Below are 87229 nucleotides of genomic sequence, written 5' to 3'. Positions count from 1 at the left end.
GTCCACAACGTTCGTTTGATGACCGTCCTAAACGCGATTTCGGTGATCGTCCAGCGCCACGTCGTGAAGGTGGTTTCGGTGATCGTCCACAACGTAGCTTTGGTGATAAACCACGTTCTTCGGATGATAACCGTGGCAACCGTGTAGATTATAAACCAGCTCGTGAAGGCGCTGATCGTCCACGTCGTGATTTCGGTGATCGTCCGGCTCCACGTCGTGAAGGCGGTTTTGGTGATCGTCCACAACGTAGTTTCGGCGATGATCGTCCTAAGCGTACTTTCGGTGGCGAAGATCGTCCACGTCGTAGCTTTGATGACAAACCACGTGGCGAGCGTCCAGCTTTTGGCGGTGAAGATCGTCCACGTCGTAAATTTAACGACTAATTTAGTCGTTCGATTGAGATAGAAAAAACCGGTGGAAACACCGGTTTTTTTATGAGATTAATCTTTGTTCTTATTTGATAAAATTGTATACTCAATCATGTTTTGTTTTAAATTCGTTAAATATGAACAATAAATCTGCTCATTATATTTGGAATTTCAATCAAGAGGTGGTTATGCCTTATATTGGTTTGTTCTTGTTGTTATGCAATATTATGTACTATATCTATAATTCTTTGCTGTAACGCACTGTTCTATTTTTATACCTGTTTTTTATTCATAATCGAACTACAATTAAACTAATTAGAAAATTACGCTAAATTTGTTGCTTTTTGATCAAATACAACATTTTGAACTTGAATCCTTTATAGTATGCATGCTGAAAAAATGTAGGAAAACGCTCAGCCATGAATAATCAAATACCTCAACAAGCTGAATCTTGGATTGAAGTCAATGATTTGAGCTTTAAACGAGGGAAACGTGTCATTTTCGATCATGTCAGTTTAAAGATTCGGCGTGGTCAGATTACTGCCATTATGGGGCCTTCAGGTACAGGTAAGACAACATTACTGCGTCTGATTGGTGGGCAGCTCGTTCCAGACCATGGGCAAGTCTTATTGGATGGAACAGATATTGCCAGTATGTCGCGGTCTGAATTGTTTGCTGCACGTGCACGTATGGGCATGCTGTTCCAAAGTGGTGCTCTGTTTACCGACATGAGCGTCTATGAAAACGTGGCTTTTCCGTTACGTGCGCATACGCAACTCCCTGAACATCTCATTGCAGAACTGGTGGCACTTAAACTGGAAGCGGTGGGCTTACGCGGTACTGAAAGATTTATGCCTGCAGAACTCTCTGGAGGGATGAACCGTCGTGTTGCCTTGGCACGGGCTATTGCGCTTGATCCAGAACTGATTATGTATGATGAACCCTTTGCTGGCCAAGATCCAATTGTGAAAGGGGTACTCACGCGTTTAATTCGAACCTTGCGTGAAGCGCTGGATTTAACCACGATTATTGTCTCGCATGATGTGGGTGAAACCTTATCGATTGCCGATTACATTTATATTATTGCTGAAGGTGTTATTCAAGGTGAGGGAACGCCTGCTGAATTAAAACAACATAAATCGGCATTTGTCCGTCAGTTCCTAACTGGTGCTGCCGAAGGTCCTGTCGATTATCAGTTTAGTCATAAGGCTTATTTAAGTGATGAGGTGCGTTCATGAATGCCATTGCCTCATTAGGTAGACGCGTCATTGAAAGTGTACGTGGCATCGGTGTAGCAACGGTGATGTTGCTGCAAATCCTATTTTCCATGCCGACCTGGCTTGGGGTCAAACTGTTTATTTACCAAATGCACCGTATTGGCGTCATGTCTTTATTGATCATTGCGGTTTCTGGTTTATTTATTGGCTTGGTACTTGGCCTGCAAGGCTATTCTATTTTGGTCAATATTGGTTCTGAATCCATGCTGGGCACGATGGTCTCACTGACTTTATTACGTGAACTTGCACCTGTGGTCGCGGCTTTGTTATTTGCAGGGCGTGCCGGTTCCGCTTTGACCGCTGAAATTGGCTTGATGAAAGCCACCGAACAGCTGTCGAGTATGGAAATGATAGGTGTTGATCCACTGAAACGGATTGTTTCACCACGTTTATGGGCAGGTATTGTGAGTCTGCCGATGTTATCGATCATTTTTGGTGCCATTGGCATCATGGGCGGTAAAATGGTCGGTGTGGATTTTTTAGGGGTGGATGAAGGTTCTTTCTGGAGTGGGATGCAAAATAGCGTGCAATTCTATAAAGATATTTTCAACGGCACCATTATTAAAAGTCTAGTTTTTGCATTACTTTGTACTTGGATTGCGGTGTATCAGGGGTATGCATGTGTGCCGACTTCTGAAGGGATTGCAACATCGACTACGCGAACAGTAGTGTATTCCTCATTGTGTGTTTTAGGTTCTGATTTTGTGTTGACTGCGGTCATGTTTGGAGGGGTTTAATGAAATCACGTACAAGTGAGCTGACCGTAGGTATTTTTGTCATTATCTTTGGTGTGGCATTATTTTTCTTAGCGATGAGAGTGAGCGGATTATCGGGCACCAATTTACGTGATGCCTATGAGATGACTGCGCAATTTGACAATGTGAATGGTTTAAAACCACGGGCTAAAGTGACCATGAGTGGTGTCAGTATTGGTCGTGTGACTGATATTACCCTCGATCCTGTATCACGCTTAGCGACTGTGCATTTTGACTTAGATGGTAAATTGACTTCATTTAATAAAGAGCAATTAAAAACAGTTACTGCCAATGCGCTAGAAGAGCTGCGCTATAGTACTGAATATACAGAAGCGACGCCTGCACAACAAAAAGAAATGGAAAAACAACTGACCGATAACATGCACTCCATCACCAGTATTGATGAAGATGCTTATATTATGGTTGCAACCAACGGTCTGTTGGGCGAAAAATATTTGAAAGTTGTACCGGGCGGTGGTTTGAACTACGTCAAACGTGGTGAGCGTATTGCCAATACTCAAGGTACGATGGATCTTGAAGATTTGATTAGTAAGTTTATTACTGGTGGTGCTGGTAAATCATCAGAAAAAGCGCCAGATGAAAAGACATCGGGTGAATCAACAGGTGCAGAAGCATCATTCGTTGAATAATTTGGAGAGAAGGTTTTAGTGAATACTTTAATTAAACAAACGCTTACAGCAAGTATTTTGTCTACAATGATTGCAAGTACTGCATTTGCAGTCCCTGCGGAAGCACCCCCAGTTTTTGTTAAAAAAGTTGCTGACGGTTTGATTGCTCGTTTAAAAGCTGATAATGCGAAATTACAAAATAATCCGGCAGCAGTCAAAGCAATCGTACGTCAAAATCTTGACCCATATATTGATTCACAGGCATTTACTCGTATTGTGATGGGGACGTATGCAACCAATCAATACAGTACAGCAGCACAACGTGCGCAATTTGAACGTAACTTTCGCGAAACTTTAATTGAAAATTATGGTACTGCATTTGCGAAGTTCTCGAATCAAACCTATAACATTCGCCCATATAAAGCGACTGATAGTAAAAATCCTGTAGTGACACTAGACTTCAATAATAAGGGCGAAAAAATTCCTGTATCGTTCCAATTGGTGGATAAAGGCAGCCAATGGAAAATCCGTAATATTAATGTCTCAGGCATTGATTTAGGTTTACAGTTCCGTAATCAGTTTGCGGCAACAGTAAAACGTAATGGTGGTAACTTGGATAAAGCGATTGCTAATTTTGAACCAGATGCAGAAGTAGCGGTAAATAAAAAATAATGGAGTATGTGTTCGGTGATTGAAATCATTCATCAGGAATTATATGTTTCTGGAAAAATAGATTATGCAAATGCGGAAAGCTATTACCAACAGGGTTTGAAATTAATTCAAGCACAGAATCAATTTCCGTTGGTGGTGAACTTGGCAAAGTTAGAGCAGGGCAGTACGCTGGCTTTAGCCGTATTGGTGCGTTGGTTGCGTCAAACGCCGCAAGCTCAAGGCATACAGTTTAAGGCGGTTCCTGAAAGAATGATGAAAATTATTCAAGCCTGTCATTTACAAAATGATTTGCAGTTAATTGCTTGAACAGACAATAAAAAAGCACCGTAAGGTGCTTTTTTATTGTCTGCAAATAGGCATTTATCAAATCGGGAGCATTTCTTGCGCTTCGCCTTAAAAGCAGTGCTTTTAAGGCATGCTTAAATCCATTTTTTCCAGCGGAAGTAGATGAGCGGCCCAATAAAAAAGGCCACTAGAATGATACCCACCATAACAAAACTGGTCGTTCCTCTAGCAAAAGGCAGTACATCTGTATTCATACCATAAATACTGGCAACCAGCATGGGTGGCGCGAGCATACTTGGTAAGATGGAGAAGCGACGAATCGTATCATTCTGTTCGGTGTTAATGAATCCAGAGGTGGTGTCGAGTAAGAATCGAACCTTTTGGAATAAGAATGCATCATGTTCAACCAGTGAGCGAACATCTTCACTGAGTTCTCGAATATCGGCATCGTAAATATGACTGCCTAAAGCCCGTGGACGCGAGAGAAAGGTTAAAACGCGTCGTAAATCGATTAAACACAATTGTGCTTTCCCTAGCATATCTTCGAGTTGTGCTAGGCGGGTAATCATGTCATCTAAATCAAGTATTTGTTCACGATGACGATTGTTGAGCACTTCTGTAGAGTATTTTTCTAGGTCTTTGTGGATATCTTCCAAGATATCCGCAAGTTCATCGAGTTTGGCTTCAAGTAAGCCGAGTAACACCCACGTCGGATCTTTATAGTCAATTTCATAGTCATTACGGCGAGCACGGGCGCGAAAGGCACGAAATGCGACCAGCTTTTCACCACGTAAGGTAAATAAGCGTTCTTTATGCAAAATGAAAGCAACGGTTTGTACTGTGGCTAAAATACTGGAATTGTCATCTGGTTCACCATCCACTTGAAAGTTTTTATTTTTCGTTAAAAAGTAGGTGCTGATATGTAAAATACCATCATCATCACGGTAGAATCGTGCCGATGAAGAGATGTCTTCTAAGGATTTTAGCGTGGGTAGGTTTTGCTCATAAGCATCAAGGACCCATTGTTGTTCTTCTTGTGAGGGTGCAATTAAGTCAATCCACACTAAATCTGGATGAAGATCAAAGCCCCCATTAATAGTGGCATCTTCCAAACTACCGCGCTCTGTGGCGTAAAAGGCTTCAAGCATGCTGTCTTTGCTCCCTTGCGCAGTCTGGTTTAATCAATGGGTGTATTTTAGACAAGGAATTGAATAAAAACACTGATCGAATTGCTTTTTTATGAAAAAATCTCCTTAAAATTTACTTTAATAGTATGACATTTTCAAAACAGGGTGAAAAAATGATGAATTCTATCGCAATTTTTTGTGGTTCAGCTATTGGAACGGATTCCATTTTTCTAGACACGGCACAAAAAATGGGTCAAACCATTGCTGGGCAAGGCAAAACACTGGTGTATGGCGGTGGTCGTTCAGGCTTGATGGGGGTTGTCGCAGATAGTGCATTGCAGGCAGGCGGCAAAGTGATTGGTGTTATTCCGAGTGCCTTGGTGGATCGGGAACTTGCACATCCACATTTAACGGAATTGCATGTGGTAAAAAATATGCATGAACGTAAAACCAAGATGTCGGAATTGTCTGATGCCTTTATTGCATTGCCCGGTGGTGCAGGCACCTTGGAAGAAATTTTTGAGCAGTGGACTTGGGCGCAACTGGGGATTCATTTAAAACCGTGTGCATTTTTAAATGTAGAAGGGTTTTATGATGATTTACTGAAATTTATCCAGTTGACCACAGCCAAAGGTTTTACCCATGCTCGCTTTTCTGAAAGCATTATTGCCTCAGATTCGATCGATCAGATTTTGCAACAATTTGATGCTTTTCAAGCACCGCAACCGAAATGGGGTATGGTCGATCAGCAGGGTTTGGTGAAATAAAGATGAAGGTGATTACCGTTGCCGCAGCAATTATTTTAAATGCTCAACAGCAGCTTTTAGTGGTGCGCAAGCATCATACCGCATGTTTTATGCAGGTTGGTGGTAAGTTGGAACCCAATGAATTGCCTGAAGCAACCATGCTTCGGGAAATTCAGGAAGAAATTGGTTGTCAGGCACAGATTGAACAATTTGTTGGGCGTTATGAAACAGCGACGGCAAATGAACCCGATCATCAATTGGTCAGTTATGTTTATGTCGTGACATTGGATCATGCACCCAAAATTGATGCCGAAATTGCCGAGATGAAATGGGTAGATTTGAATGATCAAAGTACCTTACTTGCGCCCTTAACCACAGAAATCGTGATGCCATGGGTAAAAAACTATTTACAGGCTGAGGTTTGATTTAGTCTATTATGCTACGCGAGAAAAATGATGCAGCGATGGTCTAAATCGCTGCACTCGCGATACAGGCAGCATAGACTTTCTGACAGCCCAATTGCTCAAGTTTTTGTTTTAATGCAAAGATTGAACTTCCTGTCGTCACCACATCATCCAAAATAAGCACACGGCGATAACACAGTTTAGACGTTATATTGATTTGGAATTGCTGCTGAATATTTTCAATGCGCTCTAGGCGAGTTAAGCCTTTTTGTGAATGTTGTTGTAAGCGCGTGACGGGTTGCCAAATTGGCAGGTTTAATTGCTTGGCTAAAATCTTGCCAAGCACCAAGGACTGATTATAACCGCGTTCTGCTAGGCGTTGATTGGAAATGGGCATCGGTACAATGGCTTGAATTTTGGGCAGCCGCAGTTGCATGAATGTGCCCGCCAGTAGCTGCTGAAAATGCAGCTGTTGTTCGTATTTAAATTTTTGAATGATACGATCAATCGGGTAGTCATAATGACAAGCACTGTGAATCTCCATTTCCTGTCGTTGCACGGTACTTTTCAACCACGGTAATTGTTGCCAGCAATCTGCACAGACCGAATGGATCTGTTGTTGCTCAGTATTACAGAGTTGACAGGGCGAGATGCTTTGTAGAGCTTTGTGAAGTAATGGGTTAATGAATTGAAGCATTTTATTCTCAAGATTATATTTTTATTTTATTGATCATCAATTGATTATGGGACATAAATATTATTAATTTGAAATATAAATTGATCTTCTTTCTTGATGATAAAAAGATCAAGGATTAAATCACTTCTGCCTTCTTCAACGGTAAATAAATCGATAATGGCTTGCCAAGATTCATTTTCCATATATAAGCATACGGATGTATGCCATGATTCTTCAGCTAAGCTCATGAGATGAGCGCCATAATCATCAATATTTTTTGCAATCTCGGCAGCGTATGCTAAGTCAATACATTGAACATAGGGAAGCGTGTTTAAACGTTCAAAATCTTTATCTTTAAAAGCCTCAACCATTTGAATAATGCAGTCCCTCCAAATGCTTGGAATTGGCGATTGAAATTCTGCATCATATGGAACAGGGATATTTTGCGTCATTTTAACTGTCCTATTCTTCTAGACATAGGCATAGCGTGGTGCTTCAGGTAGCCAGCGTTTTAACAAAGCCTGCGCATTTTCAGGATAATCTTTTAAAATTTGCTGCGCCACATAATGCGCTTGATTGAGTAAATGATCATCTCGTTCTAATTTCGCCACCCGAAAACCCATATCGCCCGTTTGTTTGGTGCCGAGTAATTCACCCGGCCCACGAATTTCCAAGTCTTTTTCTGCAATGATAAAACCATCGTTGGTTTCGCGCATAATGCGTAGACGTTCTTGTCCATTTTGCGATAAAGGATGTTTGTAGAGCAGGGCACAAAAACTGGCTGTTGCACCACGTCCGACACGTCCACGAAGCTGATGCAGTTGGGACAGCCCGAGGCGTTCTGCATTTTCAATCACCATGATGGATGCGTTCGGCACGTCCACGCCCACTTCAATGACTGTTGTGGCAATCAGTAATTGTAATTGATTGTCTTTAAATTGCTGCATCACCAATTGCTTTTCATCGGCTTTCATTTTGCCATGGACTAAGCCCGTGTTTAGATGAGGAAAGCGGTCTTTAATTTCAGCAAAAGTAGCTTCAGCGGCTTGTGCATCTAAAGTTTCGGATTGTTCCACCAAGGTACAGACCCAATAGGCTTGTTTGCCTTCCGCACAATTACTGGCGATACGATTTAAAACCTCTTCACGACGATCCAGCGGAATGGTCACGGTTTGAATCGGGGTTCGTCCAGGCGGTAATTCATCAATTACAGAGGTATCCAAATCACCATATGCCGACATCGCCAAGGTGCGGGGGATAGGGGTGGCTGTCATCACCAATTGATGTGGGGTCATATTCTGCGCACCCTTATTGCGTAGTGCTAGACGCTGATCGACCCCAAAGCGATGTTGTTCATCAATAATCACCAAACCGAGTTTGGCAAAGGCAACATTGTCTTGAAATAAGGCATGTGTGCCGATGACTAAATGGGCTGAGCCATCTTTAATGCTTTGCTCGGCTGCCGCACGCGCTTTACCTTTTTGTTTGCCTGACAGCCATGACACGGTTAAGCCCAGCGGTTCAAACCATTTTTTAAAATTTAAATAATGTTGTTCTGCTAAAATTTCCGTCGGTGCCATCAGGGCCACTTGCCAACCTTCTTCTAAGGCATGACACGCGGCAATACCCGCCACCAGTGTTTTGCCTGCACCGACATCACCCTGAACCAGACGCAGCATGGGTTTGTTTTGTTTTAAGTCTTGTGCAATTTCTTTAGAGACCCGTTTTTGTGCATCGGTCATGCTAAACGGTAAGCTTGCCAACAGTTGTTTGGCAAAGTTTTGACTGACTGAAAATGACGGTGCTGCAATTTGCTGAATATAAGCCCGACGTGAAAGTAGGCTCAGTTGATGGGCAACCAATTCTTCAAAGATTAAGCGTTGCTGGGCAGGGTGTGAACCTTGTGCCAATTGCAACATGTTGGCATTGGTGGGCGGTTCATGAATATATTCTAGCGCTTGCTTGAGTGCATAACCATTGGTGAATTTTGCTGGTAACAGTTCAGGGAGATCATCACTGTGTTGTTTAAGGGCCTGTTTAACATATTCACGTAGCTTGGGCTGCGTTAAACCCTCTGTAGCTGGATAAATGGCGGTGAGTTCAGTTTTAGGCAGAGGGGTATGTTCAGTAATTAGCTGTATTTCTGGATGATAAAGTTCTAAACCGCGTGCACCGACACGGACTTCACCAAATATTCGCAGACGATTGCCGATTTTGGCACGATCCGTCAGGGCTTTATACACATGATAAAAACGTAAAGTGACTTTGCTAAAATCATCCTGTAATAACACCGCCATAGACTTGCGTTTACCGGGGGGGAAATCGACACCTTTGACCAGGCCTTCGAGCAAATAACTGCGCCCCACGATCAATTGGTTCATGGCGATGATCGTGCTACGATCTTCATAATCACGTGGCAGATGAAACAGTAAATCATCTGTGGTGAAAATATTCAGTTTTTCCAGTAATGCAGCAGAGGCAGTTCCTACCCCTTGTAATTGATGGACGGCAGCCATTTCCCCTCAACTTAGGTTATGTAATCAGGTGCTTATGCATATTTTATTTATCGGTTATGGTAAAACATCTTGGCGTGTTGCTAAACAACTATTTGAGCAAGGGCACCAAATTACCACAATCAGCCAAAGTGCTAAAATGGATGAATACGCAACTCATCTCATTCAAGATGTACATCAGCTGAATTTAGCTCATATTCCACCGATTGATTGGGTCTATGTGTTGTTGAGTCCAAATGAAAGTACGCCCGAGGCTTATCAACGGGTGTATGTCGATTCGGTACAACCCATCAGCAATGCTTTAAAACAGCATCCTGTGCAAAAGGTTGTGGTTGTGTCGTCCACGCGAGTCTATGGTGAAAATCATGGTGAGCGCATCGATGATGAATCTGTAATGAAGCCCAATGATGAACAGGGACGACTTTTGTTAAAGATGGAGCAGCTTTGGCAGCAGGCTTATCCATCTGCAAGTATCATCATTCGTCCGACTGGCATTTATGGCACATCGGTGGCTCGAATGCTGAAGTTGGCTGAAAAAACTAAAACTTACCCGAACCGCCACTGGTCAAATCGAATTCATATTGATGATCTGGCAAGTTTTTTGGCGAATTTGCTTCACGTGGAACATGCTGAAAAATCGTATATTGTTAGCAATAATCAGCCCAGTCTTTTACATGAAACGATTCAATGGTTCCAACGACAATTGAATCTGCCTGAATTGGTTTTGCAAAGTGATGAATGTTCTGGAAAAAGAATTTATGCCACACGAATGGCTGAAATGGGTTTTCAGTTACAGCATAAGGATTGTTTTGAGGATTATTTAGAGATGTTCGGAAAGTGATAAATAAATCCCCCTCCTTTTTTAAAGGAGGGATTAGGGGAGGATTAAAATAAAAACCTTCCCCTTGTATAGCAATTCTTCTCACCTTTAAAAGGGGAGAAGAAAAGCATTTTTACTTTATTTTTTCTTACGCTTCAATCGTTTTTTCGCTTGTTCAGCAGCCACTTTGTCTAGAGTGTCTTTCAGCTCTTCATCGCTGAAAGTGGTGATGTGTTGCAACATTTGCAGGGTGACATCATCCAAAACTAAATTGGCGTACTGGGCAACATTCTGGAAGTTCTCATCAAACACAATGGCATTGTTTTCGTTGTTGCGAATGTAACCTTGTTGCGTCAAGACTTTCATAAAGCTTTGGAATAAGGCTTTATCAAAGAATTCAGGTGAGTTGAATTCATAAAGCACAGATAGACGTTGACCGACCAAATGACTGAGTTCTTCCACCTGACGAATCGAAATATTGCCTGAACCGCGTTGGGTAATTAAAGCCAACGTCATGTAATAACGCTCAAGACTTTGCATGACAGGTGCAGCAAGCACCACCAATTGATTGTGATCTTCTGAATTCGGTGCAGGGGAAATCAGATGATCTTCGGCATCGGCTGCAATCAGTTTCGCGTTAATTAATGCATCGACATAAGCGCAGATTTGATCTTTGAGTTCATCATCTTGCCACTTTAAGAACAATTCAGCTTTTAAGAATGGATAAAGTGTACGAATCACACTGATTAAATCACCACGGCGGATGGAGCCGTTATGTTTCACCAAGGCCGCAATTAAAGAGGGTAAGACGAAGGCATGCAAAATGTTATTGCGGAAGTAAGTCAGCAATACTGCTTGATTGTCTTCAATTGCAATAATATCGCCTAACACATGCTTAACGCGTTTAATCAGTTTGAGTTTTAAACCGTAGGCAATAATTTCTTTACCCGAAAGCGGTGTCACTTGTGCGCGTGCATCATAAGGTAAAGCGGTGACTAAATTACGATAGGCATCAAGCTGTTTAATGCAAATTTCTTCATCTAAAGTGTGTTTCGGGGTGGCCAATAAGATCAACGACAACAGCGATACAGGATTGATCACCACAGCACGATTAATATTTTCCAAGATGGCATGTGCTGAACCATTCACTGCATCCGATATTTGCTGCGGAATAGGTTCATCATTCTTTTCAATTTTGATTTGGTCGGCACCATGTTTTTTGAGTAGATCATCTAAAAAGACTGGCTCACCGAAGTTAACATGCACTTTACCGAAAATACGTTCGATTTTACGTAAGCTTTTTAAAATACCGACAATCGATTCAGACTCTTTCGGCTTGCCTTGCATTTCGCCCACATAAGTTGAACCTTCCATCAAGCGTTCATAGCCAATGTAGGTCGGTAAGAACACAATCGGTTTAGCTCGACCACGTAAATGACTATGCACGGTCATGGCCAACATGCCTGTTTTGGCGGGTAGTAAGCGACCCGTCCGCGAACGACCACCTTCAATGAAGTATTCCAATGGCGTATTGCGTGACAAAATACTGTACAGGTATTCTTTAAATACCGTAGTGTACAAGCCATTACCACGGAAGGTCCGGCGGATAAAGAATGCACCACCACCCCGCAGTAATTGCCCGACAAAAGGCATATTTAAATTATCGCCCGCGGCAATGTACGGAACCATCATGCCACGTTTGTAAATCACATAAGATAGTAATAAATAGTCAATGTGGCTACGGTGACATGGGGTGTAGATAATTTGGTAGTCTTTGGCCAGTTCACGGACTGTACTGAAGTTATGAACTTCTACGCCATCATAAAGCTGGGTCCATAAACGCGTGAGTGCCATATCGGCAAAGCGAACCGCCGAATGTGAATAGTCAGAAACAATTTCGTTTAAATAACCAATGGCGCGACGTTCAGCTTCAATCATGCTGACTTTACTACGAATACTTTCACGACGAATGGCATCTTGTACATCGTGTGATTTAATCAGTGAATGCACCACATTACGACGGTCTGACAAGTCAGGACCAAGCACGACTTCACGTTGACCATCTAAATAGTTATTCAGGGTATTGAGAATATAGGTCGCAGGAGATAAGTTCGGGTGGGTCTTTTTGGCAAAATTGATCAGTGCACGTAAAGATTGTCCTTTATGGAATTCTAAATAGGACTGGCGACCATGCAAACCAATATTGACCAATTGTTTGACTGTACCCGGGGTTGCCCAAGTATCGGTAAACAGTAGCTTGAACCAAGAATCTTCTTTATCGGGTGAACGTCCCCAAAGCACAGTGACAGGAATCAGTTCAATATCAATTTCAGGGTGCTGTTCTAAAACATCGATCAGACGTAATAAGCGCGGTGGAAAAGCGTGTGGCGGCGGATTGAGTAAATTATTTTCATCGTGATGTTGTAAAAATAACACCGATGCTTTTTCTTTATGATCACCGATGACCAATGGATTTAACGCGGGTGATAGTTTTAGCCGCCGTGTTTCACCATCCACAATCAAGGCATTGCTGCGCGAGTAATTTTGTAAAACATAACAGACTATTTTTTGTTGAATAGGTTGGTCTGTTGCTGTCTTTACGTCTGTAGCTGTCGGTTCAGTAGGAACCTCACCAAGAACATGTGGAGTTACCACAAGGTCAAGCAGTTTACTGGAAAACTGACGATAGATTTGACCAAAGCCACTCTTGGACATACACACTCCTACTTAAATGACCACAACCACAGATTTTCTGAGGGGGGATTGTTTTGCATTATTGTAATTTAAAACTGTATGTCATTTTCTGACAAAATGCATATGGATTGTAAAATTTTATCGTTAAAAATCGTATTTTTAGCCACTATAATCCAAAAATAATGTGACAGACTAGTCAGACTAACGCTAGGGATTTAGTCTGAATTTGTGGCAAAATAGATAAAATAGTTTATTTGATTGATTTAAATTTTCCGCCCCCATCTCCGATATTCCACATCAAAAAAGGTCGCTTATGAACGCGTTAACCCAAGAATTGGTTGAATTATTGAGCCTTGAAAAAATTGAAGAAAATATCTACCGAGGAATAAGTCGAAACTTGGTTGGAAAGCGTGTTTTCGGTGGGCAAGTATTAGGACAGGCATTACGCGCAGCATCGTATACCACAGATCGTCCTGCACATTCATTGCATGCTTATTTTTTATATGGCGGCGATGTGAATGCCCCTATTTTGTATCAAGTTGATCGTTTGCGTGATGGCAAAAGCTTTGTCAGTCGCCAAGTACGGGCCATTCAACATGGTCGCACCATTTTTACCGCGATGATTTCGTTTGCTCATCCAGAAGAGGGTTTAAATTACCAAATTAGTGAACCTGAATATCCAGCTGTTGAAACATTAAAGTCTGAAGCTGAATTAAAAAAATTGCTGGTTGAATTTGTACCCGAAAATGTCCGTGCCAGTTTTATGCGTGATCGTCATATTGATATTCGTCCAATTGATCCAAGCAATCCATTTCAACCGCAGCCTGAAGCACCATCTTATGCGCACTACTTACGTACGCACGATAAAATCGCGCCAGAGATGGATGAAATTTCTTTACATCAAGCCATTGCAGCATTCTATTCAGACTTTACTTTAATGACCACTGCGCTTCGTCCGCATGGTTTAAGTTATTTATCGCCTAGTTTGCAATGTGCCAGTATTGATCATGCGATGTATTTTCATAAACCATTCCGTGTGGATGAATGGATGCTGTACGACATGGATGCGACCGTGAGTGCAAGTTCGCGCGGTTTAAACTTCGGTCGCATGTGGCAAAATGGTGAGCTGGTGTGCAGTACGACACAAGAAGGTCTAATTCGTATCCGTGAAATTGAAACCCAATAATGTGTCATTTTACTTTAAAAAACTGGGCATATAGCCCAGTTTTTTATGATGGGGTTTTAATGGCAGCGAGGAATGTCTTCGGAGACATCTTTATGGCAGCCATGACCTGAATGAGCAAAGGTTTGCCCAATGCTTAAAAGCAGTACAGTGATGAGGATTATTTTTTTCATATTTTTGCTCTTTTAATTATGGGTGGATGGTTTTAATTCAAAAGCAGATTTTATGCCATAGCTTCATCAAGCCGTTGCTGATTCAGATAAAGGGTGCATCATGATTTGGCATATTTATGCTGAACTTGTGACAAAAAATTCCTCGATTCTAAAAATAGAGCATGGCATAGTGCCTACAAGACTGAACAATAAAAGCATGCAGAAATGGGCTTAAACACACAAATTTTAATTGCTGCGATTTTGGGCGTAGCTTTTGGTTTTCTTCTCAATTTTTATCCAAATACGCCATTTTTTGATGCCAGTTTATATGGCTTGGGTGTTGCCAGTAGTATTTTTATTGGCTTATTGAAGATGCTTTTGGTGCCTCTTATTTTTAGTTCAATTGTCGTCGGTGTATCGAACTTACAATCGGGTGGGCAATTGGGTAAGGTTTGGAAAATTACCTTGGCCTGCTGTGTTACGACCACGACCTTGGCTTTGATACTCGGCATTGGCTGTGCGCATTTGTTTGATGTTGGGAAGGGTGTCGACATTGCCATGTTTCAGGATGCAATGAATCAGCATCAAACCCCCGATACGTTAACTCCAACCTCATTTTTAACTAATTTTATTCAAAACACCTTAATTAATCCTTTTAAAGCATTTTCTGAAGGCAATGTTCTTGCTGTGGTGGTATTTGCTTTGTTTTTTGGTGTGGCTTTGGTGCATGGCGGTGAGCGTTTTAAAACGGTACGGCAACTGAGCCAACAGTTTTTTGACATGATGATGTTCATGATTATTTGGGTGATGCGACTGGCGCCAATTGGTATTTTTGCTTTACTGGCAAAATTGATTGCTACGGAAGATATTTCAGTGCTGAACCGTTTGCTTGAGTTCGCTGCTGTGGTGACGGGAACCACCATTTTTCATGGGGCGGTGGTTTTGCCGCTGTTACTGTGGATTTTTGGCAAGATGAGTCCGCTGACCTTTTTTAAAGGAGCACGTAGCGCACTGATTACCGCTTTTGCCACCAGTTCAAGTTCTGCCACCATGCCACTTTCGATGAAATGTGCGCAAGAAAATTTAGGTGTACGTCCTGCAACAGCCGGTTTTGTTATCCCATTGGGCACACAATTGAATATGGATGGTACGGCGCTATATGAAGCTGCTGCTGCTTTATTTATTGCTAATCTGATGGGGTTGGATTTAAGCATCGGGCAACAGCTTATCGTTTGTATGACCGCCATGATTGCATCACTTGGTGCACCGGGTATTCCCAGTGCAGGTATGGTGACCATGATTATGGTGTTGCAATCGGTGGGTTTACCTGCCGAAGCGATTGCTATTTTATTGCCGATTGATCGTCTACTGGATACGGTGCGCACTGTGGTGAATGTGCAAGGCGATATGATGATTAGTGTGGTGGTGGATCGTCATACCCGCGATGATGAAATAACAACTTAATCATTTTCCCAACACGGATTCCATACCACTTCCCATAAATGTCCATTGGGATCTTGAAAATAACCAGCATAGCCACCGTAAAATGTGGCTTGTGCAGGTTTGATAATTTGGGCACCTGCACGTGCTGCTTGTGCCATTACCTGATCGACCTCGAGTGGGCTAAAGACGTTATGTCCAAGGGTCATTTGGGTTGGACACATTGCACTGATTTCCAGACCCGTATCATGCTGAATACTTTGCTGGGGCCACAAAGCGAGTTTTATATCCGACTGGAGTTCAATAAAAGCCACTGCACCATATTCATATTCTTGACCCAGAATACCTTCGCTATGCAGGCCTAAACCTTCACAATAAAACTTCAATGACTGCTCTAAGTCGTTAACGGCAAGCGTGATGACAGAAATATAGGGTTTCATCTTTTATCCTGATCTTTTTTTGATCTGGATGTATTGTAGTGCAAATAAAAGTAGGGCATAAAGCCCTACTGTTTGGTATTTGTGTGACTGCCTTAAGCGACTTTCAGTGCTGCTCGTTTTGCCGCAGGGGAGTGGTCTAAATAGGCAATGGCGTCTTCGGTTTTGGCTTCATGTACAGGATCGTACCACGGCATTAAATAACCCAATTGTTGTGAAATTAGCCAAAAGGGATTCGGCATGATGCGGTTATCTTTTTGTGAAATGGCATACCATTCGCGCCAAATCCACGGTTTAAATACACTGGGACGAATCGATTTAAAGCGTTCATCTTGCTTCATAATATGTGCTGCGCCGTCCACCCACAAACCCAGTACGCCAACAATCACCGCCACACTTAAATAGTAACGTGCAATATAGCCACCCCCCAAATGACGGTACAAATCAAATGCCACGGTACGGTGTTCAATTTCTTCGGCACCATGCCATTTAACCAGATCTAACATGGCAGGGTCCGCGCCCAGTTGTTCCCAGTGCTGGTTGTATAAAACATATTTTCCAAGCACGCAGGTCATATGTTCAACTGTGGCAATAATCCCGAGACGGAATAAATCCCATTGATGTTCGAGTACTTTAGGTATCTTTAAACCCAAAGGTTGGTCTGCCAGCAATTGACCAAAAAGAAAATCCATAATGTTCAGGTTGCGCTGTACATCAATATTACGCACAGTTAGATATTCTTTGTTGGCTGAAGCATGGGCCTGTGCATGCATGGCTTCTTGACGAATAAAGGCTTTGACATCTTCTTTGAGTTTTTCATCGCTAATTTGCGCTAGAACTTTGTTATATAGGCGGCAAAACCAAAATTCACCGGCAGGTAAAATCATATTAATTTCGTTGATAAAGTAACTGGTAAAGGGGTGGTTGGGAATCCAGTCTACAGGTGTTTCTTGCCATTCAAATTTCACTTTTCGCGGTTTAATTTGGTATTGAATTGAAGATCCAATTTTAGACTTCTTGAGTAAAGATAAAAGCTTCATCATCCTGTCCTATTGTTTTTTTCACTGTGAGTGTGTTCACGTTGCTTTAGAATCAGTATAAAAAAATGCCCTCAATTGTGGTTAGCAATAGAGGACATTCAAATATCAATAGATGATGAATTTGGTTAGATAATCTGACTGGTATAGATTATTGCCCGTTTTTAGGGAGATCTGCTGGGGGATTGTCGATACTTTCATTGTCAAATGTAGCATCTTCAAATTCATTTTCATCAAACAGTTCCTCATCGCCTTCAATAAACTCAATTTCATCTGCTGATGCATCAGGAATACTGTCTAAATCAAATGCGCTGGCTTGTTCGAGGGTAAAGTTCAGACGACCGCCCATTACACTGGCAAGTTCTTCTAAACCTTGTTTATTCATGGATGAGAACAATTGAATGGAGAACTGAAGCTTCATTTTTTTCAATTGTTGTTGTACTTCTTGCAGTACTTTTGATGCAGGACCACGGTTTAATTTGTCTGATTTGGTTAATAGCACATGCACAAACAATTTACGTGAATAGGCCCATTCCAACATCATAACGTCAAAGTGTTGTAATGGATGGCGAATATCCATCAACAATACCAAACCTTGTAGGCTTTGGCGATGAATTAAATAATTTTCCAGTTCTTTTTGCCAAACCAATTTCATCGCTTCGGGTACGGCTGCATAACCATAGCCGGGCAAATCGACCAAGCGTTGATCAGGATTACCTAAGCTAAAGAAGTTAATCATTTGGGTACGACCCGGCTTTTTCGATGCACGCGCCAATTGTTTTTGGTTGGTTAATGCATTGATCGCACTCGATTTACCAGCATTAGAGCGACCTGCAAACGCAATTTCATAGCCAGTATCTTCTACGCAAAGGTTGAGCTTAGGCGCACTCATTAAAAATTCGGCTTTGCGTAACCAGTTCAGCGCGCGAACAGAGTACTCAGTAATGGCTGGATCAACTTTTTTCTCATAGCTAATCTTTTGCTTAGGCGCAGCCGAAATTTTACTGTTTTTGGATTTTCCTCTGCTGTGGTGCATAACTCAACTTCAATAAATGATCTACAAAGAAACATTATAAAGGAAGTCGTCTAGGCAAGCGACCTTTGCATTTTGAAAGCGGAAAACTTTGCGTGGCGATTTAAAGATTAATCAGTGAAATGGGTGATGAAGTTGCGACTTTGCTGGCGTTGCTTTGATCAAGAACATCGCCTAAACGGTATTGATCTAAAGATTGGTAAAACTGTTCAAGTGCTTGATCTAAAATACCTTTAAGGCCGCAATTATTGCGGAGTACGCAGGGCGGGGTATTGCATTCTACAATCTGGCTGTTGCCTTGTAAGATCCGAACAATGTATCCCAGATTTAAATTTAAAGTTTCTGCATTTAAACGAATCCCGCCACCTTTACCGCGTGTGGTGATGATCCAATCTTGTTTTCCCATGAAATGGACAATTTTAACCAAATGATTTTGTGAGACGCGTAAATCTCGGGCAATTTCTGCAATGGTATAAGGAGTGTCTTTGGGTTGTGAGATATACATTAAAATACGCAGAGCATAATCAGTAAATTTATTTAGCTGCATGATAATACGGGTGTGTTTAAGGTAAAAAAATCAGGGTTAGTCTAGCATAACAAGACTAACCCTCTCTTTATTTAATGTTGACGCAGCAGATTAGTGATGCACGCCACCTGTGCCAAACGCTTCACTGTGAATATTTTCAGCAGGAATACCGCGAGCAACCAAGGCTTTTTGCTGTTCTGCCATGAATGGCATTGGACCACACAAGTAGTAATCTGCTTTTACAGGAAGTAAAGCCGCATCCATTGTCGCTAAGTCCAAACGTCCAGCAACATCATAGTCTTCACCTAAGGCATCGCCTTGATGAGGTGATTCATAAGCAGTAAATGTGCTTAGGCGTGGATATTTTGCTTGTAACTCATGGATATGTTTTTTCATGGCATGCACGTGGCTGCTACGGCAGGCGTGGATAAAACTTACAGGTTGTGGCATATCCAAAGTAACCAATTGGTTTAGCATGGCAATCATTGGAGTTAGACCAACACCACCACTGATAAAGACATTGCGTTTGGTTGGGTCGATGAGATAGAAGTTACCTGTTGGTGCAGAGACTTCAATTTCTGAACCTTCCGCCAAACCATGTAGCGTATTTGAAACCCAACCGCCTGCTAAATCACCTTTTTCATCTTCACGTTTTACTGAAATACGTAAGTAGTCTGCTTGTGGACTGGTCGATAAAGTGTATTGGCGTGGTTGTTTTAGACCAAGCTCCTCGACAAACACACGAACCGAGATGTATTGTCCTGCTTCATATTTTGGTAATTCGCCACCATCTGCGGGTGCGAGATAGAACGAGGTAATTTCGTCACTTTCCACCACTTTTTTGGCAATTTTAAAATTGCGCCAGCCTAACCAGCTGCCTTTAGTTTGTTGATGTTGTTCGTAAATCGCTTTTTCAGTGCTAATGAAAAGATCCGCCAATTGACCATAAGCAGCCGCCCAAGCACCAATGAGAGGGTCTTCCATTGGAATGCTGAGCACTTCACTAATCGAATGTAATAAATTTTCACCGACAATATTATAGTCGGGTGCTTGAATATTCAGACTCACATGCTTGTGAGCAATCAATTCAACCACAGGTAAAAGTACTGAAGGGTCTTCAATGTTTTCAGCATAAGCTAAAACTGCACCTGCCAAGGCTTGTGCTTGTGCGCCGCTGCGCTGGTGTCCCATATTAAAGGTTTCTTTGAGCTCAGGATTATTGCCCAACATACGGTTATAAAAATAACCAGTTAGGGCTACACCGTTTTCACGAAGTACAGGGACAGTTGCTTTTACAAGGTCAATTTGCTGCGGAGTCATGGCAGATCTCTCATGGCTGTTATTTATAAGATGTATTTAAAATACATTTTATAGAGTGCCTTGTAAATACATCTTTTTAAAAAACCATAAAAAAATTATGGAATATCTAAATATCCCATAATTTTGAAAATCTTGATAGGGGAAATGAGCGCTATTTTCTGCCAAAAAGAGAGCCGAGTAGCCCGCGGACAATTTTCTGTCCTGTACTGCCACCTAAGCTGCGTGCGGCACTTTTTGCAAAGGTGCCGACAATATCTTGGGTAAGTTTTTCACGTTGTTTCGATGCGCGGTCAGTTTCTTTCTGTTGTTCACGTGCAATACGCTCTTGCTCGCGTGTTTGCTGCTTTGCAAAAGCCTCTTGTTCTTTGGCTTGCTGCTTGGCTAAGCTTTCTTGCTCTTTGGCTTGTTGTTGCGCTGTTTCCTCTGCAACGGCCTGTTGCTGACGTTGTGCGACTTTTTGTTGTAGCATTTCAAAAGCACTTTCGCGGTCTACTGGTTGTTCATAAATGCCTGCAACAATACTTTGCTGCATCAATATTTTTCGTTCATCTAAGCTAATCGGGTTGAATGATGAATAGGGCGGCATCACCCAGCTACGCTCAACAATTTGGGGTGTGCCTTGTTCATCTAAACAGCTAATCAGGGCTTCACCCACAGCCAGTTCTGTAATGGCTTGATCGACTTTAAATTCGGAATTGGCTCTAAAAGTATCTGCGGCAGTTTTTACGGCTTTTTGATCTTTCGGTGTAAACGCGCGCAAAGCATGTTGAATACGGTTGCCGAGCTGTCCTAGAACACTTTCGGGCAAGTCGAGTGGATTTTGAGTGACAAAATAAATCCCGACGCCTTTAGAGCGAATTAGACGCACCACTTGTTCAATTTTTTCTTGTAGCGCTGCACTGGCATTATCAAACAATAAATGGGCCTCATCAAAAAAGAACACCAATTTAGGCTTATCCATATCACCAACTTCGGGTAATTGTTCAAATAATTCTGAAAGCATCCAAAGCAGAAATGTGGCATACAATTTAGGCGTGTTCATCAGCTTATCTGCGGCTAAGATATTGATATAACCCCGCCCTTGGCTATCAGTCTGAATGAAATCTAAAATATTTAAACTGGGTTCACCAAAAAATTGATCACCGCCTTGGTCTGCAAGCGCCAATAAATTACGTTGTATAGCACCCAGACTGGCAGGAGAGAGATTGCCATATTCAGCTTGGAACTCTGCGGCATGTTCAGACACATAGCTAATAATTGATTTTAAATCCTTAAAATCAATCAGTAATAAACCTTGATCATCGGCAATACGAAACACTGCGGAAAGTACACCTTCTTGAGTGTCATTCAGATTGAGCATACGTGCTAATAAGAGTGGGCCAATTTCGGAAACCGTGGTGCGAATAGGATGACCCTGCTCAGCAAATAAATCCCAAAACACGACCGGTGAGGCGGCAAAAGGAATCGCATCAATATTTAACACCTTCAGACGCGCATCAAATTTAGGGCTATTTGTTCCCGCCTGAGCAAGACTAGAGACATCACCTTTGGCATCGGCTAGAAATACGGGTACACCAATTCGGGAAAAGTTTTCTGCAAGGACTTTCAGTGTGACTGTTTTACCCGTGCCCGTTGCTCCAGCAATTAAGCCGTGGCGGTTGGCAAACTGTGAATGTAAAACAATCTCTTGTTGTGTGTCTGAGGTTTTCTTCGCAATAACGATTGCTGTACCCATAAGATCTATTCCTATTTTCTTGTGTTTACGTTATTCGAGTTGTTGTGTATTCATTTGTTTTAGTGCATTTTCTATATCTTGAATTAAATCGGTCGGATGTTCTAGTCCTATACAAAAACGAACCAATAATCCTTGTTGTAAATGTGTATGTTGCAGTTCTCGCATCTCTTTTAAGTTGTAGAGCATGACTAAACTGACTGGACCGCCCCAGCTAAAACCAAGCTTAAAAAGATTTAAACTGTCACAGAATTTTCGGATAGCAGTTAAATCATATTCAGCTTTAAAAATCACGCTGACCAAACCTGCGCTATGTCCTTCTTTGCAGACCTCCTTCCAGTAGCGATGTCCAGCAGATGCTGTATCGGCAGGGTGCAGGACTTGCACAAATTCGTCTTGTTGTTTCAGCCAATCTAGAAGCTTTAAGGTACTTTGTGATTGATGTTCATAACGCAGTCGCATCGAGGCTAAGCTGCGCTGAACTTGTGCAGCATCATCACCTGAAATGGCAATGCCTTGAATGGCATGCATACGGAACAGTTGGTGATGTAGATTTTGATCACGTGTCACCACAGAACCCATTAAAATATCACCACCACCGCTAGGATATTTTGTCAGCGCATGGACAGTAATATCGACACTTAAATGTTCATCAGCAAAATCAAAGGCATTAAAGGCAAGACCCGCGCCCCAAGTATTATCCAGTGCAGTCAAAACATTGGTTTGTTTGGCTTTCTTGACCAAAGCGACCAAGTCTGGGAATTCTAAAGTCACTGAACCTGCTGCCTCTAACCAAATCAGTTTGGCTTGTGCTGAGGGTTGGAAGCTATCAACCTCGATTGGATTGTAAATTTTCACGCTAATGCCATAACGTGTTTCTAGATTGCGCAAATGCTCCATATTTGGCCCATAAATGTTATCTGCAACCCAAACTTCATCTCCTTGTGCTAAAAAGCAGGCGTTCACAAGATTAATGGCAGATAAACCACTCGGTGCAAGTAAGCAATAATCGCCACCTTCAATTTGTGCAATGTTATCGCCTAAAGTAAAGGTTGTGGGTGTGCCATGTGTGCCATAACTATAGTCATAAGCATCACTCCAATGGCGATTAAACAGTGCATCGGTGTTCTGAAAAATAATGGTCGATGCACGAAACAGGGGAGGTTGGATGGTCGAAATGTATTGAGGGGCTTGTCGTGGTGCATGAATCAATGCGGTTTGTGGATTATTTTTCAAAGTTCTGCTCTAAGTCGTATCAAAATTAGCTTTAGCTTAAGAGAAACAGACCCATTAGGCTATATAAATGCCCAAATGTATAAAAAGGGCTACATTTTGAAAAGTTGGCTTCATTTTTGCTAAACCTGTAGTAGAGCAACAACAATAGGTTTGGGCGGATGAAGTCGCATTTGAAAGTACATTATTTTCAGCATATTGCTGGTGAAGGGTTCGGTAGTTGTTATCAATTTTTAAAACAGCACCATGCTAAAATTAGTGCAACGGAATTTTTTGCTTTGCCTGTTGATCGTTCATTGGAAATAGAAGCCTTACCTCAGGTGGAAGATGTCGATTTACTCATCATTATGGGAGGGGAGATGAGCGTAAATGATGAAGTCAATTTCCCTTGGTTAAAAATAGAAAAACGCTGGTTGCGACGATACTTATCTATGGGAAAACCCGCGATAGGTTTATGTCTGGGTGGGCAGCTAATTGCCAATGCTCTAGGTGCTGCTGTAAGCCGAAGCGAAAAACAAGAGCTGGGCTGGACTGGGGTGCGTAAAGTGAATTATGTGCCTGCGGAATGTTTTGAATTGCCCGCAGAATTTAATGTGATGCAATGGCACAGTGAAACTTTTGAAATTCCAAAAGGTGCGATTCATTTGGCGGAAAATGATGTCTGTCGCAACCAAATGTACCAAATTGGCAAAAATGTCTTAGGATTTCAGTTTCACCCTGAAATTACACCAGAGACATTAAATTTATTTTTAGAAAATGAGGAAGAGCTGGATCATTTTTCCAGTCAGCATGTGCAAACTCAACAACAACTCAAAAAGACCTCGAAAAATAATTTTATTGTTGGAAATCAAATATTAAACCAAGCAATAGAGTACGTTTTGCAAAAAACAGCATGCTGATCTATTTTTAAACAATGTTACAAATTTGTGATTTGAAAAAGATGGGAAAAAATTGAAAAGAGATTTGCTTAAGCGTTAAACAATCGCTATAATGAGCGACCCTTTAATAAAAGGGGTTAACTGCGAATAAAGCAGTTAATATCGTGACAGTCGTGGCATCGATCATGACCTTAGTGATTTTCACTGCCTTTGACACTTACCACTAGGTGAGATGCGTCAGAGGTGATTCTTTATATATTTGGCTTGGAGTTTACTGGTATGTCTAACCAGAGAATCCGTATCCGTTTGAAGTCTTTTGATCATCGTCTGATTGATCAATCTGCTCAAGAGATCGTAGAAACAGCAAAACGTACTGGCGCACAAGTTTGTGGTCCAATTCCGATGCCTACACGCATCGAACGTTTTAACGTTCTAACTTCTCCGCACGTTAATAAAGACGCGCGTGATCAGTATGAAATCCGCACTTACAAGCGTTTGATCGATATCGTTCAACCAACAGACAAAACTGTTGATGCATTGATGAAATTGGATCTTGCAGCTGGTGTTGATGTTCAGATCGCATTGGGTTAAGGCTTTCGGGTTAATTAACACTTTAGGTTAATTAAGCCGCTTTTTTAGAGGTTTATGCACATGACTATTGGTTTAGTCGGTCGCAAGTGCGGTATGACACGTATCTTTACAGATGCTGGTGTTTCTGTACCTGTTACGGTGATTGAGGTTGATCCTAACCGCATCACTCAAATCAAAACGCTTGAAACTGATGGTTATCAAGCAATTCAAATCACTACTGGTGAACGTCGCGAATCTCGCGTAACTAACGCTCAGAAAGGTCACTTCGCTAAAGCGGGTGTTGCTGCTGGTCGTTTAGTTCAAGAATTCCGCGCTACAGAAGCTGATCTTGAAGGTCGTGAAGTTGGTGGTTCTCTTACCGTTGAATTGTTCACAGTGGGTCAAGTTGTTGACGTAACTGGTCAATCTAAAGGTAAAGGTTTCCAAGGTGGTGTTAAGCGTTGGAACTTCCGTACGCAAGATGCAACTCACGGTAACTCACTTTCTCACCGTTCTTTGGGTTCTACTGGTCAAAACCAGACACCTGGACGCGTGTTCAAAGGCAAAAAAATGGCTGGCCATTTGGGTGCTGAACGCGTAACTACACAGGGTCTTGAGATCGTTGCTATCGACGTTGAGCGTTCAGTTCTTGTTGTTAAAGGCGCGGTTCCTGGTGCTACTGGTGGCAACGTTACTGTTCGTCCTACGATCAAGGCCTGAGGGGAAATATTGTGAATTTAAATACTGTTTCCGGCTCTGCTGTTGAATTATCTGAAGTTGCTTTCGGTCGTGAATTTAACGAAGCTCTTGTACACCAAGTTGTTACAGCTTATTTAGCTGGTGGTCGTCAAGGTTCTAAAGCTCAGAAATCACGTGGCGAAGTATCTGGCGGTGGTAAAAAACCTTTCCGTCAAAAAGGTACTGGCCGTGCGCGTGCTGGTTCTATTCGTAGCCCAATCTGGGTTGGTGGTGGTAAGACTTTTGCTGCTCGTCCACAAGATTGGTCTCAAAAAGTTAACCGTAAAATGTACCGCGGTGCTATGCAATGCATCTTAGCTGAACTTGTTCGTCAAGATCGCCTAATTTTAGTTGAAGAGTTTGCAGTTGCTGCTCCTAAAACTAAAGAATTGCTTGCTAAACTTAACGACTTAAATGCAGTTCGCGCATTAATCGTTACGGATTCTGTAGATGAAAATCTATACCTTGCTGCACGTAACCTTCCGCATGTAGATGTGGTTGATGCTGCTGCAATTGATCCTGTTAGCTTGATTGCGTTCGACAAAGTTGTTATGTCTGTAGCTGCTGCTAAGAAAATTGAGGTAGAACTCGGATGAACAACGAACGTATCTATCAAGTCCTACAAGGACCTGTATTCTCAGAAAAAGCTCAAGCTTTAGGTGAAGCTGCTGGTGTTCAAGTTTTTAAAGTTGCACTTGGTGCAAACAAACTTGAAATCAAAAAAGCAGTTGAACAACTCTTTGGTGTGGAAGTTGTTAAAGTTAACACGACCATCACTAAAGGTAAGACTAAACGCTTTGGTAAAACATTAGGACGTCGTTCTGATGTTAAAAAAGCATACGTCACCCTGAAAGCTGGCCAAGATGTGGAAATGGCTGACTTGGGCGATACCGCTGAAAGCGCAGCGGAATAAGGACGAAATTTATGCCTATTCAAAAATGTAAGCCAACGTCTCCAGGACGTCGCTTTGTAGAGAAAGTCGTTCACGACCATCTTCATAAAGGCGCACCGTACTCACCGTTGGTTGAAGCTAAAAAACGTACTGGTGGTCGTAATAATAACGGTCACATTACAACTCGTCACGTTGGTGGTGGTCATAAACAAAACTACCGTCTTGTTGACTTCAAGCGTAATAAAGATGGCATTCCAGCTACTGTAGAGCGTATTGAATACGATCCTAACCGTACTGCACACATTGCTTTAGTTTTGTATGCTGATGGTGAACGTCGTTATATTATTGCGCCTAAAGGCTTACGTGCTGGTGATAAAGTACAATCTGGTAACGATGCTCCAATTCGTCCAGGTAACTGCTTGCCACTTCGCAACATGCCAATCGGTTCTACACTTCACAACATCGAACTTAAAATCGGTAAAGGCGCGCAATTAGCTCGTTCAGCTGGTACTTCGGTTCAATTGTTGGGTCGTGATGGTTCTTACGCTATCGTTCGTCTACGTTCAGGCGAGATGCGTAAAATCCACGTTGAATGCCGTGCTGTGTTAGGTGAAGTATCTAACTCAGAAAGCAACCTTCGTTCATTGGGTAAAGCTGGTGCTTCGCGCTGGCGTGGTATTCGTCCTACCGTTCGTGGTATGGCGATGAACCCAGTTGACCATCCACATGGTGGTGGTGAAGGGCGTAATAAAGGTATTCAACCTGTAAGCCCATGGGGTCAAAAAGCTAAAGGGTACAAAACACGTACCAATAAGCGTACGACTAAGATGATTATTCGCGACCGTCGCGTCAAGTAAAGGAATCTGACTAATGCCTCGTTCTCTGAAAAAAGGTCCATTCGTCGATGCGCACTTGTTCGCTAAGGTTGAAGCGGCTATCGCGGCTAATAACCGTAAGCCGATCAAAACTTGGTCGCGTCGTTCGATGATTCTCCCAGATTTTGTTGGTTTAACAATTTCTGTTCATAATGGTCGTAACCATGTTCCGGTAATTGTATCTGAACACATGGTTGGTCATAAACTCGGTGAATTCGCGCCAACTCGTACCTATCGTGGTCACGGTGTTGACAAGAAATCTAAACGTTAAGGTGCTATGATGGAAGTTACTGCTAAATTACGCGGTGCCGCTATCTCGGCACAAAAAGCTCGTTTGGTTGCAGACCTGATTCGTGGCAAATCTATTGCCCACGCTTTGAACATTTTAACCTTCAGCAACAAAAAAGCTGCTGTGTTAGTGAAAAAAGCTTTGGAATCTGCAATTGCAAATGCTGAACATAATAACAGTTTAGATGTAGACGACCTTAAAGTTTCTACGATTTACGTTGATGAAGGCACTAGCCTTAAACGTATTATGCCACGTGCCAAAGGTCGTGCAGATCGTATTACTAAGCGTACTTGTCACATCACCGTTAAGGTAGGGGTTTGATATGGGTCAGAAGGTTCATCCAATCGGTATCCGCCTAGGTGTTGTGAAACGTCATAACGCTAACTGGTATGCGAGTCCGAAACAATACGCTGAATATTTGCTTAAAGATCTTCAAGTTCGTGAGTTTTTAACTAAAAAACTTAAAAACGCGATGATCAGCAAAATTCTTATCGAACGTCCTACAGGCGCTGCTAAAATTACCATTAGCACTGCTCGTCCAGGTATCGTTATCGGTAAAAAAGGCGAAGATATTGAGAAATTACAACGCGAATTAACATCTATTATGGGTGTTCCTGCGCAAGTAAGTATCAACGAAATCGATCGCCCAGATTTAGACGCTCGTCTAGTTGCTGAAGCTATCGCTTCTCAATTAGAGAAACGTGTAATGTTCCGTCGTGCTATGAAGCGTGCGGTACAGAACTCAATGCGTGCTGGTGCTAAAGGTATCAAAGTTGAAGTTTCTGGTCGTCTTGGTGGTGCAGAGATTGCTCGTACTGAGTGGTATCGTGAAGGTCGTGTACCTTTGCATACGCTTCGTGCAGATATCGACTACTCTACTATGCGTGCTGAAACGACTTACGGTACGATTGGCGTTAAAGTTTGGGTTTTCCGTGGCGAGATCTTAGGTGGCATGAAACAAGTCATGAACCCTGCTCCTGCTGAAGAACGTCCAGCTAAACGTGGTCGCGGTCGTGGTGAAGGTCAAGAGCGTCGTGGTCGTCGCAATGATCGTTCTGCTGAAAAAGGAGAATAATCCATGTTGCAACCTAAACGTACTAAATTCCGTAAAGTGCAGAAAGGCCGTAACACTGGTCTAGCGCATCGCGGTAGCACTGTATCTTTTGGTACTATTGCACTTAAATCTATCGAGCGTGGTCAAATGACTGCTCGTCAAATTGAAGCTGCGCGTCGTACAATTAGCCGTCGTGTAAAACGTGGTGGTAAGATCTTTATCCGTGTTTTCCCAGACAAACCAATTACTGAAAAACCATTAGAAGTTCGTATGGGTAAAGGTAAAGGTTCTGTGGAATACTGGGTTTGTCAAATCAAACCAGGTAAGATCTTGTACGAAATGGATGGTGTAAGCGAAGAATTAGCGCGTGAAGCATTTACGCTTGCTGCTGCGAAGCTTCCGTTTAAAACCACTATCGTGACTCGGACGGTAATGTAATGAAAACTAAAGATCTACGTGAAAAATCGGTAGAAGAGTTGACAGCTTTGCTTGATGAGCAACAGCTTAACCAATTCCGTCTTCGTATGGCTAAAGCAACTGGTCAGTTGGGTAAATCGCATGAAGTTGCGCTTACTCGTAAGACGATTGCTCGTATTAAGACACTCCTTACCGAAAAACAGGGGAACGGACAATGAGTGAACAAACAGTTCGCACGTTAACCGGCAAAGTCGTAAGCGACAAAATGGACAAGTCTATTGTTGTGCTTATTGAACGCCGAGTTCAACACCCGTTGTATGGCAAATCAATCCGCCGTTCAACTAAATTACACGCTCATGATGAGAACAATGTTGCTAAAACTGGCGACGTAGTGACCATTAAAGAAAGCCGCCCAATTTCTAAAACTAAAGCTTGGGCTTTAGTGGAAGTTATTGAAGCTGCTGCTGAGTAATTAGACGTTCTTGTTGCATCATTGGTTAATTTCGAGTACTCTTTGAGCCTTTCGAAATTGTAACCGGTGATGCGACTCGGTTTTGGAGTAGGGCAATGATTCAAACCGAAAGTATGCTCGACGTAGCAGACAACAGTGGTGCTCGCCGCGTACAATGTATTAAAGTACTTGGTGGTTCACATCGTCGTTATGCTTCTGTTGGCGACATTATTAAAGTTACTGTAAAAGAAGCTATTCCTCGTGGCCGTGTTAAAAAAGGCGACGTGATGAATGCTGTAGTTGTACGTACAAAATTTGGTGTGCGTCGTCCGGATGGTTCTATCATTCGTTTTGATGACAATGCTGCTGTAATTTTGAACAACAACAAAGCGCCGATTGCAACTCGTATTTTCGGACCAGTGACTCGTGAACTTCGTACTGAACAGTTCATGAAAATTATTTCATTGGCTCCTGAAGTTCTATAAGAGGCACTCATGGCTAAGATTAAGAAAGGCGATCAAATTATTGTGATCGCAGGTAAAGAAAAAGGCAAACAGGGAACTGTTTTGTCTGTTTCAAATGACCGCGTTAAGGTTGAAGGCCTTAACTTGGTGAAGAAGCATCAAAAGCCGAACCGAGCTACTGGCGCTGAAGGCAGCATCGTAACTCAGGAAGCTACGCTTCATATCTCAAACGTGGCAATTTTTAATGCTACAACCCAAAAGGCTGACCGTGTTGGTTACCAAGTGACTGAAGGCGTGAAAACTCGCGTATTCAAATCAACTGGTGAATCAGTGGCGGTAGCGAAGTAATAGGTTGATATAGGCCATGGCCAGACTTAAAACACGTTACAACGAAGAACTTAAAGCTCAATTATTAGAACAATTGGGCGTTAAGAATGTGATGGAAATTCCTCGCATTACTAAAATCACTATTAATATGGGTGTTGGTGCAGCTTCAGCTGACAAGAAATTGTTAGATGGCGCATTATCAGACATGCAAGCGATTGCTGGTCAAAAACCCGTTCTTACATTAGCACGTAAATCAATCGCGGGTTTTAAAATCCGTGATGGTTGGCCAATTGGTTGTAAAGTTACTTTACGCGGCGAACGTATGTACGAATTCTTAGACCGTTTGATCTCTATTGCGATCCCTCGTATTCGTGACTTCCGCGGTTTTTCTGCGAAATCATTTGATGGTCGTGGTAACTATTCGATGGGTCTCAAGGAACAAATCATGTTCCCTGAAATCGATTTCGATAAGATTGATCGTATTCGTGGTATGGATATTACCGTTACTACGACTGCTCGCACCGATGACGAAGGCCGTGCGCTTATGCGTGCATTCGGCTTCCCGTTCAAATAAGAGGTCGATATGGCTAAGAAAGGTATGATTAATCGCGAATTGAAACGCGAAGCTACTGTTGCTAAATTTGCTGCAAAGCGTGCTGAATTAAAAGCAATCATTGCAAATGTAAATGCAAGCGACGAAGAACGTTTCGAAGCGATGATGAAATTTCAAGCATTACCACGTAATGCGTCTCCAGTACGTCTTCGTAACCGTTGCGGTTTAACTGGTCGTCCTCATGGTTACTTCCGTAAGTTTGGCTTAAGCCGTAACAAATTACGTGAAACAGTAATGCAAGGTGATGTACCGGGCGTTGTTAAGGCAAGCTGGTAAGGAGCGACTATAAATGAGTATGCAAGATACCGTTGCCGACATGTTAACCCGTGTTCGTAACGCACAAATGGCGAAGAAACAAACTGTTTCTATGCCTAACTCTAAGTTGAAGGTTGCTATTGCTAACGTTCTTCAATCTGAAGGTTACATTTCTAACGTAGAAGTTGCGGATGCTGAAGGCAAACCAACTTTAACGATTACGTTAAAATATTTTGAAGGCAAACCAGTTATCGAAACTGTGAAACGCGTAAGCCGTCCAGGTCTACGTCAGTATCGCGGTAAAGATGCACTTCCGAGCGTTAAGCAAGGTTTAGGTATTGCAATTGTTTCTACAAGCAAAGGCATCATGACTGATCGCGCTGCACGTGCTGCGGGCATCGGTGGTGAAGTTATTGCTTTTGTTTCTTAATAGGTGATTCCTCATGTCTCGTGTGGCTAAAGCCCCAGTAACTGTACCTAACGGTGTAACAGTTACTCAGAACGGCCGGCAGGTCGAAGTGAAAGGCACAAAAGGTACTTTGTCTTTCAACCTGCATGCGCTGGTCGAGCTTAAACAGGAAGAAGGTAATCTTCAAGTTGCTCCAGTTAAAGAGTCGAAAGACGCTTGGATGCAAGCTGGTACTGCTCGCGCTGTTCTTAACAACCTTGTAAAAGGTGTTAGTGAAGGCTTCGAACGTAAGTTACAACTAATCGGTGTTGGTTATAAAGCTGCGGTTAAAGGTGATGTTGTTCACCTTAACCTTGGTTATTCACACCCTATCGATTATAAACTTCCTGAAGGTGTAACTGCTGAAACTCCAACTGCTACTGAAATCATTTTGAAATCAGCAAGCAAACATATGTTGGGTCAAGTAGCTGCAGATATCCGTTCATATCGTGAACCTGAGCCTTATAAAGGTAAAGGTGTTCGTTATTCGGATGAAGTTGTTCTTCGTAAAGAAGCTAAGAAGAAATAAGGCGCGAGGTTCTTATGAACGAAAAGAAACAATCCCGTTTGCGTCGTGCGAAAAGCACACGCTTGCACATCCGTGCATTGGGTGCGACTCGCTTGTGTGTAAACCGCACTCCGCGTCACATCTATGCGCAAGTTATTTCAGCCGATGGTGGCAAAGTTTTAGCGCAAGCTTCAACTTTAGATGCTACTTTACGTGCTGGTACAACTGGTAACGTTGAAGCCGCTACTAAAGTAGGTGCTTTAATCGCAGAACGTGCTAAAGCTGCTGGTGTAACTAAAGTTGCATTTGACCGTTCTGGTTTTAAATATCATGGTCGTATCAAAGCCTTGGCTGATGCTGCTCGTGAAAACGGCTTGGAGTTCTAATCATGGCTAAAGTTGAACAAAACGAAGGTCTTGTTGAAAAGCTGGTTGCCGTTGATCGTGTAGCCAAAGTTGTTAAGGGTGGTCGTATCTTCTCTTTCACAGCATTGACTGTGGTAGGTGATGGTAATGGTCGTGTAGGTTTTGGTCGTGGTAAAGCACGTGAAGTTCCAGCTGCTATTTCTAAAGCACTTGAAGCTGCTCGTCGCAACATGATCACAGTTGACCTTGCAGGTACAACTCTACAACACCCTGTGAATGCTCGTCATGGTGCAAGCCGTGTGTATATGCAACCTGCTTCTGAAGGTACTGGCGTAATTGCTGGTGGCGCTATGCGTGCTGTTCTTGAAGCTGCTGGTGTACATAACGTACTTGCTAAATGTTACGGTTCTACTAATGCTGCTAACGTAGTTAACGCAACTTTCAAAGGTTTGCGTGACATGACTTCTCCTGAGAAAGTCGCTGCGAAACGTGGTCTTTCAGTAGCACAAATTCAAGGGTAATCAATCATGAAAACGATTAAAGTTACCCAGACTAAATCTTCATCGCATCGTTTGAAAAATCACAAACTTTGCCTACAAGGTTTAGGTCTGCGTCGTATTGGTCATACAGTAGAAGTAGTGGATACACCTTCTAACCGCGGTATGATCAACCAAGTCTACTATATGGTTAGTGTAGAGGAATAAGCCATGACTCTGCGTTTAAATACTATTGCACCTGCAGAAGGTGCTAAACGTGACAACCTTCGTCTAGGCCGTGGTATCGGTTCTGGCGTTGGTAAGACTGGTGGCCGTGGTGTCAAAGGTCAGAACTCACGTAAGAGCGGTGGTACACGTCCAGGATTTGAAGGTGGTCAAACTGCGTTATATCGTCGTTTGCCTAAATTCGGTTTTACTAGCCAACTCGCTCTAAAAACTGCTGAAGTACGTTTATCTGAGCTTGCTAAAGTTGAAGGTGATATTATTTCACTTGAAACTTTAAAAGCAGCGAATGTTGTACGTAGAGATATGACTCGTGCTCGTATCGTACTTTCTGGTGATATTACTCGTGCATTCACTATTCAAGGTGTTGCATTGACTAAAGGCGCTAAAGCTGCTGTTGAAGCTGCTGGCGGCAAAGTCGAGGAGTAATCGCTAGTGTCTATGTCTCCTAGTTCTTCAGGTCATGTGAACATGATGAAAGGTCAACCGTTTCATGTGAAATATCGTGAAATTATTCGCCGAATGATGTTTCTTATCGGTGCATTGATGGTCTTTCGACTAGGAGCACATATTCCAGTACCAGGCATTAATAGTGCTGCACTTGAAAATCTTTTTAATGCAAACCAAGGCACGATCCTTGGTTTGTTTAACATGTTTTCGGGTGGCGCATTAGAGCGGATGTCAATTCTTGCTTTAGGGATCATGCCATACATTTCTGCTTCAATTATTGTGCAGTTAATGTCTACGGTTGTTCCTTCGCTGGAAGCTTTAAAGAAAGAAGGCGAGCAAGGTAAGCGTAAGATTAATCAATATACGCGACAGGGAACACTGTTTCTTGCACTTGTGCAGTCTGTAGGGATGTGTGCTGGGCTGATTAGTCAGGGTATTACCTTGACAGAAGGTTTGGCTTTTTATATCCCTGCGGTTACTTCACTGGTTGCGGGTACCATGTTCTTGATGTGGTTAGGTGAGCAAATTACTGAACGCGGAGTAGGGAATGGTATATCCATGATCATCTTTGCAGGTATTGTTGCTGGATTGCCAAATTTAATTATGCAATCTTTCTCATCCGTAGATAATGGTCAAACAAGTCTGATTGGCTTGGTTGTTTTTGGTCTGTTATCTATAGGTGTTTTAGCAGCTATTGTGTTTATTGAAAAAGCACAACGTCGTATACCAGTCAATTACGCTCAAAAACAACAGGGTCGTCGTGTGTTTACTGCACAGCAGACACATTTGCCATTAAAAATTAATATGGCAGGTGTTATCCCCGCAATTTTTGCAAGTTCATTGCTTTTGTTCCCTGCGAGCTTAGGGCAATGGGTGGGTAGTGCTGATCCTAGTGCAAATATTATCAAACGTAGCCTACAAGATTTGGCACTCGTATTGTCGCCTGGACAGCCGTTGTATTTGGTGCTCTTTGGTGCGTTAATTATCTTTTTCTGTTACTTCTATACTGCGCTAGTGTTTAGCCCAAAAGAAGTTTCAGAGAACTTGAAACGCAGCGGAGCTTATGTGCCTGGTATTCGTCCAGGTGAGCAAACTGCTCGTTACTTAGATCATATTCTCAATCGTTTGACCTTTATTGGCGCGATTTATATCACAGTGATTTGTTTAATGCCGATGGTATTACAGAGCTCATTTGGTATTCCATTCTCTTTGGGTGGTACCTCTTTGCTCATCGTTGTGGTGGTCGTGATGGACTTTATGGCTCAGCTTCAAGCACATCTCACCTCGCACCAGTATGATAATCAAACGTTAATGAGAAAAACGACTGCTCATCCTAAGGGATAAGCGCACTTGAGGTTTCATCATGAAAGTACAAGCTTCTGTAAAAAAAATTTGTGGTAGCTGTAAAGTTATCCGTCGTAATGGGGTTATCCGCGTGATTTGTAGCGCTGAACCTCGTCATAAGCAGCGTCAAGGTTAATCTAATCAAGACCTGTTGATTTCAGTAGGTGAATTGGGTTAATATCCGCCCCTCAAGGTTTTTGTCGGGCGGTTGATTATCTCTACTGCCTTTTTGGAGAAAGTGAATGGCTCGTATTGCCGGTGTAAACATTCCGGATAACAAGCATGCTGTTATCTCCCTCACGTATATCTTTGGTATCGGTCGCCATACTGCTAAGAACATCTTAGCTGCTGTTGGTATCGCTACGACTACTAAGATCCGTGAATTGGATGATGCTCAACTTGATGCGATTCGTGCAGAAATTACTAAGGTTCCGACCGAAGGTGATTTACGTCGCGAAATTTCCATGAACATTAAACGTTTAATGGATTTAGGCTGCTATCGTGGTCTTCGTCATCGTCGCAGCTTGCCTGTCCGTGGACAACGCACCAAAACTAACGCACGTACCCGTAAAGGTCCGCGCAAACCTATTAAGAAATAAGATTTCTGGAAGCTAAAAGATGGCTAAAGATACTCGCGCACGCAAGAAGGTCACTCGTACCGTCTCTGAAGGTGTCGCACACATTCACGCTTCTTTTAATAACACCATTGTGACTATTACCGATCGTCAAGGTAATGCACTGGCTTGGGCTACCTCTGGTGGACAAGGCTTCCGTGGATCACGTAAATCAACTCCGTTTGCTGCTCAGGTAGCTGCTGAAGTTGCTGGTAAAGCTGCTTTAGACTACGGTTTGAAAAACTTGGACGTCCTTGTAAAAGGTCCTGGTCCTGGTCGTGAATCTGCGGTTCGTGCTTTAGGTGCAGTGGGTTATAAAATTAACAGCATTACCGATGTGACGCCAATCCCGCACAACGGTTGCCGTCCACCTAAAAAACGTCGCGTCTAAGGAGAAACATTCATGGCTCGTTATATTGGTCCAAAATGCAAACTCTCTCGCCGCGAAGGGACAGACCTGCAACTTAAATCAGGCGTTAAACCGTTTGACGTTAAGACAAAAAAACACGCGAAAGCTCCTGGCCAACATGGTGGAGCGCGTGGTAGTAAACAATCTGAGTACTCACTACAATTACGTGAAAAACAAAAAGTACGTCGTATGTACGGTGTGTTAGAACGTCAATTTAGTAATTACTATAAAGAAGCTGCTCGTGTTAAAGGCGCAACAGGTGAAAACTTGTTGAAATTGCTTGAAAGCCGTCTTGATAACGTAGTTTATCGCATGGGTTTTGGTTCTACACGTGCAGAAGCTCGTCAGCTTGTATCTCACCGCAGCATTACTTTGAATGGTCGTCGTGTTAACATCGCGTCTATCCAAGTTAAAGCGGGTGATGTAATTGCAGTTCACGAAGGTGCTAAACAACAATTACGTATTAAAGGCGCAATTGAATTGGCTGCTCAACGTGGCATCCCTTCTTGGATGGAAATTGACCATTCTAAATTGGAAGGTACGTTTAAAGCTGCACCGGATCGTTCTGATTTACCTGCTGAAATCAACGAAAGCTTGATTGTAGAATTGTATTCTAAATAATCCTTGAGGTAGCAATAATGACGCGTACTGCAAATGAGTTTCTAACTCCGCAAGCGATTAAGGTCGAAGCGGCTAGCGGGACCTCGGCAAAAGTGATTCTAGAACCATTAGAGCGTGGCTTTGGTCATACTCTGGGTAATGCTTTACGTCGTATCCTTCTTTCTTCTTTACCTGGCGCTGCTGTGGTTGAAGTTGAAATTGAAGGGGTCGAGCATGAGTACAGTACCTTAGAAGGCTTGCAGCAGGACATCGTCGAGCTCTTGCTGAACCTAAAAGGATTGTCGATTAAGCTGTTCGATCAAAACGAAGCATATTTAACATTAGAAAAACAAGGTCCTGGCGATGTAACTGCTGCTGATCTTCGTTTACCTCATAATGTTGAAGTGGTAAACCCTGAGCATTTGATTGGCACTTTAAGTGCTTCAGGCTCATTAAAAATGCGCCTGAAAGTTTCTCAAGGCCGTGGTTATGAGACTTCTGACTCACGTTTCCCAGAAGGCGAAACTCGCCCAGTGGGTCGTTTACAGTTAGATGCTTCTTATAGCCCGATCAAACGTGTTTCTTACACCGTTGAAAATGCGCGTGTTGAACAACGTACTGACCTTGATAAATTGATCATTGATCTTGAAACCAACGGTACAGTTGATCCAGAAGAAGCAATCCGTAAAGCGGCAACAATCTTGCAACAACAAATTGCAATTTTTGTTGATCTTCAGAAAGATCAAGCTCCTGTTGCTCAAGAGCCTCGCGAAGAAGTGGATCCAATCTTGCTTCGTCCAGTAGATGATCTAGAGCTTACTGTTCGTTCTGCTAACTGTTTGAAAGCAGAAAATATTTACTACATCGGTGACTTGGTTCAACGTACTGAAGTTGAGTTGTTAAAAACTCCTAACTTAGGTAAAAAATCGTTAACTGAAATCAAAGATGTTCTGGCTTCAAAAGGCTTACAACTCGGCATGCGTTTAGAAAACTGGCCACCAGCTAGTTTACGTATGGACGATCGTTTTGCCTATCGTAGCCGTTAATTAAGTAGGACTATCACCATGCGTCATCGTAATAGTGGTGTGAAATTAGGCCGTACAAGCAGTCATCGTAAAGCGATGTTCCAAAACATGGCTAACTCTTTGTTTGAGCACGAGTTGATTAAAACAACTGTGCCTAAAGCGAAAGAGTTACGTCGTGTAGCTGAGCCTTTAATCACTTTAGCTAAAAACGATACTGTAGCAAACCGTCGTTTGGCGTTTGCTCGTACTCGTTCAGCAGTAACTGTTGGTAAATTGTTTACCGTTCTTGGCCCTCGTTACAAAGAACGTAATGGCGGTTATCTACGTGTTCTTAAAGCGGGCTTCCGTGCAGGTGATGCTGCGCCGATGGCTTACGTTGAGCTAGTAGATCGCGAAGTTAAATAATTTCGCCAGAAGAACTTCAGTTGTTCGAAAAAAGACCAGTGTTTCACTGGTCTTTTTTATGTCTGCATGTTAGACAATTTATCATTTTGTCCTGAAGTGATATGTATTTGGTCTGATTTGTTTAAACTTGACATTGAGTATTGTCAGATTTGTGGTTTAATAAAATAAAGTTTAAATCAGGCTATAAAAACAACATGGAAAAGCATATTGATATTTTGATTGTCGGTGCAGGTATTTCAGGTATTGGGCTGGCTGTACATCTTTCGAAGCATTGTCCCCAACGTCAGTTTGATATTATTGAGCGTCGTGAAAGTTTTGGTGGCACTTGGGATTTTTTTAAATACCCAGGTATTCGTTCTGATTCTGATATGTCGACGTTTGGCTTTAATTTTAAGCCTTGGCAAAAAGCCAATGTTCTTGCCGATGGGGCTTCAATTAAAGGCTATCTTTTAGAAGTACTGGATGAATATAAATTAAAAGAGAAAATCCATTTTCAGCACCGTGTACTTGCGGCAAATTATGATTCAACGCAAAAAAAATGGCTGGTTGAAATTGAAGATGCAAATCAGAAAAAACAGACTTGGATTGCCAATTTTGTACTAGGTTGTACTGGATATTATAATTATGATCAGGGCTTTCAACCGAACTTTCCAAATCAACAGGCTTTTAAAGGGCAATTGATTCATCCACAATTTTGGCCTGCTGATTTACAGTATGCCGGCAAAAAAGTGGTGATTATTGGGAGTGGAGCAACTGCGATTACTTTGGTTCCAGCTTTGGCTAAAGGCGGTGCAGAACATGTCACCATGCTGCAACGTTCACCTACCTATATTGCTTCAGTGCCATCGATCGATTTTATTTATGACAAGATGCGTAAAGTGTTGCCCGAAGATCTGGCTTATAAACTCACCCGCGCACGTAATATTGGTATGCAGCGTGGTATTTATGCACTTGCACAAAAACAACCCAAGCTATTACGTAAACTACTGCTTAAATCGATTGAGATGCAGTTGAAGGGCAAAGTGGATATGAAACACTTTACTCCCTCCTATAATCCATGGGATCAGCGTCTTTGTGTGGTGCCTGATGGTGATTTATTTAAAATTTTACGCTCAGGTCAGGCAAGTATTGAAACGGATCAAATTGAGCAATTTACTGAAAAGGGTATTTTACTTAAATCAGGTCAACATCTGGATGCAGATATTATTGTGTCTGCGACAGGTTTAGAGATTCAAATTTTAGGGGGCATTAAAGCGACGATAGATGGTAAACCGATGGATACATCTAAGCATATGTTATATCAAGGGATTATGGTTAGCGATGTGCCGAATATGGCGATGATTATTGGTTATATTAATGCATCTTGGACGCTGAAAGTGGATATTGCTGCTGAATATATTTGTCGACTGATCAATTATATGGATAAAAATGGCTATGATGAAGTTATTGCTCAAGGTGATCAAACTGAATTGATGGAGGATACCGTCATGGGGAGTTTATCTTCGGGGTATATTGCGCGTGCAGCGGATGTCATGCCAAAACAAGGTAAGCATGCACCGTGGAATGTAACCAATAATTATCTAGCCGATCGTAAAGTTTTAAAAAATGCCAGGTTTGATGATGGTGTGCTTAAATTCGAAAAACGTACCAAACAATCTTTGCCTAAACCTAAATTAGTGTCTTAATTTAGCGCGGAAATAAAGAAGGAGCGAAAGCTCCTTTTTTAATTTTAAAACGCTAGCGTTCTGTTTGATAAAGATTAAATTCGTTTCTTATATTGCTCTTTATGATAAAAAGTGAAGAGGATCAGAGAATATTGCATGGATACGAAAGAATTATATTTAGAAATACCTCAAGGTCAAATATATGTTAAGCGCTGGATAGTAGATCAAAAAAATAGCTTTAAGAATGCTCCGATTATTTTATTTCATGAATCCTTAGGCAGTGTTGAACTGTGGCGTGATTTTCCAGAGCAATTGGCTTTAGCAACTCAACGGGATGTGATTGCGTATGATCGTATCGGTTTCGGTAAGTCATCTGTACAAGTGCATTCATTAGAGTTGAACTTTATTGAGCAAGAAGTGCAAGACACTTTTTCATTTTTATTTGATGCACTGGGTATAAAAAATTTGTTGCGATGGGGCATAGTGTCGGTGGGGGAATGGCGGCAGTTTGTGCTGCATTGTATCCATTTAATTGTATCGCATTGATCACTGAGTCAGCTCAAGCCATGGTTGAAGAGGTTACTTTAGCGGAGATTAGAAAAGCAAAAGTAAATTTTAAAAATGAGAAATTTTTTAATCGCTTGGCTAAATATCATGCTGATAAAACACAATGGGTATTGGATGCATGGACTGAAACTTGGTTGAATCCTGCTTTTGCAGCTTGGAGTTTGGATCGCTATTTAGCTCAAGTATGTTGTCCTGTACTGAGTATTCATGGTGAGCAAGATGAATATGCGACTTTGGCACAACCCCAACGTATTGTTGAACGGGTACAAGGGCCAGCCGAACTGTGTATTATTCCAGAGTGTCAACATTTTCCACATCAAGAAAAATTAGAGCAAGTATTACAAGTGATTAAACAGTTTTTGGCGAATATCAAAAATTAAAAAAAGGAGCTTAAGCTCCTTTGATCTTTTAGTTAAAGGGAATTGGTTAAAGCGAACGTGAGATTAATTCTTTCATAATTTCATTGGTTCCGGCATAGATACGATTTGCACGGTTATCGATATAGGCCCGTGCAATCGGATATTCCAGCATATAGCCATAGCCGCCATGTAATTGTAGGCATTCATCGACCACTTTAGAAAACATCTCAGAAATTTTATATTTTGCAGCAGCGGCAGCATCAATAGCGAGGTTCTCTTCTAACTGTAATTCCATACAGCGGTCTAAATAGGCACGGCAAAAGTCAATTTCGGTGCGTAGTTCGGCCAGTTTAAAGCGCGTGTTCTGGAAACTCGCAACCGATTTACCAAAGGCTTTACGGTCTTTGGTATATTGCACGGTATGTGCAAATGCAGCTTCTGCGCCTGCTTGACAGATAATCGCAACCAATATGCGTTCCCATGCCAATTCTTTCATCAGCATCATAAAACCCATGCCTTCCATGCCGAGTAAGTTTTCTTTAGGCACGCGAACATTGTCAAAGAACAATTCACAGGTATCTTGTCCTTTCATGCCAATTTTATTGAGGGGTTTTCCTTTACTAAAACCTGCTCGATCTGCTTCAACTATAAGCAAGGATAAATTGGCTGAACCTTTGTCACTACTGCCCGTTTTACACACCACAATGGCCATATCGCATAAGTAGCCATTGGTAATAAAAATTTTAGAGCCATTAATGACATAATCATCACCCTCTAAAACAGCCGTGGTTCGAACCGCTTGCAAATCTGAACCTGTACCCGGCTCGGTCATGGCGATCGCTGTTACGGTTTCACCTGAGGCCATTTTTGGTAGCCAATGCTTTTTTTGTGCTTCATTGCCAAAGTTATTGAGATAGTTGGCGACAATGTCTGAATGTAAGGAAAAACCAGTGGATGAATCCATTGCGTAGGCTTGTTCTTCAATCAAAATCATGCTGTAAAGTCGGTCAACGCCTGAGCCGCCATAGGCTTCAGGCATGGTTGCACAGAGCAATCCCATCGCACCCGCTTTATGCCATAAATCACGATCTACATGTTGTTGTTGTTCATATTTTTCAATGTTGGGAACCACTTCTTTTTCATAGAATTTGCGTACGGTTTCACGGAATGCTTCATGTTCTGCTGTGAATAAATTGCGTGGCAACATATTGGCTATTGGTCGAATCGCACCTGATTGCATTTTTATTGTATCCATCTACACGGTTATTGTTCTATAGAAAGTAGAAGATAGTGGCTGAGGTGACAATGTGATGAATGCTCAAATATTTGGATCAGATGATGAATTTGGTCAATTGCAGGAAATGGCTCGAAACATGCGTTAATGATAGGGTAAACTAGCAAAAATTTGCACTGCATTGGGGGAAGATTATGAGTGAAGAAATGAGCTTGGAAGAGCGCAAAGTGATTTATCGTGCGCGTCGTGGTTTAAAAGAAATTGATGTTTATTTTGATCCATACGTCAAACAATATTATTTGAATGCGGATGCAGCAGAAAAAGAAGCTTTTGCTGAACTGGTTGCGCAAGAAGATCCTGATTTACTCGATTGGTTTATGGAAGTCTCGGAACCACCACGCCCTGAAATGAAAGCGCTAATTGTGAAATTGAAACATTACGTTCATGGCTAATCGATCTTTTCAGCTGAAACGCAGCCGCTTAGCCTTTGTATTTCAGCTGATTATTTTTACCCTTTTAATCCTGCTTTTACAGCAACTCTTATCGCCATGGCTATGGGTACTTTGTATTTTATTGGCTGTGATTGGCTATGCTTATGGTTTAAAAGTGCCGCAACCGATTTTTTTTGAGCATTTAGATGCACGAGAATGGTCACTTTCAAGGGCTCAGTCTGAGCAAATTCAACGCGTTTCGGTGAGTCATATCATTGATCATCAGTTGTATATTGTGGTTTATTTTCAGCATTTTCGAGCAAAACCGTTACTGATTTGGATGGATCAACTGCCGCGACAACAGTGGAAAGCCTTAAAAAAATTGGCGAAACTGATTTAATTGTTAGACAATTTAATCTGTATAAAAATACATTAAAATATTAATAATCAATTATATAAGTATTAAATCATCCACTATGTAAGACAGCTTTGATATAAAAATCGCCATTATTTCAATTGTTAGACAATTTCTCCGCTTAATTTTTGACGCTAACTGTACATTAAATAGACCAACAGCAAATGAGGAAATCATCATGGTGATTCCAACTTGGATGTTTCTGGTGATCGCGATTGTTTTGGCAATTGTTATTGGACGACTCGGAACAGTGCTGAAGGATCAGTTTGTAAAACATGAAAGCCAATAGGCTTTTACCACTTGATAGGTAGCATGTGTCGAACCGTCGCAATGCTACTTTTTTTTGCCCAAATTTTTTAACTTCATTGAATACAGTCAATTTTTTGCACTTCATTTCATGGCAAAGTATCAAATTAAATTAGAGTAAATGCTCTTTTATTCAGATTTCGCATCTGATATGTTTAGTTATATGGACATAAACACAATTATAGAGGACAGGAAAATGTCGAAAGTCCAAAAAATATGCCAAGGTATGGCAATTATTACAGTTGCAAGTTCTTTATTATCAGGTTGTTCTCAAGTGGTTAAAACAGGGGCGAATGTCGCACTGGGCTTTAGCGAAAAGCATATTGTACCGCCTATTTTAGCCATGGATGATGCCGATATGGCGTGTAATTCAGGCAATGCTTTAACCCCAGCCATTATGGCAACCAAAGATATGGGCGCAGACCCAACCCGTGTTGCGGTACTTTTATATGCTTCATCTGGAATTTGTGCAGAAAATCAGGCGCTTGAGTCAGAATTGCGCTATTTACGTGCCTCTAAAGCAGGTCAAGTCTCAGAAGCGCAAGATGCCCGTATAGAACAAAAACGCTGGGCGGCGATTGCTGCACAGCGTCAATATGCCGGTTATCAACTTTTTGAAAATCGTTGGGAAGCGAAATATAACAAAAAATTGGGTGAAGAATGCCCGAAAATGAAAAGTGATTTGGATCAAACCGTTTACTTAATGGGCATGATTAGTGGTTTACAAGCCATGACCAATGACATTAATTCAGGTGGTGCAGTCAATGTTCCCAAAGATATTGCGGCAGTGGTTGAACGTGGTATGGCATGCTTAGACAATGCAAAATTCTGGGGAGCACCCAATGCTACGCGCGCAGTGATTTGGACGTTGTTGCCGGGTGCTGGTGAGGGTAAACCCGATCCTTACCAAACCTTAAAAGAGTCAGTTCAATTGGGCGAACAAAAAGGGGTGCGTTTATCGCATGCTTTGTATGCCGTGGCTGCTCAAGCCAGTGGTGATGATGCCAAAATCCGTGATGCATTAAAAACCTTTGCTGTTTCACGTTCAGAAGAAAAACCAGTCAACCCACAATTTAAGCTCGTAGATAGCATGGCGAAAAATATGGTACAGGCTATTTCTGACCGTTATTGGACAGAACATACCGGTATCCGTACGGGTGATGATGGTATGCAACGTTTTTGGGATGATAAAGACAATAGCGCAGAATTAGATGAATTATTTAGCGAAAATGACGGTGCTAAATCCTAAATTTGATTCAATCCACATAGGGTTGTAAGTGGTTTGAATGAATCGTTTAAATTTCTTATTGAAGCATTTTAAAGTAGGGGGGGCATGTCAATGAAAGATCCATTTCTCATGCGGAAAATTGTTTTTATTGCAATTGCGGTGTCATTTTCGGCATGCCTTCAAGTTTTTTCAGATGCATTTATTTACTGGCAAGCAGACTTATTGCACCAGTTTTGGCGTTTGTGGACAGCACATTGGGTTCATGTCGGGTGGATTCATTATGTTTTGAACATGCTGGCTTTTGCCTGTTTACCCTTTATTTTTCCACGGGTAAAAGTTTGGCATTTTGTCGCTTTACTGCTGTTGCTACCCCCTTTGATTAGTCTCAGTTTTTATTATGGCTTTCCGGAAATTGAAGCGTATGCAGGCTTATCTGGGGTTTTGCATGGTGCTTATGCCGCGGTTGCGAGCGTGCATGTATTAGATAAGAAAGAACGTAATTTCGCGGCATTGGTCTTGTTTCTTCTTTTGGCCAAATTGATTTGGGAAAATACCATGGGTAGTGTCGGGACAGCAGAACTGATTGGTAGTCCCGTATTGGTTGAAGCACATTTACTGGGTGTTATTTGGGGAGTAGTGATCGCAATCATTTATATTTTATGGCTTTATTTTTATAGATGGCAAACAGATTGACATTTAAAACATAAAAGAAAATGCATATTGTCATTTTTATTCCGACCAAATTGATGCAGATTCGTACACAACAATAAATAGATTGAGTAGAGAAAGGATATTTTCTATTCAAAAGGACATTGGCATTACTGAACCGATTGTAATGACCAAAATAAAAAATAGGAATACACATGCAAAATGATGAAAACAACAGATCAGGATTGGGTCTGTTACGTTATATATGGACAGAGTGGATTTCGACTTTTGTCATTCTGATGTTACTTTTATTGACGCTCATTATTGGCACGGGCGAGATGATTCATGGTCAGTTGTTACGTGTGGGGGAGCGTTTGTATGGCAATGAACAAATTGGCATGCAATATTCTTTTTTACGTGCAGAGCCAGTGAAGCCGAGTTGTGATCGCCATCCGGATATCGATGCTCAAGTACAACAGCAAATGAAAGCCAATGCGAATGATGAGTTTGCCGATATTTTTGGCACCACATCAGCAGCAGATGTTCGTGCTTCAGTCTTGGCAGGTCAGCAACAGTGCGAAGAAAAGTATATGTTTTATGACAAAGCAATAAAACATATGGATGATCATCCAACTTTACGAAGCTATCGCACGCTTGAAACGTCGTTCTTTGGTGTTTTTAAATTTGGTACAGAAAACCGCGTTATCATTTTATTGTTGATGGTGGTGGTGGCTGCAATTACCGCTTCGGTGAAATTTCATCACATTGGTTTACGTGCTCCGACCAGCAAACTGGATTATCGTGTGTATGCGCTGTTTATGGTGCTGGGCAATGGTTTTCTCTCTGCATCTGTACTGAGCCAATATCATTCGATTATCAATTCAGGGGTGACCTCGACCTATGAAACCTTGGTGGTTTACTGGTTGTGGATTTTCCTATTTGTGACCTTGACCTTAATCAGTTTACTTCAGTTCTTTAAACCACCTGCTGTCAAACAGGAAGAGAAAGGCAATTTGGGCTTAGCACTGCTGAGTGTGCCTTTATATGCTTACATGGCATTGGTTACAGGAATTGCCTTTACCTTTGTGATGGATTATCCAATGGGGCAAGGGATTTATCTTGGAATTTTGGTTGAATTCTCCGGTATTTTCTTAAATCTTGCGTTGTTTATTTGGGCCGGTATGTTATTGACCCAAACCCGTGTTATGGATTTATTCCTTGGAATTTTGCGTCCTTGGAACCTTGCACCAGAAACTCTGACTTGGTTGATTTTAATTGCCGCAGCTATTCCAACCGCATATACCGGTGCTTCAGGGATTTTTGTTGTCGCTGCTGGTGCCATTATTTATAAGGAAGTTTGGAACTCGGGTTCTCGTCGTCAATATGCCTTAGCGGTATCAGCAATGTCTGGTTCACTCGGTGTAGTGATTCGACCATGTTTACTGGTGATTCTGATTTCGATGCTCGATAGTCGTCATGTGACTTCTGATGAGCTTTTTGATCATGGTATTTATGTCTTCTGGCTAACCGCATTTATCTTCCTTGGAGTATCGTTATATCTTGCAGAAACGCGTTTTCGGGTGAATTCTCCAAAAGTTGCTGTACCGGGTATGTTGAAAGCGATTATTCCGGTGATTCCTTATATCGTGATTACGATTGTTGTGATTTCTTTCTATAAGTATGGTCTAGATACCAAGATGGATGAATTCACTGCACCCGTGATTCTACCGATTATTTTGCTTGCTTATATGATGTTTGATAAATGGTGGGGCGATCGTTTTGCCACGCCACCAGATCGACATGCTGCCTTAACCTTGGAACATGAAAAACAGTCGACCTTTATGCGTGAACATACGGCGCATGCAGGCGAAAAATCGCGAGGTTTTGGTCATTCACTGTGGTTTGCTTCGGCAGAAACGGTTGGACATATTGGTGCATTAATTATCTTAATGGCATTGTCAGCAAGCGTGGGTGGTTTAATTGAACGTAGTGAAGTGGTTGAGTTATTACCGACACATTTAGGCAATATCTATATTTCACTCGCATTTATTGCTTTGTTATTGGCGATTATTGGCATGACCACCGATCCATTTGGAGCAGTGATTTTAGTTGCAGCTACCATTGCGCCGGTGGCATATGAAAATGGTATTCATCCGATTCATTTCTGGATGATTGTATTGGTTGCATTTGAATTAGGTTATGTCACGCCACCAGTCGCTTTGAATCATTTGCTCACGCGGATGTCTGTTGGGGATGAAGAGGTGAGGGCTGCGGATGCTGAAGCTAAAGTAAAATATACCAAGTTTTACTATCGCTATGAGCGTTGGTTACTCCCGATTATGGTGTTATTCCCATCTTTATTAATCGTCACCTATGCACCGTATATTTTCAAACTTTTTAATTGGTATCACTAATTTTATAAGCGCATAAGAAAAAGCACCTTCGGGTGCTTTTTTTGATTTGATCTGTTAAAGCATTGGAAGCATCGAAATGAAGATGTCGAGAAGGTAGGAATAAAAGACAGTTTTTTAGTTTAAAATTTGATGCACTTATTGAATATGGGCGGTTGGAAAATAAACAAACTGACAAAATGGCGGAACAGAGAGTTTTTTCTTTATCAACGAGATGAGATCCACTTGACTACCGCATAGGGTGATGTGAATAAAATTCTAATATTGGTTTTATTGCTTCTGACATCTGCTGAACTATATGGGTAAATTCAGCAGATGAATCACTATGGCTGAGCCTTTGAGAAAAGATAAAGCCATGCTTCAATTTGAGTTGGATTTTTTCAGCTGAGCTTCAAGTAATTTAATTTGTTCTTCTTTGAGTGCAATTAAGTCATCAGCATCGGTGTGTTGTGTTTTGAGCATGCTTTCTTGCTCATTCAATTGGCTTTGAATATCGTCAAGTTTAGCCACTTCTTCTTTGAGCAATGATTCATTTTCTGGAACAGGTGCTTTTAGAATCTTTTCATCGACCAATTGAATGGTCTTTTCATCTATGACTGGCTCTGCTTCAGTCGATTTGACTTCAGTAGCAGCCGGTTTTGCTGGCGTTTCTAAGCTGATTGCTTCATGTTCAGGAATTGCTTTGCTCGAGGTTGAAAAAAACCATTGATATGCCAAAAAAAGCACAATGATTGCAACTAAGCCCCCAATAATGCCCAATAAAAGTGTTGGGCTATTTCTTTGATCTAACGTCATTTATAAACCTTTATGATTTTGGTTGACGAGGTTTGAATTGAATGACACCGATTTCATCCGCAACTTCCGGTATTTGTGGTTCGTCGACCTGCGTTGGTCGATTTTCGCTATAACCACACTCGATACATTCAATCCATTCATCGTCACCAGAGCTAAGCATGACTATTCGATCTAACGCTTCACATTTGGGACATTTTGCACCTGCGATGAAACGACGTTTAATAGCCATCTGACTTACCTTCTGATCAATCTAAGGTGCTTAGTTTAAGTGTTTTTAGAGGCATTCGTCCAACCTTGATGGCGTAATAAAGCATCTATTTTTGGCTCACGTCCACGGAAATTGATAAACGCATCAAGCGCTGTATCTTTTCCGCCAACTGCTAGAATAAATTGACGGAACTCTTTTCCAGTTTGCGTATTAAAAACGCCCTCTTTTTCAAAACGGTCAAAGGCATCGCTGGCTAAAACCTCAGCCCATTTATACGAGTAATAACCTGCGGCATAACCACCGGCAAAAATATGGCTAAAACTATGCTGAAAACGGTTGTAGCTTGCTGTCGGTGCAACGGCATATTTTTGACGAATATCATCCAATGTGGCTTGCACTTGTGCGGCAGTTAAAGCTGGATTGTGCTTGTGAATAGATAAATCAAATAAGGCAAATTCAATTTGACGCAGGGTTTGCATGCCTGATTGGAAGAAACGTGCATCTAGCAAAGCTTTCAGTAAGTTTTGCGGTAAATGTTGTTTGGTTTCGATGTGTTCACTGAGTAAATCTAAACTTTCATGATCCCAAGTCCAAAATTCCATAAATTGACTTGGTAGCTCCACTGCATCCCAGTCGACACCGTGTGTACCCGCCACCGCAATATGATCTACTTCGGTCAGCATATGATGCAAGCCATGACCAAATTCATGGAATAAGGTATTCACTTCATCGTGAGAGAGCAGTGCAGGTTGATCACCCACAGCAGGCGTGAAGTTACAGACCATATAGCAAATGGGTTTTTGTATGCCATTTTCAGTTTGCATACGTGAGCGGAAGCCACTCATCCATGCGCCACCACGTTTGCCACTACGTGCATACAGGTCAAAGTAAAAACCACCCACCACCGTACCTTGATCTTCTAGTTCAAAGTAATGTGCATCGGGATGCCAAACAGGCGCTTCACGCTGCACGATATTGATCCCGTATAAACGATTTACAATACTGAATAAACCTTGCAGAATTTTGGGTGCAGGAAAGTAGGGTTTTAATGATTCTTGGGATAAATTAAATTGTTGAACCTTCAGCTTTTCAGAATAGTAACCTGTATCCCAAGGTTGTAAATCGAGAATATTATCTTGTTGTGCAATCGCTTTGAGTTCGGCAATTTCTCTTTCCGCAGGCGCACGGGCATGTTCTGCAAGTTCAACCAAAAATTGATCGACCGTTGCGACATCGGGTGCCATTTTGCTGGCCAGTGAGAGTTCGGCATAGTTGTTGAAACCCAGAAGCTGCGCCATTTCTTGACGTAGGCTTAGGATTTCTTCCATGACCTGGGTGTTGTCAAATTCAGTCTGTTCAGATTGATCTGATGCGCGTGTGGTGTAGGCTTTATACAGCTCTTCACGCAAGGCACGGTCAGCTGCATAGGTCATAATGGCAAGATAAGAGGGAATATCTAAAGTGGCTACGGCTTGGTCAAGTTCACGTTGCTGACCATATTGTTTAAGTAGGTCGACGCTGCTTTGTGGTAAACCTTTGAGTTGATCTTCAGTCAGTGGTTTAAAGTAAGCTTGCGTGGCATCCAGAACATGGTTGGAAAAATCAGAAGAAAGCTGTGACAAACGTGCAGAAATTTCTGCAAAACGTTTTTTCGCTTCCCCCTCTAAAGCAACGCCTGATAGTTTGAAGTCGCGCAGTGCCAATTTAATTGCACTTTGCTGTGCAGCAGGCAGGGTGCTAAATAGTGAAGCATCATGCACATGTTGATAGCTTTGATACAATGCCGTATGTTGACCAAGCGTTGTATAGTATTCGCTTAGACTGGGTAAAAGTGACTGATAGAGTTCGCGGGTTTCGGCATTGTTCATGACTGCATTGAGGTGTGAAAGTACTCCCCAAGCTTCACTCATATTATTTTCGAGAGTGTCTACTTGTTTGAGTACCGCCAGTTGTGCTTGAGCACTTTCAGGGACTTCGGTTAAATCTGCTAAAAATTTTTGCCCTTGCTGAATGGCTTGTTCAATTTGTTTTTTTAAATCGGCAAGTTGAATTTGATCAAATTGTGGAACCGGCAAAGTCGCCTTTTCTAAAGTCATTTCTATACGCCATTTCATTTATAAACTTAGTAGTAGATGTAGGGCTTGTGAGCAGGGAAATCAAGGCTAATGATATTGTTTTATGATTTCTTTTAGTTTATCGATAGAAAGTGCTGGTGTTGTACGATGTATCATTGCATGACAATTTGCACAAAGTGGAATTAGATCTTTAATGGGATCGACTTGATAGTTTTTTCGAATTTTCGATATAGGGATAATATGATGGACATGTATATAGTTTTGACCAATTACGCCATAAGTTTTATAGAAATCAAAACCACAGCACAAACATCATGTTCCATAAAATTCTAAGCATTGTTTTCTTGCAATAGGATTGCGCTCAAAAGCATTGACGATAATGGTTTTAAGATTACCCTCTAACAATGGGCTCATTTCTTGAGTAGAAATATTTTCTTCTAAAGGGAATGAATAAATACTTTTATAAACGGTGATTTCTCTTTTACCTACTTTCTCTCGTTCTTGTTTATATTTATTTTGCCAATCTTTCGAAATAACACTTTTTTTAGTCAATTCCGCAGAAAACCAATCAACTAAATTTCCAGAGACGTTGATCAAATCGTGATTTTTATAACTAGTCGCAATATTTTTGATTAAATCTGTAAATTTCTCAATCAATTGAGTTGCAATCTGATCTCGATGAATAGAATCTTGGATGAGTAAAGCATCATCGATGATTTGTCCGATGATAATAAAAATTTCAGTTTTTTTTAAATGCAGGCATATTTTAATCCTTAAAAATAAAAGCCGTTCAAAAAAAAAGAGAGCCGAAGCTCTCTTTATTTCAGAATTAATCCTGCTTTATTTTAGCATTGGATTTTTTCTTTTTTGGCTTAGATTTTTTCTTCACTTTGTCTTTATCTTTGGCTTTTACATCAGATTTTGCCGAAGGCTTTTTATCTGACTTTTTCGCAACAGACGGTGATTTAGTTTTTGGCTTTTTCTTACGAATCGGCTGTTCGCCATCTTCACTGACTACGGCTTTAGCGCGTGGCGTGAAAACTTCTTCTTTAGATTCACGCGCAGGTTTTGCCGCAACACGAGGAGCACGGCTACGAATCGCACGACCGGCATGGGTCATTTGTTGCAACAATTCAAAGTCAATCTTACGATCATCTAGGTTCACTGCTGCAACTTTAATTTTGACTTCATCGCCAAGACTAAAGCTTTGACCACGACCACGGCCAACGAGGCTTTGACTGGCTTGATCATAAACAAAGAAGTCATCGCCTAATTGGCTGACGTGAATCATGCCATCGACATAGAGATCTTTGAGTGTCACGAATAAACCAAACTCAGCCACGGCACTAATGATACCAATGAATTCTTCACCTAAATGCTGCTGCATATAGTGACATTTTAACCATGTGGTTACAGAGCGAGAAGCTTCATCGGCACGACGTTCGGTTTGCGAGAAATGTTCACCCGCATCATCTAAAGCGGCTCCTGAAAGTGGAGATGGCTTTTGTTTTAAATGGGCTTTAATGGCACGGTGCAACAACAAGTCTGGGTAACGACGAATGGGTGAAGTGAAGTGGGTATAGGCATCATAGGCCAAACCAAAATGTCCAGCATTGTTTGCGCCGTAGTAGGCTTGCATCATGGAACGTAATAACACGGCATGAATACTTGGCGCATCAATACGCTCTTTGGTCGCTTCAATGACGGCTTGATAATCTTTTTGTGTTGGCTGTTCAGGGAAGGGCAAACCTAACAATTTCACATACTCACGAACTTTCTGAATACGTGAAAATTCAGGTGGCTCATGCACACGGTATAACATCGGAATGTCATTTTCTAAGGCGTATTCTGCTGCGGCAACATTGGCCAGCAACATACATTCTTCAATTAGCTTATGCGCTTCATTGCGTGAACGTGGCAAAATTTCTTTAATGCCGCCAAGCTCATCAAAGGTCATATAGGTTTCGACGGTTTCAAATTCCATCGCATGACGCTGCGCACGTAAACCTTTAAGTACTTGATAAAGCTGGAACAAGGTATTAATGGATTTACGCACGTCGCGATCTTCAGGGATCGCTGCACTGTCACCATCAAAATATTGTGCAACTTGCGTATAGGTTAAACGTGCTTTGGAATGCATCACCGATGGATAGAATTTAAATCCAGTCACTTTACCTGCACGCGATAAATTCAGATCACACACCATACAAAGGCGGTCGACATGCGGATTGAGTGAACATAATCCGTTAGACAGCGCTTCAGGCAACATCGGTAAAACAAAGTGTGGGAAATATACCGAGGTTCCACGTTCTCTTGCTTCATCATCAAGAGGTTTGTCAGGACGCACATAATGACTCACGTCAGCAATGGCAACCACGACACGATAACCACCGCCCGGACGTTTTTCTGCATAAACTGCATCATCAAAGTCACGCGCATCTTCACCATCAATGGTGACCAGTGCTAAATCACGTAAATCGATGCGACCTTCACGGTCTTGTGCATTGGGTTCTTTAAAGTGTTCTGCATCACGGATCACTTCTTCTGGAAATTCATACGGCAAACCAAATTCTAAAATGGTTTGCGGAATAATAATTTCAGTATCCGCTTTGTCCGCCATAGATTGCACAATGTGCCCAGTCGGTAATTCTTCACGCGTTGGGTAGTCATCAATTGCGACACGAACAGAGTCGCCGACTTTAACCTGAGCATGTTCAATCAGTTCTTTTTCTAAGGTAATCGGTTGGTGGGCATTTGGATTTGCAGGTTGAATAAAGTATTCACCATCGTAAATCGCCACTTTACCAATAATCTGTTTGACACGATGTTGCACGACTTCAGTAATAAAACCCCAAGGTTTACCTTTGCGGTCAACAGAAGTTTGACGCACTTTTACGCGGTCACCATTAAACACCAAACGCAGTTCACGTTCAGGCAATACAATATCATCATGATCGGCAATGTTGACTGAGCCTAAACCTTTTGAGTTGATATAGACCGTGCCTTCATGCGTCGGTTGGTTGGTTGCGAGCTGGAATTTAAATCCATCTTTCATCAACTGACCATCGCGCACCATGGCACTTAAACGGTGACTGAGTGCTTCTATGCTTCGTTCATCTGCAATATTGAAGTGTTCCACTAAATCTGAATGAGACTGTGGTGCTTGTAATTTTTCAATCGTTTCTGAAATTAGAATACGGCTTGGAATAGGATTGTCATAACGCTCAGCTTCAGCTTTAGCTTCAGGATCGACCCAATTTTTCATAATGTCTTTGGCTTCATGTCAGAAGATAGGATTAGCATAAGTCATGCAGCGTGATACTGCACGTAAATGATTGCAATATTGTGTTTTTAGATCGGATTTTAGCGTGCCGCCAAATATTTCACAGGCATAGCGACTAAAAAATTGCCGGAAAGGGCAGTAAAAAGGGCTAAATTGTTCAAAAAATAGATGATTGATTAAAAAAACAAGAATTTTTTCAAATGTGACTTGAAGAAGTAGGCTTTAGTTTGTATTATGGCGGCTCGTTACGGTGAGGTGGCCGAGTGGCTGAAGGTACTCCCCTGCTAAGGGAGCGTGGGTCTTAAAGCCCACCGAGGGTTCGAATCCCTCCCTCACCGCCACGAATAACTTGAAATGCGCTCATAGCTCAGCTGGATAGAGCACTTGGCTACGAACTAAGGGGTCGGGAGTTCGAATCTCTCTGAGCGCACCAATCAAGTTAAACGTAAATGTAACGAATGCTGAAAAGCAACTCAAGTACGCGCTCATAGCTCAGCTGGATAGAGCACTTGGCTACGAACTAAGGGGTCGGGAGTTCGAATCTCTCTGAGCGCACCAACTTGAACACATCGAGAGATGTAAAATCGGAAGAAACCGCACATGTTGCGGTTTTTTTGTGTCTGAAATTTATAGAATTGAAAGAAATTGAATGATAAAAATAAGCACTCAGCTACAGAATAAATAAAATGAAGACAGGGTATGAGAAAAATAATTGTTCAGGAATTTATTACTTTAGATGGTGTTATTCAAGCACCAGGCGGACCAGAGGAAGATCAATCAGGCGACTTTAAGTATGGTGGCTGGATTGCTCCTTATTTTGCTGATGCAGACGACGTGGTCGATAGGATCATGCAAAAATGGATGCAGTCCACAGATATTCTTTTGGGAAAAAACACATTTAAGATTTGGGAGCCTTTTTGGCCAAAGCATGCTGAGATGTGGACGGGAATCAATGATGTCACTAAGTATGTCATGTCGAATAGCTTAGATCACTCGGACTGGAAAAATTCTGTCTTTTTAAAAAATGTTGATGCTGTGAAAAAGCTCAAAGCTTCAGAAGGTGGCGATATCAAAGTTCATGGCAGTGCCAATATGGCACAGACACTTTTTAAACATGATTTGGTTGATGAACTGTGTTTGATGACTTTTCCTATTGTCCTTGGTACAGGAAAACGTTTATTTGCTGAGGGTTTAATGCCCAGAGCTTTTGAATTAATGGAGAGCTTAGTCACCTCAAGTGGTGTGGTATTTACCTATTACAAGCGGGTGGGAGACGTGCAAACTGGTACGGTGGGGGTAAATGATTAAAATCATGGTTGGATGGAATGAGTTTTGATCTGGTTAAATCATGACAAGAGGCATGTGTTTGGTTGGTTTGAATCAGCATCAGCATCGATATTGACCATGGATGCGGTGAAGAAGGGGGTAGCTATTTTTGTTTAAAAAATAGCTTAAAAATCAAATTTCGTCCAATAACTGTTCACTTGGTTCGCTATTTGTTAAAAAGCACTTAACAGATCAATAAAAATGCGTATAATGCAGCACATCAAGACGTCGCGCTCATAGCTCAGCTGGATAGAGCACTTGGCTACGAACTAAGGGGTCGGGAGTTCGAATCTCTCTGAGCGCACCAACTTGAACACATCGAGAGATGTAAAATTGAAAGAAGCCGCACATGTTGCGGTTTTTTTGTGTCTGTCATATGGCTCAAGCTTCAATTTAAGTTATCTAAAAAATCATGCTTTTCAATCACACTTATCGTCTCGCTATTTTCTACAATCTCTGATGATTCATTCCAAAGTGTGTCTACAACGCTGCCTTGAAAACTTTGCGTCCAGTATGAAGAAACGGACAAATCTGGTGTAATATCTAGCGCAATTGTTGTAATAATTTGATGATGAATTATGTCTGAAACCCAGCCTGCTGTATCGGTACGTTATTTTTTAAACCTAGAAGAATCACAAGATGGTTTTGCCCTTGCAACCTTTGGTAAAAAGCAAATTACACGTTTTATTACTCCATTGGTAAGTATCGGGGTCATTATTTGGGGCTTTATGCTCGGTTTTACTGGGGTTGGACGTTACTATGTTGCGCTCGGGATCTTTTTTCTGGTGATGCAACTGGTGATGCGTTACTGGTTTTTACCCATGATGTTTAAACGTCAATTTGTTAAATATCAGTTTGGTAAAAGTGAACAGGGCATCGAATTATTTCAAGATCATGCGGAAATTTATGCCAATGGCCGCAAGCAAATTTTCAACTACAATGAAGTGCAAAACTTTGCCATAGGTAAGTTGACCTATATGATTGAATTAAAAAATCGTACGGTGGTGATTGTGCCTAAGCGTGCTTTTGAGCAGTCTGCGGATCAGAGCGTATTTGAAAATACATTTAAAAAGTAAAGTTTAAAACAATGTCATAGATAAATAAAAAGGGAAGCTTATGAGTACACGTCCATCTAAAATTGTCTGTGTCGGTCGTAGCTATGCAGACCATGCCGAAGAATTAGGCAATGCTATTCCTGATTATCCAGTGCTCTTTATGAAGCCACCGAGTAGCCTATCAAGTTTAGAGAAAGGGATTAGTTGGAATCCTGCATGGGGCAATTGCCATCATGAGTGTGAATTGACCTTACGGATTGATAAAACCTTAACGGCAGAAACGGATCCAGCCAAAGCTTTAGCAGCGGTGGGTGCGGTTACTTTGGGTTTAGACTTAACTTTACGTGATTTACAAGATGACTTGAAAAAGAAAGGTCAGCCTTGGGAACGTGCCAAAGCTTTTGATGGTTCCTGTGTATTGGCCGATTGGGTGGATGTTGCTGAAGTTAAAGACTGGAAGCATGTACATTATACTTTGCATGTTAATGATGAGCTGCGTCAGATAGGCGATACGGCATTGCTGATTTTTGATATCGCTACTTTGCTTGCTGATATTAGTCGGGTCTTTACCTTAGAGCCGGGTGATGTGGTGATGACAGGGACTCCAGCAGGTGTGGCTGCGTTAAAGGCGGGCGATCAGTTGAGCATGACTTTACAAGGACAAACCCAAGATTTTGTCTGGACCACTTTTGTGAAATAAGTTTTTCAACTTCTGAAAAGGCTGCCTGTGAGCAGTAATGCCAGTCAGTTAAGAAATTGACTGGCTTTTTATTTTTTTAATTCATGATGTTATTCGATACGCGGAAACGTCATCCGCAACTGTTCGAGGCAAAACTATTTTAAAAAAGTAAGGTTTCTGTGATTAATTAATCAATAAAAGGTATTTGACGAGTTTTGCGGTGAGGCACACTGTGCCGCAAGATGCCTTTCTTGCGAACTCAAAATATATTTTGAGGATTCTCATTTGGGCTTATCCAAAGTAATAGATGAGCTCCAAGTATATGATTTAAAAACATAAGACTCCGTCGTGAATAACTAAAAAGCTAAGGGCTTTATTTTTAAAACCCTTAACTGACTGGCATTAGCCTGTGAGCAGCTTTTTTTATGTCCAATTATTCTTCATGTTGAGAATCAGCAGGAGCTTCATTCGGTTGTAAAGGGCCTGTGTTTTGCCACTCTTCATAGGTGTCTGCCATTCGTTGATAATCTGCATCGCCGAGAGCACCTGCTTTGACATACCACTGTCTAGCCATGTTTCCATCACGAACGTCATAGTGATAATAATGCGCCATTTTCATGGCGGCATCGGTATCTTTACCCTTTTCTGCGGCATAAGTTAAATATTCCCTTGCTTTTTCATTACTGGATTGTTCAATCTCACTAAAATAATGCTGATTGCCAAGGGCTTTAATGGCTAACACATTATTTTGCTTGGCCGCTTTTTCATACCAGATTTGAGCTTGGTGTGAGTCTTTGATTAAGCCTTTACCTGTATCATACATCCAGCCTACAGTGTATTGTGCACTGGGATCATGGGTTTTTTTTGCGACATCTAAAATCCAATGTGCCAGAAAAATATTGCCTTTATTTTGCATGTCGTGAATGACTTGTACCGCTGTTTCATTGCCATTGTAGGCTTGCTCCATAAGCCAAGAAAATGCTTGAGTATTGGCCTGTTGAGCAGCTTTGCTATACCAGTTGACACTTTCTTGAATATTTTTTTCAGTACCTATTCCTGCAAAATAGAAGTCAGCAACTTTCATTTGTGCAATAGCATCGCCTTTTTTTGCAGAGATTAAAGCAGTTTTGAATGTGCGTTGTTCAGGTGAGCTGCATGCAGTTAATAAACTGAGAGATATGCACAGGCTAAGGATGGTATTTTTATAATAGTTTTTCATGCGAATGGCTAATTTTTGAGTTGTGAATTTATCATACAAAAGCAAATTTTCTAGTCAATAATAAACTGATTTTAAATTAATTTTTATTTATAAGTGATGGTGGGATTTCCTGAATTGATCGGGCGTACATTGCATCCAACGCTTAAACATATTAATAAATGCTGAGGCATTGGCATAACCTAAATCTAAAGCAATACTTTCTACAGTTTTTCCCTGATCTAACATCGACATCGCTTTGGTGACTTTTAAGCGTTGTCGCCACTCATTTAAAGAGATTCCCAATTCTTTTTGACTGTAACGTGCCAAAGTTCGCTCCGTCATATTCACGCCTTGGGCAAGTTGTTCTAAGGTGCTGTTATCCGACGGATGTTGATGCAAATAATCAAGAATTTGTTTTAAAACAGGGTGATCGGAATGGGGTAAATAACTTCCCACGAGGGTGGCATGATGCAACTGATCCAGCAAAACGTGTAATAGACGTAAATGTTTAGGATCATCTTTATCTTGTGGATGTTGTTTAAGATGTTGTAATAGCGCAGAGACTAAAGGCGAGGTCAGTAAGATTCCTGCTTGTTTCGGCATTTCTGTACATAGGTTTTCATGAATATAGAGTGTACCGTGTGAAACTGCGGTGCGATTTAAACCACTATGTTCTAAATGTGGCGGTAACCAGATGCCATAAGGCGGAGGGGGAATATAATCAATTTGATCAATATTAATTTCCATCACCCCATGAAAAGCATAGATAAACTCGCCCCAAGCGTGTCCATGTGCAGGATAAATAGATTGCGCTGGTGCATGGCGAAACTGAATCCATAACGGGGCAGAAATTTGATTATTGGTGACAAGTTTTTCTAAGGACTGTTCATTCAGTTGTCTTTTTTTCATCATAAATTCGAATGCCTGAATAAGAAGATCTTTTGTCTACTTTGAATTATATATTTAAAATATGACAGGTCTATAGTGTGCTGATCTTTTAAAATGAGTCAGGATTGTGGGCGAGAGGAAAGGACTCGATGCACGTGCATCCGGTTTAATGATTGTATTGTGTATTGTTTGGGGGTTACAGCAAGTGGTACTCAAAATTGCTGCGGCGGATATTTCTCCCATCATGCAAATTGCTATTCGTTCGGGGCTTTCCGCAGTGCTGGTTTTTCCACTGATTCAATTGCAACAAGGTACTCATCTTTATTCGAAAGCCTATTTATGGCCGGGAGTCTGGTTGGCTTTTTTATTTTCTGCTGAGTTTTTATTGGTTGCACAAGCTCTGACTTTAACTTCGGCTTCACATACCGTGGTTTTACTTTATACAGCCCCTATTTTTGTGGCTTTAGGTTTGCATTGGAAATTGCCGTCTGAGCGTTTATCTCAGGTTCAATGGTCTGGAATTTTGATTGCTTTTGTGGGTATTGTAACGACATTTATTGGCCGAGAAAATTTGCTTGAACAAGGGCTTGGTCAAGTCCTGTGGGGTGATTTATTGGCATTGCTGGCGGGTATCATGTGGGCATTAACGACAATTTCATTACGCCTAAGCAAATTAAATGAAGCCCATCCCACCCAAACCTTGTTTTACCAATTGTTGGGTGGTTTTGTCTTTTTATTTCCTCTGGCTTTTCTATTGGGGCAAGCGGAAATTCATTGGACTTATATTGCGATTGGTAGTTTGGTTTTTCATACCCTGATCATGTCCTTTATGAGTTTGATGTTGTGGTTTTGGTTGTTACGTAACTACTTAGCCAGCCATTTGGGAGTCTTTTCTTTTTTGACGCCCATTTTTGGTCTGCTTTTTGGGGTTTTATTGTTAAATGAAACTATTGAGCCTAATTTTATTTTCGGAACAATATTGGTGATGGTCGGGGTGTTGGTGGTAAGTATGCAGGATTGGATTAAAAGAAAATTACACTATGTTTAAGTCAAGCAACTCAGCCACATTAATCGGTTTGTCTTCTATTTTAATTTGGGCAAGCTTGGTTGCTGTGGTCAAGCTGATTAGTGAATCTTTAACGCCTATTTCGGCTATTGCACTGATTTATAGTTTTAGTGCGCTGTGTATTTTAGTACTCAATGGGCTGCCTCGTTTTCAACAGATGTCTAAAGTCTATGTGTGGGGCTGTGGCATCTTATTTGTTAGTTATGAAATTTTATTTTTGCTTTCGATTGCTTTGTCACACAATCACGATCAAGTACTTATTATTGCAATGATTAATTATTTGTGGCCGCCATTAACCATTGTATTTGCAATACTGGCAAAGCAGCTACGTTATCATGGTACGGTCATTGGGGGATTTGTCCTTTCTGTTTTGGGTTTATTGTTGGTGGTCAATCCAGATATTTTAGACTTAGCTCAATTGATGCATATTTTGCAGCAGAACCCAATTGCCTATTTTTTTGCATTTTTAGGCGCATTGCTGTGGCCCTGTTATAGCGTATTGACTAAAAAATATGCCCAAGGGCAAAATGCCGTCCCGCTATTTTTCATGGTGACTGCACTGGCTTTGTGGGGAATTCATTTTGTGGTGAATGAGCCTTTTATTGTTCCTCAATTTAAGATGTGGTTAGTCATTGCAGTTACTGGTGGTTTGGTGGGAATTGCTTATAGTAATTGGAATCAAAGTTTACAGTTTGGCAATATCAAACTGCTCATTCTTGCGACTTACTTTATTCCAGTTTTATCTTCTTTGATGTCGATGCTGATTTTGGATACACGACCACAAATGAGTTTTTGGATCGGAACGCTTTTGGTGACTTTGGGTGCAATCATTTGTTGGAAAAGTACCTCAGAAATACCATCAGAATAACTATCCTTTGCCCTGTGAAAAAGGTGCGAGAAATAGTCATTCTGATTTACCTGAGGTGTTTCTGTTTAATCCATTAATGAGATGATTCTACTTTATTTTTCTTCCAAAATTTTAGACAGGGGAATCGCTAATTTTGCAGAAAGGTAATCATCGGCTTCAATCAGTGCAGGCCCTAGTTTTTGCATCCACTCATCGTCAGGATGGATATTGCCTACATCTTGACGTCGTGGCAGTGGATAAGGTAATTGCGTATAGAAATGCCAGAAATCCACTTGCGTTAAATTACGCACTAAAACAAATTCATTATTGTCGGTGCGTTTGACCAAGTTCTGTTGTTCTAGCATCAACACATAAGAAGGCCAACGTCCAATTTCGCCACGTCCTAAGACCTCCAGTGCTTCCTCATCAGACAGACTTTCGCCAACCTGTTGCTTTTTATAAAACAGTTCTAGCAAGTCCAAAAGCAGAATTACAGGATGGCGTTTTTGTAGTTTACTGGAATGAAAAGCCGTTAGCGCGTAACTGATTTCGACACCCAATAACACGATATTCCATGACAAGAAAATCCATAACAGGAAAATAGGCACTGCGGCAAAAGCACCATAAATAATTTCATAACTGGTGAAATTGGACATAATAAAGCCAAATAAATGCTTTAATAATTCAAACACCACCGCACTAAAAGTTCCTGCAATTAATGCAGCTTTAATCGGAACGCTGCGATTTGGAATGGTCCAATTTAAAATGAAAAAACCCAGTATGGTGAGTGCAAAAGAAATGCACCAAAAGATCAATGAACCATCGACCTCATAACCGGTAAAATTATTGCTCAGTACATTCAGCGATGCCACGGCAGATGAAATGACAAATGCACTGCCAAGTAAAATTGGGCCAAGTGAAATAATGGTCCAATAACGCATAAAGCCAATAATACCGCCACGCGTTTCTCGAACACGCCAAATACGGTTAAAGACCGTTTCGATACTGGTCAGCATCATCACTGTGGTAATAAACAGAAATAAAATACCAATGACCGTTAAGTTGCTGGATTTATCGGTGAAGGCATTAAAAGCCTTGTCAAAAGCAATGGTGGTTTTAGGTAGGAAATTGCTATAAATCAGTTGTTGTAATTGTTGTCTGGCTGGCTCTAGCGCTTTAATGGAAGAAATGATGACCAAGAAAACAGTCAGCATGGGTACAACAGCAAAGAGGGTGGTATAGGTTAAAGATCCTGCTTGTTCACGGCAACGATCTGCTTCAAAACGTCGTATGACAAATAAAACAAACTGAAACCATGTCTCGTCATAAAAGCGGAGTTTTTTTAAATACTTTTCTAACATAAGTATAAAGTCTCAATTTTTTAATCATCTTTATGAATTTTCATGACTAAGCTTAACCAAAAAATGGGAAAAATACCGTATAGTTTTCTTTTTTAGCTTCGTTTATAAAAATTATGCAGCCTTATATCCTTGTTTTATATTACAGCAAATATGGTTCAACGAAAGACATGGCGCATTTAATTGCCAATGGTGTTGAAGCGACAGGTATGGCGGTAAAAATTCGGACTGTGCCAAATTTATCAACTGTTGTGCAACAGGCAGAACCAAGTATTCCTGCGGATGGCGATATTTATTGTACTTTAGATGATTTGGCGCATTGTTCAGGCTTGGCTTTGGGTTCGCCGACGCGTTTTGGCAATATGGCCAGTGAAATGAAGTATTTTTGGGATCAGACCACCAGTCTTTGGTTAAACGGTGCATTGCATCATAAACCGGCTTGTGTATTTACCTCATCAGGTTCGATGCATGGTGGGCAGGAAAGCACTTTACTGACCATGCTTCCACCGTTGTTTCATCATGGCATGATGATTATGGGTTTGGCCAATGCCAATCCTGCTTTATCCAACACTAAATCTGGCGGTACGCCGTATGGCGCAAGTCATGTCAGTGGCCCACGTCATGACTTGGGTTTAAGCCAAGATGAAAAAGTCCTCTGTGTCGAACAGGGTAAGTGTTTGGGTAAGGTGGTGCAGAAGTTACAGGCAGGTGCATGATTGATCGCGTAGAAAGTGAGTTTAGTCAGCACACTTTCTGGGGCTGTTCTAAATCTTTCTAATGTGTATGAATTTTTGAACTGTCTCAAAAGAAGTCCAAAGCACATTGAAAAATGAATTACTTTGGACTCTTGAATCTCAAGCTAAACCATGATCGTTTAAACTTTTTCTTTAAAACGATGATTGCATTTTAAGCATTTGTAATCTAAGAACATATTTTTATCGATAATGACACCCGCTTTTTTACCAAAGATATTACCTAAAACACCCCCTGTAATACCGACTGCAATTGCGCCAACAAAAGTCCCGACCGTTCCACCAAAAATCACACCCAATGGACCCGCGACAGCGCCGATGGCCGCTCCAGTTGATGCACCCGTTGCCGCACCACCCACCGTTCCTGCTGTCGCACCAGCAGAAGTCATGAGAATGCCACTAATGGTTTTTAACTTTTGTTCGTGATCTCGTTTTTCAACGTCAGCAGAGCCGCATTTTGGACATAGCATAGATTTTTCCATCAACTATTTATCTGTTCTTTATCTTGTGATGAAGTACTTAAAATACGCCACAAAGATAATCAATCATTACAACCAAGCAACAGTATGTAGCTTCTTGCGCATGTTGTCAGGAATATTTCATACCAATTTAATTCTAGCCGAATCATAGCATCGAAGTTTATCTGAGTTGTAAATAGACAGGCTTAAACAGAGTAGATGAATAGGCAGAAAGAGATATTTACGTTTTATTTTTACTTTAAACTGTACATATAGAATGTGATTGTTAAGTGATTTTAATGAAAACTGTGATTAATGAATAGGCGTAGAACACAGCTATTCATATAAAAAGCCCAATCGGGTAGGATTGGGCTTGAAAACAAATTAAGTAACTGATTTGTATTAAAATAAAAAGGTAATTTCGTATAAAGTGTATTATGTTTATTTTAGAAAAACTAGATGTATCTTATTGGTTTAAGAATATTTCAACTCAAAACTTATTTACTTTTTAGTCTATTAAAGACTTCATATGCTGCCTTAATTCGCTCTTCATTTGGTATTTTTTTATTCATCAACATGACTAACCCAAATTTTTCTTCAGGAATAAAAACAACATATGTTCCAAAACCATTGGTAGAACCCGTTTTATGAAAAACTTTAGACTTTGTCTGAATAGTATTTTTTTCAACATAATTTGATTGCATAACAATTTTTTCAGAATTACTTTCTTGTAAAATCTCTAAAGTTGTAGGATAAGAAAAAGTCTCCCACCCAAGTGCTTGTGTCATGTTGCCAAGTTTAAAATACCCCTTATGTGTTTCTAAAATAGCTTTCTTAAGATCAGAGTTAGATTTTTCTACATTCAAATTTGCACTTACAAATTTAAGCATATCTGGAAGTGTAGATTTAACCCCATATGCTTGAGCATCTAAAGCACCGGGGCTAACTCTAATAGGGTTATTCTTCTGATCATAACCAAAAGCATAATGTTCTTTTTGTTCTTCAGGAACATTGACATAAGTATGTTTCAAATTAAATTTTGGAAAAATTACTTGTTCTAATAATGATATGAAAGGAACTTTCATTGATCTTGCTGTTATTTCGCCAAACAACCCTATACTTGGATTTGAATATTGACGATATTGACCAGGGGGATTTTTTATATGCCAATTTTGGAAATATTCTAAAACTTGCTCATTTGTTTTTACACTATCTGGAAATTGTAATGGTAAATTACCACTTGTATAGGTTACCAATTTCAGTAAGTTAACCTTATTAATCTCTGACTTTTGTAATGCAGGCCAATATTTACTTGGATGATCTTGGAAAGATAGTTTACCTTGGCTCTTGGCGTAAGCACCTGCTGTTGCAGTAAAAATCTTACTTACAGAACCTAATTCAAAAATAGTCTGGCTATCAACCGCTTTATCATCGATATAGGATTGAATACCATAGTATTGTTCGTGATTTCCTCCATTATAAATAACACCTACTGCCATTCCTAACACACCATATTTTTCCATAAGTGGCTTAAATGACTGATTGATTGTTGTCTCAATATTGTCCTTATCTTTTTTCACATCATAGGCATTAGAATAGGTGCTCAATCCTATAGCTAATGTAAAGAGGCTGAGTCTAAAGCCTTTCTTAGTTACACATAACATTCCTAGTATTTCCATCAATTATACAAATCGCTATCTTGCCATCTATTTAGAATCTACTCTTTAGTAAATCTATTAATTTCCATCCCATTTAACACAATGGTCGTTATATGAAATGGGGGTGTTATTCCCAAATAGAAATGTCCGGTTTCTCCAAAATAAAAAAAGAGCGCCTAAGCGCTCTTTTAAAATGCAGATTGAAACTTAGTCACGAACAAATTCAACAGTACCGTTGCTTAAAGATTTAACACGAGCCAAAGACTCAACACGGTAGCCTTTCTCAATAAGGAGATCACGACCAGTTTGGAAAGATTTTTCAATCACAATACCGACACCAATCACTTCTGCATTGGCTTGGTGAATCAGGTCAATTAAACCTAAAGCCGCTTGACCATTTGCCAAGAAGTCATCAATCACTAATGCTTTGTCACTCGCATTAATGTGCTTGTTGGAAATCGCAATTGTGCTTTCAGTTTGTTTGGTGAAAGAGAATACTTTAGAGCGATATAAGTCATCTTTTAGCGTTAAAGATTGATATTTACGCGCGAAAATGACAGGCACGCCTAGTTCTAAACCTGCCATTACTGCTGGAGCAATACCCGAAGCTTCAATGGTAATAATCTTAGTGATGCCTGCATCTTTAAAGCGAGCAGCAAATTCTTTACCAATTTGCTGCATCAATACAGGGTCAATTTGATGATTCAAGAAAGCATCAACTTTCAGAACTTGATCAGATAGAACGATACCTTCATTTAAGATTTTCTGTTCTAGTGCGTGCACAGGAGAGTCCTCTAAGGGCGGATGCTTTTTCAAGCAAAGGCGTATTTTAAAAAGGCGCTGAAAAAATGCAAGCAAAATTGATCAAATCGATTAATTCGTGGAGCCTTTATACCCAGTTAGCAGCAAACCGTATGATGTTTTGCCATCTTGGTGAGAAACTTTCACCGGTACATAGTCAAGTTTAGGCGCTAACCAAAAAATGGTATCGCGGTTTGGCTTATCGTGTTTCATGACAACTTTAATGGTATCGAAAGTTCCGTAAGAGGTTGTTACTCTCTCTGAACCTTGTTTGACAAATTTACGTGCTTCAACTTCTTTCGCATCCGCAATGGCATAACTCGATTTTAAACCTGAGGCTTTTAAGTCTTCACGCAGCTGTAATTCTGCATTAAGTTCATCTAAAACACCCGCTTTCCACGCAAAAGAACGTGCTTTATCATCTTTTTTGGTGGAAATGGTTTTCGTGCTTGGGTTGAATTTTATGCTCATGGTGTTGTTATGCACTAAAATTTTACTGCTGCGACTAAAGCTATCTGAAACAATTTGGTTGCCATTAAAGCTAAAACGGCTGGTTTCAGTGGCAGATGCGATAGCACCCGCTTTTGCCGTAAAAACATACGTCCAGTTATTGCCCGACTTGATTAAATTACGTGTTGCCGAGCCCATATTTTTGCCGTTATAGCTAAATTGATAACTTGCTTGGAATGGACTTATGGCAAATGCTTGGTTTGAAAAACCAGTAAACAACAGTGTAGCGGTTACACCAGAGGCCATCGCAATTGTTTTTAATACATTGTGAGCCATAAGTACAGTCTTCCTATGAAGTTTGAATAAAGTGCAAATTTCTTGCTTGGTTTCTATTATGCACTTTGATTATGAAGATAAAATTCGAATTTTTGTCCAATCTGTATTTTTATGTAGTTTTTCTGGAGATAAAAATACAGATTCCAATTTTGGGAAATAGTTGAGTTTATTTTTGCTTAACTGGGCTGGCCTTGGTTTCAGCGAGGTCATCATCTATGTCCCAATCTTCGACAGGTTCTTCCGACATTTTTCTAAATAAAGCAGTCAGATTGACATTACCAATGATCACCAATTCAGCTTCGCGTAAAACCGCATGGTTGACATGAACTTTGGCTAAAGTGTCGATAATCGAGCGGTTTTTGCCTAACCAGCGATTTAAGTCCAAATGCAGTAAATCATCTTTAACTTTAATGACCTTTAACTTTTCAAGAATCATACCTAAAGGATCTTTATTTAAGACTTTTTGGTAGAAAAATAAAGCAAAGTTGACCGCAATTTTTTGCAATATATTTTTAAATTTCGCTTCAATGACGGTCGTGTCACTGATTTGTTCAAACACAATGAGCTGGATATCTTTATTCATTTCCATTTGAATTAGTTTTAAATCGACCGAAAGGGTAATGTATAAACCTTTAACATCGAGTGTTGCATATAAACGCAACCAGTCATCATGTAAGTCTGCATGCAAGTCTTTGAGCATAGAGACATTGTCGGTGACAAAACGCTGAAAAGTGGCATTCAGAAAAACTTGGGATAATGGGAAATCACGCTCATCTTCAATAAATCCCTCTGCTTTTTGGTACACTTGACGTATACGTTTAGAGATATTGGATATTAGCGTTTGCATATAAAGCATCCTAGCAAGTGAATCTTCTTGGACTTCGATAGGTTTTGTCGAAAGTATTAAAAATACAAGTATTCCGTCTTGCAGTTTAGCAAAATTAATTGCACCATTTTCATGATTTTAATTCTATGCAGTTCGCTTGTTGATTGAATTCTCGTTTTTTATTCAAAAGTGGAAGCTGTATTTATTTTATGCTGTTTTTATACAGTTTGGGGAACCAGACATTTTGTCGGTTTAATGTGATGCTTAAGAAAATCAATTTTACACCTTTAATGTATGCATGGTGGAAAGATCCTATTTTTAGCGGTGCAGTGATTTTAGCTGCCGTGCTGCATTTAATTATTTTGACTTTGCAATTTGCAATGCCACAAGAAAGTGATGCAGCAGTAAAAGAAATTGCGGTGACTTTGCGTCCTAGCAAAGACAAAATTGAAAATGCTGATTTTCTGGCTCAGGCCGATCAGCAGGGTTCAGGCACCTTCCGTGAAGCACATCGGATGTCGAGCGATATGCCAGCCCCCATGCTTGAGCAAAGTGCCGGTGAGAAACAGCTAGAAAGTTTAGAAAAACTACAACAAAAGCGTGAATTAAGCTTTGATGAAAAAGTCTTAATGACCACCTTAAGCTGGAAAAAAGAAGCAGAACAAAATCAACGTAAAAAAGCAATGCAAGAGCTGAATAGTCAGTTTCAAGCCAAAGCAGCAATGGTGGCAAGTTTAGAAGCACAATACTTACAACGTCAGCAAAATTTTAGTCGTCAGCAAAAGATTAAAACGGTCGATGGGATTCAAGCAAAACAAGATATTTCAGCAGCTTATTTAGAAAAATTTCGCCAAAAAGTTGAATTTTACGGCAACCGTTATTATCCCGATGCCGCCAAAGCGCAACAATTGGCAGGGGAAGTACGTTTAATGGTGATTCTAAATAAGAGTGGCGGAATTCGTGCCATTCGTTTAATTGATAGTTCAGGGCATAGCTTACTGGATGAGGCGGCCAAAGCATCGGTGCGTAAAGCCGCACCTTTTGGTGCTTTTGATCAAGCGATGAAAGAGATTTCGGAGCTGCGTATCGTGCGAACTTGGCGCTTTGATCCAGCCGAAGCTGAATTTGAAGTGAAATAAGTCAAATTTAAAACGGATGCATGACCATTATTCAGCAAGACGATAAACACCATCTTGTTGTCCGCCGAGCCAAGTCACGGCCAACTGTTTGTCATGAATTTCTAAACGGGTTGGGAATATTTCTAGGTTTTTGGCATATTTGGATGCTGCTTTTAAACCAATACAGTTGCCATTTTTCCACCATGTTCCTTCGGCATATTGATCTAATGCACCGACGGCAAGATACCACTTAAATTTGCCATTCGGTTCAAGTAAAAGTTCTGAACCCACTTCCATTACACCTTGTAAATAATAATGTCCTGCCCACGTGCTATCTGTAGATTGAAACTTTACTTGCTTACAGGTGGTTTCATTATGGGCATAGAGCTGCGAACTAAAAGGTAAAGAAGAAATGCAGAAGAGTGCAGTCAGGATTTTTTTCATGAAGGTGCCTCTATATTTTGATGTGACTTTAAAGGTGTTTTTATTTTCTTGGATTGATCTTTTATAAGAGAAGTAATGTTTCTTTTCAAGCAAAGAATAGTGAATCTGGTTTAAAAGGTATGAATAAAAAGAGAGTTTTTTATGCTTTTAGAAAAAAAATTTGGGTGAGAATGATAAAAAATTTATTAGATTTACCCTCCACCTAACCTCCTCCCACAGGGAGGAGGGACTACCGATGTTAAGTTAAGATTGAAAGTTCCCTCTCCTTTAAGGAGAGGGTTAGGGTGAGGTGAAGCCCCAATATGGAGTATAAAAAAGCGAGCATTACGCTCGCTTTGAAACTGTCAGATTCTAGTCTTGCTCGGTATAAGGGTTATCAAAACCGAGTTTTTTCAGGATTTCAATTTCTAAGGCTTCCATTTCCTCGGCATCTTGCTCAGACGTTTCATGGTCATAACCCATTAAATGTAATGTGCCATGTACCAACATATGGGTGAAATGTTCAATCGGTGTTTTTTGCTGATCGATCGCTTCTTGTAAAACCACAGGAATACAAATCACCAAATCACCAATTGGGAATGAATCTAAAATTGCCGCCATTTCATCGGGAAGGTCGCTTGGGAAGGACAACACATTGGTCGGTTTGTCTTTACCACGATATTCCAAATTCAGTTGATGGCTTTCAGCATTGTCGACACAGGCAATGCCAATTTCGCAGTTACTTTGTGTCGCAATATGACGTAACGAGGTTTCTACAACTTTTTTGAGGTAAGCACGTTTCAGCACCAATTCAGGGGCTTGAAAATTTTGCTGTAGAGAGAGGCTAAGTTTCAACGTGAATCCTTAATTCATCGAATATTTGAGTCAGTCCTGAGCATCGGCGGCAGCATTATTTTCAGCAATCAGCGCTTCTTGAAGTGCTTTGCGTTCTGCCCGCGCTTCTGCACTTAGACGGTGTTGTTCACTGTCCCATCCTTCATAAGCTTCGACAATTTTTTGTACCAGCTGATGACGTACCACGTCACGAGAATGGAAACGGGTAATATGAATTTCTTTGACGTTCTCGATTACGCGTAATGCATGCGATAAACCGGACTGTTGGCCACGTGGTAAATCGACTTGCGTGATGTCACCCGTAATCACGGCACGAGAACCAAAACCTAAACGGGTCAAAAACATTTTCATCTGTTCAGGCGTGGTATTTTGCGCTTCATCTAAAATAATGAAAGCATGATTGAGGGTACGACCACGCATATAAGCCAGTGGTGCCACTTCAATCACTTGACGTTCAATCAGTTTAGCGACTTTTTCAAAACCCAGCATTTCGTATAAAGCATCGTAAAGTGGGCGCAAATAGGGGTCAATTTTCTGGCTTAAATCACCGGGTAAAAAACCGAGTTTTTCACCGGCTTCAACGGCGGGGCGAACCAGTAGGATACGCTGAATTTCATTGCGTTCTAGCATATCGACAGCAGCGGCAACGGCAAGGTAGGTTTTACCTGTCCCTGCCGGGCCAATACCAAACGAGATATCACTTTGCAGAATACGTTGTACATAACGCTTTTGGTTTGCACCACGTGGGTTAATTCGACCTTTACGCGTTTGTAACCAAACCTCGTCTAGACCCGTATGTTGCTGATCAGGATCGCTGAGTAACTCACGATCGGTCTGACTGCCTTGAATCATCAAATGCAGTGTATCGGCACTGATTTGTTCAGAGACTTCGGCTTCTTCATGTAAGCGCTGCAATAAAACTTCAGCTCTTTCAACCGCATCAATATCACCATCGATAAAAAAACTATCACCACGGTGAGAAATTTTTACATCTAAACGTTGTTCGATTTGTTTCAGATGACCGTTATAAGCACCAAGCATGCTTTGTAAACGATCTACTGAAATACCCGGAAAAGCCACTGTACGTCGAATCGCTGCAGTCAAGAGATATCCTTTTGGGAAGTTAAATCTATCTGCTTACATTACGCCACGTCAGGCTCAAGATTCAATAGCTCACCGTAAACAAAATTCAAAGTTTTAATTTCGGTAATTTCGATTTCTGCAAAGCGACCGACCCATGCTGCATCACCAATAAATGAGACATAACGTGTGTTATCGGCAGTACCGACCAACAGGTTTGGATCTTTATCAGAAATATTTTCAATTAGGACACGTTGGATCGTACCCAGCATGGCATCTGTTTTATCAATACTTGAACGCTTAATCCATTTTTGAACTTTACCAAGACGTTCTTTTTTCACATCTTCAGGGGTGCTGTCTGCAAGTTCTGAAGCGGGCGTACCCGGACGTTTGGAATAGATAAAACTATAGGAATGATCGAAATCTAGATCCTGAATAAATTGATAGGTTTCTTCGAAGTTTTCATCAGTTTCACCCGGGAAGCCAATAATGAAATCTGAAGATAAATGCATATCTGGACGAACTTGACGCAGCTTGGCAATTTTATCGATGTAAACATCAATGGTGTGGTTACGCTTCATGGCTTGCAGAACATCGTTTGAGCCACTTTGTACAGGCAAATGTAGATGTGAAACCATTTGCGGAAGATCGCGGTAACATTCAATTAAATCGTCGTTAAATTCAAGCGGATGTGACGTGGTATAGCGTAAACGGCCAATACCCGGAATTTCAGCCACTAAACGCAGCAAATCTGCAAAGGTACAGATGTTGCCTTCAAAGGTTTCACCGCGATAACCATTCACGTTTTGACCTAAAAGCGAAATTTCACGCACACCTTTTTCAGCCAAACCTGCAATTTCAGCCAGTACGTCATCTAGCGGACGAGAAACTTCTTCACCGCGGGTATAAGGAACCACGCAGAAAGAACAGTATTTTGAACAACCTTCCATAATCGAAACAAAGGCTTTGTAACCTTCAACGCGTGGTTCAGGTAAAAAGTCGAATTTTTCAATATCTGGGAAAGAAATATCCACCAATTTGATTTTATCTTTTTTCGGCTTTTCGATTTGATCGCTATGTTGATCTAACATTTGTGGCAAACGGTGCAAGGTTTGTGGGCCAAAAACCATGTCGACATAAGGTGCACGTTTTTGAATGTTGTCACCTTCTTGCGAAGCCACACAACCACCGACGCCAATCACCAAATCAGGATTTTTTTCTTTCAGTTTGCGCCAGCGACCCAGTTCAGAGAATACTTTTTCTTGGGCTTTTTCACGAATAGAACAGGTATTCATCAGTAGAATATCGGCTTCTTTCGGATCTTTGGTCAGCACATAACCGTGTGAGTCGCCTAGCAGGTCTGCCATACGATGACTGTCATACTCATTCATCTGACACCCTTGCGTTTCGATATACAGTTTTTTTACTGATCCGTCGGCTGGGGTGTGCTGTGGCTGGGTAACAGTGTTTTCTGAAGCAGCTTGGGCACTATTGGGAATGAAGGTTTGAACCGTCATGTAGGCTCCTAAAAGATAAATCGAAGAAATCGCAATTAAATATCCCCATGACCTTGAGGTAAAGGGTTCTAGTGAGCTGCCTGTTCCATTTTATTTCAACGCATGTTTGAAACTGAATTCGGAAAAAGGGGGCGAGCCAGAATAATTAAAAATTACGATTTGAATAGAAGAAAGGCGCACATTTTAGCAGGAATTGAATATAAACTTATAGTTATAAATAAGCAGACAAGAAGATTGATTTATGAGGTAAAAATGCTTGAAAATTAATATTGTCTAATCAGAAGGTTACACAACAGAACAGTAGAGTAGTTTAATAATAATTACACTATTTAAAAATGATTAGGTGCGATCAAGGCAACACTAAATGACGGAAGGCAGGCATATGTTCAATCAGTTAATCAATAAAAAATATTATAAAGTGCTTGCTTTGGGTTTGGCATCAGCAGGATATGTGTCGGTGACGCATGCAGCAGATGAGCAATTTAATGATGCTTTACAAGCAGCTAACGCTGGAAATATCGGATTGCTGCAACAATTTCAAACATCGATGCAAAATGATGTTTTGGGTTATTATCCTGAATATTGGTCACTGAATGCGAATTTAGCCATCCAACCTGCGAGCAATATTGTTAATTTTGCCCAGCGTTACCCGCAATCCGCTATGGCTGAAAAATTAGCAGCGGACTACGTCGAAGAAAAAGTCAAACAAGCCGATTTCGCAACAGCACAACCTGTTTTGCAGTATGTAAGCAATGCGGATCAAGCAGAAAGTTGTGCTGTGGCTCAGGTACGTGCAAAATCAGGTGATTCTCTGGTTTTTGCTGAATATAAGGATGTTTGGCTCAACACCAATTCACAACCTGAACCTTGTATGGGCTTGGGGCGCATGATGTTATCTAGCCCTTTAATGACAGAACAAGACCGACAACAACGCTTATGGGGACAGCTCCGAGCAGGTCAGTCAGGTCAGGCTTTGGCGACTGCACAAACCTTGGGGATGAGCTTATCTTTATCCCAACTCAATCAAATTCAAGCCAATCCGTTAAATTATTTATGGTCTGCACCCAAAGTATCCGCTACTGATCATGCCTATTTAGTCTTTGCGCTGGGACGTTTAGCCGACAGTGATTTAAATACCGCTATCTCATCTGTGCAACGTGCGGCACAAGGAACACCTGTGCAAGTGCAAAAAGCCTTATATCGTGTTGTCGGATATATTGGCGGTACCACGGTGATGAAAAATAATTTCAATCGTGAAGTGTTGGACTATTTAGACGCCAGTTATGGCTTGCCATTTAGTGCTGAAGAAGCCGAAATTTATGCCCGTCAAGCCATTCGTTTTAGTAGTTGGGAAAGTTTAATTCGTGCCATTGATGCCATGAGTGTGTCGCAAAAACAAGAAGACCGTTGGCAATATTGGTTGGCACGTGCTTCTGAACAGCGCGGAGATGCCGGTTCTAAACACACTGCACAAGAAATCTTTAAAAGATTGGCACACGGTGATGATTATCATAATTTATTGGCCAAAGATCACTTGGGGCAAAGTTACAATAACATTCCAAATAATGTGCAACCATCAAACAGTGATATACAGCGCTTAAACCAAGATATTCATTTTAGCCGTGCTTTTGCTTTACGCCGTGTCAATGCACCTGACAATTATATTAATCGTGAGTGGAATTGGGCAGTCCGTCAGGCCTATTTAAAACATGATGATGGTTTACTGCTAGCCGCTGCAAAACGTGCCACAGATATGGGTTGGTATGACCGTGCGATATATGCGGCAGATCGTACTGAAAATAAACATAATTATGCTTATCGCTATGCCATGCCGCATCAAAGTTATGTGGTGAGCCACAGCCGCAATGCCGGTATCGATCCTGCATGGGCATATGGTTTGATGCGTCAAGAAAGTCGTTTTGTCTCACATGCACGCTCCCATGTTGGAGCGGGCGGTCTGATGCAAATTATGCCAGATACTGCAAAACTCGTGGCGCGTCAGATGGGTGAAACCTATAACCCTGCGGCATTGACCGATATGAACACCAATATTCGTTATGGCACCTTTTATTTATCCATGATTCAGAGTCAACTCAGTAATAGTCCTGTTTTAGCCACCGCAGGTTATAACGCAGGGCCAAACCGAGCACGTCGTTGGCAACCGGATGTACAGCCTATAGCGGCAGATCAATACACGGAAACGATTCCACTGATTGAAACTCGTGATTATGTGAAACATGTGATGACCAACGCAACGCATTATGGGGTGTTGCTTGGACAAGGTGCGCAATCCATTGAAAAACGTATGAATATTATTCCATTAAAGAATAATCCTTAATCATTTTAATTTTGTTGATGGGTCTGACTTGTTAATGATATTTTTTGAGTACAGAGCAGTTTTAACACGGTTCGCACTGTTGGCATTGAGCAGTGTTGGGTTGAGTCTGTTTACATCTCATGTTTTTGCAGCGCCTGTGCAGGGCTATGTGATGCTGGTACAAATGACACCGGCTGTGTGTCTGTTGGATACTCAAAAATCGAAAAAACGAAAATGTTTAGAGGGTTATTCTCTAAATATTGCCGGTTTGTTCCCTGAAACCTCAGAGTCAGAATGCAAAACGGCATCTTCTGCGGCTTTATCACCCTTGCAAGCAAAAGTTGTGGCACGTGTCATGCCCGATGAAAATGCGCGGGTTCAGCTTTGGCATGCAATTGGGGGCTGTGTCCCCATGAATGCCAGTCAATATTTCCGTACCGTGATTAATTATGCTGAACGGCTCAAAGTCCCTGCGGAATTGACCAGTCCTGAAACACGTCCCATGCATATAGCGAATCTTCGCTTGCGCTTTTTACGTTTGAATCCGACTTTGCCGGTCAATGCGATTAAATTTAATTGCTCAGTTTCACATGGAACGCCCATTTTGACTGAGGTAAAATTGTGCTACAAAAACAATGGTCAGTACAAACAATGTCCAGCGACCGTTGAAACCAATTGTCCCGTGTCATTCATAATAAAAGGTTCTTACTAAGCGTTTTTTCGCAATTTTATTCATATTTCCCATTATACTTTTGTTGAAATCCATTCTCTTTTACATGCAACTGCCAAAAGATTGGAGTACAATCTTTCGCGTTTATGATGATTAGATTAAATGGACTAACTATTTAATCGCATTGAATATCCTCTATTGGAGATAATTAGATGAAGCAAGCAGTTCGTGTTGCCGTAACTGGCGCGGCAGGTCAAATTGGTTACAGCCTATTATTCCGTATCGCAAGCGGCGAAATGTTAGGTAAAGATCAACCAGTTATTTTGCAATTGCTCGAAGTTCCTTTTGAGAAGCCTCAAGCTGCGCTTAAAGGCGTAATGATGGAACTTGAAGACTGCGCATTCCCTCTTTTAGAAGGTATGATTGGTACGGATAATCCAGATGTTGCATTCAAAGATGCTGACTACTGCTTACTTGTAGGTTCTCGTCCACGTGGTCCTGGTATGGAACGTGCTGAGCTTTTACAAGAAAATGCTAAAATCTTTACTGTTCAAGGTAAATCAATTAACGATCACGCAAGCCGTGACGTTAAAGTTCTTGTTGTAGGTAACCCTGCGAACACGAATGCTTACATTGCTATGAAATCTGCTCCAGATCTAAACCCAGGTCAATTCACTGCGATGCTTCGTCTTGACCACAACCGTGCGCTTAGCCAAGTTGCGGCTAAAACAGGTAAAGCAGTTAAAGACATCAAAAATCTTACAGTTTGGGGTAATCACTCTCCAACAATGTATGCTGACTACCGTTTCGCGACGATCAATGGCGAAAGCGTAAAAGACATGATCAACGACCAAGAATGGAATGCAAATGTATTCCTTCCTACCGTTGGTAAGCGTGGCGCTGCAATCATTGAAGCGCGTGGTTTATCTTCTGCTGCTTCTGCTGCAAATGCTGCAATCGACCATATGCGCGATTGGGCTCTTGGCACAAACGGCGAGTGGGTAACGATGGGTATTCCTTCTGATGGTTCTTATGGTATTCCAGAAGGCGTGATGTACGGTGTTCCAGTAACATGTGCAAACGGTCAATACACACGTGTTGAAGGCTTAGAAATTGATGCATTCAGCCGTGAACGTATGGACATTACGCTTGAAGAGTTAGAAGGCGAACGTGCTGCAATTGCTCACTTGTTCAACTAATTGATTTCTGCTTAGGCAGATTTGAAATTAGCAAAAGGCACTCCATTTGGGGTGCTTTTTTATGTCTGAAAATTTAGGTTGAACAAAAAATAACATGCTGTGATGCAGTGACAACTGAACTTGCACAGGCTTAGGTCTAACGTAGAAGAAAGTCAGCAAGACTTGAGGAGAACCCTATGTTTGATCAGCAGCCGACATTAGAACTTTTTTTTGAACAATTGGGACTCGACGCGAGTGCAGAAGCAATCGATCAATTTATTGAAACACATCAACTGAGCATGGATGTACCGCTACATAAAGCGCCATTTTGGACACCCTCACAGCATGATTTTATTATCAGTCATTGGAAAAAAGATGATGATTGGGCAATGGTGGTTGATATTTTAAATGAGCAATTACATGTCGAACAACAGCTTTTGGGCTCATGCGAGCTGTGAATACAAATTGAAACAACAAACCTAGTTTTATGACTAGGTTTTTTTAGCAATATCTTATAAGTTAATTGAATAATAAATGACAGATTAGTTGATAAGGAGGGCGAGATGCTCAATCAAAATAAACCATCCTTAGCATTATTGTTTTCACAATTGGGGTTGGCGAATAGCCCAGCAGCTATTGAGTTGTATGTGCGTACCCATCAATTACCCGCACATCAAAATTTACATGATGCCTCTTTTTGGAATAAATCTCAGCGAGATTTTCTGATTAGTCATTTGGTTCAGGATGATGACTGGGCGATGTGGATTGATGAATTAAATCAACAATTACATTTAGATGCATATAAATTACAGATGGTCTAACCGCTATAGATGTAGAACCTATTTTTTGCTTGTGTATGGCGATATGAGTGTTTTGTAAGGGACCGAAATTTTAAATTAAAGACATAAAAAAACTCCTAATTTAAAGGAGTTTTTTTATGTCTGAGCTTAATGCAATTTACTTTGAATTAACTTCATAAACCAAAGTTCTTCACGTATCTGTTTAAATGAATGATGCTGTTGTAATAGCTCTAAATTAAAGTCAGCCGTTTTATGATATTTACCAAGCCAGTAACGCGTTAGCGCAGGTTCATTTCTAGAAATGGATGCATAGGCAAGGAAAAAGTAAATATCACTATGTTCATGTTGGCTGAGCGGTTTTAAAATTTGCTGTGTAATTAAAGCAAAACGCTGTTCCTTGGTAATTTCGAAATACAACATATAAGCTTTTGCCAGATGCAAAGACAGATTTAAATACAAAGACATCGGCATTTCTTCATGTTCAATCCGTGCTTGTTCTAACAGTACCACGGCTTCTTGCAAGAAATGAATCTGCTCTTGACGCAAATTGCTAAAAACCACCAGTTGTAAACGTAAATCGGCACGTTCTAAAGCGAGGGCAGGTGTATTGTTTTCCAAATACAATTGGTCTGTCTCACCGATACGCTCGATAACTTGTTTTGTATTTTCAAACATTAGCCCATACCTCTTTGATGAATGCTCAGTATATCGGGGCAATCGCACGAATTTAAAGGCAAATCTCGTATTCTGTTCTGCTTCGGCTCAATACTTAGAACAAGTTCTGACCGCTACGTAACCATGCGGTAATGGATAAACGTTGATGTTTGGCTTGAATCACTTCATGTAATAAGTCACTTTGAAACATCGCAATACGGTTTGGTTTGGGTTGAATGGTGTGCCATTGCTCATTTTTATCTTGCAGATGTAACTCTCCACCCCAGTCATCCTGCCAATCTTCATGTAAATAATAAACCGTAGAAATGACCCGATCATTTTTCTTTTGTGGGTTGTCACGGTGCAAAGCATAATATTCTCCTGAGTTATAGCAGGCAAAATGTGCTTCGACTTCTTTGATGCCTAAATAAAAATTTTGATTTAAGCATTGAGAGAGCGCTGTCAGGGTTTCGATGTGTTGTTGTGCTATTTTTAATTCATCGCTAATCCAAAGAATATGGTCACTGCGGATTTTACTGACCACGCCACTTTGAATCGCGGCATCACGGAAAAGCTTGAGGTTAGCCGTGCATTCTTCAACTAAGGCATGGACATAGTCTGAAGGGTAAGCATGGTCAATGATGGTAAAACCATGTTGATCTAAATCTTCAATAATTTGATCAACATTCCAAGACTTTGGGAGTTGAATTGCATCCATACACATATACTCAAAAATGATATAGAAAAGGGTGGCGTATTCTAGAGCAAGATATCCTGCGGAACGAAACATTTTTTCATGCTAAAATGTCTGTTGATTATAGGAATTAAAGAAACATGAATTACCGTCACCATTTCCATGCAGGCAACTTTGCCGATGTCATGAAGCATGTGTTATTACTGCAACTTTTAACACGTTTAAATGCCAAAGATAAACCTTATCGCTATATCGATACGCATGGTGGTGCGGGTAAATATGATTTATCGACCTCTGCTGCGCAAAAGTCAGGTGAGTTTTTAAATGGTATTCATCGTTTAGTTAAACTTGATGATTCAATCACCCGTAATGCACCTGAAGCTGTGAAGCAATATCTTAAAATTGTTGAAGATATGCGTGCCGGTTCAGGCAAAGGTGCTTATCCTGGTTCGCCATGGTTTGCGCTAGAAGGTATGCGTGATATTGATAAAGCCACTATTTTTGAAATGCAAAAAGAAGTTTTTCAAGAGTTGTATTTCAATATTCGTGACCGCCGTGCAGGCTTGCATGAACGTGATGCGTATGAAGGCTTATTAGGGGTGATTCCGCCAAAAGAAAAGCGCGGTTTAGTCATGATTGATCCACCTTATGAGTTGGAACGTAAAGATTTCCCGCAATTGGTCGAATTGTTGGCGACTGCACACAAAAAATGGCCGACAGGTGTTTTTGCTGTATGGTATCCAATTAAAGATCGCGCCATGATTGATCGTTTTGAAAAGAAAATGATGAAAACAGGTATTCGCCGTCAGTTGGTGTGTGAAATTTGTGTATGGCCAGATGATACGCCAGTTGGTTTAAACGGTTGTGGGTTGCTGGTGATTAATCCACCTTGGAAATTCTCACAAGATGCTGATGAGGCATTACAATGGTTGTTCCCACATTTACGCATGAGTGAAAATGGTGGACATGCTGCCGTACGTTGGTTGGTTGGCGAATAAGATAGACGTTTAAGAGAGATAGGTTACAGTTAGGATCGATAAGAATGACAAGTATAAACAAACCTGAAAGTGAATCTTCTGCCCGTGATGAGCATGCATTTGATGGCATCACTTTTGAAGTGGAAGAAGAAGAGCATACCCAAGAGGGACAAAAGGTGAAACGTCGTGGAATCTATCTGTGGCCGAATCTCATTACTACGGCAGCATTGCTGTCGGGCTTTTACTCCATTATCGCCAGTATGAATGGTGATTTTACCCATGCCATCTATGCCATTTTTTTGGCAGCATTGCTTGACGGTTTAGATGGTCGTGTGGCGCGTGCGATTGGTGCGCAAAGTGCTTTTGGCGAACAATATGACTCGTTGTCCGACTTACTGGCTTTTGGTGTAGCGCCTGCTATTTTAATGTATAGCTGGAGTTTGCATGATTTAGGCCGTATCGGTTTGGCATGTTGCTTTGTGTATACCGCTTGTGCTGCATTTCGTTTAGCGCGTTTTAATGTGCAAATAGGCGTGGTCGATAAGCGCTATTTTATTGGTGTTGCCAGTCCGTTGGCTGCCATTTTAATGATTACCATCGTTTGGGTGGGACGCGACTTCCCTGATATTTTTGATTTACGTGAAGTTAGTGTACAGATTACCAATGCAGTACTGATTGTTGCTGTTGGTTTGTTAATGATTTCCAATATTAAATATTATTCATTTAAAACATTTGATCGTAAACGTGTGCCTTTTGCGGTGTTACCTATTGCCGTATTTATCTTTGCCGCGATGACCTATAATATCCCTGTAGGTATTTTAGTGATTTCGATTATTTATGCACTGTCTGGCTTTGTGACCACATTTATGGCCAGAAAAAATACCCCAACATAAAAATGAGATAGTGATACTGAAAATAAAAAGGAGCATGATATGCAGTTGTTTCACGATTTATTGGATCAATCTAAACAACTCAATCAAGCTCCGTTTCAGGCGCAGTTGGCTTACCATGCGCAAAAAGGTCGATATAAAACGATTCATCAAGGCTTGATTATTCCGAACCTTCCTGCACCCTTACATTATTTAAATTTTTTGAGCATTATTGGTCAGCCCAATGCCCCAATGCTTCGCAATGAAAGTGCAATTCATTCCACTGCTTTAGATACCGCGACCATTATTGCCAGTGTCAGCCCGCATATGGTTGGGCAGTTGAACTCATATTCAATTAAACAAGAGTGTCATTTTAAAAAAGAATACTTTCAATTTGCAGACCGGGAAATGATTTCAGGGAATTTTCCTCATTTTCGTATTCAGCGCACAGATAAAGAGCTGAGTTTTGATTTATCTATTACCACCAGCAATATCATTTCTTATTTTACCAAGTTGCGTATGGGGTTGGCGGAGCATTGGTCTTTATTGTGCCAATGTGAAGGCGAGATCATTTATAAAGAACAAAAAATGGCAATTCGGCAAATGGGTTGTTTTGAATATGCACGCTCAATTAACTTTTCATATTTGCCTTTGGCATTTTTTACCTATCAAGTGATTAATCTGAAAAATAATCGCCAGTTGCTATTGGCACAAGTTCGAGATTCTTTTAATGGTGTTTTGCAGTCTCGTTTATATTTACGAGATGCTAAGACCGGCATTGCACAAATGTTTGATGAAAATGTCCGCTTTAAAGTACATCGTGTTTATCCAAAGGTGAAAACGCCGAATGGACAAGTTGTGTATCTGCCCCGTGAATTTGAGTGGGGGTATGAGGGTAAAGATGGCACATGTATTTCTGTGCAAGCACAAAGTCGTGGCGATTTTAAATTTGGTTTAGCTGCTGGTTATGTTGGGAGCTTTAAATATCAACTTAAAATTAATCATCATGAAGAAATGGGCGAAAGTGGCTACTGTGAATATATCGATTGTCGCTCATTAACATGGCAAGAAAAAAATAAACAAGAAAAAATGCGCGATGAATTTGCCAATTCTGTACCTTTTGCGTGCAAAAAATAAGAAAAAAGCCATATTTTGTTGAATAAACAACCACTCGTTAAAAATAGATTGAAAAAGGGGTTGTATGGGATGTGAAATGCTGTAGAATGCACATCCATCGGCGGTGATGTTAAATAAAACCTCTGATAAATCAATAAGTTGGTTGGATTGTTAAGATTTCGAATGAGATTTTAAGATTGGATTTAAACTTAGGTTTGTCGGGAAATAATTTAGCAAAACCTGTTGACTTTCTCTGGAAAGAGAGTAGTATAGCCGACCTAGCTTGCTGATGACGAATCAGCAAGAAGATCATTAAGAGATTATGAAGAACAACTTGTGTGGATTTTTACTGGTTGATTGATCGAAATTATTTTCATTGATTGATGGTAGAAATTACTCGAAGTTTATTTGAGAAATATTTGTCAGAAAATTGATGAGCCAAGATTGGTAGCCTTTAAGCTACTACTGATTTTAAACTGAAGAGTTTGATCATGGCTCAGATTGAACGCTGGCGGCAGGCTTAACACATGCAAGTCGAGCGGAGATGAGGTGCTTGCACCTTATCTTAGCGGCGGACGGGTGAGTAATGCTTAGGAATCTGCCTATTAGTGGGGGACAACATTTCGAAAGGAATGCTAATACCGCATACGCCCTACGGGGGAAAGCAGGGGATCTTCGGACCTTGCGCTAATAGATGAGCCTAAGTCGGATTAGCTAGTTGGTGGGGTAAAGGCCTACCAAGGCGACGATCTGTAGCGGGTCTGAGAGGATGATCCGCCACACTGGGACTGAGACACGGCCCAGACTCCTACGGGAGGCAGCAGTGGGGAATATTGGACAATGGGGGGAACCCTGATCCAGCCATGCCGCGTGTGTGAAGAAGGCCTTTTGGTTGTAAAGCACTTTAAGCGAGGAGGAGGAGCTCTAGACTAATACTCTAGATGCTTGGACGTTACTCGCAGAATAAGCACCGGCTAACTCTGTGCCAGCAGCCGCGGTAATACAGAGGGTGCAAGCGTTAATCGGATTTACTGGGCGTAAAGCGTGCGTAGGTGGTCTTTTAAGTCGGATGTGAAATCCCTGAGCTTAACTTAGGAATTGCATTCGATACTGGGAGACTAGAGTATGGGAGAGGATGGTAGAATTCCAGGTGTAGCGGTGAAATGCGTAGAGATCTGGAGGAATACCGATGGCGAAGGCAGCCATCTGGCCTAATACTGACACTGAGGTACGAAAGCATGGGGAGCAAACAGGATTAGATACCCTGGTAGTCCATGCCGTAAACGATGTCTACTAGCCGTTGGGGCCTTTGAGGCTTTAGTGGCGCAGCTAACGCGATAAGTAGACCGCCTGGGGAGTACGGTCGCAAGACTAAAACTCAAATGAATTGACGGGGGCCCGCACAAGCGGTGGAGCATGTGGTTTAATTCGATGCAACGCGAAGAACCTTACCTGGTCTTGACATAGTAAGAACTTTCCAGAGATGGATTGGTGCCTTCGGGAGCTTACATACAGGTGCTGCATGGCTGTCGTCAGCTCGTGTCGTGAGATGTTGGGTTAAGTCCCGCAACGAGCGCAACCCTTTTCCTTATTTGCCAGCGGGTTAAGCCGGGAACTTTAAGGATACTGCCAGTGACAAACTGGAGGAAGGCGGGGACGACGTCAAGTCATCATGGCCCTTACGACCAGGGCTACACACGTGCTACAATGGTCGGTACAAAGGGTTGCTACCTAGCGATAGGATGCTAATCTCAAAAAGCCGATCGTAGTCCGGATTGGAGTCTGCAACTCGACTCCATGAAGTCGGAATCGCTAGTAATCGCGGATCAGAATGCCGCGGTGAATACGTTCCCGGGCCTTGTACACACCGCCCGTCACACCATGGGAGTTTGTTGCACCAGAAGTAGGTAGTCTAACCGTAAGGAGGACGCTTACCACGGTGTGGCCGATGACTGGGGTGAAGTCGTAACAAGGTAGCCGTAGGGGAACCTGCGGCTGGATCACCTCCTTAACGAAAGATTGACGATCGGTAAGAATCCACAACAAGTTGTTCTTCATGAAGATGTATCTGAGGGTCTGTAGCTCAGTTGGTTAGAGCACACGCTTGATAAGCGTGGGGTCACAAGTTCAAATCTTGTCAGACCCACCAATCTAACGAACGAAGATGAAGAAATTCATTGAGAGACAGAGAAGAAGATATATCGAATCTAATGATAAGCTGGGGACTTAGCTTAGTTGGTAGAGCGCCTGCTTTGCACGCAGGAGGTCAACGGTTCGACTCCGTTAGTCTCCACCATATATAAAGCTAGGTGATTACAGAATTTAGTGAATATAAAAACTTAATTAAGTTTTTAGTTTATTAAATTCTGTGATTTATCACAGTTACCTACGATCTGACGAAGACGTAGTTAATCATTAACAGATTATAAATTTGAGTTGAAATAAATTGTTTAAACTCAGAACTGAATTGACATTAATTTGTATCACGCAAGTGTTACGAAGAAATGAAAATAAAGAACTGAGCACTAGCGATTAACTGAATCAAGCGTTTTGGAAAACGAACTAGATTGAAGCTGTACTGTGGTTAAATCCACAAAACTCGAAGCAAGGTCATCAACATTAACTTGTAGTGTTGAAACGACTGTTTGGGGTTGTATAGTCAAGTAATTAAGTGCATGTGGTGGATGCCTTGGCAGTCAGAGGCGATGAAAGACGTAATAGCCTGCGAAAAGCTCCGGGGAGGCGGCAAATATCCTGTGATCCGGAGATTTCTGAATGGGGAAACCCACTTACCATAAGGTAGGTATCGCATGATGAATACATAGTCATGCGAAGCGAACGAGGGGAAGTGAAACATCTCAGTACCCTTAGGAAAAGAAATCAATTGAGATTCCCTTAGTAGCGGCGAGCGAACGGGGAAAAGCCCATTAAGTTATCTAAGTTCTAGTGGAATGCTCTGGGAAGTGCAACCATAGTGGGTGATAGTCCTGTACACGAAAGGGCTTAGATAATGATGTCGAGTAGGGCGAGGCACGTGAAACCTTGTCTGAATATGGGGGGACCATCCTCCAAGGCTAAATACTCCTGACTGACCGATAGTGAACCAGTACCGTGAGGGAAAGGCGAAAAGAACCCCTGTGAGGGGAGTGAAATAGATCCTGAAACCGCATGCATACAAGCAGTGGGAGCCGGCATTGCGTCCGGTGACTGCGTACCTTTTGTATAATGGGTCAGCGACTTATATTCAGTAGCGAGGTTAACCGAATAGGGGAGCCGTAGAGAAATCGAGTCTTAATAGGGCGAATTAGTTGCTGGGTATAGACCCGAAACCAGGTGATCTATCCATGAGCAGGTTGAAGGTTGGGTAACACTAACTGGAGGACCGAACCCACTGTCGTTGAAAAGCCAGGGGATGACTTGTGGATAGGGGTGAAAGGCTAATCAAACTTGGTGATAGCTGGTTCTCCCCGAAAGCTATTTAGGTAGCGCCTCGGACGAATACCATTGGGGGTAGAGCACTGTTTCGGCTAGGGGGTCATCCCGACTTACCAAACCGATGCAAACTCCGAATACCAATGAGTACTATCCGGGAGACAGACTGCGGGTGCTAACGTCCGTAGTCAAGAGGAAAACAATCCAGACCGCCAGCTAAGGCCCCAAAATTATAGTTAAGTGGGAAACGATGTGGGAAGGCATAGACAGCTAGGAGGTTGGCTTAGAAGCAGCCACCCTTTAAAGAAAGCGTAATAGCTCACTAGTCGAGTCGGCCTGCGCGGAAGATGTAACGGGGCTAAAACTATATGCCGAAGCTGCGGATTTGCAATTTATTGCAAGTGGTAGGGGAGCGTTCTGTAAGCCGATGAAGGTGGATTGAGAAGTCTGCTGGAGGTATCAGAAGTGCGAATGCTGACGTGAGTAACGACAATGCGAGTGAAAAACTCGCACGCTGAAAGACCAAGGGTTCCAGTCCAACGTTAATCGGGGCTGGGTGAGTCGACCCCTAAGGCGAGGCCGAGAGGCGTAGTCGATGGGAAATTGGTTAATATTCCAATACTTCTGTGTAATGCGATGAGAGGACGGAGAAGGTTAAGTCAGCCTGGCGTTGGTTGTCCAGGTGAAAGGTTGTAGGCATGTATCTTAGGCAAATCCGGGGTACTCTATGCTGAGAACTGATAGCAAGCTGTACTTGTACAGTGAAGTGGCTGATACCATGCTTCCAGGAAAAGTCTCTAAGCTTCAGTTACACAGGAATCGTACCCGAAACCGACACAGGTGGTCAGGTCGAGTAGACCAAAGCGCTTGAGAGAACTCTGCTGAAGGAACTAGGCAAAATGGTACCGTAACTTCGGGAGAAGGTACGCTGCCGACGGTGATGGGATTTACTCCCTGAGCGGTTGGCAGCCACAGAAACCAGGCCCCTGCAACTGTTTATTAAAAACATAGCACTCTGCAAACACGAAAGTGGACGTATAGGGTGTGATGCCTGCCCGGTGCTGGAAGGTTAATTGATGGGGTTAGCGTAAGCGAAGCTCTTGATCGAAGCCCCAGTAAACGGCGGCCGTAACTATAACGGTCCTAAGGTAGCGAAATTCCTTGTCGGGTAAGTTCCGACCTGCACGAATGGCATAATGATGGGGGCGCTGTCTCCAGCAGAGACTCAGTGAAATCGAATTCGCCGTGAAGATGCGGTGTACCCGCGGCTAGACGGAAAGACCCCGTGAACCTTTACTGCAGCTTGACATTGAACTTTGATCTTACTTGTGTAGGATAGGTGGGAGGCTTTGAAACTCGGACGCTAGTTCGAGTGGAGCCAATCTTGAAATACCACCCTGGTAATATTGAGGTTCTAACTCTGCTCCATTATCTGGAGCGAGGACCATGTCTGGTGGGTAGTTTGACTGGGGCGGTCTCCTCCTAAAGAGTAACGGAGGAGTACGAAGGTGCGCTCAGCGTGGTCGGAAATCACGCGTAGAGTATAAAGGCAAAAGCGCGCTTAACTGCGAGACCCACAAGTCGAGCAGGTACGAAAGTAGGTCTTAGTGATCCGGTGGTTCTGTATGGAAGGGCCATCGCTCAACGGATAAAAGGTACTCTGGGGATAACAGGCTGATACCGCCCAAGAGTTCATATCGACGGCGGTGTTTGGCACCTCGATGTCGGCTCATCTCATCCTGGGGCTGAAGCAGGTCCCAAGGGTATGGCTGTTCGCCATTTAAAGAGGTACGCGAGCTGGGTTTAGAACGTCGTGAGACAGTTCGGTCCCTATCTACCGTGGGCGTTGGAAATTTGAGAGGATCTGCTCCTAGTACGAGAGGACCAGAGTGGACGAACCTCTGGTGTACCGGTTGTGACGCCAGTCGCATCGCCGGGTAGCTATGTTCGGAAGGGATAACCGCTGAAAGCATCTAAGCGGGAAGCCTACCTCAAGATAAGATTTCCCAAGGACTTTATGTCCTCTAAAGAGCCGTTGAAGACTACGACGTTGATAGGTTGGATGTGGAAGTGCAGTGATGCATGAAGCTGACCAATACTAATTGCTCGTGAGGCTTGACTATACAACACCCAAACAGTTGTATTGCTCATCTAATTCGATACAAAATACTTGATTTAGTTTAAAAGCTAGTTACAATACCAACTCAAATTTAGCATAATCTGTTAATAACTCATTTGGTACAAAGTAAGGCATACGAAATAAACAGCGTAAATAAGACCCGAAAAAGTCCATAAACAGTTGTGCTGGCGACAATAGCAAGAGTGAACCACCTGATCCCTTCCCGAACTCAGAAGTGAAACCTCTTCGCGCTGATGGTAGTGTGGGGTTACCCATGTGAGAGTAAGTCATCGCCAGCTCATTATTACTAAAAACACCC

The 87229-nt window shown here is 41.5% G+C and carries 94 protein-coding genes, 6 tRNA genes, 3 rRNA genes and 2 pseudogenes; 72 read left to right on the top strand and 33 right to left on the bottom strand.

The window, feature by feature from the left end; all coding sequences use genetic code 11:
* From F994_RS10900 to F994_RS10875, 6 genes and pseudogenes are all read left to right on the top strand, one after another.
* A pseudogene (locus F994_RS10900) lies at positions 1–383 on the top strand (DEAD/DEAH box helicase); the annotation flags it as partial.
* Positions 384–787: 404 nt separating this feature from the next.
* A complete protein-coding gene (locus F994_RS10895) occupies positions 788–1606 on the top strand; it encodes an ABC transporter ATP-binding protein (RefSeq protein ID WP_004650516.1) in 819 nt (272 codons plus the stop codon).
* A complete protein-coding gene (gene mlaE / locus F994_RS10890) occupies positions 1603–2382 on the top strand; it encodes a lipid asymmetry maintenance ABC transporter permease subunit MlaE (protein WP_004650515.1) in 780 nt (259 codons plus the stop codon). The genes F994_RS10895 and mlaE overlap by 4 nt, the downstream gene beginning before the upstream one ends.
* Positions 2382–3050, top strand: a complete 669-nt coding sequence (mlaD, locus tag F994_RS10885; RefSeq protein ID WP_004650514.1) for an outer membrane lipid asymmetry maintenance protein MlaD — start codon at positions 2382–2384, stop codon at positions 3048–3050. Before mlaE ends, mlaD begins: the two co-directional genes overlap by 1 nt.
* 18 nt (positions 3051–3068) lie before the next feature.
* Complete coding sequence (locus tag F994_RS10880; RefSeq protein WP_004650513.1) at positions 3069–3701, top strand: MlaC/ttg2D family ABC transporter substrate-binding protein; 633 nt, start codon at positions 3069–3071, stop codon at positions 3699–3701.
* 15 nt (positions 3702–3716) lie between these two features.
* A complete protein-coding gene (locus F994_RS10875; protein WP_004650511.1) occupies positions 3717–4007 on the top strand; it encodes an STAS domain-containing protein in 291 nt (96 codons plus the stop codon).
* Positions 4008–4120: 113 nt separating this feature from the next.
* On the opposite strand, the gene F994_RS10870 is transcribed toward F994_RS10875, so the two are convergent.
* Complete coding sequence (locus tag F994_RS10870; protein WP_004650510.1) at positions 4121–5134, bottom strand: CorA family divalent cation transporter; 1014 nt, start codon at positions 5132–5134, stop codon at positions 4121–4123.
* Between the two features lie 155 nt (positions 5135–5289).
* Between F994_RS10870 and F994_RS10865 the strand changes: the two genes are divergently transcribed.
* Together F994_RS10865 and F994_RS10860 are read left to right on the top strand one after the other, a co-directional pair.
* Positions 5290–5880 (top strand): LOG family protein, encoded by a 591-nt coding sequence (locus tag F994_RS10865; RefSeq protein WP_167555806.1) that lies wholly within the window; start codon positions 5290–5292, stop codon positions 5878–5880.
* A gap of 2 nt (positions 5881–5882) precedes the next feature.
* Entirely contained in the window at positions 5883–6284 is a 402-nt protein-coding gene (locus F994_RS10860) for an NUDIX hydrolase (RefSeq protein ID WP_034697080.1), read from the top strand.
* Positions 6285–6327: 43 nt separating this feature from the next.
* Here F994_RS10860 and F994_RS10855 read toward each other — a convergent pair whose 3' ends face one another.
* The 3 genes from F994_RS10855 to recG are packed head-to-tail and all read right to left on the bottom strand — an operon-like array spanning position 6328 to position 9455.
* Positions 6328–6960 (bottom strand): ComF family protein, encoded by a 633-nt coding sequence (locus tag F994_RS10855; RefSeq protein WP_004650507.1) that lies wholly within the window; start codon positions 6958–6960, stop codon positions 6328–6330.
* A gap of 44 nt (positions 6961–7004) precedes the next feature.
* Positions 7005–7391, bottom strand: coding sequence for a DUF7668 domain-containing protein (locus tag F994_RS10850; protein WP_004650506.1), 387 nt, complete (start codon positions 7389–7391; stop codon positions 7005–7007).
* A gap of 18 nt (positions 7392–7409) precedes the next feature.
* On the bottom strand, positions 7410–9455 hold the full coding sequence (recG, locus tag F994_RS10845; RefSeq protein ID WP_004650504.1) for an ATP-dependent DNA helicase RecG: 2046 nt from the start codon (positions 9453–9455) through the stop codon (positions 7410–7412).
* Between the two features lie 34 nt (positions 9456–9489).
* Here recG and F994_RS10840 point away from each other — a divergent pair, with 34 nt between their 5' ends.
* Positions 9490–10293, top strand: coding sequence for a sugar nucleotide-binding protein (locus F994_RS10840; protein WP_004650503.1), 804 nt, complete (start codon positions 9490–9492; stop codon positions 10291–10293).
* Positions 10294–10410: 117 nt separating this feature from the next.
* On the opposite strand, the gene plsB is transcribed toward F994_RS10840, so the two are convergent.
* The gene (plsB, locus tag F994_RS10835; protein WP_004650502.1) at positions 10411–12987 is read right to left on the bottom strand and encodes a glycerol-3-phosphate 1-O-acyltransferase PlsB; all 2577 of its coding nucleotides are present in this window, start codon (positions 12985–12987) and stop codon (positions 10411–10413) included.
* A gap of 292 nt (positions 12988–13279) precedes the next feature.
* Between plsB and F994_RS10830 the strand changes: the two genes are divergently transcribed.
* Positions 13280–14152, top strand: coding sequence for an acyl-CoA thioesterase (locus F994_RS10830; RefSeq protein WP_004650501.1), 873 nt, complete (start codon positions 13280–13282; stop codon positions 14150–14152).
* Between the two features lie 374 nt (positions 14153–14526).
* Positions 14527–15765: a dicarboxylate/amino acid:cation symporter gene (locus tag F994_RS10825; protein ID WP_004650500.1), complete on the top strand. Its 1239-nt coding sequence runs from the start codon at positions 14527–14529 to the stop codon at positions 15763–15765.
* Here F994_RS10825 and F994_RS10820 read toward each other — a convergent pair.
* From F994_RS10820 to F994_RS10790, 7 genes are all read right to left on the bottom strand, one after another.
* Positions 15762–16181 carry a VOC family protein gene (locus F994_RS10820; protein ID WP_004650499.1) on the bottom strand — a complete coding sequence of 140 codons (420 nt, stop codon included), beginning with the start codon at positions 16179–16181 and terminating at the stop codon, positions 15762–15764. The genes F994_RS10825 and F994_RS10820 overlap by 4 nt on opposite strands.
* A 92-nt stretch (positions 16182–16273) precedes the next feature.
* Positions 16274–17218 (bottom strand): metal-dependent hydrolase, encoded by a 945-nt coding sequence (locus tag F994_RS10815; protein ID WP_004650497.1) that lies wholly within the window; start codon positions 17216–17218, stop codon positions 16274–16276.
* A 148-nt stretch (positions 17219–17366) separates the two neighbouring features.
* On the bottom strand, positions 17367–18251 hold the full coding sequence (yihA, locus tag F994_RS10810; RefSeq protein WP_004650496.1) for a ribosome biogenesis GTP-binding protein YihA/YsxC: 885 nt from the start codon (positions 18249–18251) through the stop codon (positions 17367–17369).
* 100 nt (positions 18252–18351) lie between these two features.
* Complete coding sequence (locus tag F994_RS10805) at positions 18352–18795, bottom strand: RrF2 family transcriptional regulator (protein WP_004650495.1); 444 nt, start codon at positions 18793–18795, stop codon at positions 18352–18354.
* A gap of 90 nt (positions 18796–18885) precedes the next feature.
* Positions 18886–20094 carry an NO-inducible flavohemoprotein gene (gene hmpA, locus F994_RS10800; protein ID WP_004650494.1) on the bottom strand — a complete coding sequence of 403 codons (1209 nt, stop codon included), beginning with the start codon at positions 20092–20094 and terminating at the stop codon, positions 18886–18888.
* A 151-nt stretch (positions 20095–20245) separates the two neighbouring features.
* Positions 20246–21829, bottom strand: a complete 1584-nt coding sequence (locus F994_RS10795; protein ID WP_004650493.1) for a helicase HerA-like domain-containing protein — start codon at positions 21827–21829, stop codon at positions 20246–20248.
* Between the two features lie 30 nt (positions 21830–21859).
* Positions 21860–23062, bottom strand: coding sequence for a PLP-dependent transferase (locus tag F994_RS10790; RefSeq protein ID WP_004650492.1), 1203 nt, complete (start codon positions 23060–23062; stop codon positions 21860–21862).
* A gap of 158 nt (positions 23063–23220) precedes the next feature.
* On the opposite strand from F994_RS10790, the gene F994_RS10785 reads away from it, so the two are divergent.
* From F994_RS10785 to F994_RS17885, 32 genes and pseudogenes are all read left to right on the top strand, one after another.
* Entirely contained in the window at positions 23221–23958 is a 738-nt protein-coding gene (locus F994_RS10785; RefSeq protein ID WP_004650491.1) for a type 1 glutamine amidotransferase, read from the top strand.
* A 258-nt stretch (positions 23959–24216) separates the two neighbouring features.
* Positions 24217–24528 carry a 30S ribosomal protein S10 gene (gene rpsJ / locus F994_RS10780; RefSeq protein WP_000070912.1) on the top strand — a complete coding sequence of 104 codons (312 nt, stop codon included), beginning with the start codon at positions 24217–24219 and terminating at the stop codon, positions 24526–24528.
* 60 nt (positions 24529–24588) lie between these two features.
* Positions 24589–25227, top strand: coding sequence for a 50S ribosomal protein L3 (rplC, locus tag F994_RS10775; RefSeq protein ID WP_004650490.1), 639 nt, complete (start codon positions 24589–24591; stop codon positions 25225–25227).
* 11 nt (positions 25228–25238) lie between these two features.
* Positions 25239–25841, top strand: coding sequence for a 50S ribosomal protein L4 (rplD, locus tag F994_RS10770; RefSeq protein ID WP_004650488.1), 603 nt, complete (start codon positions 25239–25241; stop codon positions 25839–25841).
* Positions 25838–26158 (top strand): 50S ribosomal protein L23, encoded by a 321-nt coding sequence (gene rplW / locus F994_RS10765; RefSeq protein ID WP_004650487.1) that lies wholly within the window; start codon positions 25838–25840, stop codon positions 26156–26158. Before rplD ends, rplW begins: the two co-directional genes overlap by 4 nt.
* 11 nt (positions 26159–26169) lie before the next feature.
* On the top strand, positions 26170–26994 hold the full coding sequence (gene rplB, locus F994_RS10760; protein WP_004650486.1) for a 50S ribosomal protein L2: 825 nt from the start codon (positions 26170–26172) through the stop codon (positions 26992–26994).
* Positions 26995–27007: 13 nt separating this feature from the next.
* Positions 27008–27283, top strand: coding sequence for a 30S ribosomal protein S19 (gene rpsS, locus F994_RS10755; protein WP_004281508.1), 276 nt, complete (start codon positions 27008–27010; stop codon positions 27281–27283).
* Between the two features lie 9 nt (positions 27284–27292).
* Positions 27293–27622, top strand: coding sequence for a 50S ribosomal protein L22 (gene rplV, locus F994_RS10750; protein ID WP_004650485.1), 330 nt, complete (start codon positions 27293–27295; stop codon positions 27620–27622).
* A 1-nt stretch (position 27623) separates the two neighbouring features.
* Positions 27624–28440 (top strand): annotated as a pseudogene (gene rpsC / locus F994_RS10745) (30S ribosomal protein S3).
* On the top strand, positions 28380–28793 hold the full coding sequence (rplP, locus tag F994_RS10740) for a 50S ribosomal protein L16 (RefSeq protein WP_004650483.1): 414 nt from the start codon (positions 28380–28382) through the stop codon (positions 28791–28793). Before rpsC ends, rplP begins: the two are co-directional and overlap by 61 nt.
* Positions 28793–28990, top strand: coding sequence for a 50S ribosomal protein L29 (gene rpmC, locus F994_RS10735; protein ID WP_004650482.1), 198 nt, complete (start codon positions 28793–28795; stop codon positions 28988–28990). The genes rplP and rpmC overlap by 1 nt, the downstream gene beginning before the upstream one ends.
* Positions 28987–29244 (top strand): 30S ribosomal protein S17, encoded by a 258-nt coding sequence (gene rpsQ / locus F994_RS10730; protein ID WP_004650481.1) that lies wholly within the window; start codon positions 28987–28989, stop codon positions 29242–29244. Before rpmC ends, rpsQ begins: the two co-directional genes overlap by 4 nt.
* Positions 29245–29339: 95 nt before the next feature.
* The gene (gene rplN, locus F994_RS10725; RefSeq protein ID WP_004650480.1) at positions 29340–29708 is read left to right on the top strand and encodes a 50S ribosomal protein L14; all 369 of its coding nucleotides are present in this window, start codon (positions 29340–29342) and stop codon (positions 29706–29708) included.
* Between the two features lie 9 nt (positions 29709–29717).
* Complete coding sequence (gene rplX, locus F994_RS10720; protein ID WP_004650478.1) at positions 29718–30035, top strand: 50S ribosomal protein L24; 318 nt, start codon at positions 29718–29720, stop codon at positions 30033–30035.
* Positions 30036–30051: 16 nt separating this feature from the next.
* The gene (gene rplE, locus F994_RS10715; RefSeq protein WP_004650477.1) at positions 30052–30588 is read left to right on the top strand and encodes a 50S ribosomal protein L5; all 537 of its coding nucleotides are present in this window, start codon (positions 30052–30054) and stop codon (positions 30586–30588) included.
* Positions 30589–30597: 9 nt separating this feature from the next.
* Positions 30598–30903: a 30S ribosomal protein S14 gene (gene rpsN / locus F994_RS10710; protein ID WP_004650476.1), complete on the top strand. Its 306-nt coding sequence runs from the start codon at positions 30598–30600 to the stop codon at positions 30901–30903.
* Positions 30904–30916: 13 nt separating this feature from the next.
* On the top strand, positions 30917–31312 hold the full coding sequence (rpsH, locus tag F994_RS10705; RefSeq protein WP_004650475.1) for a 30S ribosomal protein S8: 396 nt from the start codon (positions 30917–30919) through the stop codon (positions 31310–31312).
* A 13-nt stretch (positions 31313–31325) separates the two neighbouring features.
* Positions 31326–31859: a 50S ribosomal protein L6 gene (gene rplF / locus F994_RS10700; RefSeq protein ID WP_004650474.1), complete on the top strand. Its 534-nt coding sequence runs from the start codon at positions 31326–31328 to the stop codon at positions 31857–31859.
* Positions 31860–31873: 14 nt separating this feature from the next.
* Entirely contained in the window at positions 31874–32224 is a 351-nt protein-coding gene (rplR, locus tag F994_RS10695; RefSeq protein ID WP_004650473.1) for a 50S ribosomal protein L18, read from the top strand.
* Between the two features lie 2 nt (positions 32225–32226).
* Complete coding sequence (gene rpsE / locus F994_RS10690; protein ID WP_004650472.1) at positions 32227–32724, top strand: 30S ribosomal protein S5; 498 nt, start codon at positions 32227–32229, stop codon at positions 32722–32724.
* Positions 32725–32730: 6 nt separating this feature from the next.
* Positions 32731–32907, top strand: coding sequence for a 50S ribosomal protein L30 (rpmD, locus tag F994_RS10685; RefSeq protein ID WP_004650470.1), 177 nt, complete (start codon positions 32731–32733; stop codon positions 32905–32907).
* Positions 32908–32910: 3 nt separating this feature from the next.
* Positions 32911–33351: a 50S ribosomal protein L15 gene (rplO, locus tag F994_RS10680; protein WP_004650469.1), complete on the top strand. Its 441-nt coding sequence runs from the start codon at positions 32911–32913 to the stop codon at positions 33349–33351.
* A gap of 45 nt (positions 33352–33396) precedes the next feature.
* Entirely contained in the window at positions 33397–34716 is a 1320-nt protein-coding gene (gene secY, locus F994_RS10675; protein WP_171065344.1) for a preprotein translocase subunit SecY, read from the top strand.
* A 19-nt stretch (positions 34717–34735) separates the two neighbouring features.
* The gene (gene rpmJ, locus F994_RS10670) at positions 34736–34852 is read left to right on the top strand and encodes a 50S ribosomal protein L36 (protein ID WP_000867907.1); all 117 of its coding nucleotides are present in this window, start codon (positions 34736–34738) and stop codon (positions 34850–34852) included.
* A gap of 106 nt (positions 34853–34958) precedes the next feature.
* Positions 34959–35315 (top strand): 30S ribosomal protein S13, encoded by a 357-nt coding sequence (gene rpsM, locus F994_RS10665; RefSeq protein ID WP_004650467.1) that lies wholly within the window; start codon positions 34959–34961, stop codon positions 35313–35315.
* Positions 35316–35334: 19 nt separating this feature from the next.
* Complete coding sequence (rpsK, locus tag F994_RS10660) at positions 35335–35721, top strand: 30S ribosomal protein S11 (RefSeq protein ID WP_004281491.1); 387 nt, start codon at positions 35335–35337, stop codon at positions 35719–35721.
* Between the two features lie 12 nt (positions 35722–35733).
* Positions 35734–36360, top strand: coding sequence for a 30S ribosomal protein S4 (gene rpsD, locus F994_RS10655; RefSeq protein WP_004650466.1), 627 nt, complete (start codon positions 35734–35736; stop codon positions 36358–36360).
* Positions 36361–36377: 17 nt separating this feature from the next.
* Complete coding sequence (locus F994_RS10650; RefSeq protein ID WP_004650465.1) at positions 36378–37385, top strand: DNA-directed RNA polymerase subunit alpha; 1008 nt, start codon at positions 36378–36380, stop codon at positions 37383–37385.
* Positions 37386–37403: 18 nt separating this feature from the next.
* Entirely contained in the window at positions 37404–37769 is a 366-nt protein-coding gene (gene rplQ, locus F994_RS10645) for a 50S ribosomal protein L17 (RefSeq protein WP_004650463.1), read from the top strand.
* Between the two features lie 194 nt (positions 37770–37963).
* Positions 37964–39454, top strand: coding sequence for a flavin-containing monooxygenase (locus tag F994_RS10640; RefSeq protein WP_004650462.1), 1491 nt, complete (start codon positions 37964–37966; stop codon positions 39452–39454).
* Positions 39455–39589: 135 nt separating this feature from the next.
* Complete coding sequence (locus F994_RS17890; protein WP_004650461.1) at positions 39590–39979, top strand: alpha/beta fold hydrolase; 390 nt, start codon at positions 39590–39592, stop codon at positions 39977–39979.
* Positions 39931–40380: an alpha/beta fold hydrolase gene (locus F994_RS17885; RefSeq protein WP_004650460.1), complete on the top strand. Its 450-nt coding sequence runs from the start codon at positions 39931–39933 to the stop codon at positions 40378–40380. The genes F994_RS17890 and F994_RS17885 overlap by 49 nt, the downstream gene beginning before the upstream one ends.
* A 46-nt stretch (positions 40381–40426) precedes the next feature.
* Here F994_RS17885 and F994_RS10630 read toward each other — a convergent pair whose 3' ends face one another.
* Positions 40427–41599, bottom strand: coding sequence for an acyl-CoA dehydrogenase family protein (locus tag F994_RS10630; RefSeq protein WP_004650459.1), 1173 nt, complete (start codon positions 41597–41599; stop codon positions 40427–40429).
* A gap of 188 nt (positions 41600–41787) precedes the next feature.
* Here F994_RS10630 and F994_RS10625 point away from each other — a divergent pair, with 188 nt between their 5' ends.
* The 5 genes from F994_RS10625 to F994_RS10605 all read left to right on the top strand — a co-directional run bounded on the left by F994_RS10625 (position 41788) and on the right by F994_RS10605 (position 47035).
* Entirely contained in the window at positions 41788–42045 is a 258-nt protein-coding gene (locus tag F994_RS10625) for an FAD assembly factor SdhE (RefSeq protein WP_004650457.1), read from the top strand.
* A complete protein-coding gene (locus F994_RS10620; RefSeq protein WP_004650456.1) occupies positions 42038–42424 on the top strand; it encodes a hypothetical protein in 387 nt (128 codons plus the stop codon). The genes F994_RS10625 and F994_RS10620 overlap by 8 nt, the downstream gene beginning before the upstream one ends.
* A gap of 517 nt (positions 42425–42941) precedes the next feature.
* Positions 42942–43994: a hypothetical protein gene (locus tag F994_RS10615; RefSeq protein WP_004650454.1), complete on the top strand. Its 1053-nt coding sequence runs from the start codon at positions 42942–42944 to the stop codon at positions 43992–43994.
* 90 nt (positions 43995–44084) lie between these two features.
* A complete protein-coding gene (gene rrtA, locus F994_RS10610) occupies positions 44085–44666 on the top strand; it encodes a rhombosortase (RefSeq protein WP_034697071.1) in 582 nt (193 codons plus the stop codon).
* A gap of 170 nt (positions 44667–44836) precedes the next feature.
* Positions 44837–47035: a TRAP transporter large permease subunit gene (locus F994_RS10605; RefSeq protein ID WP_004650452.1), complete on the top strand. Its 2199-nt coding sequence runs from the start codon at positions 44837–44839 to the stop codon at positions 47033–47035.
* A gap of 357 nt (positions 47036–47392) precedes the next feature.
* Here the strand turns inward: F994_RS10605 and F994_RS10600 are convergent, their stop codons facing one another.
* From F994_RS10600 to rnr, 6 genes are all read right to left on the bottom strand, one after another.
* A complete protein-coding gene (locus F994_RS10600; protein ID WP_004650450.1) occupies positions 47393–47827 on the bottom strand; it encodes a hypothetical protein in 435 nt (144 codons plus the stop codon).
* Between the two features lie 10 nt (positions 47828–47837).
* Complete coding sequence (locus F994_RS10595) at positions 47838–48050, bottom strand: YheV family putative zinc ribbon protein (protein WP_171065342.1); 213 nt, start codon at positions 48048–48050, stop codon at positions 47838–47840.
* 41 nt (positions 48051–48091) lie between these two features.
* Positions 48092–50149 carry a M3 family metallopeptidase gene (locus tag F994_RS10590; protein ID WP_004650448.1) on the bottom strand — a complete coding sequence of 686 codons (2058 nt, stop codon included), beginning with the start codon at positions 50147–50149 and terminating at the stop codon, positions 48092–48094.
* 48 nt (positions 50150–50197) lie between these two features.
* Positions 50198–50419, bottom strand: a complete 222-nt coding sequence (locus F994_RS18035; protein ID WP_212749472.1) for an HNH endonuclease — start codon at positions 50417–50419, stop codon at positions 50198–50200.
* 3 nt (positions 50420–50422) lie between these two features.
* The gene (locus F994_RS17720; protein WP_004650447.1) at positions 50423–50767 is read right to left on the bottom strand and encodes a hypothetical protein; all 345 of its coding nucleotides are present in this window, start codon (positions 50765–50767) and stop codon (positions 50423–50425) included.
* 172 nt (positions 50768–50939) lie between these two features.
* Entirely contained in the window at positions 50940–53378 is a 2439-nt protein-coding gene (rnr, locus tag F994_RS10580) for a ribonuclease R (RefSeq protein ID WP_212749473.1), read from the bottom strand.
* Positions 53379–53642: 264 nt separating this feature from the next.
* On the opposite strand from rnr, the gene F994_RS10575 reads away from it, so the two are divergent.
* From F994_RS10575 to F994_RS10545, 7 genes are all read left to right on the top strand, one after another.
* Positions 53643–53734, top strand: a tRNA-Ser gene (locus F994_RS10575).
* A 15-nt stretch (positions 53735–53749) separates the two neighbouring features.
* Positions 53750–53826, top strand: a tRNA-Arg gene (locus F994_RS10570).
* Positions 53827–53874: 48 nt separating this feature from the next.
* Positions 53875–53951, top strand: a tRNA-Arg gene (locus F994_RS10565).
* A gap of 141 nt (positions 53952–54092) precedes the next feature.
* The gene (locus F994_RS10560) at positions 54093–54701 is read left to right on the top strand and encodes a dihydrofolate reductase family protein (protein ID WP_004650444.1); all 609 of its coding nucleotides are present in this window, start codon (positions 54093–54095) and stop codon (positions 54699–54701) included.
* Between the two features lie 248 nt (positions 54702–54949).
* Positions 54950–55026: transfer RNA gene (locus F994_RS10555), tRNA-Arg, on the top strand.
* A 271-nt stretch (positions 55027–55297) separates the two neighbouring features.
* Entirely contained in the window at positions 55298–55795 is a 498-nt protein-coding gene (locus tag F994_RS10550) for a YcxB family protein (protein ID WP_004650443.1), read from the top strand.
* A gap of 40 nt (positions 55796–55835) precedes the next feature.
* Positions 55836–56474, top strand: coding sequence for a fumarylacetoacetate hydrolase family protein (locus F994_RS10545; RefSeq protein ID WP_004650442.1), 639 nt, complete (start codon positions 55836–55838; stop codon positions 56472–56474).
* 412 nt (positions 56475–56886) lie between these two features.
* Here F994_RS10545 and F994_RS16995 read toward each other — a convergent pair whose 3' ends face one another.
* On the bottom strand, positions 56887–57672 hold the full coding sequence (locus F994_RS16995; RefSeq protein ID WP_004650441.1) for a tetratricopeptide repeat protein: 786 nt from the start codon (positions 57670–57672) through the stop codon (positions 56887–56889).
* Between the two features lie 87 nt (positions 57673–57759).
* Positions 57760–58560: a helix-turn-helix domain-containing protein gene (locus tag F994_RS10535; RefSeq protein WP_407636544.1), complete on the bottom strand. Its 801-nt coding sequence runs from the start codon at positions 58558–58560 to the stop codon at positions 57760–57762.
* Between the two features lie 106 nt (positions 58561–58666).
* On the opposite strand from F994_RS10535, the gene F994_RS10530 reads away from it, so the two are divergent.
* Both F994_RS10530 and yddG read left to right on the top strand, forming a co-directional pair.
* Complete coding sequence (locus F994_RS10530; RefSeq protein WP_004650438.1) at positions 58667–59587, top strand: DMT family transporter; 921 nt, start codon at positions 58667–58669, stop codon at positions 59585–59587.
* Positions 59580–60473, top strand: coding sequence for an aromatic amino acid DMT transporter YddG (yddG, locus tag F994_RS10525; RefSeq protein ID WP_004650437.1), 894 nt, complete (start codon positions 59580–59582; stop codon positions 60471–60473). Before F994_RS10530 ends, yddG begins: the two co-directional genes overlap by 8 nt.
* 92 nt (positions 60474–60565) lie before the next feature.
* On the opposite strand, the gene F994_RS10520 is transcribed toward yddG, so the two are convergent.
* The gene (locus F994_RS10520) at positions 60566–61813 is read right to left on the bottom strand and encodes a YihY family inner membrane protein (RefSeq protein WP_004650436.1); all 1248 of its coding nucleotides are present in this window, start codon (positions 61811–61813) and stop codon (positions 60566–60568) included.
* Positions 61814–61926: 113 nt separating this feature from the next.
* Here F994_RS10520 and wrbA point away from each other — a divergent pair, with 113 nt between their 5' ends.
* Positions 61927–62526, top strand: coding sequence for an NAD(P)H:quinone oxidoreductase (gene wrbA, locus F994_RS10515; RefSeq protein WP_004650435.1), 600 nt, complete (start codon positions 61927–61929; stop codon positions 62524–62526).
* Positions 62527–62684: 158 nt separating this feature from the next.
* Here wrbA and F994_RS10510 read toward each other — a convergent pair whose 3' ends face one another.
* The 5 genes from F994_RS10510 to F994_RS10490 all read right to left on the bottom strand — a co-directional run bounded on the left by F994_RS10510 (position 62685) and on the right by F994_RS10490 (position 67112).
* Positions 62685–63044, bottom strand: coding sequence for a hypothetical protein (locus F994_RS10510; protein WP_034697066.1), 360 nt, complete (start codon positions 63042–63044; stop codon positions 62685–62687).
* 473 nt (positions 63045–63517) lie between these two features.
* The gene (gene ampC, locus F994_RS10505) at positions 63518–64684 is read right to left on the bottom strand and encodes a class C beta-lactamase (protein WP_004650432.1); all 1167 of its coding nucleotides are present in this window, start codon (positions 64682–64684) and stop codon (positions 63518–63520) included.
* Positions 64685–64885: 201 nt separating this feature from the next.
* Positions 64886–65461 carry a xanthine phosphoribosyltransferase gene (locus F994_RS10500; protein ID WP_004650431.1) on the bottom strand — a complete coding sequence of 192 codons (576 nt, stop codon included), beginning with the start codon at positions 65459–65461 and terminating at the stop codon, positions 64886–64888.
* A 90-nt stretch (positions 65462–65551) separates the two neighbouring features.
* On the bottom strand, positions 65552–66265 hold the full coding sequence (locus F994_RS10495; RefSeq protein ID WP_004650430.1) for a DUF3108 domain-containing protein: 714 nt from the start codon (positions 66263–66265) through the stop codon (positions 65552–65554).
* Between the two features lie 166 nt (positions 66266–66431).
* Complete coding sequence (locus tag F994_RS10490; RefSeq protein WP_004650429.1) at positions 66432–67112, bottom strand: hypothetical protein; 681 nt, start codon at positions 67110–67112, stop codon at positions 66432–66434.
* A gap of 239 nt (positions 67113–67351) precedes the next feature.
* On the opposite strand from F994_RS10490, the gene F994_RS10485 reads away from it, so the two are divergent.
* Positions 67352–68230 carry an energy transducer TonB gene (locus tag F994_RS10485; protein ID WP_004650428.1) on the top strand — a complete coding sequence of 293 codons (879 nt, stop codon included), beginning with the start codon at positions 67352–67354 and terminating at the stop codon, positions 68228–68230.
* A 27-nt stretch (positions 68231–68257) separates the two neighbouring features.
* Here the strand turns inward: F994_RS10485 and F994_RS10480 are convergent, their stop codons facing one another.
* From F994_RS10480 to miaB, 4 genes are all read right to left on the bottom strand, one after another.
* The gene (locus F994_RS10480; protein ID WP_004650427.1) at positions 68258–68653 is read right to left on the bottom strand and encodes a hypothetical protein; all 396 of its coding nucleotides are present in this window, start codon (positions 68651–68653) and stop codon (positions 68258–68260) included.
* A gap of 351 nt (positions 68654–69004) precedes the next feature.
* Positions 69005–69487, bottom strand: coding sequence for an rRNA maturation RNase YbeY (gene ybeY / locus F994_RS10475; protein ID WP_004650426.1), 483 nt, complete (start codon positions 69485–69487; stop codon positions 69005–69007).
* A gap of 30 nt (positions 69488–69517) precedes the next feature.
* On the bottom strand, positions 69518–70591 hold the full coding sequence (locus F994_RS10470) for a PhoH family protein (protein ID WP_004650425.1): 1074 nt from the start codon (positions 70589–70591) through the stop codon (positions 69518–69520).
* A gap of 38 nt (positions 70592–70629) precedes the next feature.
* Positions 70630–72084: a tRNA (N6-isopentenyl adenosine(37)-C2)-methylthiotransferase MiaB gene (gene miaB / locus F994_RS10465; RefSeq protein WP_004650423.1), complete on the bottom strand. Its 1455-nt coding sequence runs from the start codon at positions 72082–72084 to the stop codon at positions 70630–70632.
* A 364-nt stretch (positions 72085–72448) separates the two neighbouring features.
* Here miaB and F994_RS10460 point away from each other — a divergent pair, with 364 nt between their 5' ends.
* The 5 genes from F994_RS10460 to F994_RS10440 all read left to right on the top strand — a co-directional run bounded on the left by F994_RS10460 (position 72449) and on the right by F994_RS10440 (position 77070).
* On the top strand, positions 72449–74422 hold the full coding sequence (locus F994_RS10460; RefSeq protein ID WP_034697063.1) for a lytic transglycosylase domain-containing protein: 1974 nt from the start codon (positions 72449–72451) through the stop codon (positions 74420–74422).
* Between the two features lie 34 nt (positions 74423–74456).
* On the top strand, positions 74457–75113 hold the full coding sequence (locus tag F994_RS10455; protein ID WP_004650421.1) for a ribonuclease T2 family protein: 657 nt from the start codon (positions 74457–74459) through the stop codon (positions 75111–75113).
* A 170-nt stretch (positions 75114–75283) separates the two neighbouring features.
* The gene (locus tag F994_RS10450) at positions 75284–76270 is read left to right on the top strand and encodes a malate dehydrogenase (protein WP_004650420.1); all 987 of its coding nucleotides are present in this window, start codon (positions 75284–75286) and stop codon (positions 76268–76270) included.
* 176 nt (positions 76271–76446) lie between these two features.
* Positions 76447–76707, top strand: coding sequence for a DUF2789 family protein (locus F994_RS10445; protein ID WP_004650419.1), 261 nt, complete (start codon positions 76447–76449; stop codon positions 76705–76707).
* Positions 76708–76812: 105 nt separating this feature from the next.
* Positions 76813–77070 (top strand): DUF2789 family protein, encoded by a 258-nt coding sequence (locus F994_RS10440; protein ID WP_004650418.1) that lies wholly within the window; start codon positions 76813–76815, stop codon positions 77068–77070.
* A gap of 126 nt (positions 77071–77196) precedes the next feature.
* On the opposite strand, the gene F994_RS10435 is transcribed toward F994_RS10440, so the two are convergent.
* Together F994_RS10435 and F994_RS10430 are read right to left on the bottom strand one after the other, a co-directional pair.
* On the bottom strand, positions 77197–77724 hold the full coding sequence (locus tag F994_RS10435) for a hypothetical protein (RefSeq protein WP_004650417.1): 528 nt from the start codon (positions 77722–77724) through the stop codon (positions 77197–77199).
* A 94-nt stretch (positions 77725–77818) separates the two neighbouring features.
* Complete coding sequence (locus F994_RS10430; protein WP_004650416.1) at positions 77819–78421, bottom strand: 2OG-Fe(II) oxygenase; 603 nt, start codon at positions 78419–78421, stop codon at positions 77819–77821.
* Between the two features lie 116 nt (positions 78422–78537).
* Between F994_RS10430 and F994_RS10425 the strand changes: the two genes are divergently transcribed.
* The 8 genes from F994_RS10425 to rrf all read left to right on the top strand — a co-directional run bounded on the left by F994_RS10425 (position 78538) and on the right by rrf (position 87209).
* On the top strand, positions 78538–79395 hold the full coding sequence (locus F994_RS10425; RefSeq protein ID WP_004650415.1) for a 23S rRNA (adenine(2030)-N(6))-methyltransferase RlmJ: 858 nt from the start codon (positions 78538–78540) through the stop codon (positions 79393–79395).
* A gap of 44 nt (positions 79396–79439) precedes the next feature.
* Positions 79440–80267: a CDP-diacylglycerol--serine O-phosphatidyltransferase gene (pssA, locus tag F994_RS10420; RefSeq protein ID WP_004650414.1), complete on the top strand. Its 828-nt coding sequence runs from the start codon at positions 79440–79442 to the stop codon at positions 80265–80267.
* 39 nt (positions 80268–80306) lie between these two features.
* Entirely contained in the window at positions 80307–81380 is a 1074-nt protein-coding gene (locus tag F994_RS10415; RefSeq protein ID WP_004650413.1) for a DUF6670 family protein, read from the top strand.
* A 452-nt stretch (positions 81381–81832) separates the two neighbouring features.
* Positions 81833–83370, top strand: a 16S ribosomal RNA gene (locus F994_RS10410).
* Positions 83371–83431: 61 nt separating this feature from the next.
* Positions 83432–83508 (top strand) — tRNA-Ile (locus F994_RS10405).
* Between the two features lie 71 nt (positions 83509–83579).
* Positions 83580–83655 (top strand) — tRNA-Ala (locus F994_RS10400).
* A gap of 361 nt (positions 83656–84016) precedes the next feature.
* A 23S ribosomal RNA gene (locus F994_RS10395) occupies positions 84017–86914 on the top strand.
* Positions 86915–87094: 180 nt separating this feature from the next.
* Positions 87095–87209 (top strand): 5S ribosomal RNA (gene rrf, locus F994_RS10390).
* Together the 16S, 23S and 5S rRNA genes with 2 tRNA genes alongside form the textbook arrangement of a ribosomal RNA operon.
* Positions 87210–87229 lie beyond the last annotated feature (20 nt).

The sequence above is a fragment of the Acinetobacter bohemicus ANC 3994 genome, assembly GCF_000367925.1.
In the GTDB taxonomy this organism is placed as follows: domain Bacteria; phylum Pseudomonadota; class Gammaproteobacteria; order Pseudomonadales; family Moraxellaceae; genus Acinetobacter; species Acinetobacter bohemicus.
Note: the sequence above shows the minus strand (reverse complement) of the source record. Positions and strands in the feature narration are given on the sequence as shown.

Bases quoted from the DNA above. Each gene is read 5' to 3' on its own strand.
- F994_RS10440 (WP_004650418.1), top strand. From the start codon at position 76,813: ATGCTCAATCAAAATAAACCATCCTTAGCATTATTGTTTTCACAATTG.
- F994_RS10590 (WP_004650448.1), bottom strand. From the start codon at position 50,149: ATGAAATGGCGTATAGAAATGACTTTAGAAAAGGCGACTTTGCCGGTT.
- F994_RS10650 (WP_004650465.1), top strand. From the start codon at position 36,378: ATGACGCGTACTGCAAATGAGTTTCTAACTCCGCAAGCGATTAAGGTC.
- F994_RS10415 (WP_004650413.1), top strand. From the start codon at position 80,307: ATGCAGTTGTTTCACGATTTATTGGATCAATCTAAACAACTCAATCAA.
- rpsJ (WP_000070912.1), top strand. From the start codon at position 24,217: ATGTCTAACCAGAGAATCCGTATCCGTTTGAAGTCTTTTGATCATCGT.
- F994_RS10805 (WP_004650495.1), bottom strand. From the start codon at position 18,795: ATGCAGCTAAATAAATTTACTGATTATGCTCTGCGTATTTTAATGTAT.
- F994_RS10785 (WP_004650491.1), top strand. From the start codon at position 23,221: ATGAAGTCGCATTTGAAAGTACATTATTTTCAGCATATTGCTGGTGAA.
- secY (WP_171065344.1), top strand. From the start codon at position 33,397: ATGAAAGGTCAACCGTTTCATGTGAAATATCGTGAAATTATTCGCCGA.
- rplQ (WP_004650463.1), top strand. From the start codon at position 37,404: ATGCGTCATCGTAATAGTGGTGTGAAATTAGGCCGTACAAGCAGTCAT.
- F994_RS10430 (WP_004650416.1), bottom strand. From the start codon at position 78,421: ATGGATGCAATTCAACTCCCAAAGTCTTGGAATGTTGATCAAATTATT.
- F994_RS10850 (WP_004650506.1), bottom strand. From the start codon at position 7,391: ATGACGCAAAATATCCCTGTTCCATATGATGCAGAATTTCAATCGCCA.
- F994_RS17885 (WP_004650460.1), top strand. From the start codon at position 39,931: ATGGCGGCAGTTTGTGCTGCATTGTATCCATTTAATTGTATCGCATTG.
- rplE (WP_004650477.1), top strand. From the start codon at position 30,052: ATGGCCAGACTTAAAACACGTTACAACGAAGAACTTAAAGCTCAATTA.
- F994_RS17890 (WP_004650461.1), top strand. From the start codon at position 39,590: ATGGATACGAAAGAATTATATTTAGAAATACCTCAAGGTCAAATATAT.
- rpsM (WP_004650467.1), top strand. From the start codon at position 34,959: ATGGCTCGTATTGCCGGTGTAAACATTCCGGATAACAAGCATGCTGTT.
- F994_RS10825 (WP_004650500.1), top strand. From the start codon at position 14,527: ATGGGCTTAAACACACAAATTTTAATTGCTGCGATTTTGGGCGTAGCT.
- rplV (WP_004650485.1), top strand. From the start codon at position 27,293: ATGGAAGTTACTGCTAAATTACGCGGTGCCGCTATCTCGGCACAAAAA.
- F994_RS10490 (WP_004650429.1), bottom strand. From the start codon at position 67,112: ATGCAAACGCTAATATCCAATATCTCTAAACGTATACGTCAAGTGTAC.
- F994_RS10855 (WP_004650507.1), bottom strand. From the start codon at position 6,960: ATGCTTCAATTCATTAACCCATTACTTCACAAAGCTCTACAAAGCATC.
- mlaD (WP_004650514.1), top strand. From the start codon at position 2,382: ATGAAATCACGTACAAGTGAGCTGACCGTAGGTATTTTTGTCATTATC.
- rpmD (WP_004650470.1), top strand. From the start codon at position 32,731: ATGAAAACGATTAAAGTTACCCAGACTAAATCTTCATCGCATCGTTTG.
- F994_RS10630 (WP_004650459.1), bottom strand. From the start codon at position 41,599: ATGCAATCAGGTGCGATTCGACCAATAGCCAATATGTTGCCACGCAAT.
- F994_RS10865 (WP_167555806.1), top strand. From the start codon at position 5,290: ATGAATTCTATCGCAATTTTTTGTGGTTCAGCTATTGGAACGGATTCC.
- F994_RS10605 (WP_004650452.1), top strand. From the start codon at position 44,837: ATGCAAAATGATGAAAACAACAGATCAGGATTGGGTCTGTTACGTTAT.
- F994_RS10510 (WP_034697066.1), bottom strand. From the start codon at position 63,044: ATGGAAAAATCTATGCTATGTCCAAAATGCGGCTCTGCTGACGTTGAA.
- hmpA (WP_004650494.1), bottom strand. From the start codon at position 20,094: ATGACTCCGCAGCAAATTGACCTTGTAAAAGCAACTGTCCCTGTACTT.
- F994_RS10435 (WP_004650417.1), bottom strand. From the start codon at position 77,724: ATGTTTGAAAATACAAAACAAGTTATCGAGCGTATCGGTGAGACAGAC.
- miaB (WP_004650423.1), bottom strand. From the start codon at position 72,084: ATGACGGTTCAAACCTTCATTCCCAATAGTGCCCAAGCTGCTTCAGAA.
- F994_RS10450 (WP_004650420.1), top strand. From the start codon at position 75,284: ATGAAGCAAGCAGTTCGTGTTGCCGTAACTGGCGCGGCAGGTCAAATT.
- rplF (WP_004650474.1), top strand. From the start codon at position 31,326: ATGTCTCGTGTGGCTAAAGCCCCAGTAACTGTACCTAACGGTGTAACA.
- F994_RS10620 (WP_004650456.1), top strand. From the start codon at position 42,038: ATGGCTAATCGATCTTTTCAGCTGAAACGCAGCCGCTTAGCCTTTGTA.
- F994_RS10425 (WP_004650415.1), top strand. From the start codon at position 78,538: ATGAATTACCGTCACCATTTCCATGCAGGCAACTTTGCCGATGTCATG.
- F994_RS10520 (WP_004650436.1), bottom strand. From the start codon at position 61,813: ATGTTAGAAAAGTATTTAAAAAAACTCCGCTTTTATGACGAGACATGG.
- rpsK (WP_004281491.1), top strand. From the start codon at position 35,335: ATGGCTAAAGATACTCGCGCACGCAAGAAGGTCACTCGTACCGTCTCT.
- rplP (WP_004650483.1), top strand. From the start codon at position 28,380: ATGTTGCAACCTAAACGTACTAAATTCCGTAAAGTGCAGAAAGGCCGT.
- F994_RS10615 (WP_004650454.1), top strand. From the start codon at position 42,942: ATGTCGAAAGTCCAAAAAATATGCCAAGGTATGGCAATTATTACAGTT.
- rrtA (WP_034697071.1), top strand. From the start codon at position 44,085: ATGAAAGATCCATTTCTCATGCGGAAAATTGTTTTTATTGCAATTGCG.
- F994_RS10815 (WP_004650497.1), bottom strand. From the start codon at position 17,218: ATGAAGCTTTTATCTTTACTCAAGAAGTCTAAAATTGGATCTTCAATT.
- mlaE (WP_004650515.1), top strand. From the start codon at position 1,603: ATGAATGCCATTGCCTCATTAGGTAGACGCGTCATTGAAAGTGTACGT.
- rpsE (WP_004650472.1), top strand. From the start codon at position 32,227: ATGGCTAAAGTTGAACAAAACGAAGGTCTTGTTGAAAAGCTGGTTGCC.
- rplW (WP_004650487.1), top strand. From the start codon at position 25,838: ATGAACAACGAACGTATCTATCAAGTCCTACAAGGACCTGTATTCTCA.
- F994_RS10895 (WP_004650516.1), top strand. From the start codon at position 788: ATGAATAATCAAATACCTCAACAAGCTGAATCTTGGATTGAAGTCAAT.
- ampC (WP_004650432.1), bottom strand. From the start codon at position 64,684: ATGTTATGTGTAACTAAGAAAGGCTTTAGACTCAGCCTCTTTACATTA.
- rpsQ (WP_004650481.1), top strand. From the start codon at position 28,987: ATGAGTGAACAAACAGTTCGCACGTTAACCGGCAAAGTCGTAAGCGAC.
- recG (WP_004650504.1), bottom strand. From the start codon at position 9,455: ATGGCTGCCGTCCATCAATTACAAGGGGTAGGAACTGCCTCTGCTGCA.
- F994_RS10535 (WP_407636544.1), bottom strand. From the start codon at position 58,560: ATGAAAAAAAGACAACTGAATGAACAGTCCTTAGAAAAACTTGTCACC.
- yihA (WP_004650496.1), bottom strand. From the start codon at position 18,251: ATGCACCACAGCAGAGGAAAATCCAAAAACAGTAAAATTTCGGCTGCG.
- F994_RS10870 (WP_004650510.1), bottom strand. From the start codon at position 5,134: ATGCTTGAAGCCTTTTACGCCACAGAGCGCGGTAGTTTGGAAGATGCC.
- F994_RS10840 (WP_004650503.1), top strand. From the start codon at position 9,490: ATGCATATTTTATTTATCGGTTATGGTAAAACATCTTGGCGTGTTGCT.
- rpsN (WP_004650476.1), top strand. From the start codon at position 30,598: ATGGCTAAGAAAGGTATGATTAATCGCGAATTGAAACGCGAAGCTACT.
- F994_RS10560 (WP_004650444.1), top strand. From the start codon at position 54,093: ATGAGAAAAATAATTGTTCAGGAATTTATTACTTTAGATGGTGTTATT.
- plsB (WP_004650502.1), bottom strand. From the start codon at position 12,987: ATGTCCAAGAGTGGCTTTGGTCAAATCTATCGTCAGTTTTCCAGTAAA.
- F994_RS10460 (WP_034697063.1), top strand. From the start codon at position 72,449: ATGACGGAAGGCAGGCATATGTTCAATCAGTTAATCAATAAAAAATAT.
- F994_RS10495 (WP_004650430.1), bottom strand. From the start codon at position 66,265: ATGGCTCACAATGTATTAAAAACAATTGCGATGGCCTCTGGTGTAACC.
- rpmJ (WP_000867907.1), top strand. From the start codon at position 34,736: ATGAAAGTACAAGCTTCTGTAAAAAAAATTTGTGGTAGCTGTAAAGTT.
- F994_RS10545 (WP_004650442.1), top strand. From the start codon at position 55,836: ATGAGTACACGTCCATCTAAAATTGTCTGTGTCGGTCGTAGCTATGCA.
- F994_RS10550 (WP_004650443.1), top strand. From the start codon at position 55,298: ATGTCTGAAACCCAGCCTGCTGTATCGGTACGTTATTTTTTAAACCTA.
- F994_RS10860 (WP_034697080.1), top strand. From the start codon at position 5,883: ATGAAGGTGATTACCGTTGCCGCAGCAATTATTTTAAATGCTCAACAG.
- rplN (WP_004650480.1), top strand. From the start codon at position 29,340: ATGATTCAAACCGAAAGTATGCTCGACGTAGCAGACAACAGTGGTGCT.
- rplO (WP_004650469.1), top strand. From the start codon at position 32,911: ATGACTCTGCGTTTAAATACTATTGCACCTGCAGAAGGTGCTAAACGT.
- F994_RS10455 (WP_004650421.1), top strand. From the start codon at position 74,457: ATGATATTTTTTGAGTACAGAGCAGTTTTAACACGGTTCGCACTGTTG.
- pssA (WP_004650414.1), top strand. From the start codon at position 79,440: ATGACAAGTATAAACAAACCTGAAAGTGAATCTTCTGCCCGTGATGAG.
- F994_RS10625 (WP_004650457.1), top strand. From the start codon at position 41,788: ATGAGTGAAGAAATGAGCTTGGAAGAGCGCAAAGTGATTTATCGTGCG.
- F994_RS10485 (WP_004650428.1), top strand. From the start codon at position 67,352: ATGCTTAAGAAAATCAATTTTACACCTTTAATGTATGCATGGTGGAAA.
- rplX (WP_004650478.1), top strand. From the start codon at position 29,718: ATGGCTAAGATTAAGAAAGGCGATCAAATTATTGTGATCGCAGGTAAA.
- F994_RS10820 (WP_004650499.1), bottom strand. From the start codon at position 16,181: ATGAAACCCTATATTTCTGTCATCACGCTTGCCGTTAACGACTTAGAG.
- wrbA (WP_004650435.1), top strand. From the start codon at position 61,927: ATGCAGCCTTATATCCTTGTTTTATATTACAGCAAATATGGTTCAACG.
- rplR (WP_004650473.1), top strand. From the start codon at position 31,874: ATGAACGAAAAGAAACAATCCCGTTTGCGTCGTGCGAAAAGCACACGC.
- F994_RS10795 (WP_004650493.1), bottom strand. From the start codon at position 21,829: ATGGGTACAGCAATCGTTATTGCGAAGAAAACCTCAGACACACAACAA.
- F994_RS10830 (WP_004650501.1), top strand. From the start codon at position 13,280: ATGAACGCGTTAACCCAAGAATTGGTTGAATTATTGAGCCTTGAAAAA.
- rpsS (WP_004281508.1), top strand. From the start codon at position 27,008: ATGCCTCGTTCTCTGAAAAAAGGTCCATTCGTCGATGCGCACTTGTTC.
- F994_RS10445 (WP_004650419.1), top strand. From the start codon at position 76,447: ATGTTTGATCAGCAGCCGACATTAGAACTTTTTTTTGAACAATTGGGA.
- F994_RS16995 (WP_004650441.1), bottom strand. From the start codon at position 57,672: ATGAAAAACTATTATAAAAATACCATCCTTAGCCTGTGCATATCTCTC.
- F994_RS10600 (WP_004650450.1), bottom strand. From the start codon at position 47,827: ATGACGTTAGATCAAAGAAATAGCCCAACACTTTTATTGGGCATTATT.
- rpmC (WP_004650482.1), top strand. From the start codon at position 28,793: ATGAAAACTAAAGATCTACGTGAAAAATCGGTAGAAGAGTTGACAGCT.
- rpsD (WP_004650466.1), top strand. From the start codon at position 35,734: ATGGCTCGTTATATTGGTCCAAAATGCAAACTCTCTCGCCGCGAAGGG.
- F994_RS10640 (WP_004650462.1), top strand. From the start codon at position 37,964: ATGGAAAAGCATATTGATATTTTGATTGTCGGTGCAGGTATTTCAGGT.
- rpsH (WP_004650475.1), top strand. From the start codon at position 30,917: ATGAGTATGCAAGATACCGTTGCCGACATGTTAACCCGTGTTCGTAAC.
- F994_RS10480 (WP_004650427.1), bottom strand. From the start codon at position 68,653: ATGAAAAAAATCCTGACTGCACTCTTCTGCATTTCTTCTTTACCTTTT.
- yddG (WP_004650437.1), top strand. From the start codon at position 59,580: ATGTTTAAGTCAAGCAACTCAGCCACATTAATCGGTTTGTCTTCTATT.
- rplC (WP_004650490.1), top strand. From the start codon at position 24,589: ATGACTATTGGTTTAGTCGGTCGCAAGTGCGGTATGACACGTATCTTT.
- rplB (WP_004650486.1), top strand. From the start codon at position 26,170: ATGCCTATTCAAAAATGTAAGCCAACGTCTCCAGGACGTCGCTTTGTA.